The sequence below is a fragment of the Cytobacillus sp. QJM3NY_8 genome, assembly GCF_056173585.1.
Window position 1 is genome coordinate 1,883,864 of sequence record NZ_CM149681.1, and the last position, 115,343, is coordinate 1,999,206.

General features: G+C 41.7%; 109 protein-coding genes (1 of these 109 cut by a window edge). 108 read left to right on the plus strand and 1 reads right to left on the minus strand.

What is annotated here, in order from left to right; genetic code table 11:
* Positions 1-136 precede the first annotated feature (136 nt).
* From rnc to AC0VZ9_RS10315, 93 genes are all read left to right on the plus strand, one after another.
* Complete coding sequence (gene rnc, locus AC0VZ9_RS09855) at positions 137-877, plus strand: ribonuclease III (protein WP_475397306.1); 741 nt, start codon at positions 137-139, stop codon at positions 875-877.
* Between the two features lie 43 nt (positions 878-920).
* A complete protein-coding gene (gene smc, locus AC0VZ9_RS09860; RefSeq protein ID WP_475397307.1) occupies positions 921-4,487 on the plus strand; it encodes a chromosome segregation protein SMC in 3,567 nt (1,188 codons plus the stop codon).
* Positions 4,488-4,558: 71 nt separating this feature from the next.
* The gene (gene ftsY / locus AC0VZ9_RS09865; RefSeq protein WP_009330796.1) at positions 4,559-5,563 is read left to right on the plus strand and encodes a signal recognition particle-docking protein FtsY; all 1,005 of its coding nucleotides are present in this window, start codon (positions 4,559-4,561) and stop codon (positions 5,561-5,563) included.
* Between the two features lie 293 nt (positions 5,564-5,856).
* Positions 5,857-8,232 carry a hypothetical protein gene (locus tag AC0VZ9_RS09870; protein ID WP_475397308.1) on the plus strand — a complete coding sequence of 792 codons (2,376 nt, stop codon included), beginning with the start codon at positions 5,857-5,859 and terminating at the stop codon, positions 8,230-8,232.
* Positions 8,229-9,164, plus strand: a complete 936-nt coding sequence (locus AC0VZ9_RS09875; protein ID WP_009330794.1) for an ABC transporter ATP-binding protein — start codon at positions 8,229-8,231, stop codon at positions 9,162-9,164. The genes AC0VZ9_RS09870 and AC0VZ9_RS09875 overlap by 4 nt, the downstream gene beginning before the upstream one ends.
* Positions 9,161-10,009: an ABC transporter permease gene (locus AC0VZ9_RS09880; RefSeq protein WP_009330793.1), complete on the plus strand. Its 849-nt coding sequence runs from the start codon at positions 9,161-9,163 to the stop codon at positions 10,007-10,009. The genes AC0VZ9_RS09875 and AC0VZ9_RS09880 overlap by 4 nt, the downstream gene beginning before the upstream one ends.
* A 32-nt stretch (positions 10,010-10,041) precedes the next feature.
* On the plus strand, positions 10,042-11,652 hold the full coding sequence (locus AC0VZ9_RS09885; protein ID WP_475397309.1) for a zinc ribbon domain-containing protein: 1,611 nt from the start codon (positions 10,042-10,044) through the stop codon (positions 11,650-11,652).
* Between the two features lie 5 nt (positions 11,653-11,657).
* A complete protein-coding gene (locus tag AC0VZ9_RS09890) occupies positions 11,658-12,662 on the plus strand; it encodes an AAA family ATPase (protein ID WP_071156622.1) in 1,005 nt (334 codons plus the stop codon).
* On the plus strand, positions 12,662-13,528 hold the full coding sequence (locus AC0VZ9_RS09895; RefSeq protein ID WP_251175167.1) for a DUF58 domain-containing protein: 867 nt from the start codon (positions 12,662-12,664) through the stop codon (positions 13,526-13,528). Before AC0VZ9_RS09890 ends, AC0VZ9_RS09895 begins: the two co-directional genes overlap by 1 nt.
* Before the next feature lie 7 nt (positions 13,529-13,535).
* Positions 13,536-15,308, plus strand: a complete 1,773-nt coding sequence (locus tag AC0VZ9_RS09900; RefSeq protein WP_217025445.1) for a vWA domain-containing protein — start codon at positions 13,536-13,538, stop codon at positions 15,306-15,308.
* Positions 15,292-18,072, plus strand: coding sequence for a VWA domain-containing protein (locus AC0VZ9_RS09905; RefSeq protein ID WP_251175169.1), 2,781 nt, complete (start codon positions 15,292-15,294; stop codon positions 18,070-18,072). Before AC0VZ9_RS09900 ends, AC0VZ9_RS09905 begins: the two co-directional genes overlap by 17 nt.
* Before the next feature lie 263 nt (positions 18,073-18,335).
* On the plus strand, positions 18,336-18,668 hold the full coding sequence (locus tag AC0VZ9_RS09910) for a putative DNA-binding protein (protein ID WP_009330786.1): 333 nt from the start codon (positions 18,336-18,338) through the stop codon (positions 18,666-18,668).
* Between the two features lie 12 nt (positions 18,669-18,680).
* Positions 18,681-20,033, plus strand: coding sequence for a signal recognition particle protein (gene ffh, locus AC0VZ9_RS09915; protein ID WP_009330785.1), 1,353 nt, complete (start codon positions 18,681-18,683; stop codon positions 20,031-20,033).
* A gap of 110 nt (positions 20,034-20,143) precedes the next feature.
* The gene (rpsP, locus tag AC0VZ9_RS09920) at positions 20,144-20,416 is read left to right on the plus strand and encodes a 30S ribosomal protein S16 (RefSeq protein WP_009330784.1); all 273 of its coding nucleotides are present in this window, start codon (positions 20,144-20,146) and stop codon (positions 20,414-20,416) included.
* An 11-nt stretch (positions 20,417-20,427) separates the two neighbouring features.
* Positions 20,428-20,658, plus strand: coding sequence for a KH domain-containing protein (locus AC0VZ9_RS09925; protein ID WP_009330783.1), 231 nt, complete (start codon positions 20,428-20,430; stop codon positions 20,656-20,658).
* A gap of 442 nt (positions 20,659-21,100) precedes the next feature.
* Positions 21,101-21,487 carry a YlqD family protein gene (locus AC0VZ9_RS09930; protein WP_009330782.1) on the plus strand — a complete coding sequence of 129 codons (387 nt, stop codon included), beginning with the start codon at positions 21,101-21,103 and terminating at the stop codon, positions 21,485-21,487.
* 12 nt (positions 21,488-21,499) lie between these two features.
* Complete coding sequence (rimM, locus tag AC0VZ9_RS09935) at positions 21,500-22,021, plus strand: ribosome maturation factor RimM (RefSeq protein WP_009330781.1); 522 nt, start codon at positions 21,500-21,502, stop codon at positions 22,019-22,021.
* Positions 22,021-22,758: a tRNA (guanosine(37)-N1)-methyltransferase TrmD gene (trmD, locus tag AC0VZ9_RS09940; RefSeq protein WP_282140492.1), complete on the plus strand. Its 738-nt coding sequence runs from the start codon at positions 22,021-22,023 to the stop codon at positions 22,756-22,758. The genes rimM and trmD overlap by 1 nt, the downstream gene beginning before the upstream one ends.
* A gap of 137 nt (positions 22,759-22,895) precedes the next feature.
* Positions 22,896-23,240 carry a 50S ribosomal protein L19 gene (rplS, locus tag AC0VZ9_RS09945; protein ID WP_009330779.1) on the plus strand — a complete coding sequence of 115 codons (345 nt, stop codon included), beginning with the start codon at positions 22,896-22,898 and terminating at the stop codon, positions 23,238-23,240.
* A 199-nt stretch (positions 23,241-23,439) separates the two neighbouring features.
* Positions 23,440-23,991, plus strand: coding sequence for a signal peptidase I (lepB, locus tag AC0VZ9_RS09950; protein ID WP_009330778.1), 552 nt, complete (start codon positions 23,440-23,442; stop codon positions 23,989-23,991).
* Between the two features lie 42 nt (positions 23,992-24,033).
* Positions 24,034-24,906 carry a ribosome biogenesis GTPase YlqF gene (gene ylqF / locus AC0VZ9_RS09955; RefSeq protein WP_009330777.1) on the plus strand — a complete coding sequence of 291 codons (873 nt, stop codon included), beginning with the start codon at positions 24,034-24,036 and terminating at the stop codon, positions 24,904-24,906.
* A gap of 86 nt (positions 24,907-24,992) precedes the next feature.
* The gene (locus tag AC0VZ9_RS09960) at positions 24,993-25,772 is read left to right on the plus strand and encodes a ribonuclease HII (protein WP_009330776.1); all 780 of its coding nucleotides are present in this window, start codon (positions 24,993-24,995) and stop codon (positions 25,770-25,772) included.
* An 11-nt stretch (positions 25,773-25,783) separates the two neighbouring features.
* On the plus strand, positions 25,784-27,643 hold the full coding sequence (locus tag AC0VZ9_RS09965) for a hypothetical protein (RefSeq protein ID WP_475397310.1): 1,860 nt from the start codon (positions 25,784-25,786) through the stop codon (positions 27,641-27,643).
* Entirely contained in the window at positions 27,640-27,936 is a 297-nt protein-coding gene (locus AC0VZ9_RS09970) for an EscU/YscU/HrcU family type III secretion system export apparatus switch protein (protein ID WP_009330774.1), read from the plus strand. The genes AC0VZ9_RS09965 and AC0VZ9_RS09970 overlap by 4 nt, the downstream gene beginning before the upstream one ends.
* Positions 27,937-28,240: 304 nt before the next feature.
* The gene (gene sucC / locus AC0VZ9_RS09975) at positions 28,241-29,401 is read left to right on the plus strand and encodes an ADP-forming succinate--CoA ligase subunit beta (RefSeq protein WP_009330773.1); all 1,161 of its coding nucleotides are present in this window, start codon (positions 28,241-28,243) and stop codon (positions 29,399-29,401) included.
* A gap of 132 nt (positions 29,402-29,533) precedes the next feature.
* Positions 29,534-30,436, plus strand: a complete 903-nt coding sequence (gene sucD, locus AC0VZ9_RS09980) for a succinate--CoA ligase subunit alpha (protein WP_009330772.1) — start codon at positions 29,534-29,536, stop codon at positions 30,434-30,436.
* A 114-nt stretch (positions 30,437-30,550) separates the two neighbouring features.
* Positions 30,551-31,426, plus strand: a complete 876-nt coding sequence (gene dprA / locus AC0VZ9_RS09985; protein ID WP_009330771.1) for a DNA-processing protein DprA — start codon at positions 30,551-30,553, stop codon at positions 31,424-31,426.
* A gap of 499 nt (positions 31,427-31,925) precedes the next feature.
* Positions 31,926-34,001 carry a type I DNA topoisomerase gene (gene topA / locus AC0VZ9_RS09990; protein WP_009330770.1) on the plus strand — a complete coding sequence of 692 codons (2,076 nt, stop codon included), beginning with the start codon at positions 31,926-31,928 and terminating at the stop codon, positions 33,999-34,001.
* Positions 34,002-34,248: 247 nt separating this feature from the next.
* The gene (trmFO, locus tag AC0VZ9_RS09995; protein WP_009330769.1) at positions 34,249-35,556 is read left to right on the plus strand and encodes an FADH(2)-oxidizing methylenetetrahydrofolate--tRNA-(uracil(54)-C(5))-methyltransferase TrmFO; all 1,308 of its coding nucleotides are present in this window, start codon (positions 34,249-34,251) and stop codon (positions 35,554-35,556) included.
* Positions 35,557-35,620: 64 nt separating this feature from the next.
* Positions 35,621-36,523 carry a tyrosine recombinase XerC gene (xerC, locus tag AC0VZ9_RS10000; RefSeq protein ID WP_019381760.1) on the plus strand — a complete coding sequence of 301 codons (903 nt, stop codon included), beginning with the start codon at positions 35,621-35,623 and terminating at the stop codon, positions 36,521-36,523.
* Positions 36,524-36,595: 72 nt separating this feature from the next.
* Positions 36,596-37,138 carry an ATP-dependent protease subunit HslV gene (hslV, locus tag AC0VZ9_RS10005; protein ID WP_009330767.1) on the plus strand — a complete coding sequence of 181 codons (543 nt, stop codon included), beginning with the start codon at positions 36,596-36,598 and terminating at the stop codon, positions 37,136-37,138.
* Between the two features lie 18 nt (positions 37,139-37,156).
* A complete protein-coding gene (gene hslU / locus AC0VZ9_RS10010) occupies positions 37,157-38,560 on the plus strand; it encodes an HslU--HslV peptidase ATPase subunit (protein WP_475397311.1) in 1,404 nt (467 codons plus the stop codon).
* Positions 38,561-38,696: 136 nt separating this feature from the next.
* A complete protein-coding gene (gene codY / locus AC0VZ9_RS10015; protein ID WP_009330765.1) occupies positions 38,697-39,476 on the plus strand; it encodes a GTP-sensing pleiotropic transcriptional regulator CodY in 780 nt (259 codons plus the stop codon).
* 430 nt (positions 39,477-39,906) lie between these two features.
* Positions 39,907-40,302 (plus strand): flagellar basal body rod protein FlgB, encoded by a 396-nt coding sequence (gene flgB / locus AC0VZ9_RS10020; protein ID WP_009330764.1) that lies wholly within the window; start codon positions 39,907-39,909, stop codon positions 40,300-40,302.
* A gap of 2 nt (positions 40,303-40,304) precedes the next feature.
* Positions 40,305-40,757 (plus strand): flagellar basal body rod protein FlgC, encoded by a 453-nt coding sequence (gene flgC / locus AC0VZ9_RS10025; RefSeq protein ID WP_009330763.1) that lies wholly within the window; start codon positions 40,305-40,307, stop codon positions 40,755-40,757.
* A gap of 12 nt (positions 40,758-40,769) precedes the next feature.
* Entirely contained in the window at positions 40,770-41,075 is a 306-nt protein-coding gene (gene fliE / locus AC0VZ9_RS10030) for a flagellar hook-basal body complex protein FliE (RefSeq protein ID WP_009330762.1), read from the plus strand.
* Positions 41,076-41,227: 152 nt separating this feature from the next.
* Positions 41,228-42,829 carry a flagellar basal-body MS-ring/collar protein FliF gene (fliF, locus tag AC0VZ9_RS10035; protein WP_475397312.1) on the plus strand — a complete coding sequence of 534 codons (1,602 nt, stop codon included), beginning with the start codon at positions 41,228-41,230 and terminating at the stop codon, positions 42,827-42,829.
* A gap of 12 nt (positions 42,830-42,841) precedes the next feature.
* Positions 42,842-43,858 (plus strand): flagellar motor switch protein FliG, encoded by a 1,017-nt coding sequence (gene fliG, locus AC0VZ9_RS10040; RefSeq protein WP_019381762.1) that lies wholly within the window; start codon positions 42,842-42,844, stop codon positions 43,856-43,858.
* Positions 43,842-44,627 carry a flagellar assembly protein FliH gene (fliH, locus tag AC0VZ9_RS10045; protein ID WP_009330759.1) on the plus strand — a complete coding sequence of 262 codons (786 nt, stop codon included), beginning with the start codon at positions 43,842-43,844 and terminating at the stop codon, positions 44,625-44,627. The genes fliG and fliH overlap by 17 nt, the downstream gene beginning before the upstream one ends.
* Positions 44,624-45,940 (plus strand): flagellar protein export ATPase FliI, encoded by a 1,317-nt coding sequence (fliI, locus tag AC0VZ9_RS10050; RefSeq protein ID WP_009330758.1) that lies wholly within the window; start codon positions 44,624-44,626, stop codon positions 45,938-45,940. Before fliH ends, fliI begins: the two co-directional genes overlap by 4 nt.
* 3 nt (positions 45,941-45,943) lie before the next feature.
* Complete coding sequence (gene fliJ, locus AC0VZ9_RS10055; protein ID WP_009330757.1) at positions 45,944-46,387, plus strand: flagellar export protein FliJ; 444 nt, start codon at positions 45,944-45,946, stop codon at positions 46,385-46,387.
* Positions 46,388-46,395: 8 nt separating this feature from the next.
* A complete protein-coding gene (locus AC0VZ9_RS10060) occupies positions 46,396-47,007 on the plus strand; it encodes a MotE family protein (RefSeq protein WP_009330756.1) in 612 nt (203 codons plus the stop codon).
* Positions 47,008-47,036: 29 nt separating this feature from the next.
* Complete coding sequence (locus tag AC0VZ9_RS10065) at positions 47,037-48,290, plus strand: flagellar hook-length control protein FliK (protein ID WP_475397313.1); 1,254 nt, start codon at positions 47,037-47,039, stop codon at positions 48,288-48,290.
* A gap of 12 nt (positions 48,291-48,302) precedes the next feature.
* Positions 48,303-48,755, plus strand: a complete 453-nt coding sequence (gene flgD, locus AC0VZ9_RS10070) for a flagellar hook assembly protein FlgD (protein ID WP_009330754.1) — start codon at positions 48,303-48,305, stop codon at positions 48,753-48,755.
* A gap of 14 nt (positions 48,756-48,769) precedes the next feature.
* Positions 48,770-49,159, plus strand: coding sequence for a TIGR02530 family flagellar biosynthesis protein (locus tag AC0VZ9_RS10075; RefSeq protein ID WP_019381765.1), 390 nt, complete (start codon positions 48,770-48,772; stop codon positions 49,157-49,159).
* 77 nt (positions 49,160-49,236) lie between these two features.
* Positions 49,237-50,043 carry a flagellar basal body rod protein FlgG gene (flgG, locus tag AC0VZ9_RS10080; RefSeq protein WP_009330752.1) on the plus strand — a complete coding sequence of 269 codons (807 nt, stop codon included), beginning with the start codon at positions 49,237-49,239 and terminating at the stop codon, positions 50,041-50,043.
* Positions 50,044-50,097: 54 nt separating this feature from the next.
* Positions 50,098-50,322, plus strand: coding sequence for a flagellar FlbD family protein (locus tag AC0VZ9_RS10085; protein ID WP_009330751.1), 225 nt, complete (start codon positions 50,098-50,100; stop codon positions 50,320-50,322).
* On the plus strand, positions 50,309-50,737 hold the full coding sequence (fliL, locus tag AC0VZ9_RS10090; RefSeq protein WP_019381766.1) for a flagellar basal body-associated protein FliL: 429 nt from the start codon (positions 50,309-50,311) through the stop codon (positions 50,735-50,737). Before AC0VZ9_RS10085 ends, fliL begins: the two co-directional genes overlap by 14 nt.
* Positions 50,738-50,777: 40 nt before the next feature.
* Complete coding sequence (gene fliM, locus AC0VZ9_RS10095) at positions 50,778-51,776, plus strand: flagellar motor switch protein FliM (RefSeq protein ID WP_009330749.1); 999 nt, start codon at positions 50,778-50,780, stop codon at positions 51,774-51,776.
* Positions 51,766-53,064 carry a flagellar motor switch phosphatase FliY gene (gene fliY, locus AC0VZ9_RS10100; protein ID WP_475397314.1) on the plus strand — a complete coding sequence of 433 codons (1,299 nt, stop codon included), beginning with the start codon at positions 51,766-51,768 and terminating at the stop codon, positions 53,062-53,064. The genes fliM and fliY overlap by 11 nt, the downstream gene beginning before the upstream one ends.
* A gap of 18 nt (positions 53,065-53,082) precedes the next feature.
* Positions 53,083-53,445, plus strand: coding sequence for a response regulator (locus AC0VZ9_RS10105; protein ID WP_009330747.1), 363 nt, complete (start codon positions 53,083-53,085; stop codon positions 53,443-53,445).
* Between the two features lie 26 nt (positions 53,446-53,471).
* The gene (locus AC0VZ9_RS10110) at positions 53,472-54,158 is read left to right on the plus strand and encodes a flagellar biosynthetic protein FliO (RefSeq protein ID WP_071156612.1); all 687 of its coding nucleotides are present in this window, start codon (positions 53,472-53,474) and stop codon (positions 54,156-54,158) included.
* Positions 54,151-54,816 carry a flagellar type III secretion system pore protein FliP gene (gene fliP, locus AC0VZ9_RS10115; protein WP_427036571.1) on the plus strand — a complete coding sequence of 222 codons (666 nt, stop codon included), beginning with the start codon at positions 54,151-54,153 and terminating at the stop codon, positions 54,814-54,816. Before AC0VZ9_RS10110 ends, fliP begins: the two co-directional genes overlap by 8 nt.
* A gap of 17 nt (positions 54,817-54,833) precedes the next feature.
* A complete protein-coding gene (fliQ, locus tag AC0VZ9_RS10120) occupies positions 54,834-55,103 on the plus strand; it encodes a flagellar biosynthesis protein FliQ (protein WP_009330744.1) in 270 nt (89 codons plus the stop codon).
* A gap of 4 nt (positions 55,104-55,107) precedes the next feature.
* Positions 55,108-55,884 carry a flagellar biosynthetic protein FliR gene (fliR, locus tag AC0VZ9_RS10125; RefSeq protein WP_475397315.1) on the plus strand — a complete coding sequence of 259 codons (777 nt, stop codon included), beginning with the start codon at positions 55,108-55,110 and terminating at the stop codon, positions 55,882-55,884.
* A gap of 1 nt (position 55,885) precedes the next feature.
* Positions 55,886-56,971, plus strand: coding sequence for a flagellar biosynthesis protein FlhB (gene flhB, locus AC0VZ9_RS10130; RefSeq protein WP_009330742.1), 1,086 nt, complete (start codon positions 55,886-55,888; stop codon positions 56,969-56,971).
* 192 nt (positions 56,972-57,163) lie between these two features.
* Positions 57,164-59,200, plus strand: a complete 2,037-nt coding sequence (gene flhA / locus AC0VZ9_RS10135; protein WP_009330741.1) for a flagellar biosynthesis protein FlhA — start codon at positions 57,164-57,166, stop codon at positions 59,198-59,200.
* The gene (gene flhF, locus AC0VZ9_RS10140) at positions 59,197-60,345 is read left to right on the plus strand and encodes a flagellar biosynthesis protein FlhF (protein WP_475397316.1); all 1,149 of its coding nucleotides are present in this window, start codon (positions 59,197-59,199) and stop codon (positions 60,343-60,345) included. Before flhA ends, flhF begins: the two co-directional genes overlap by 4 nt.
* Positions 60,342-61,214, plus strand: coding sequence for a MinD/ParA family protein (locus tag AC0VZ9_RS10145; RefSeq protein ID WP_448896909.1), 873 nt, complete (start codon positions 60,342-60,344; stop codon positions 61,212-61,214). The genes flhF and AC0VZ9_RS10145 overlap by 4 nt, the downstream gene beginning before the upstream one ends.
* A gap of 6 nt (positions 61,215-61,220) precedes the next feature.
* A complete protein-coding gene (locus tag AC0VZ9_RS10150) occupies positions 61,221-62,318 on the plus strand; it encodes a protein-glutamate methylesterase/protein-glutamine glutaminase (protein ID WP_475397317.1) in 1,098 nt (365 codons plus the stop codon).
* A 19-nt stretch (positions 62,319-62,337) separates the two neighbouring features.
* Entirely contained in the window at positions 62,338-64,374 is a 2,037-nt protein-coding gene (locus tag AC0VZ9_RS10155; protein WP_475397318.1) for a chemotaxis protein CheA, read from the plus strand.
* 32 nt (positions 64,375-64,406) lie between these two features.
* Entirely contained in the window at positions 64,407-64,883 is a 477-nt protein-coding gene (locus AC0VZ9_RS10160) for a chemotaxis protein CheW (RefSeq protein WP_475397319.1), read from the plus strand.
* Positions 64,880-65,521, plus strand: a complete 642-nt coding sequence (locus tag AC0VZ9_RS10165; protein WP_475397320.1) for a chemotaxis protein CheC — start codon at positions 64,880-64,882, stop codon at positions 65,519-65,521. Before AC0VZ9_RS10160 ends, AC0VZ9_RS10165 begins: the two co-directional genes overlap by 4 nt.
* On the plus strand, positions 65,514-66,011 hold the full coding sequence (locus AC0VZ9_RS10170; protein WP_009330734.1) for a chemotaxis protein CheD: 498 nt from the start codon (positions 65,514-65,516) through the stop codon (positions 66,009-66,011). Before AC0VZ9_RS10165 ends, AC0VZ9_RS10170 begins: the two co-directional genes overlap by 8 nt.
* Positions 66,012-66,221: 210 nt before the next feature.
* Positions 66,222-66,977, plus strand: a complete 756-nt coding sequence (locus tag AC0VZ9_RS10175; RefSeq protein WP_009330732.1) for a FliA/WhiG family RNA polymerase sigma factor — start codon at positions 66,222-66,224, stop codon at positions 66,975-66,977.
* A 4-nt stretch (positions 66,978-66,981) separates the two neighbouring features.
* A complete protein-coding gene (locus AC0VZ9_RS10180) occupies positions 66,982-67,167 on the plus strand; it encodes a hypothetical protein (protein WP_475397321.1) in 186 nt (61 codons plus the stop codon).
* Positions 67,168-67,306: 139 nt separating this feature from the next.
* Positions 67,307-67,585, plus strand: coding sequence for a hypothetical protein (locus tag AC0VZ9_RS10185; RefSeq protein ID WP_475397322.1), 279 nt, complete (start codon positions 67,307-67,309; stop codon positions 67,583-67,585).
* Between the two features lie 158 nt (positions 67,586-67,743).
* On the plus strand, positions 67,744-68,055 hold the full coding sequence (locus AC0VZ9_RS10190) for a hypothetical protein (RefSeq protein ID WP_019381776.1): 312 nt from the start codon (positions 67,744-67,746) through the stop codon (positions 68,053-68,055).
* A gap of 9 nt (positions 68,056-68,064) precedes the next feature.
* Positions 68,065-68,664: a DUF6115 domain-containing protein gene (locus AC0VZ9_RS10195; RefSeq protein ID WP_475397323.1), complete on the plus strand. Its 600-nt coding sequence runs from the start codon at positions 68,065-68,067 to the stop codon at positions 68,662-68,664.
* A gap of 147 nt (positions 68,665-68,811) precedes the next feature.
* Positions 68,812-69,513 (plus strand): 30S ribosomal protein S2, encoded by a 702-nt coding sequence (gene rpsB, locus AC0VZ9_RS10200; protein ID WP_009330721.1) that lies wholly within the window; start codon positions 68,812-68,814, stop codon positions 69,511-69,513.
* A gap of 190 nt (positions 69,514-69,703) precedes the next feature.
* A complete protein-coding gene (gene tsf, locus AC0VZ9_RS10205) occupies positions 69,704-70,585 on the plus strand; it encodes a translation elongation factor Ts (protein WP_009330719.1) in 882 nt (293 codons plus the stop codon).
* A 119-nt stretch (positions 70,586-70,704) separates the two neighbouring features.
* Positions 70,705-71,430 carry a UMP kinase gene (gene pyrH / locus AC0VZ9_RS10210; protein ID WP_009330717.1) on the plus strand — a complete coding sequence of 242 codons (726 nt, stop codon included), beginning with the start codon at positions 70,705-70,707 and terminating at the stop codon, positions 71,428-71,430.
* Positions 71,430-71,987 (plus strand): ribosome recycling factor, encoded by a 558-nt coding sequence (gene frr / locus AC0VZ9_RS10215; RefSeq protein ID WP_009330715.1) that lies wholly within the window; start codon positions 71,430-71,432, stop codon positions 71,985-71,987. Before pyrH ends, frr begins: the two co-directional genes overlap by 1 nt.
* 350 nt (positions 71,988-72,337) lie before the next feature.
* Positions 72,338-73,117 (plus strand): isoprenyl transferase, encoded by a 780-nt coding sequence (locus AC0VZ9_RS10220; protein WP_009330713.1) that lies wholly within the window; start codon positions 72,338-72,340, stop codon positions 73,115-73,117.
* Between the two features lie 17 nt (positions 73,118-73,134).
* Complete coding sequence (locus AC0VZ9_RS10225; protein ID WP_009330712.1) at positions 73,135-73,929, plus strand: phosphatidate cytidylyltransferase; 795 nt, start codon at positions 73,135-73,137, stop codon at positions 73,927-73,929.
* Between the two features lie 292 nt (positions 73,930-74,221).
* A complete protein-coding gene (locus AC0VZ9_RS10230; protein WP_009330711.1) occupies positions 74,222-75,364 on the plus strand; it encodes a 1-deoxy-D-xylulose-5-phosphate reductoisomerase in 1,143 nt (380 codons plus the stop codon).
* 81 nt (positions 75,365-75,445) lie between these two features.
* Positions 75,446-76,708 (plus strand): RIP metalloprotease RseP, encoded by a 1,263-nt coding sequence (gene rseP / locus AC0VZ9_RS10235; RefSeq protein ID WP_475397324.1) that lies wholly within the window; start codon positions 75,446-75,448, stop codon positions 76,706-76,708.
* A gap of 139 nt (positions 76,709-76,847) precedes the next feature.
* The gene (locus tag AC0VZ9_RS10240) at positions 76,848-78,551 is read left to right on the plus strand and encodes a proline--tRNA ligase (RefSeq protein ID WP_475397325.1); all 1,704 of its coding nucleotides are present in this window, start codon (positions 76,848-76,850) and stop codon (positions 78,549-78,551) included.
* A gap of 440 nt (positions 78,552-78,991) precedes the next feature.
* On the plus strand, positions 78,992-83,302 hold the full coding sequence (locus AC0VZ9_RS10245) for a PolC-type DNA polymerase III (protein WP_475397326.1): 4,311 nt from the start codon (positions 78,992-78,994) through the stop codon (positions 83,300-83,302).
* A gap of 412 nt (positions 83,303-83,714) precedes the next feature.
* Positions 83,715-84,182, plus strand: a complete 468-nt coding sequence (gene rimP / locus AC0VZ9_RS10250; RefSeq protein WP_009330707.1) for a ribosome maturation factor RimP — start codon at positions 83,715-83,717, stop codon at positions 84,180-84,182.
* A 259-nt stretch (positions 84,183-84,441) separates the two neighbouring features.
* Positions 84,442-85,599 carry a transcription termination factor NusA gene (nusA, locus tag AC0VZ9_RS10255; protein ID WP_019381780.1) on the plus strand — a complete coding sequence of 386 codons (1,158 nt, stop codon included), beginning with the start codon at positions 84,442-84,444 and terminating at the stop codon, positions 85,597-85,599.
* A gap of 17 nt (positions 85,600-85,616) precedes the next feature.
* Complete coding sequence (rnpM, locus tag AC0VZ9_RS10260) at positions 85,617-85,901, plus strand: RNase P modulator RnpM (protein WP_009330705.1); 285 nt, start codon at positions 85,617-85,619, stop codon at positions 85,899-85,901.
* Positions 85,898-86,200, plus strand: coding sequence for a YlxQ family RNA-binding protein (locus AC0VZ9_RS10265; protein ID WP_009330704.1), 303 nt, complete (start codon positions 85,898-85,900; stop codon positions 86,198-86,200). Before rnpM ends, AC0VZ9_RS10265 begins: the two co-directional genes overlap by 4 nt.
* A 19-nt stretch (positions 86,201-86,219) precedes the next feature.
* Entirely contained in the window at positions 86,220-88,457 is a 2,238-nt protein-coding gene (infB, locus tag AC0VZ9_RS10270; protein WP_009330703.1) for a translation initiation factor IF-2, read from the plus strand.
* Positions 88,457-88,738 (plus strand): DUF503 domain-containing protein, encoded by a 282-nt coding sequence (locus tag AC0VZ9_RS10275; protein ID WP_009330702.1) that lies wholly within the window; start codon positions 88,457-88,459, stop codon positions 88,736-88,738. The genes infB and AC0VZ9_RS10275 overlap by 1 nt, the downstream gene beginning before the upstream one ends.
* 16 nt (positions 88,739-88,754) lie before the next feature.
* The gene (gene rbfA, locus AC0VZ9_RS10280) at positions 88,755-89,135 is read left to right on the plus strand and encodes a 30S ribosome-binding factor RbfA (RefSeq protein ID WP_009330701.1); all 381 of its coding nucleotides are present in this window, start codon (positions 88,755-88,757) and stop codon (positions 89,133-89,135) included.
* Between the two features lie 63 nt (positions 89,136-89,198).
* A complete protein-coding gene (truB, locus tag AC0VZ9_RS10285) occupies positions 89,199-90,116 on the plus strand; it encodes a tRNA pseudouridine(55) synthase TruB (protein ID WP_009330700.1) in 918 nt (305 codons plus the stop codon).
* Positions 90,117-90,181: 65 nt separating this feature from the next.
* Positions 90,182-91,132 carry a bifunctional riboflavin kinase/FAD synthetase gene (ribF, locus tag AC0VZ9_RS10290; RefSeq protein WP_009330699.1) on the plus strand — a complete coding sequence of 317 codons (951 nt, stop codon included), beginning with the start codon at positions 90,182-90,184 and terminating at the stop codon, positions 91,130-91,132.
* A gap of 122 nt (positions 91,133-91,254) precedes the next feature.
* Positions 91,255-91,524 (plus strand): 30S ribosomal protein S15, encoded by a 270-nt coding sequence (rpsO, locus tag AC0VZ9_RS10295; protein ID WP_009330698.1) that lies wholly within the window; start codon positions 91,255-91,257, stop codon positions 91,522-91,524.
* A 317-nt stretch (positions 91,525-91,841) separates the two neighbouring features.
* Positions 91,842-93,962, plus strand: a complete 2,121-nt coding sequence (pnp, locus tag AC0VZ9_RS10300; RefSeq protein WP_009330697.1) for a polyribonucleotide nucleotidyltransferase — start codon at positions 91,842-91,844, stop codon at positions 93,960-93,962.
* A 180-nt stretch (positions 93,963-94,142) separates the two neighbouring features.
* Complete coding sequence (locus tag AC0VZ9_RS10305; RefSeq protein WP_475397327.1) at positions 94,143-95,159, plus strand: polysaccharide deacetylase family protein; 1,017 nt, start codon at positions 94,143-94,145, stop codon at positions 95,157-95,159.
* 40 nt (positions 95,160-95,199) lie between these two features.
* On the plus strand, positions 95,200-96,435 hold the full coding sequence (locus AC0VZ9_RS10310; RefSeq protein WP_009330695.1) for a M16 family metallopeptidase: 1,236 nt from the start codon (positions 95,200-95,202) through the stop codon (positions 96,433-96,435).
* A gap of 148 nt (positions 96,436-96,583) precedes the next feature.
* Entirely contained in the window at positions 96,584-96,838 is a 255-nt protein-coding gene (locus AC0VZ9_RS10315) for a YlmC/YmxH family sporulation protein (RefSeq protein WP_009330694.1), read from the plus strand.
* A gap of 93 nt (positions 96,839-96,931) precedes the next feature.
* Here the strand turns inward: AC0VZ9_RS10315 and AC0VZ9_RS10320 are convergent, their stop codons facing one another.
* Positions 96,932-97,234 carry a hypothetical protein gene (locus AC0VZ9_RS10320; protein ID WP_157380159.1) on the minus strand — a complete coding sequence of 101 codons (303 nt, stop codon included), beginning with the start codon at positions 97,232-97,234 and terminating at the stop codon, positions 96,932-96,934.
* On the opposite strand from AC0VZ9_RS10320, the gene dpaA reads away from it, so the two are divergent.
* The 15 genes from dpaA to yfmF all read left to right on the plus strand — a co-directional run.
* Positions 97,206-98,108 (plus strand): dipicolinic acid synthetase subunit A, encoded by a 903-nt coding sequence (gene dpaA / locus AC0VZ9_RS10325; protein ID WP_475397328.1) that lies wholly within the window; start codon positions 97,206-97,208, stop codon positions 98,106-98,108. The genes AC0VZ9_RS10320 and dpaA overlap by 29 nt on opposite strands.
* A complete protein-coding gene (gene dpaB / locus AC0VZ9_RS10330) occupies positions 98,105-98,704 on the plus strand; it encodes a dipicolinate synthase subunit B (protein ID WP_019381787.1) in 600 nt (199 codons plus the stop codon). The genes dpaA and dpaB overlap by 4 nt, the downstream gene beginning before the upstream one ends.
* A 291-nt stretch (positions 98,705-98,995) precedes the next feature.
* Positions 98,996-100,045 carry an aspartate-semialdehyde dehydrogenase gene (gene asd / locus AC0VZ9_RS10335; RefSeq protein WP_217025413.1) on the plus strand — a complete coding sequence of 350 codons (1,050 nt, stop codon included), beginning with the start codon at positions 98,996-98,998 and terminating at the stop codon, positions 100,043-100,045.
* A 41-nt stretch (positions 100,046-100,086) separates the two neighbouring features.
* A complete protein-coding gene (gene dapG / locus AC0VZ9_RS10340) occupies positions 100,087-101,331 on the plus strand; it encodes an aspartate kinase (RefSeq protein WP_009330689.1) in 1,245 nt (414 codons plus the stop codon).
* 126 nt (positions 101,332-101,457) lie between these two features.
* Positions 101,458-102,324, plus strand: coding sequence for a 4-hydroxy-tetrahydrodipicolinate synthase (gene dapA / locus AC0VZ9_RS10345; protein WP_009330688.1), 867 nt, complete (start codon positions 101,458-101,460; stop codon positions 102,322-102,324).
* A 356-nt stretch (positions 102,325-102,680) separates the two neighbouring features.
* Positions 102,681-104,348, plus strand: coding sequence for a ribonuclease J (locus AC0VZ9_RS10350; protein ID WP_019381790.1), 1,668 nt, complete (start codon positions 102,681-102,683; stop codon positions 104,346-104,348).
* Between the two features lie 127 nt (positions 104,349-104,475).
* Positions 104,476-105,228 (plus strand): ClpP family protease, encoded by a 753-nt coding sequence (locus AC0VZ9_RS10355; RefSeq protein WP_019381791.1) that lies wholly within the window; start codon positions 104,476-104,478, stop codon positions 105,226-105,228.
* Positions 105,225-105,446, plus strand: a complete 222-nt coding sequence (locus tag AC0VZ9_RS10360) for a YlzJ-like family protein (RefSeq protein WP_009330685.1) — start codon at positions 105,225-105,227, stop codon at positions 105,444-105,446. Before AC0VZ9_RS10355 ends, AC0VZ9_RS10360 begins: the two co-directional genes overlap by 4 nt.
* 164 nt (positions 105,447-105,610) lie before the next feature.
* Positions 105,611-107,938 carry a DNA translocase FtsK gene (locus tag AC0VZ9_RS10365; RefSeq protein ID WP_475397329.1) on the plus strand — a complete coding sequence of 776 codons (2,328 nt, stop codon included), beginning with the start codon at positions 105,611-105,613 and terminating at the stop codon, positions 107,936-107,938.
* Positions 107,939-108,365: 427 nt separating this feature from the next.
* Positions 108,366-109,091 carry a GntR family transcriptional regulator gene (locus tag AC0VZ9_RS10370; RefSeq protein ID WP_009330683.1) on the plus strand — a complete coding sequence of 242 codons (726 nt, stop codon included), beginning with the start codon at positions 108,366-108,368 and terminating at the stop codon, positions 109,089-109,091.
* A gap of 69 nt (positions 109,092-109,160) precedes the next feature.
* Entirely contained in the window at positions 109,161-110,267 is a 1,107-nt protein-coding gene (locus AC0VZ9_RS10375) for a BMP family lipoprotein (protein ID WP_256814681.1), read from the plus strand.
* Between the two features lie 238 nt (positions 110,268-110,505).
* Entirely contained in the window at positions 110,506-112,041 is a 1,536-nt protein-coding gene (locus AC0VZ9_RS10380; protein ID WP_258743653.1) for an ABC transporter ATP-binding protein, read from the plus strand.
* A complete protein-coding gene (locus tag AC0VZ9_RS10385) occupies positions 112,034-113,080 on the plus strand; it encodes an ABC transporter permease (RefSeq protein WP_009330680.1) in 1,047 nt (348 codons plus the stop codon). The genes AC0VZ9_RS10380 and AC0VZ9_RS10385 overlap by 8 nt, the downstream gene beginning before the upstream one ends.
* On the plus strand, positions 113,081-114,040 hold the full coding sequence (locus AC0VZ9_RS10390) for an ABC transporter permease (protein WP_009330679.1): 960 nt from the start codon (positions 113,081-113,083) through the stop codon (positions 114,038-114,040).
* 585 nt (positions 114,041-114,625) lie between these two features.
* A protein-coding gene (gene yfmF / locus AC0VZ9_RS10395; protein ID WP_071156598.1) for an EF-P 5-aminopentanol modification-associated protein YfmF crosses the window boundary here: on the plus strand, positions 114,626-115,343 show its 5' portion. It continues 563 nt past the right edge of the window; 718 of the gene's 1,281 nt are visible here — the first part of the coding sequence; its start codon is at positions 114,626-114,628; its stop codon lies beyond the right edge, outside the window.

Below are 115,343 nucleotides of genomic sequence, written 5' to 3' on the forward strand. Positions count from 1 at the left end.
TCGAGGAGTCCAGGCAGCCCACACGGAAGCTTGAGTACATGCAGCGGCAATCAACAGGCTTAGTTAAAACTAGAACATCATTTTGAGATGTCCCTAATAATAAAAAGAATATTAATATTAGCAAGGTGGATGCATTATGCGCAGCAATAAGGATAAGGAAAGAAAATCATTTCGCGCAATCGAAAAACAATTTAAAGAATTCCAGACGGAAATCGGAATCCAATTTGAAAATGAAAAATTATTAAAGCAAGCTTTTACCCATTCATCTTATGTGAATGAGCATCGGAGAAAGCCCTATGAAGACAATGAAAGACTGGAATTTTTGGGTGACGCTGTACTTGAACTGACTGTTTCGAAGTTCCTTTACCTAAAATATCCCATGATGAGCGAGGGGGAATTAACTAAGCTGAGGGCAGCGGTTGTTTGCGAACCATCCCTGGTCTCATTTGCCCATGCATTGTCCTTCGGCAGCCTGGTAATGCTTGGAAAAGGGGAGGAAATGACAGGAGGAAGAACCCGTCCGGCCCTGCTTGCAGACGTATTTGAAGCCTTTATAGGTGCACTATACCTGGATAAAGGATTAGATACGGTTGTCGGTTTTTTGGAGAAAGTTGTTTTTCCGAAGATTGATTCAGGTGCTTTTTCGCATGTGATGGATTTCAAGAGCCAGCTGCAGGAACTTGTGCAGCGGGATGGTGCAGGTACAATTGAATATAAAATCCTTCAGGAAAAAGGGCCTGCCCACAATCGAGAATTTGTTTCCACTGTTTCCCTAAATGGCAGGGAGCTTGGGACAGGCACCGGCCGATCAAAGAAAGAAGCGGAACAGCATGCAGCCCAAATGGCCCTTGAAGTATTGAAGAATCATATCAAGTGACATCGAAGAATAGAAACTTGGAGGAGACAGAGGGGGAGCAAGGTTGTTTTTAAAAAGGCTTGATGTTATTGGTTTTAAGTCATTTGCTGAGCGGATCACGGTTGATTTTGTTCCAGGCGTTACGGCAGTTGTAGGTCCAAATGGAAGCGGAAAAAGCAATATAACAGATGCCATACGCTGGGTATTGGGGGAACAATCAGCTAAGTCCCTTCGCGGCGCGAAAATGGAGGATGTCATTTTTGCTGGCAGTGATTCCCGGAGAGCGCAGAATTTTGCTGAGGTTACACTGACCCTTGATAACGGCGATCAGGGTCTGCCGATTGAATACAGTGAAGTCAGTGTTACAAGAAGGGTTTACCGATCTGGAGACAGTGAATACCTAATCAATAAGCAAACATGCAGATTAAAAGATATCGTAGATTTATTTATGGATTCAGGCCTTGGCAGGGAAGCTTTTTCAATAATAAGCCAGGGCAGGGTAGAGGAAATTCTAAACAGCAAAGCTGAAGAACGCCGGACGATATTCGAAGAAGCGGCTGGTGTGCTTAAATATAAGACAAGAAAGAAAAAAGCGGAAGGCAAACTTTCTGAAACCCAGGATAATTTAAACAGGGTGAATGATATTCTTCATGAACTTGAAAGCCAGGTAGAGCCTTTGAAAATTCAGGCTTCGATTGCAAAAGATTATCTGCAGCAGAAGGAAGAGCTTGAGAAAATTGAAGTTGCCCTTACAGTCTATGAGATAGAAGACCTGCATTCAAAATGGGAGCAGCTTTCACGTCAGCTTGAACGGCATACAGAAGATGAAATGAAGCTATCGGCAGTTATTCAGAACAAAGAAGCCAAAATGGAAGAGTTAAAGGATCATATTGCTGCAATCGATGAATCAGTAAATGATTTACAGGACGTACTCCTTCATGCCAGTGAAGAGCTTGAAAAACTGGAAGGCAGAAAAGAAGTCCTAAAAGAGCGAAAGAAAAATGCCAGCCAGAATAAAGACCAGCTTCATCGAAACATGGAGGAACTTTCTTCGAAGATAACTGAATTAAAAGAGCAAGAAGAAAAGCAGTCGGCTCTCAAAGGAAAAATAAAGGAAGAAGCAGTTAAACTTCAGAAAGCATTAAAGGAAAAGCAGGAACAGCTCAAACTCTTCAGTGAAAATACGGAAGAGAAAATTGAATCGCTGAAAAGTGATTATATTGAAGTGCTGAATAGCCAGGCGGCTTCAAGAAACGAACTGCAGAATATTGATCAGCAGCTCAGCCAGCAGGGTCAGCGCAGTTCTAAGCTTGAGATGGATAACGAAAAGTATATTGCCGACCGCAAGAAAAATGAAGAGAAAAAGCAAAAGATACAATCAGAACTTGAAAGCCTGCAAAAAGAAATAGAGAGTCAGGTACATGTTTTTCGAACGGAAGACCGCAAGCTTGAATCATTAAAGAATAATTATCAAAAGCAGGAAAAAACATTGTATCAGGCTTATCAGTATTTGCAGCAGGCAAAATCCAGGCAGGAAATGCTTGAAGAAATGGAAGAAGACTTTTCGGGCTTTTTCCAAGGTGTAAAGGAAATATTGAAAGCAAGGGGCAGCAAGCTGCAGGGAATTGAAGGAGCCGTAGCGGAATTAATTCAGGTGCCAAAAGAGTACGAAACGGCGATTGAAACTGCTCTTGGCGGTGCCATGCAGCATATCATCGTACAAAATGAGCAGGATGGGAGAAGTGCCATCCAATTCCTGAAAAAGAATTCATACGGAAGAGCAACTTTCCTGCCGTTAAGCGTAGTGAAGGGGAAAAGGCTTAATGCCGGGCAACTGCAATCGGTTCAAGGCCATCCCGCCTTTATTGGTGAAGCTGCTACGCTGATCCGGTTTGAAGGAAGGCATCAGTCTGCTATTGAAAACCTGCTTGGCAATGTTGTTATTGCACGTGACCTTAAAGGAGCCAATGAACTGGCGAAGCTTCTTCAATACCGTGTGAGACTCGTTACTATTGATGGAGATGTGGTTAATCCCGGCGGGTCCATGACGGGAGGAGCCCTGAAACAGAAAAGCACTTCCATTCTTTCACGCAAAGGTGAACTTGAAGAGCTGAAATCACGAATTTTGGACATGGAATCCAAAACAGCTAACCTCGAAAAACAAGTGAAACTGCAAAAAGGCGAAATTCAAAAACAGGAAACACGCATTGAACAGCTTAGAAAAACAGGTGAAGAGCTTCGTTTGATGGAACAGAGGGTAAAAGGAGAGCTTCTAGAAGTAGAGTTTGAGGAGAAAAGCATTAATGAGCGCTTATCTCTTTATGATATGGACAAAGCACAGTTTTCGGAAGATAGAGAAAGACTGCTGACCAGAAAGAGTGAGCTTGCAGATCTATTGGAGCAGCAGCAAAAACAAATAGCTGATCTTGATAATGTGATTAAAGCATTAACAGAAAGAAAAAACACCCAGCAGACTTCAAAGGAAACTCTTGTATCTGAAATAAATGAGCTGAAAATCAGCTTCGCTTCCAAAAGTGAACAGCTGAATCATGCTGAGGACAAACTAGCCGCACTAATTTCTGAGCTTGCTGCTAACAGGGATAAGCTGAAAACAGTAAAAGAGGATTTAGAACTGCTATCATCTGAAATGACGAATAGCTCTTCAGGTGAGCAGCATCTGGAAGAGGCAGCACAGCAAAAATTAAAGGAAAAGAATGAAACGCTTGAGTTGATTGCTTCAAGAAGGGATGAGCGCTTAAAGCTCCAAACATCTTTAGAGGACTTGGAACTTGAGGCAAAAGAATTAAAACGCCAGCATAAAGGGCTGGTAGAAGTTTTGAAAGATGAGGAAGTTAAGCAGAACCGGCTTGATGTTGAGCTGGAAAATAAGCTGAATCATTTAAGGGAAGAATATCTGCTTTCTTTTGAAGGAGCTAAAGAGGAATATCCGCTGGAGATTGAGATTGATGAAGCACGAAAAAAAGTAAAACTCATAAAGCTGGCAATCGAAGAGCTTGGGGCTGTGAACCTCGGGGCAATCGAAGAATATGACAGAGTATCTGAACGATATGAATTCCTGCTTGAACAAAAAACAGACCTTCAGGAAGCAAAAGATACGTTATTCCAGGTTATCGATGAAATGGATGTTGAAATGAAAAGGCGATTTGAAGAAACCTTCGAAGGGATCCGTTTCCATTTTGAGTCGGTTTTCCAATCTTTATTCGGCGGCGGCAGAGCCGATTTACGCTTGACCCAGCCTGATGATTTATTGAATACAGGTGTGGAAATTGTCGCACAGCCTCCAGGCAAGAAACTGCAGAACCTCGGATTATTATCTGGAGGAGAAAGGGCACTTACAGCAATTGCATTGCTGTTTTCCATTTTGAAAGTACGTCCTGTTCCATTCTGTATCCTTGATGAAGTAGAGGCAGCCTTGGATGAAGCAAACGTGCAAAGGTTCAGCCAATACTTAAAGAGATACAGCGACGTCACCCAGTTCATCGTTATTACCCACAGAAAAGGAACAATGGAAGAAGCGGATGTCCTTTACGGTGTAACCATGCAGGAATCCGGTGTTTCCAAACTGGTATCTGTACGTCTGGAAGAAACCAGGGAACTAATTACTCAATAGCAGCTTTAATGCGGGACAGTTTACAACCTGTTCCGCACTAATACATATTGCTTTTATAAGGAAGTGAAAACATGAGTTTCTTTAAAAAACTAAAAGAAAAAATTACTAAGCAGACAGATAGTGTTACTGAAAAGTTTAAAGACGGATTAACCAAAACGCGCGATAATTTTTCAAATAAGGTAAATGACCTTGTATCCAGGTACCGTAAAGTGGATGAGGAATTTTTTGAGGAACTGGAAGAAATCTTAATTGGGGCGGATGTTGGATTCGATACTGTCATGGAATTGGTCGAAGAGCTGAGAAGGGAAGTAAAACGCAAGAATATTCAGGATCCTCGCGATGTGCAGGCTGTCATCTCAGAAAAGCTTGTAGAAATTTATGACAGTGCAGGCGAAACCTCCACAGAATTAAATATTCAATCTGAGGGACTAACTGTTATCCTATTTGTTGGTGTTAACGGAGTCGGTAAAACGACCACGATCGGAAAACTTGCCCATAAGTTCAAAAATGAAGGAAAAAATGTCCTGCTTGCAGCAGGAGATACCTTCCGTGCAGGAGCGATTGAACAGCTTGAGGTGTGGGGAGAACGTGTCGGCGTTGATGTCATTAAGCAGGGAGCTGGCTCTGACCCTGCAGCTGTCATGTATGATGCCGTTCAATCTGCCAAGTCCCGCAAAGCTGATATTTTAATCTGTGACACTGCGGGACGCCTGCAGAATAAAGTCAATCTGATGAAAGAATTAGAGAAAGTAAAGCGTGTAATAGAAAGGGAAGTACCGGGGGCCCCGCATGAAGTATTGCTAGTACTTGATGCTACAACTGGACAAAATGCCATGATTCAGGCTAAGACCTTCAAGGAAGCTACTGATGTTTCTGGTATTGTTCTTACAAAACTGGATGGAACTGCAAAGGGCGGCATCGTTCTTGCAATCAGAAATGAACTTGAAATCCCGGTGAAATTTGTAGGTTTAGGTGAAAAAATGGATGACCTGCAGGAATTCAATGCAGAACAGTATGTCTATGGACTCTTTGCCGACATAGTCGAAAGAGAAGCAGAAGAAGAAGAGGAAGAATAAAATTGTTACACAGCCGGAGAGCGAGTTCTCCGGCTGTTTTTTTTACGAAATTTACAATATAAAAAATAGTTTGAAATTTATATTTTTTAGTGTAAAATTACACTGTGTTAATAAATGTCTTTCAAGTTTGGTCTGACAAACAAATTAAATAAATATCCGCAGGAACTTTTTGTCAGCCGGCAGCGTCTATACTAAGGAAGAAGTCATCAGGCTGGCAATAATTTATATTTTTAAAGACTGCCTAAAAAAAAACATAAGGCAGATACTTAAGATTTTTAATGGGGGAGATTGGGTTGCACGGAAAATTAAAAGTGTTCATCATGGCTTTATTCTGTTTTGTATTAATGTTTCATCCATTCCAAACAGCAGAAGCTGCCAGCACAGACATCAAAGTTTCTATAGATGAGGGCTTTGGCGGAAAAGTGAAAAGAGGAGAGGGGTTTCCTCTGCGGATTAAGATGGAAAATACAGGAGTGGCTTTTAGCGGGGATTTGCTGATAAGTTACCATCCATCCTACAATACGAGCGGTGCGGTTACTGTAAAAGTAGAGCTTCCTGCCGGAACAGCTAAGGAATACCTGGTTTCCATCCCTGGCATGACAGAGGACCACCCTTCCATGTATCAGAACATTCCTTTACTGACTCTTTATGAAGGTGATTGGAAAGACGGAAAAAAGGTTAGTTTTAAAGGCGAAAATACATTAAAGCCGAAATTTATAGATACGGCAACTGAAGTAATTGGTGTTCTCAGTGAAAACTATGACCGTGTAAAAGAATTGAGGACGCTTCCTTCAAAATCGATGATTGAACTTAATAAGGAAGATTTGCCGGATGAAGCGACAGGATTGGAAACACTCGATTATTTGCTGATTGATGAATTCAAGATATCCCAGCTTAGTGACAAACAGCAACAAGCTATAAGGAACTGGGTGTACAACGGTGGAGCATTGATTGCCGGAGGAGGACCTGATGCAAGCGGTGCCTATGGAGAACTATATTCTTTGCTGCCAATGAAATCTGAAAACGAGGCCGCCGGTACAGTAAAATTCCTGCAGTCAGCAAAGAGCGAGGAGCCGGATTTTAAAGAACTCAACTTCTTTACTGGTCCCATTGAAGCGGGTGCAGAAGTTATCGCTGAAAGCGGGGATCTTCCAGCAGCAGTGAAAAAGGAGTATGGAAGCGGGACGATTCTGCAGACAGCTTTTTCACTGGGAGATGAGCCTTTATCTTCATGGCAGGGATACGACACATGGTTTGCAGACTTTATTAATCAGGCAACAGGTGCCGGCATTGGATCCAGCCCATATTCTCAGGATTACCTGGACCAGCTGTATTGGGAATTTGCAGAAGTGAATGAATTCTTTCCTGCATCCAATTTTTCAATCGGGCAGCTTATTGGCCTTTTTGCCGGTTATATTATTCTGATAGTGCCTGTTCTTTATTTTGTATTAAGAAAGCTTGATAAACGGGAGCATTCCTGGTGGATCATTCCTTCCATCGCCATATTAATGGGGACAGCTGTCTTTGGAATGGGAGCAAAAGATAGAATTTCTCAGCCGCAGCTGAACCAGATGGGGATCTATAAAGTGAATAACAATCTGCTTACCGGATATCAGGCATCAACCCTGCTTTCAAATAAAAGCGGTGAATATACCCTCTCAATGCCCAAAGGTGAATTTAATGCAGTGGTTTATTCAAACAATTCCAATACATCAGATCCCCTTAGAGGCGGAATCATGGCTGAAAAGGTAAAAAACAATGAGATTATTTTCCCTGAGGTAGAATATTGGTCATCCAAAACAATTTACGGAAAGGCCCAGACCGATATCAATGGGAAGTTTAAAGCGGACCTCACCCTTAAGGAAAAGAGATTAACTGGAACAATCAAAAACGAAAGTGAGTATGATTTTGAAGAATTATATATTTGGTCAGGCAATGAAGCAATCAAATTAGGGCCAATCAAGAAAGATGAGGCAATTAAAGTGGATAAAACCATAAAGCAGTCCCTGCTGAGCAGACCATATGGAGGAACTTTTAATGGGGCATATCCTGCCAATGGCCAAAATGATATAAATAGGTTAAGAAGAGAAAAGCTTGAATATGCCTCCACTACATTTCTGCTTGGGGATGTTGCTCAGCCAGTCCTTGCGGGGATTACAAAAGAATCAATTATTGATGTAGCCATGAGAGGGAAGAAGGAAAAACAGAATAACACAAATCTGATCCTTCAGCCATTTGAGGCCATAAATGAGTTCTCCGGATCCTTTACATTGAAGGATGGAATGATGGCAGCTGATTGGAATGTGATCCAGGGTCAGATTTATGAAAAAGGCATGGGCAGCACGAATGCAGAAATGATGCTTGAAGACGGAGAATATGAATATATTCTCAGCCTCCCGAAGCAGCTAAAAGAGAAAACATATAGATTAGAAGAAATTTCGGTAAGGATCAATAGCCAAAACGTACAGTATTCGATAAAAAACCATAAAACGGGTGAGTGGCTGCCGATTGAACCAGATCAAAGGAGCATAAAGCTGACAAGTAAAGATGACTTAACCCAGTACGTTTCGAAAGAAGGCCGTTTTATTATGAAGCTGAATAAATCAGCTCAGGGTGATCCTTTCGTTCAATTGCCGGCTGTTACGATCAAAGGGGAGGTGGCAAAATGATCGAAATTATGGATTTATCGAAAAGATACGGAAAATTTACAGCACTTGATTCTTTAAATTTAAATATAGAAAAAGGCAGTGTATTTGGTTTTGTCGGACAGAATGGTGCAGGAAAATCCACAACCTTCTCCATTTTGGCAACCTTACTTGCCCCCACTTCGGGCTCTGCGTACGTAAACGGGTATGATGTTCAAAAGGATTCAAAACTCGTGAGGAAGCAGATAGGCTATATGCCGGATTTCTTCGGGGTTTATGACCAGCTTAAGGCTGATGAATATCTGCACTTCTACGGTGCGAGTTACGGCATACCATTCGCAGAACGCGAGAAGCTGATACCGCAGCTTCTCGACCTAGTCAACTTGTCAAATAAAAGAGAGTCATATGTAGACCTATTATCAAGAGGCATGAAGCAGCGTCTCTGCCTGGCCAGGTGTCTTATCCATGATCCTGAAGTGCTGATTCTGGATGAACCTGCATCAGGACTTGACCCAAGAGCAAGGGTTGAAATGAGGGAAATATTAAAAGAATTGAAAAGCATGGGCAAAACAATTTTAATATCTTCACATATACTGCCTGAACTTGCAGAAATGTGCGATACCATCGGCATTATTGACCAGGGAAAACTGGTGGCTCAGGGGTCTGTTGCTGATATTCAGTCACAGCTGAGGGGAGAAAGGCTGATCATTGTAAAAGTTCATGGAAGTTCAGAAAAGGCCGTTTCTTTCTTTGAGGATGATCCTAATATATTTAAATTGGCTTTACTGGAAGACGGAGCATCTTTTCAGTTTATTTATAAAGGGACAGCTGAAGAACAAACAGAACTGCTGAAAAGAGCCATTTTAAATAATTTAGCGATCACCAGCTTTGCAGAAGCAGAAACGGATCTGGAAGATGTCTTTATGGAAATTACAAAGGGAGTTGAGCTGACATGAAGAATTTAGTCGTAAATCCTGTTCTGAATAAAGAGTTTAAGCTCCGCTTCCGCAGCTTTAAAAGCTACCTGGGGGTACTCTTTTACCTCTTGGCATTAGGGCTGATCATTGTTGGTTTTATCTTTATAGAATCATTGTCAAATAATATGCAGGGCTTTTTTAAACCTGATCAGAGCCGGACAATGTTTATGGTCCTATCTATATTGCAGCTTGGCTTAATTCTGTTTATTACTCCCGGTTTAACAGCTGGGGTTATCAGCAGTGAAAGAGAGAGGCAGACCTTAAATATCATGCTCACGACGACCCAAAGCTCTTCTAGCATTATTTTGAGCAAGCTGATTTCTTCCATTTCATATTTGATTTTGCTTATTGCGGCAAGTTTGCCTCTCTATAGCTTTGTGTTTTTATTTGGAGGTATTTCCCCAGGTCAGCTGCTTACGACAATGGGATTTTATTTATTTACCATCCTGGTTTATGGAAGTCTCGGGGTCTTATTTTCAACGCTCATTAGAAAAACAATTGTCTCGATGGTTACCACCTATGGGGTTACTTTATTTCTAGCTGGAGGAACCGCATTCCTGACTTTGATTTTTATGCAATTAACCAATGCATATGGCTATACAGGGACTCAGCCAACAAATCCTCTTGCATACTTCCCGGCTATGCTTAACCCGGTCATTATTCTAATGAGCACCTTTGAGCCGGAAATGACCAATGAAATTACTAGATCAACAGGCATTGAATTTCCTTTATGGATTTCATACTTAATTTCGTACACATTGATTTTCATTGGAGCTATTCTGCTGAGCATAAAAAAACTCCGTCCCAATATGAAAAAGGGCTAGTATTTATTCGGGCAAATCCCTGGGAGACGGGATTGCCCGTAAATTTTAATAAGGGAATGATATCGGTGGAAAACCGCAATCAATATCTTAGACTTTTAAAACCGGTAAAAAGACAGCTCCTATTTCAGCTGATCGTTAAGGAATTCCAGGTGTTCCTTTTATCGGCTGCTGTCTTGGCCTTTTTTCTTATGATGGCTGCAAGATTTTTTGTTATCCCATTTCTCCAAAACTATCTCCTGCTGATTTTATTTCTGTCTGCTATTTATGCAGCTTTTCGAATTTGGAAGAAGCGTCCTGACATGATCCAGACTGCATCATTGTATAACACGTTTGTAGCTGAAGACAGGGTCATTACAGCCCATTCTTTCCTTCACGATGATGGCATTCTTGCAAGATTGCAGCTGGCAGATGCAGTAAAGCATATGAAAAAGGTGCATCATCAGGTTTTAGGCAGGAAGAAAACTTTCATTCTTCCTAAACCTTTTCTAATGTTTTTGTCTTTCCTAGGTCTGGCAGTGCTTTTGTACATGATTCCCGGCGAGAAAATGGAATTGGCGCTAAAACAGGAAAAAGAAATCAAGATAATTGAAGAAGCTAAAGAGAAACTTGAGAAAAAAGCTGAGAAAGAAAAGAATCCTGAAGTGAAAAAAGCATTAGAAGAAGCAAAAGACAAGATTGCAGAAAAAAAGTCAGCTGAGGAAGCTTTGAAGGAATTAGAGAAACAAACAAAAAGCTTTGAGTTGAAAGCAATTAAAGAAAAAGAAAAATCAATAGCCCTGGATAATATTAAAAATAATCTTGATAAGAGCGGGTTAGAACAATTAAGCCGAATGCTGAAAGAAAAAGATCTGGCTTCCTTTAGGGAAGAGTTTTCAAAGCTTGATAAGCAGAGAAAGGAACTTAATGAATATCAAAGAAATGCCTTGAAAGAGCTTACTGGAAGTGATGCACAGTTGTCTGAAGAAGAGCTGACAAGTCTCCTGGATCAGCTCGAAAAGGCATTGCAATCAGAAGAGCTTTTAAAACAGCTGGCTGCAGCACAGGAAGCTCTGCAGAGTTCAGGGGTTTCTTTACAGCAGCAGATGGCTGCGAATGGAATGCCCTCGGGACAGCTAGCGTTTTCGCCGCCTGGCCAGCCTGGCAGTTCAGGAAACGCCTCCAATACGCCTCAGCAGGGGCAGCAGAATAATTCAAATCAGCAAAATAATCAAAATCAAGCTGGCAATAGCTCAAACAGCAGCAATGGCAGCGGAGCGGGTTCAGACAGCGGCTCAGGAAATGGAACCGGCTCAGGAAATGGTTCGGGATCTGGTACCGGGGCTGGCTCAGGGAATGGTTCAGGCAGCGGTCTTGGAGGAGGTGCCGGGCTCGGACAGGGGTCTAGGGAGCTGCTCACCATCCCATCTGGCATGGAAGGGAAGACGAATATTGAAAATGACAACGGCAGCCTTGGACAGGGGAATCCAGGACAACAGTTTGAAGGGGAAGGCCCTGTCTTAAAAGGGAATATCAGACCATACAGTGAAGTTTTTGGGAATTATGAAAAGGCATACAGGCAAAGTACGGACCGGTACAAGCTTCCGGCTGATTTAGAGGAAATCGTTAAAAGTTATTTTACTAGTATAGATCCTGACAAGGAGTGACTGCAATGTCGGTAACACAGGAAAAAGAACAGCAATTCGCACAAGCGGCAGATATCATTGCAAGAGTAAAAGATGAAATTCAATCATTTATAGTCGGCCAGGAAGAAGTGGTCGAACATGTACTATGGAGCATATTCTCAGGAGGGCATGTTTTGCTTGAAGGTTTGCCAGGGCTGGGTAAAACTATGCTCATTAAAACCATTGCTGAAGTACTTGATCTTAAATTTTCACGCATTCAATTCACCCCTGATATTATGCCTTCAGATATAACTGGAACCATGCTGCTTCAGCCTGATGAAGCTGGCAGGCAAACATTCAGTTTTCATAAAGGGCCCATTTTCGCCAACATCATTCTGGCAGATGAAATTAACAGGGCAACACCAAAAACACAAAGTGCCCTGCTCGAGGCAATGGGAGAAAAAACGGTCACGATTATGGGCGAAACCAAAAAGATGGAAAAGCCATTTTTTGTACTCGCAACTCAAAACCCGATTGATATGGAAGGGACTTATCCCTTGCCGGAAGCACAAACGGACCGGTTTTTATGCAAGGTGAATGTTGTGTATCCGACTAAAGAAGAATTAAAAGAAATTGCCAGGAGGACAACGGGGTCGCAAAAAATCCATTTAAATAAAGCTGCGGGATTGAAGGATGTCATTGCTCTTCAGGAGCTTTCGAGAGAAATTCTCCTATCAGATGAAATCCTGGATTATGCCGTTTGGATGGTCACTGCAACGCACCCGGATTCAGAGGGGGCACCAGAAACAGTGAAAAAGCACGTCCAATATGGGAGCGGTCCACGCGGCCTTCAGAGTCTGATAAGTATGGCAAAAGCAAGAGCCATGTGCTCCGGACGATTCCATGTATCAATAGGGGACATTAAAAACGTTGCCTATCCGGTTTTGCGGCATCGTCTTATTTTGAACTTTGAGGGAGAAGCAGCGGGTATTTCAGCGGATTCAATTATTGAAGTTTTGTTAAAAGAAACTTCCTGGGGAGCTAAGAGCTGATGAACAGCCATCAAGCTATTCTTGGAAAGCTTCAAAAACGAAAGATTGCTGCAAAGACAAGGAAAAGAGGATATCATTCAGGGTCCAGGAAATCCCATAAATTCGGATCTTCCATGGAATTCTCTGATTTCAGGGCCTATCAGCCTGGTGACGATATTCGGCAAATAGATTGGAATGTCTATGGCAGAACACAAAAACATTATATTAAACGCTTCCTGGATGAGCAGGAGCTTTCTATTGCAGTTTACCTGGATGCAACGTCTTCAATGACAAAAATCCAGCAGAAATGGGAATATGCCAAAGCGCTGGCATCAGCTTTAAGCTTTATGGTGCTTTCAAGTGAAGACCGGCTTTTCTTTTCACCAGTTTCTTCTGCAGGCGTACAGCCTATCAAAAGGAAAGGCTCTGTTTACAGCAGGCGAACGTTCATGGAAATCCAAAAAATTGAACCTGCAGCTCAGTCCACAAACTTTCTGGGCTGTCTGAAAGAAACTCTTTCTAAACATCAGCAACTTGCTGTAATAATAGCGGATGGCTTTGAGCCCCTTCAGGATTGGGAAAGCCTTTTTAGGAAGCTCAGGGGGTTAAAACAGGAGTTCTGGCTATTTCAGGTGCAGGCAGATGAAGAGCTTACTCCTGCATATTCTGGAGATATAAAGTTGATTGATAGTGAAATTGGGACTGCTGTAAATGTCAGCATGAGCCCTTCCATATTAGCTGAATATGAAAAGCGCCTAAAAGAACATAATGAACAGCTTGAGATTTTATGCAAACGGTATGGCGGCCAGTATATCTTTGCTCCGGAAACAAGAGATCTTCAGTCCGTTCTTTTCAGGGATCTGTATGCGAAGGGGCTGGTCAGGTGAGGACACAATGCAATTCTTAAATCCTATCTATTTTGTATTAGCCATTTTCATAGGGGCTGTTATCTTATTTTATTTCTTTCGGAAGCAGTACACTGAAAAGACCGTTTCATCCAATCTGCTCTGGGAGCAGGTGCTGAACGAATGGCAGGCTTCCCCTTGGCTGAAAAATCTTCAGCAGAATCTATTATTTTGGCTGCAATTATTGGCTCTGATCTTATTGATGCTGGCCCTTGTGCGCCCATTTTGGCTTGAAGATTCTTTAAAAGGAGAACATTTAATCATCATTATAGACCCATCCGCCTCTATGTCGGCTGAACACGGAGGAAAGAGCCGTTTTGAGATGGCAAAAGAGGAAATGCTTGACCTTGCCGGCAAACTTAATGGCCATCAGGTAACCCTAATTAAAGCAGGAGAGAAAAATGAGATCCTATTAAGCCGTGAAGATGATCCAAATGCCATTCGCAGAACCATTGATGGGCTGAAACTTACTTATGAACATGAAAATATGGATAAAGCCATTCTTTTGGCAGGTTCCTTATCTTCTGGAAAAGACACAGCTCTTCATATTTTTTCAGATTCGGCTGTAAAGAATGATTTAATGGAGGAACTGGCTGGCCTATACACTGTTGCACATAATATCGGAGAGGATGCAAGGAACGTCTCGCTGCAATCGTTTGGGACAGCTGCAGCTGGTGATGGTATCTCAGCCATTGCCGTGATAGAAAACCAGTCTTCCGAAAATATAGAAACAGGTTTTACCGTCCAATTTGAGGATGAAGTCTTGTTTGAACAAAATTTATCATTGAAAGCAAATGAACAAACAACCGTCCAAATTAAAAACCTGCCTGAAAAACCTTATTATGAGGCATCCGTTTCCATTAATGACGGCTACAGAGCAGATAATTTCGCAGCCTCTATTTACACAGACCCAAAACCAAAGGTATACACAATGGGGGATGTAAATCCGTTTGCGGTGAAGGGCTTTCAAACCATAGGAGCCGAATTGCTGCAGACTGATCCAGCTGCTCTCAAAGGTTTTGAAATGAAGGGTGTGGTTGTAGCAGAAGGAAGCACATTATCGGAACTTCCAGAGCTGCCAATGATCTTTTTTAACACAGGCAAGGAAAAAACAAAACTAAAAGAGGCAATTTCGGGGGATGAGGATCCTTTATTTGAATATGCAGACTTTGGGCGTGTGTATATCAGTTCCGCTTCCGCTGCATTGAAAGGAGAATGGGAGACTGTTTTGAAAAGTGGAGACATTCCTTTAATACAGAGGGGAATGCAGAATGGACAGCCAATTATTATTGTCAATTTCGATCTATCCGACACAGATTGGCCGCTCCTGCCAGGTTTTCCGATCTTTTTGTATAACTCTTACCAGTGGTTATCCCAGCAATCAGATTTCCTTGGATATTTCAGCGCCGGAGAAGAGAGATGGATAAATATTGGCAAAGGAAATGGAAGATGGGAGATTTTCAATAATAAAGACGAAAATCTCTACTCCCTTGATCTAAACAAAGAAAACTTTAAAGCTCCTGTGATTCCCGGAACTTACCAGGCGGTATCAGGAAATCAAATTTATTATTTTTCTGTCCTTCTGGATGAAAGGGAGAAAAATGCAGAAATAGCAGAATCTTTTACAGTGAATGACAAATCATCTGAAAAAAACAGCATGATCCAAAGGCCCAACGAAAGCCTCTGGTTCTGGCTGGCTTTAATTGCTTTTATACTGATTGCTATCGAATGGGAGGTATATCGCCGTGGGCATCGAGGTTAAATATCCCTTCCTGTTTCTGTTCCTGATTCCTGCTGTCATTATGGTTTTTTTGTTTATTCGAAATCACAGAGGAAAAGGCAACGAAAAATTTTGGATTGCCAGTCTAAGACTGGTCATTTTCTCATTGTTAATTTTTGCACTAACCGTCCCGCAGGTCCTCCTTCCGGTTAAGGGGCAGACCGTCGTATATCTTGCAGACCGCTCTGCAAGCATCGGTTCAAATGATGAAGCACTTGCCTGGATAGAAAACAGTGCCAGCAAAAGGAAAAGTGAGGATCAATTTGCGGTGGCGGCTTTTGGCAAAAATGTGGTGCTTGAACAGAATTTGGGCAGGAACCGTGAAGCTATTACCGAATTTAACGGGAAAGCAGATGATTCTCAATCGAATCTGGAAGCAGGCCTGCAATTTGCCGCTTCACTCATTCCGAGGGATTCTTCTGGCAGAATTGTCTTGATGACGGACGGAAATGAAACGGCAGGCAAAAGCCTGGAGGCTGCCTCAGTTTTAAAGAATCGAAATATCGAGATTGACCATGTGCCATTAAGAACAGCAGCAGGTGACGATGTATCAATTTCAGAATTAAAGATGCCTCCATCACTTTATTTAGGAGAAGAGGCTCCGATTACAATAGAAGTTACCAGCAATATTGCCAAAGAAGCTGATATCAGATTATCTGTAAATCATAAAGAGGTTTTAAAGGAAAGCGTTCAAGTGAATGAAGGGAAAAATGTATATACCTTTACTCACAAGGCAGATACTGCAGGGTTAACGGTATATAAGGCAGAGATAGCTGCTGACCAGGACACCTTCTCTGAAAACAATACACTGCACTCGGTTGTTAATGTTAAGGGAACTCCTAAGGTCCTGATCGTACAAGGGAAGGACGCGGGTGATATTGCGAATCTGTTAAAAGGTTCAGGCCTCGAGACAGACACGGTTCTCCCAGAGAAGCTTCCAACCGTTCTCTCAGGGTATTTGCAATATCAGTCGATTATTTTTAATAATGTTCCTGCAACAGTTATCTCAGAGCATCAAATGACGCTGATGGAGAAGGCAGTTAAGGAATTCGGCACTGGTTTTATTATGTTCGGCGGTGAAGAAAGCTTCGGGCTGGGGGGCTATTTTAAAACTCCGATTGAGAAATTGCTGCCGGTGGATATGGATATCAAGGGCAAGAAAGAAATGCCTTCCTTAGGCCTGGTATTAGTTATGGACCGCTCTGGAAGCATGGCCGGGAATAAAATTGAATTGGCAAAAGAAGCGGCTGTCCGATCAGTGGAACTGCTGCGTGAAGAAGATACACTCGGATTCATTGCATTTGATGACCGGCCATGGGAAATCCTTGAAACCGAGCCTCTCAAAGATAAAAAGAAGGCAATTGAAAAAATCAGATCTATAACTCCAGGCGGGGGGACAGAAATCTTTACTTCTCTGGAACAAGCCTACAGTGAGCTTGAAGAATTGCAGCTTCAGAGAAAGCATATTATTTTGCTGACAGATGGCCAATCTGCCACAAATGGAGACTATGAGCTTTTAATCGAAGACGGGAAAGAGAAAAATATCACTCTATCAACTGTTGCACTTGGTCAGGATGCTGATAGAGGGCTTCTTGAAGATCTTGCGGGAATGGGATCAGGGCGTTTTTATGATGTTACAGACTCTTCCGTCATTCCGAGCATTTTATCACGTGAAACCGTAATGGCTACGAGAACCTATATCGAAGACAATCCATTCTTTCCAAGTGTTCAGCCCTACCCGGACTGGTCCTCACTCTTTGAAAAAGGTGTTCCGGAAATGAATGCCTATATAGCTGCTACGGCCAAGCCGCGAGCACAGGTGCCGCTGTTAAGCGAAATAGAGGATCCTGTACTTGCTGAATGGCAATACGGAATGGGGCGGGCAGCTGCCTTTACATCCGACTCCTCGGGCAAATGGTCAGGAGATTGGGCCAGATGGGAAAAGTGGCCATCATTTATTAATCAGCTTGTCACCAAAACCCTGCCGCAATATGAAAGTGAACCATACAGGGTTGCTGTTGAGAATAAGGATGGCAATACAGTGCTCAGCCTGGAGTCTGCGGCAAGCAGATCTTTGCCAATTGAGGCATCCATCGTATCGGAAACGGGCGATCAGATAGAAGCCAATATTAGGCTTACTGCTCCAGGTAAATATGAGGCGGCAATGCCTGAAAGTGCAGGAATGTATTTTTTAAATATTAAACAGACAGATCAAAATGGGAATATACAGGTTCATCAGACTGGTTTTACTATTCCCTATTCAGAAGAGTATTTGCAAAAGGGTACAAATAAAGAGCATTTGGAGACACTCTCAAAAATGACTGGCGGCAAGGAGCTGGAAAGCGGAGAAGAAGCTTTCCGACCGCTCAAAAAACCAGCCAGCACCAAACAGCCAATCAGCGAATGGCTGCTTCTCGCTGCATTCCTGATCTTTTTTTCAGAAATCGCTTTAAGGCGCTTTGGCTTAACTGCTATCGCTGCGGGAATTTTGAAGAAAAACAGAAATAAAAAGGAAAAGCCAGAGGCTCCTATTAAAATTCAAAACCTTAAAGCTTCCAGGGAAAAAAAATCTCCTTCCGTGCAGATGCCTGATAAACTTCAAGGGGGAACTACTGTAAAAGAAACACCGGAAAAAACAAAAGAAAAGAAAAAAACAAACCGGCCAAAACCTCCAGCAGAATCCTCGCCGAAAGAAAGAGAAGAACGCATGAAAAGGCTGCTGGATGCAAAAAACAGGAAAAAGTAAGTGGGGATTTTTCAATAACGTATGCTGGATTTAGAAAAGTATTATAGATCGCTGAGCTGATTGCAGCGCACTTGACTCCTGCTCAGAGGCTCCCGTTCCTCCCCGCGGAAAGCCAAGTGCCCCGTGCTGAAATCAACGGGCTAAATTATAAAGTGAAAATAAAATGAATAATTAACCCTGTAAAGATATTTTCTTGACATGCTATGAACTTCTATGTAAACTTACTTTGTAAAGGCTTTTCACTTAACAAGGGGGAATAGGGAATGCTCGAAAAAACAACGAGGATGAACTACCTATATGATTTCTATCAATCGTTGTTAACTCCTAAGCAGAGAAGCTATATGTCCCTGTACTACCTGGATGATTTTTCGCTTGGAGAGATTGCCGAGGAATATGATGTTAGCCGGCAAGCGGTATATGACAACATTAAAAGAACAGAAGCAATGCTTGAAGAGTATGAAGAAAAGCTATTATTATTTCATAAATTTCAAGAGCGCAGCAAGCTGATTGCAGAAATAAAAGTGATGCTTCAGGAAGGCTCCCCTTCCCGAGAAGCATTGGAAGAAGCAGTGGCAGAGCTTGAGAAATTAGATTAGGAGGCGGCATATATGGCATTTGAAGGATTGGCCGACCGACTGCAAAATACAATTCAGAAGATCCGCGGAAAAGGCAAAATCAATGAAGCGGATGTAAAAGAAATGATGCGTGAAGTCCGTCTCGCCCTTTTGGAAGCGGACGTAAACTTCAAAGTCGTCAAAGAGTTTGTCAAAAAAGTCAGCGAACGTGCTGTCGGACAGGAAGTATTAAAGAGCCTGACGCCAGGACAGCAAGTCATTAAGGTTGTTAAAGAAGAATTAACGGAACTGATGGGCGGAGAGCAAAGCAAAATTGCTGTCTCCAATCGTCCCCCGACAGTCATTATGATGGTCGGTCTTCAGGGTGCCGGTAAAACGACTACAACCGGAAAGCTTGCAAACCTGCTCCGCAAAAAGTATAACCGCAATCCTATGCTGGTTGCTGCAGATATTTACCGCCCTGCGGCGATTAAACAGCTCGAAACACTTGGCAAACAGCTTAATATGCCGGTCTTCTCCCTTGGTGATCAAGTCAGTCCTGTTGAAATTGCAAAACAGGCAATCGCAAAGGCAAAAGAGGATCATCATGATTATGTTCTGATCGATACAGCAGGAAGGCTGCATGTGGATGAAGCCTTAATGGATGAGCTAAAGCAAATCAAAGAGCTTTCCAATCCAGATGAAATCTTCCTTGTTGTAGACGCCATGACTGGTCAAGATGCGGTTAATGTAGCGCAAAGCTTCAATGATCTGCTGGGTCTTACTGGGGTTGTCCTGACGAAGCTGGATGGCGATACTCGAGGCGGTGCCGCTCTATCCATTAGATCCGTAACAAACACGCCGATTAAATTCGTCGGTCTTGGGGAAAAACTGGATGCGCTTGAAGCGTTCCATCCAGAACGGATGGCGTCCCGTATATTAGGTATGGGAGATGTCCTATCCCTAATTGAAAAAGCACAGGCCAATGTGGATGAAGAAAAGGCAAAAGAGCTTGAGCAGAAGATGCGCACGGCTTCTTTCACATTCGATGATTTTTTGGATCAGCTTGGTCAGGTCCGCAGCATGGGACCGCTCGATGAGCTGCTGAAAATGATGCCTGGTGCAAACAAAATCAAAGGCTTGAATAATATCCAAATCGACGAGAAGCAAATCACTCATGTTGAAGCGATTATTAAATCGATGACGAAGGAAGAGAAAACTCACCCTGAAATCATCAATGCAAGCCGCCGCAAACGGATTGCCAAGGGAAGCGGAAGAACCGTGCCTGAAGTTAACCGTCTGCTGAAGCAATTTGAAGACATGAAAAAGATGATGAAGCAAATGGCTGGCATGCAGCAAAAAGGCAAGAAAAAAGGCGGATTTAAGCTTCCTTTTAACCCTTTTTAAGCTGTCAGCAAAGCTTTTCATAAGATGTAAAGAAAAAAACCTTTACAAACTAATTAACAATCTGATATTATACTATCTTGTGTGAAACTATTCGGAGGTGCTTATTTAAAATGGCAGTAAAAATTCGTTTAAAGCGTATGGGTGCTCACAAAAACCCTTTCTATCGTATTGTTGTAGCTGATTCTCGTTCTCCTCGTGACGGACGTTTCATTGAAACAGTAGGAACTTACAACCCGGTTGCTCAACCAGCGATCGTTGAAATCAATGAAGAGTTGGCTCTTAAATGGCTTCAGACAGGTGCTAAGCCATCTGATACAGTACGCAACCTTTTCTCTAAGCAAGGCATTATGGAGAAATTCCATAACGCTAAAAACGGTAAGTAATTCATTATAAGATGAAAGAGCTTATCGAAACGATTGTTAAGCCCCTAGTTGATTTTCCGGAAGATGTTCAAGTGAATGTCCAAGAAGAGGATCAGCGCGTAACCTATCAGCTTTCCGTCAACAAGAATGACATGGGGAAAGTAATTGGGAAGCAAGGGCGCGTTGCGAAAGCAATACGGACCGTTGTCTATGCAGCAGGTTCATCAGAACAAAAGAAGATCTTTTTAGAGATCATAGAATAATTATCCTGCATTGAGCAGGGTATTACCAAAAAAAGGAGGGGCTTCCCCTCCTTTTTTTACAATCTAAAAAATCCTGCTGTTTGAACTTTATTGTCCTCTGATTTAAAATATTATTCAATCTGCTGAGTTGATTGGAGTGGAGGGGCATTTGATCCTCGAAAATGCTGACGCATTTCCTTTGTGCGGTGTAATTTCGTGGAAGCTTATCAAATTTCCTGCGGGAAGTAAGGAAAGTGAAAGACCTCACAGGCAGGCGAAGCCGAGGAGGCTCTCATCTCTCCCAGCGGAAAGCAAGTGACCCGTTCTGAAATCAGCGGGCAGAATATATAAAGTAACACAGCATTACACCAGAAAAGTTAAAATATAAACATCGCCAACTAAGAATTTGACAGCAGTCAGTAAAGCCGTTTTTTTAATCGGATCAATTTGGGAGGCGCTGTACGTGAACATCATTCAATCGGTTACAGTTAAGCAGGTGCTGACAGAGAACAGCAAGAAAGAACTGCTGGAAGGCTATATGGCCAAAAAAAAGCAGCTGCAGAAAGAAAGTGATCAGCTGAGGTTTGAACTGAAAAAACAGGAAAAAACCAAAAAACTGCATCCGGCCAGTCTAAAAAAGCATTTTGAAAAGGAAATTCAAATGAGGCAGGAAAAAGTCCAGCTGCTCGATTTTCAAATAGAACAATTACATATGCTACCGTTAGGAAGCGAATTGAAAGAAAAAGAAGTCCAGGCGATTATTGAGGTTCAAAAGGGTACCCGCTGGGAAGACATAGAAAAAGGGAAAACCATCATCATAAGAGATGGAATTGTTGATGAAATACGCTAGAGGTGATAGTACATGCAGAAATGGTTCAACGTAGGAAAAATCGTGAACACCCATGGCATAAAAGGGGAAGCAAGGGTCATTTCCAAAACAGACTTTGCAGAGGAAAGGTATAAGCCGGGAAATAAACTTTATTTGTTCATGCCTGATACAAAAGGTGATCCAATTGAGCTGACAGTGAAAACTCACCGTACCCATAAAACATTCGATTTGCTTACCTTTGAAGGATACGAAAATATTAATGGGATTGAAAAAATGAAGGGCGGCATCCTGAAAATTTCGGAAGATCAGCTAGGCGATCTTGAAGAAGATGAGTTTTACTACCATGAAATCATAGGGTGTACTGTTGAAACGCTTGATGGAGCGGAAGTAGGTAAAATCAAGGAAATTCTTTCTCCTGGAGCAAATGATGTATGGGTAATCAAAGCAAAAGGCGGGAAGGAAATACTGATCCCGTATATTGAAGATGTTGTTAAGGAAGTTAATGTGAAAGACAAACTTGTGAAAATTAATGCGATAGAAGGATTGCTTTCATGATGAATATTGATGTGCTCACTCTGTTTCCTGAAATGTTTGAAGGCGTTTTTGGACATTCCATCCTAAAAAAAGCGGCTGAAAATGAAGCAGTGAATTACAACGTGGTCAACTTTAGGGAATATGCCGACAATAAGCACAAAACCGTAGATGATTATCCATATGGCGGAGGGGCGGGAATGGTTTTAAAACCCCAGCCCATATTTGATGCTGTAGATGATCTTCGCAGTAAAAGCGGGGCGTCCCCGAGGGTTATTCTCCTGTGTCCTCAAGGAGAACGCTTTACACAGAAGAAAGCTGAAGAGCTTGCTGAAATGGATCACCTGATTTTTGTTTGCGGACATTACGAGGGGTATGATGAAAGAATACGTGAACATGTGGTAACCGATGAAATTTCGATTGGTGATTTTGTGCTGACTGGAGGAGAGCTTGGAGCCATGGTCGTAATCGATAGTGTTGTCCGTTTGCTGCCAGGTGTATTGGGCAACGAAGAATCACACATAAAGGACTCTTTCAGCACAGGTTTTCTTGAACACCCTCATTACACCCGTCCAGCGGAATTCAGGGGCATTAAAGTGCCGGATGTCCTCATGTCAGGGAATCACCGCCTTGTCGACGAGTGGCGAGCCAAAGAATCCTTAAGAAGGACATATTTAAGGCGTCCTGATCTTCTTGAGGATGCAGAATTAACAAAAGAACAGCAAAAGTGGCTGGATGAAATTAAAAAAGAAGATAAATAACATTGAAGTTGCCGTCCAAGTATGGTATGATACTTTTTGTGACTTAGGCTGAACTTGTTCAGTTTTCGTCTGATAAAGATGTTCCGCTGCAAACATATAGGTTGTGCAAGAGCGTCTGCTGAGAGGAGTTGAAAACGATGCAAAAACTAATTGAAGAAATCACAAAAGAACAGCTTCGTACTGACCTTCCGTCTTTCCGTCCTGGTGATACTGTACGTGTACACGTAAGTATTGTTGAGGGAACTCGTGAGCGTGTTCAGGTATATGAAGGTGTTGTGATTAAGCGTCGTGGTGGTGGAATCAGCGAAACTTTCACAGTTCGTAAGATTTCTTACGGTGTAGGCGTTGAGCGTACATTCCCTGTACACACACCTAAGATTGCGAAGCTTGAAGTTATCCGCCGCGGTAAAGTCCGCCGTGCGAAACTTTACTACCTGCGTAACCTTCGCGGTAAAAAAGCTCGTATCAAAGAAATTCGATAATAAAGAAAAGAAGGAGCTTGTTAAATCAAGCTCCTTTTTCTTTCATGAAACAGCAGAATATAAATAATATTACATAAATGTTAAATAATATATAAATAAGGTTCCCATCGTGTTTATTAAGAAGAATTTTTGTAAAATAAAAAAGACAACACTTTCCATGCAGATTAATTAATGGCTTAGAAGAATGGTGGGGGATTTAATGGCGAAAAAGAAAAATGAATTGTGGGAATGGACAAAAGCACTTGTAATCGCAGTCCTGTTAGCAGCAGTCATCAGATATTTTTTATTTGCTCCGATTGTGGTTGACGGCTTGTCCATGATGCCAACATTGCATGATCAGGATCGAATGATTGTTAATAAGTTCAGTTATAAGATTGGCGAGCCCGAGCGTTTCGACATCATTGTTTTCCATGCACCTGAAAACAAAGATTACATCAAAAGGGTAATAGGCCTTCCTGGAGATAAGATTGAATACAAAGATGATACTCTTTATGTAAATGGGAAAGCTTATGAAGAGCCTTACCTGGAGGAATATAAAAAGCAGGTAATCGATGGGCCGCTGACAGAGCCGTTTACTTTAAAAGAAAAGATAGGACAGGAAACAGTGCCTGAAGGCCACTTATTTGTAATGGGTGACAACCGCCGCTTCAGCAAGGACAGCCGTCACATTGGCCCTGTTCCGATGGAAGAAGTACTGGGTGATGCCGGAGTAATATACTGGCCTATAGAGGACATTCGAATCGTTGATTGATTCTTTCTTTAATAAATACATATTGGATGGAGGTGACCAGCTGTGACGATCCAGTGGTTTCCCGGCCATATGGCGAAAGCCCGCAGGCAGGTTACAGAAAAATTAAAACTGGTCGATATCATCTTTGAGCTCGTTGATGCAAGGATCCCTTATTCATCACGAAATCCGATGATCGATGAAATTATTCAGCACAAACCGCGGCTTGTTTTATTGAATAAAGCTGACATGGCTGATAAAGAAGCGACAAAAAAGTGGATCAAACATTTTGAAGATAAGGGTATAAGAGCTCTTGCGATAAACTCGCAGGCGGGACAAGGCATGAAGGAAATCGTCTCCGCATCTCAGAGTATTCTTCAGGAAAAGTTCGATCGAATGAAGGCGAAGGGTGTTAAGCCTAGAGCAATCCGGGCAATGATAGTAGGTATTCCAAACGCTGGAAAGTCCACCCTTATCAATCGCCTGGCCAAAAAGAATATAGCCAGGACAGGAAATACCCCCGGCGTTACGAAAGCCCAGCAATGGATAAAGGTAGGGAAAGAGCTGGAGCTTCTCGATACCCCTGGAATCCTATGGCCAAAATTTGAAGATCAGGAAGTAGGTCTTAAGCTTGCTCTGACTGGAGCAATAAAAGATACTATATTAAATCTTCAGGATGTTGCAGTATATGCTCTGCGCTTTCTCGGCCTCAGGTATCCAGATCGCCTGCATGAGAGATATCAGCTTGATGAAATTCCGGAGGATATTGTGGAAGTATTTGATAAAATCGGCAGGCTGCGCGGCTGCCTGATGGGCGGCGGCGAAATTGATTATGATAAGGTAACAGAGCTGGTAATCAGAGAATTCCGTTCTGAAAAATTGGGGCCAATCACTTTGGAATTGCCCGAAGAGATGGGAGTTCGGAGTGAAGCTGAATAATTTAGATGAAGACCTTCTGTTCACAGGAGGCCTTTATTTTTTTGCGGAAATGCCGATACATACATTAGATTGAAATGGAGAAGTTTATGGAAAAATTAACTATTCGTCAAATAGAAGAAAAAATCAAAACAATTAAGTCAGAGGATGACCCTTTCCTTTATTCCATAAAACATGATGAAAGAAAAGGAGTACAGCAGCTATTAGAAAGATGGCATTCCCGAAATCTGCAGCAAAAAAAGATATATGAAAAGCATAAAGAAATGAGTCAGTATGAAGTTCGTTACAGGAGCCAGGGTTTTCAGTTTATTGCCGGAATTGATGAAGTAGGCAGGGGCCCGCTTGCAGGACCAGTGGTAGCTGCAGCAGTTATTTTGCCAGAAGACTTCTTCCTCCCGGGTTTAGATGATTCAAAAAAGGTGCCGGAGAGCAAAAGAGAAGAATTTTCTGAGATAATTAAGGCTAAGGCTGCAGCGTTCAGCGTTGGAATCATTGATCCGGAAGAAATCGACCGCATCAATATATTTGAAGCGACAAAAAAAGCAATGCTTTCAGCAATTGAAGGGCTGAGCCCAAAACCGGACTTCCTGCTTGCAGATGCCGTAAAACTATTAACTCCTTACCCAATGGAAGCTATCATTAAGGGAGATGGCAAAAGCATCTCGATTGCTGCAGCCTCTATCATAGCTAAAGTCACGAGAGACAGAATGATGGCTGAAATAGGTAAAGAGTTTCCTCAATATGGATTCGAGAAAAATATGGGCTATGGGACGAAGGAGCATCTTGAAGCCATCACACTGCATGGAATATCTCCTTATCATCGGAAAAGCTTTGCACCAATAAAAAATCTTATTAGTGAAATAGAATAGAAGGTGAAGGCATGAAGCCGTCTGATATTATCCAAAGAATAATAAGGCATGACCAGAACAATGCAGTAAAAACTGCTGCATTTATACCTGGCCAAATTGTCAGCGGAAAGATAGTAAAGCTATTTCCAAACCAGACGGCAGAGGTGCAAATTGGGTCACATAAAGCGATAGCGCAGCTGGAAATCCCTTTATCAGCCAACATCAGATATTGGTTTAAAGTTGAGCCAGGTGAGGGAATGCTGCGCTTAAAGGTAATGGAATCAGCAGACAGACCAGGTGCGGAAGCCCCGGCTGAAAGCCTTCTAAGACAGCTGGGAATGCAGTTATCCAGAGAAAATAAGATGCTTATTCAATTTTTTCTTAGAGAACAGCTTCCGATTACAGGTGAAACTCTGAAGATGGCATCTGAATGGATCAAGGAAAGCCGATCAGCTGAAGATGGACTGCGGACAGTAAAAGAGCTGTTTATAAGGCAGCTTCCCTTTTCAAAGGATGTTTTTTCAGCGATATCCTCAGTCTTGCATGGGGACTCTCTTTCATCCCTTATGGGGGAATTGCTGGATGAATTAAAGGGTGGTGGTTTATCAACTAAAGGGCAGCAAATATATTCGCTGCTTTTTGATCTGACAAAGACTTCAAGAGAAAAATTGGGTCAGCAGGCGATATACAGATTGTTTTCTGAATGGCTGAATACAAAAAACCAGGCAAGTTCACACACTGCTTTCCAGCTCCTGAAAGTATTGGGGCTGATGCCGGGTGAAACGGCCGAGGATGCGGCTTTAAAGGAGCTTATGGAGGTAAGCATCCCAAATAAACCGATTAGTCATGTCCTGACGGAAATTATGAAAGCAAACGATTCCGGGAACAGGCAGGAATTTATATTGAACTTGGCAAAGCTAAATGGATTTATTGCACAAAGATCGGAAAGCAGTGGACTATCTCAAACTCTGGAAATCTTATTCAATGATATTCGAAATGGAAAGAATTCTTTTCCAGCAGAAAAGAATTTGCTTAACACCCTTTTCAAATCAGCTCTTTCCCACACATTAAATGATGATTTGGACCAATTATTGTCAGATGCTTATGGGATAAAGCAGGCTGCTGTTCAGGCGGGGAGATTACTGGCAGGTGAGAAACCTTTGGCAGCTGCGGCTCTCAATCTGCGGGAAAAGACAATGATGGAAGAACTGAAAAATAGCCTGCAAACAGAGGTTAACCTTACATATGACCAGCGGAATATTCATAGTGAATTGAAGAGAATAATCAGAACATTGGGGCTTTCTTATGAACATGACTTCATAAATTTATTAAAACATTCCGATGAAGGAGCTTCCGAAAAGCTGGATACCCTTAAACCGCTCCTGATGGGCTTTATAAATGAAGAAACTTCGCACATAGCTAAAGATGCAGCTGAACGGCTTCTGCATAAATTAACCGGCTTTCAGGCTCTCTCGCAGGAATCCGGCCCATTGCAGCACTATATTTTTCAGCTTCCTGTTTCTTTATGGGGGAAAATCTCCGATTTGACAATGCAATGGAGCGGCCGCAAAACGGAAGAGGGGAAAATTGATCCCAGCCATTGCCGGGTTATATTTTATTTGAATTTAGAGCATCTGAATGAAACTATTGTCGATCTTCAAGTTCAAAACAGAATTATTAAAATTTCAGTTATTAATGAGCACAAAGAAATAAAGGATTTAACAGCTCCATTTGCCGCTGAACTAAAAGAAAATCTATTAAAATTAAATTATAAGCTGTCCTCTGTTTCAGTCCAAAAGCCGGAGTCTGCAGGGGAGTCACCTATTGGAAAAGATACAATGACATCCATTGTGCAATCAATTCAATTCAGCGGAGTAGATATAAGGATATGAAAAAAGTTCATGATCAAAAAAGGAAAGAAGCGGTAGCATTAACCTATGATCCTGTGAATCAGGGAGCACCAAGGATATCCGCAAAGGGGAAGGGACTGGTTGCTGAAAATATCCTTGTGAAGGCTAAGGAACATGATATTCCGGTTCAGGAAGATCCTGCTCTTGTAGAGCTTCTTGGCAAGCTTAACATCAATGAGGGTATACCGGAAGAACTATATCAGGCTGTTGCTGAGGTGTTTGTTTTTATCTACAGGGCTGATCAGGAAGCCGGGAAGAGGGAAAATGAAGAATAATCTATTCTGGTAAACCAATATGGTTTATTCTCAGTAATTCAATTCGAAGGGATGACACCGGGATTTTACTTGAGTCTAATAAAAAAGAAAACTGTCGAAAAGGCAGTTTTTCTTTATTTTAAAAAAATAATTTTAAAATAAAATAAGTGTAAAACATCTATTATGACAGGGTTTCTGCACTTTTTAATATTTTTAATTTTTAAAGAAATATAATATTTTAGAGTAAATGGTAGACAAGGGTTGTGTCATTTTATAAAATGAAAGCGCAGTTATTTTTTTGAAGAGTTAGATAGGAGGATGGGAAATGAATATACATGAGTATCAAGGTAAAGAAGTCCTCAGACAATACGGGGTCGCAGTTCCGAACGGAAAAGTGGCATTTACAGTAGAAGAAGCTGTTGAAGCTGCTAAAGAACTTGGCACTGAGGTATGTGTGGTAAAAGCACAAATCCACGCCGGAGGACGCGGTAAAGCTGGCGGTGTAAAAGTTGCCAAAAATCTTGACGAAGTTCGTACATATGCAAGTGAAATCCTGGGGAAAACACTTGTTACACATCAAACAGGCCCGGAAGGCAAGGAAGTAAAGCGTTTACTGATTGAAGAGGGCTGTGACATTAAGAAGGAATATTATGTTGGTCTAGTATTGGACCGCGCAACGTCACGCGTAGTTTTAATGGCTTCTGAAGAGGGCGGCACAGAAATCGAAGAAGTAGCTGAACAGACGCCTGAAAAAATCTTCAAGGAAGAAATTGATCCTGTGCTTGGTTTAACAGCATTCCAGGCGCGCAGAATCGCTTTTAATATCAATATCCCATCAAAGCTTGTCGGACAAGCTGTTAAATTCATGATGGGCTTATACAGAGCTTACATTGAAAAAGATTGCTCTATCGCTGAAATCAATCCATTAGTAGTAACTGGAGACGGCAAGGTAATGGCTCTGGATGCAAAGCTGAACTTTGATGGAAATGCTCTTTACCGTCAAAAGGACATCATGGCTCTTCGTGACCTTGAAGAAGAGGATGCAAAGGAAATCGAAGCATCCAAATATGACCTGAGCTATATTTCCCTTGATGGAAATATCGGCTGCATGGTTAACGGTGCAGGATTGGCGATGGCTACTATGGATATCGTCAAACACTATGGCGGAGACCCGGCCAATTTCCTTGATGTTGGGGGCGGTGCAACTGCTGAAAAGGTTACTGAAGCTTTCAAAATCATCCTTTCTGATAAAAACGTAAAAGGTATTTTTGTTAATATCTTTGGCGGAATCATGAAGTGCGACGTCATCGCCACTGGCGTAGTGGAAGCAGCGAAGCAAGTAGGCTTGACTGTGCCTTTAGTTGTACGTCTGGAAGGTACAAATGTTGAATTGGGCAAGAAGATCCTTGCTGAATCCGATATCGATATCATTGCGGCTGAATCAATGGCTGACGGCGCACAAAAAATCGTTTCTTTAGTAGGCTAGGAATCAAAAATGAGCGGCCGTTCAGTGTCTAAGGCATTTGGGGGGATCCGAAAGGCGTGTTTGCCTGAAGAGCTTTTGCTTATGACCTTTGAGTACAGAATGGCACTCTTTAGACCAGAAAGGAGAATTAACGTGAGCGTATTTATTAATAAAGATACTAAAGTTATAGTTCAAGGGATTACTGGTTCAACAGCCCTTTTCCATACTAAGCAAATGCTTGAATACGGAACGCAAATTGTCGGCGGTGTAACTCCTGGTAAAGGCGGTACTGAAGTAGAAGGTGTTCCTGTCTTCAATACTGTGGAGGAAGCAGTTAAGGCTACAGGTGCCAATGCCTCCGTTATCTATGTTCCAGCTCCATTTGCTGCAGATGCAATTCTTGAGGCGGTAGATGCAGAATTGGATCTTGCCATTTGTATCACCGAGCATATTCCTGTATTGGATATGGTTAAAGTTAAGCGTTATATGGAAGGCAAGAAGACTCGCCTTGTAGGTCCTAACTGCCCTGGTGTTATTACTCCTGATGAGTGTAAGATCGGCATTATGCCTGGATATATCCATACTAAAGGTCATGTTGGGGTTGTTTCCCGTTCTGGAACATTGACATATGAAGCGGTACACCAGCTGTCACAGGCTGGAATCGGCCAGTCCACTGCTGTTGGTATCGGCGGAGACCCGGTTAACGGAACAAACTTCATTGATGTATTAAAAGCATTTAATGAAGATCCAGAAACTTATGCTGTAATCATGATTGGTGAAATCGGCGGAACAGCTGAAGAAGAAGCTGCAGAGTGGGTTAAAGCAAACATGACTAAGCCTGTTGTAGGCTTCATCGGCGGTCGCACTGCACCTCCAGGTAAGCGTATGGGCCATGCCGGCGCAATTATTTCAGGAGGCAAAGGAACAGCTGATGAAAAAATCCGTGTTATGAATGAATGCGGTATTCAAGTAGCAGATACTCCATCCGTAATGGGTGAAACCCTGATAAAGGTTTTAAAAGAAAAAGGCCTTTATGATCAGTGTAAAACTCATTAATCTTATTTAAATAACTTAAGAGTAGTCCCTCTGTTTGAGGGACTATTTCTGCATTGCCAAATCGGTTTATCCCCGCACATACCCCGCTTTATAAAAAAATTCAGGAGGCTCCCCATGAATGAATTTAATATGAGGCTCACCCATCTCCATCATTGCAGAGGAATGAGCTGGAAGATGATTTATAACATTCTTAAGAAAGATCCCCAATTAAATTGTATGTATAATCATACCCTTTTTCGAATAATACCCCAGTTATTCACCACCAAAGATTCTCTTTCAAATGTACTCCAAGATCTTCATTCAGATCAAATCCAGGAACAAATTCGCCAATATTCACCAAATGGCATTAAAACCATTACAATTTTTGATAAGGAATATCCGATTCTATTAAAAGAAACGTATCAGCCACCATGGGTTATTTATGCAAGAGGTGATATCAGTCTTCTGAATAGCGGAACCCACCTGGCCGTTGTCGGTTCCAGACAGGCAACAGAGTATGGAGAAAAAGCCATTCAATACATGTTTCCAAAGCTTATCGAAAAAGGGGTTATTATTGTAAGCGGGCTGGCAGCTGGTATTGATGCCATTGCGCATAAGGAAGCAATCAAAAATAAAGGGAAAACAATTGGTGTCATAGCTGGCGGACTGTTCCATATTTATCCTCAGGCTAATCAAAGGCTAGCATATGAAATGATGAAAAATCAGCTGGTTATTTCTGAATACCCGCCAGCCACAAGACCCTCAAGATGGCAGTTTCCAATGAGAAACCGAATCATCAGCGGCATTAGCAGAGGCACATTGATAATCCAGGCTAAAAGCAAAAGCGGCTCCCTTATTACAGCAAACTATGCGGTTCATGAAGGAAGAGAAGTCTTTGCAGTCCCTGGAAATATCTTTAGCCCATTCTCTGGGGGAACTAATGAATTAATTCAGCAAGGCGCTAAATTGGTAAAATCAGCTGAGGAGATCTTAGAAGAATTCCTTTACTAATCAGGAAAATGAAATAGGAGCCTTGCTATAGATTAAGTGCTCCTTTTTCTTACTTCAGCTCATTTTAAATGTGTTAATTTAAAGGATTTTTTACAAAAAGGTTGAAATTCTATTAAAACTGTTATACATTTTGCAACAGGTATTATGGAAAGAAAAAGTCTGCTTCTTTATTCGCTTTAGAATATTTTCTTGGAAACGGTTGCGGAAATAATCCGCTTAAGTTTGACAAACTTGAATAGAATGTAGAATAATAATGAATATTTCAATACTCAAGCAGTAAAGCTGATGATATCAGCAAGCTGGCGAAGAATAAGCAATATTACTTCAATTATGCTATAAGACACTTAAGCCGCTCCTCAGGATGTAAATATCCAACCCAGAGGCTGTTTAATATAGGTTAGTGATAAATGAAAGCAGGCAAGTTTAGCATGTAAAAAATGCAGCATTCAAAGATGATTTTGCCTGAATGTTTAAAAATCCCTCTCAAGGAGGACTACTGATGTCAGAGTTTCTTGTAATCGTTGAGTCACCTGCAAAGGCAAAAACGATTGAGCGTTATTTAGGAAAAAAATATAAAGTTAAAGCTTCCATGGGACATGTCAGGGATCTTCCTAAAAGCCAAATGGGCATAGATGTGGAAAATAATTTTGAACCAAAATACATAACCATTCGTGGAAAGGGCCCAGTTTTAAAGGAACTTAAGTCAGCGGCCAAAAAGGCCAAGAAAATTTATCTCGCGGCTGACCCCGACAGAGAAGGGGAAGCAATTGCATGGCATCTGGCACATAGCCTGGACATGGACGTTACTTCGGACTGCCGTGTTGTTTTTAATGAAATTACGAAAGATGCCATTAAAGAATCCTTTAAGCATCCAAGGCCAATCAACATGGATCTTGTTGATGCCCAGCAGGCAAGACGGATGCTTGATCGGTTAGTCGGTTATAATATCAGCCCATTATTATGGAAGAAAGTGAAAAAAGGATTAAGTGCGGGCAGAGTACAGTCTGTTGCAGTCCGTTTGATTATCGACCGCGAAAAGGAAATTAAGGACTTTATACCAGAAGAGTACTGGTCCATTGACGGAGAGTTCCTAAAAGGAAAAACAGCCTTTGATGCAGCTTTTTACGGGCTGGAGAATGAAAAAGTGGAATTGAAGTCTGAAAGCGATGTTCAAAATATATTAAGTAAAATGAAGGGCAATAAATTTAAGGTGGCATCGGTTACCAAGAAGGAAAGAAAGCGGAATCCTGCCGCCCCTTTTACTACGTCCTCACTTCAGCAGGAAGCTGCAAGGAAATTAAATTTCCGTGCCAAGAAAACCATGATGCTTGCACAGCAGCTTTATGAGGGAATTGACCTCGGCAAAGAAGGAACTGTTGGTTTAATTACTTATATGAGAACTGATTCAACACGCATATCTGAAATTGCGCAAAATGAAGCAGCAGATTATATTCAAAATTCTTACGGAAAAGAATTCCTGCAGGGTGAAAAGAAAAAAGAAAAGAAAAACAGCAACGCCCAGGATGCCCATGAGGCCATCCGCCCGACAAGCACACTAAGGTCGCCTGCAAGTTTAAAAGAATACTTGTCGCGTGATCAGCTTCGATTATACAGGCTCATTTGGGAACGCTTTGTTGCAAGCCAAATGGCACCAGCTGTTATGGACACAATGAGTGTAGATTTAAAGAATGGAGAAGTGATCTTCAGGGCAACAGGCTCAAAAGTGAAGTTCCCTGGATTTATGAAAGTCTATGTTGAAGGTACAGATGATCAGTCAGAGGAAAAAGATAATATGCTCCCAGACCTAAGAGAAGGGGATGAAGTCCTTAAAAAAGACATCGAACCCAAACAGCACTTCACTCAGCCTCCTCCAAGGTATACTGAGGCGAGGCTGGTAAAAACACTTGAAGAACAGGGAATTGGGCGGCCATCCACTTTTGCTCCGACTCTTGACACAATTCAAAAACGGGGTTATGTTGCTCTGGACAACAAACGTTTTATTCCGACTGAACTGGGGGAAATTGTTCTTGAGTTGATCATGGAATTCTTCCCTGAAATCCTTGATATCGAGTTTACAGCAAAGATGGAAAAGGACCTGGACTATGTTGAAGAAGGCAAGGTCAATTGGGTACAGATCATTGATGAATTCTATAAAGATTTTGAAAAGAATCTTGAGATAGCGGAAAAAGAAATGCAGGAAGTAGAAATTAAGGATGAACCTGCAGGTGAAGATTGTGAGCAATGCGGAAATCCAATGGTGTTCAAGATGGGGCGCTATGGAAAATTCATGGCATGCAGCAATTTCCCTGACTGCCGCAATACCAAACCAATTGTAAAGGATATTGGTGTGAAGTGTCCGAAGTGCAAAGAAGGAAATATTATAGAAAGAAAAAGCAAAAAACGCAGGATCTTCTACGGCTGTGACAGATTCCCTGAATGTGACTTTATTTCATGGGATAAGCCGCTGCCAAGAAGCTGTCCTAAATGCGATAACCTTCTAGTTGAGAAAAAACTCAAAAAAGGTGTCCAGGTTCAGTGTGTTGAATGCGACTATAAGGAAGAAAAGCAAAGTTAAGGGTGGGCTTAAATGCTCACTCTTTTCTATTGCGGGATGTGTATCCAGAATACTTCCAGCCGGTGTATTCCTTTTGGTTTGTTTCAAAGTATATTAGCTTCAAATCGTTCACGAAACTTTTTTATTTTTAAATCGTATTGTAAAATGGCAAAATGAATAAGAACAGGGTAAAGTAAGAGAGACTGTTTTTAAAAAATATAAATTAATCATGACATCGTCATCATAAGTATATATGGAGGTTCATTTTATGAAAGATACAGCAGTAAATGTAATAGGAGCGGGATTAGCAGGCAGTGAGGCCGCGTGGCAGCTGGCCAGCAGGGGAATAAAAGTAAAGCTCTATGAAATGAGGCCAGTAAGGCAGACTCCTGCCCACCACACAGATAAATTTGCAGAACTTGTCTGCAGCAACTCTCTGCGTGCAAATACTTTAACAAATGCAGTTGGTGTATTAAAAGAAGAAATGCGGAAGCTGAATTCTGTTATCATTCATTCAGCTGACAGCAGTGCCGTTCCTGCTGGGGGCGCATTGGCAGTTGACCGGCATGATTTTGCCGCTCGTGTTACAGAGCAAGTCAAAAATCATCCGAATGTAACGGTAATCAACGAAGAAGTGACAGATATTCCGGAAGGGCCAACTGTAATTGCTACTGGACCGCTGACAAGTGAAGCCCTATCCGGAAAATTAAAAGAGCTGTCCGGAGAAGATTATTTATATTTTTATGATGCGGCTGCTCCAATATTAGAAAAAGACTCAATCGATATGAATAAAGTTTATTTGAAATCACGGTATGATAAGGGAGAAGCGGCATATTTGAATTGCCCTATGACAGAAGAAGAATTCGACCGTTTTTATGAGGCTCTTACCACGGCCGAAACAGTTCCATTAAAGGAATTTGAAAAGGAAATCTTTTTCGAGGGCTGTATGCCAATAGAGGTCATGGCAAACAGGGGAAAGAAAACAATGCTCTTTGGCCCGATGAAGCCGGTAGGTTTAGAAGATCCGAAAACAGGAAAAAGGCCATATGCAGTTGTTCAGCTTCGACAGGATGATGCTGCCGGAACTCTTTATAATATTGTAGGTTTCCAGACACATTTGAAATGGGGGCCGCAAAAAGAAGTAATACGCTTGATTCCTGGTCTCGAAAATGCTGAAATAGTAAGGTATGGCGTTATGCACCGGAATACATTTATCAACTCTCCAAAAGTTCTGCGCGCAACATATCAATTCAAGAACCGGGATGATTTGTTCTTTGCAGGGCAAATGACAGGGGTTGAAGGGTATGTTGAATCTGCTGCCAGCGGACTTGTGGCAGGCATCAATGCTGCAAGGCTTGTTAAAGGAGAAGATCCTATAGAGTTTCCTCATGAGACAGCGATTGGAAGCATGGCGCGTTATATTACCACTGCTAACCCGAAAAGTTTCCAGCCAATGAACGCTAATTTTGGTTTGTTTCCTGAACTTCCTGAAAAAATCAGAGGAAAAAAAGAAAGAAATGAGAAGCATGCGGAGAGAGCATTAGGAACAATTCAGAACTTTGTGAAAAATTTGTAAATTATGTTGCGTTGGGCTGCTGAGTTGTGATACTATTTAGTAGCCCTTGCGAGGTGAACATTTAATGTCTGAAAATGTGAACGTTTCTTTAAAGTTGTTTATTGAATATTTACAAATTGAGAAAAATTATTCACAATATACTATTGAGCATTACCAGCATGATATTAGTGAATTTTTTATGTTCATGGCTGAACAAGCCATTGCTGATTTAACCAAAGTCGCATATCAGGATGTCAGGATATATCTTACTGAACTTTACGATAAAAAAATGTCCCGTAAGTCAGTTGCCAGGAAAATATCAAGCTTAAGGAGCTTTTTTAAATTTTTGCTCAGAGAAGAAAAAGTCGCTGAAAATCCTTTTGCACTTGTTTCGATTCCGAAAGCGCAGAAAAAGCTGCCGGAATTTTTCTATGAGGCGGAAATGATGCAGCTTTTCAATGCTTGTGAAGCCAGCACTCCTCTAGGGCAAAGAAATAAGGCACTTCTTGAACTATTGTATGCAACCGGCATCCGCGTCAGCGAGTGCAGCCAAATCCGCTTAAAAGACCTGGATATGTATCTATCAACGGTTCTAGTCCGCGGCAAGGGCAGTAAAGAGCGGTATGTCCCTTTCGGAAGCTTTGCCCAGGATGCACTTGACACATACATAAACCATGGACGTAAAAAATTGCTTGCCAATGGGAACGTGCAGGAAAATTTGTTTCTGAATGCCCGGGGTGGTCCGCTTACAGCAAGGGGAATCAGGACTATACTGGATAGAATAATCGAGAAATCCTCCTTAACAGGCAAAATTCATCCCCATATGCTTCGCCACACATTTGCGACGCATTTAATGGCAAATGGGGCTGATATGAGAACAGTTCAGGAATTACTTGGACACGCATTTCTATCATCAACCCAGGTATATACACATGTTACGAATGAATACTTGAAAAAAACTTATATGGCCCATCATCCGCGGGCTTAGCAAAAGAAAGTCAATACCAACTAGTCTGCAGAAAAAAATCAAAGGCAATATGCTCCAAAGGAGGAGTCTTTCATGTCCGAATTTCATGCTACAACAATATTTGCTGTGCATCATAATGGAGAATGTGCAATGTCCGGCGACGGCCAGGTTACCTTTGGAAATGCAGTTGTGATGAAACACACTGCAAGAAAAGTCAGAAAGCTATTTAATGGTAAGGTGCTGGCTGGATTTGCAGGCTCAGTAGCCGATGCATTTACATTATTCGAAATGTTTGAAGGAAAACTTGAAGAGTATAATGGAAACCTTGAGAGAGCAGCTGTTGAGCTTGCAAAAGAGTGGAGAAGCGATAAGGTTTTGCGCAAGCTCGAAGCAATGCTTATTGTTATGAATACGGATAGTCTGCTGCTTATCTCCGGTACAGGTGAAGTGATTGAGCCGGATGATGGAATTCTGGCTATTGGATCAGGAGGCAACTATGCCCTCGCAGCTGGAAGATCTTTAAAGAGATTTGCAGGCGAACACCTGTCAGCAAGAGAAATTGCGAAGGCCTCGCTTGAAATGGCTGCGGAAATATGTGTATATACAAACCACAACATCATTGTGGAAGAACTCTAATAAAAGGAGTGCTGTTGCATGGGTAAAGGAACAAATTTAACTCCCCGCCAAATTGTTGAGCGTTTGGATCAATTTATCATCGGTCAAAAAGATGCAAAAAAAGCAGTCGCTGTTGCACTTAGAAATCGCTATCGCCGCAGCTTGCTTGAAGAAGAATTACGGGATGAAGTAAATCCTAAAAATATACTGATGATTGGCCCGACTGGTGTAGGAAAGACTGAAATTGCGCGCAGAATGGCTAAATTGGTCGGTGCACCATTTGTTAAAGTGGAGGCAACCAAATTCACCGAGGTCGGATATGTGGGCAGGGATGTTGAATCCATGGTCAGGGACCTTGTAGAAACATCCGTCCGTTTGGTTAAAGAAGAGAAGATGGCCAGTGTAAAGGAAAGAGCAGAAGAAAGTGCCAACCGCCGCATACTTGAACTGCTTGTACCGGGTGCCAAAAAGGCAGCTAACTATAAAAATCCTCTCGAAATGCTATTTGGCGGAGGTAATGATCAGCAGCAGGATACGTATCAGACAGAAGATTTAAACCTCCAGGAAAAACGCAAGATTGTAAAAGAGAAGCTTGCTCTTGGCGAATTGGAAAATGAAGTTATTACCGTTGAAGTAGAGGAGCAGCAGCCTTCCATGTTTGATATGCTGCAGGGCTCTGGTATGGAGCAAATGGGCATGAATATGCAGGATGCTCTCAGCAGCCTTATGCCGAAAAAAAGGAAGAAAAGGAAACTGACTGTACGGGAAGCAAGAAAGATCTTAACAAATGAAGAAGCCCAAAAGCTGATTGATATGGACGAAGTCGGCCAGGAGGCTGTATTCCGCGCTGAACAGTCAGGAATTATTTTCATTGATGAAATCGATAAAATAGCTAGCAAAAACAGCGGAGGTTCTTCAGCTGATGTTTCAAGGGAAGGGGTTCAAAGAGACATTTTGCCGGTGGTAGAAGGTTCAACAGTAGTAACCAAATACGGTTCTGTAAAGACAGACCATGTATTGTTTATTGCTGCCGGGGCATTCCATATGGCTAAGCCTTCCGACCTGATTCCTGAATTACAGGGACGTTTTCCGATCCGTGTGGAGCTCACGAAACTAACCGTTGAAGATTTCTACAAAATACTCGTTGAGCCCGATAATGCATTAATAAAACAATATGAAGCATTATTGGTAACTGAAGGTATACAAATTGAATTTTCTGACGATGCTATTCGTAGGATTGCTCAATTTGCTTTCGAAGTTAACCAAAATACAGATAATATTGGTGCTAGGCGTCTTCATACGATCATGGAAAAACTGCTTGAGGATCTATCATTTGAAGCACCGGATATCACAATGGAAAAAATCACAATTACCCCTCAGTATGTTGAGGAGAAACTGGGAGCCATTTCCCGCAATAAGGATTTAAGCCAGTTTATTCTATGACCCATTGTTTAAAGAACCATGTCATAGGGTACACGAGGAATGAATCTTAAATTTTTTACGAATCTTCAAGAAGTAATAAGTTATTTAATCTTAACAAAATATATGTTTATGGTTGTAGCAAATAGGAGGAAATACAATGGATTTATTAACAAAAACAAGAAAAATTAATGCAATGCTCCAAAGAGCGGCCGGAAAACCGGTTAACTTCAAAGAAATGTCAGAAACACTAAGTGATGTAATCGAAGCAAATATCTTCGTAGTGAGCCGAAGAGGCAAACTGCTTGGATTTGCTGTAAACCAGCAAATTGAAAATGAGCGTATGAAGCAAATGCTTGCAGATCGTCAATTCCCTGAAGAATATACTAAAAATTTATTTAACATCCAGGAAACTTCATCAAATCTGGGTGTAGAAAGCGAATATACTGCATTCCCGGTTGAAAACAAGGATCTTTTCGCAAGCGGTTTGACTACTATTGTTCCAATCATCGGCGGCGGTGAGCGTCTGGGTACATTAATTCTTGCCAGATTACAGGAACAGTTCCATGATGATGATTTAATTCTTGCTGAATATGGTGCTACTGTAGTTGGTATGGAAATCCTTCGTGAAAAAGCTGAAGAAATTGAAGAAGAAGCACGCAGCAAGGCTGTTGTACAAATGGCAATCAGTTCACTTTCATACAGTGAGCTGGAAGCGATCGAGCATATCTTTGAAGAGCTTAATGGCAACGAAGGGCTTCTTGTAGCATCAAAAATTGCTGATCGTGTAGGCATTACGCGTTCAGTAATCGTAAATGCTCTAAGAAAACTGGAAAGTGCAGGGGTTATTGAATCCCGCTCTTTAGGTATGAAAGGTACTTATATCAAAGTTCTAAACGATAAGTTTCTGGTTGAATTAGAAAAACTTAAATCTAACTAATATAGTCCTCTAAAACCCGTCCTTAAATGACGGGTTTTTTTATTACAAATAGATTACATAAGCTGTTGGTAAATTTATGCATTTTTATCATTTTTTATAAGGATTTTAGACTTATTTTACATTATAAGCATTTGCCATGTTTATAATAGATAGTTCAAAAGAACCACGAAGAGGATGTAGGTAAATTTCAGTTGGGAGAAAGAATCATGTGCCATTGGTAATTAATAGAAATAAATCAATATAACTTTCAGCATATTTAAAGGATTTGCGGAAAATAGGACAAAAGAATCATTAAAATTAACCTTATGTTCATAGACATATTATTTCATATTCATTACAATAATGTTTATGATGACATAATTTGTCCATTATCACCAAATTTCTACAATAATTACCATGATAAAAATTGTTTTTATATGAGGTGTTATGATTGAAACTGTTTTCAGGCACTATATCAACTTTAGAAAAAGCATTGGATTACTCTTCGCTGAAGCAAAAGGTAATATCTCAAAATATTGCAAATGCAGACACTCCAAACTATAAAGCAAAAGATGCAAGCTTTAAAGAGGCTTTTCAGAGCGCTCTAGAAGGATCAATGGAAGCAAACAAAAGTGACATCAGGCATTACGATTTTAAGAATGGATTATCCTCAGCGCAAGGTGTAATTACAAAACGCAATGCTTCTTACAATCATAATGGCAATAGTGTAGATGTAGATAAGGAAATGGCGGAATTAGCTACAAATCAGATTTACTATAATGCAGTGATTGAACGGGTTAGCGGCAAGTTTTCTAGTCTGCAGAATGTATTGCGGGGAGGAAAATAGTAATGTCTATGTTTCATAGTATGAATAACACAGCATCGGCACTTACTGCCCAAAGGCTCCGCATGGATGTAATTTCTTCTAATATGGCCAATGCGGACTCTACCAGAAGTGTGAATGGAGATGGACCCTACAGAAGGAAATCAGTAGTATTGGAACCGAAAGAAGGACAATTTTCATCTTTTTTAAATATGGCAATGAGCCGAAGAGGCGAAAGCTCTGCAGGAAACGGTGTAAAGGTATCAAGAATTGTAGAAGATCGGGAGACGCCAACTAAAATGGTTTATGATCCCACCCATGCCGATGCTAATGAGGATGGATATGTTGAAATGCCAAATGTGGACCCTTTAAGAGAAATGACGGATCTAATTAGTGCGACAAGATCTTATGAAGCCAATGTAACTGTTTTTAATGCCTCTAAAGGCATGATGATGAAAGCCTTGGAAATCGGCAAATAAGGAGAACGTTAAATGAATAATGTAACTTTTATGCCAGTGAATGCTTTAAAGCCTGCTGAAAATCAAAAGACTCATACATATACAGCATTCGATGCTCAGCAAAGTTTTTCGTCCGTTTTAAAGCAATCAATTGAAAAAATTAATAATGCACAGATTCAGTCAGATGTTATGACTGAAAAGCTAGCAAAGGGAGAAAATGTCGATCTTCACCAGGTGATGATTACATCACAGAAAGCGAGCATTACAATGCAGGCTGCACTGGAAATCAGAAATAAAGTAATTGAAGCTTATCAGGAAGCGATGAGAATGCAAGTTTAATTTTACAGCTGTTCCCTTGGAATAAAAATTAAAAAAATTGAAAGGATCCACTTATGGTGAGATTTTTTCAATTTTTTCATGAATGAAAATGATTAAAGCTAAAAACTAGTTATGGCGGTTATTAGCTTAGACAGAATAACCGGAGGATTGTAATGAATGAGACACTACAGAGATATATAGGTAAAGTGAAAGAATACTGGAGCAGCAGGACAAAAAAACAAAAGACGGTTATGATTGGTGCCGCTGCGATATGTATATTGCTGATTGCGGCTGCCGCATTCCTAAGTACTAGGACTACTCTAGTTCCTCTTTATAGCAATTTAACTCCCTCGGAGACTGGGACGATCAAAGAAAGTCTCGATACCAGGGGCGTTGTATCTGAAATTGCAGATGGGGGAACAACGATCAAAGTACCTGAAGAGGTAGTGGATACTCTGAAGGTAGAACTGGCAGCTGAAGGAATTCCGAAATCCGGAAGCATTGATTACTCATTTTTCAGCCAGAATGCCGGCATCGGTATGACTGAAAACGAATTTAATGTTCTAAAGCTTGAAGCAATGCAGACTGAGCTTGCGAATTTGATGAAAGGGATCGATGGAGTAAACGATGCCAAGGTAATGATTAACCTTCCGGAGAAAGGCATCTTTGTAAATGATTCTTCGGAGGAAGCATCTGCCTCTATTGTTCTTAACACCAAGCCAGGCTATCAATTTGAAGAATCGCAAATCCAGGCGCTTTATCACCTGGCTGCGAAAAGTATACCAAATCTTCCCACTGATAATATCGTCATTACCAATCAGTTTTTTGAGTATTTTGACTTAAAAAATAAACAAAATTCTTCATCAGAAAGCACTTTTGCAGCACAGCACGAAATTAAAAAAGAAATAGAACGCGATGTACAGCGCCAGGTGCAAAATATGCTGGGCACTTTAATGGGGCAGGATAAGGTTGTTGTATCTGTAACCGCTGATATTGACTTCACACAGGAAAACAGGGAAGAAAACCTGGTTACGCCTGTTGATGAAGAAAATATGGAAGGTATAGCTATCAGTGCTCAAAAGATTACGGAGACTTTTACCGGCAATGGCGAAGGGGCAGGAGGAACTCCGGCGCTGGGAGGAAGCGATGAACCAGCTGGGACAGATTCATATGTAGCGACCGGGGATTCAAGCGGTGATTATGAACGGATAGAAGAGACTATTAATAATGAAGTAAATAAAATCCGCAGGGAAATTGTCGAAAGCCCGTATAAAGTCAGAGACCTAGGCATTCAGGTAATGGTGGAGCCGCCGACGGCAGATGATCCTGCATCACTTCCGCAGGAAAGAATTAATGATATTACCCAGATACTTGGGACTGTTGTTCGTACAACCATTAATAAGGATGCTGCAGCTGATGCAGAATTAACAGATGAGGCAATTCAGGATAAGATTGTCGTCTCAGTACAGCCTTTCAATGGTAAAGTTGAGTTCACAAATGAGACAAGCACCAGCATTCCTTGGTGGATTTATGCAATCGGAGGAGTACTGCTTTTAATCATTGTTCTATTAATCTTCCTTTTTGTTAAAGCGAGAAAGAGGCAGAAGCAAGAAGAAGAGATGGAAGTACAAACTGCAGAGACATTCAATCTTCCGGATGTAAATGAAGAGCATGAAACAGAAAGTACAGTGAGACGCAAGCAGCTGGAAAAAATGGCGAAGGAAAAGCCTGAAGACTTTGCAAAACTGCTTCGCACTTGGATCGCAGAAGACTAAGGAGGATGAAAAATGCCAAAAAAAGAGCAAAGAGAACTAACAGGTAAACAAAAAGCGGCAATTCTTCTTATTTCACTTGGTCCTGATGTTGCATCCTCTGTTTATAAACATTTAAGCGAGGATGAAATTGAGAAGCTTACACTGGAAATCTCCGGGGTCAGAAAAGTTGATTCGTTTGCTAAAGAAGAAATACTTGAAGAATTCCATCAAATTGCACTGGCACAGGACTATATCTCTCAGGGCGGTATTGGTTATGCGAAAACAGTTCTCGAGAAAGCACTTGGCACCGAGCAGGCTTCAGCCATTATTAACAGATTGACGTCTTCCCTTCAGGTAAGGCCATTCGATTTTGCCAGAAAGGCAGATCCGGCACAAATTTTGAATTTCATACAAAATGAACATCCGCAAACAATCTCATTGATCTTGTCCTATCTGGATCCAGCGCAGGCCGGGCAAATCCTGTCAGAGCTGCCGCAGGAAATGCAGGCGGATATTGCAAGAAGGATTGCCGTTATGGATAGTACATCTCCGGAAATTATCAATGAAGTTGAACAGATTCTCGAGAGAAAGCTGTCTTCTACTGTAACACAGGATTATACTCAGACTGGCGGAATTGAATCAGTTGTCGATGTTCTTAATGGGGTTGACCGGGCGACAGAAAGGACTATTCTGGATGCACTGGAGATTCAGGATCCAGAGCTTGCTGAGGAAATTAAGAAGAGAATGTTTGTATTTGAGGACATCGTAACGCTTGATAGCCGCGCCATCCAGCGTGTTATCCGCGACTGTGAAAGTGAGGACCTCATGCTTTCATTGAAGGTGTCCAGTGATGAAGTTAAGGAAATCGTCTTTAAAAATATGTCATCCAGAATGGTTGAAACCTTTAAGGACGAGATGGAATATATGGGTCCTGTAAGATTAAGAGATGTTGAGGAAGCTCAATCAAGAATAGTCGGCATTATCCGAAGACTAGAAGAATCAGGAGAGATCATCGTCGCTCGCGGCGGAGGGGATGATATTATTGTCTAGGCTTATTAAATCATATTCTTCCGCAGTGCCGAAAGAAGAAAAGAAAGTCATTTCTATTAGACTTCTGCAAAGCAATTCAAATCAAATTGCTGATGCAATGGAGCAAAACGCGGTTAGAACTGACGAAGAACTTCAGGCCATGCTGAAAAGTGCCCGTGAGGAAGCTGAAAGGATTGTGAATACTGCGAGAGTAGATTCAGAAAATATGACACGGCAAATTGAGGAGCAGCTAGGAGCGCTAGAAAAGGAAAAACAAAAGGTTCTTGAGGAAGCCCGCTCTGAGGGATTTGCTGCTGGAGCTGATGAAGGCAGACAAAGCGGTCTCCGGGAATACAGCGAACTGATTCATATGGCAAGAGAAGTTGTAAACTCAGCCAAACATGATTATCAGCAGCATATCGAATCATCAGAACAGACCATTCTAAATTTGGGGTTAAAGGTTGCAGAAAGAATTCTTGGAGAAGTTCTTGAACAAAATAGTGACAAATTCCTTTCCATTGTAAAAAGAGCAATAAAGGAAGCGAGAGAATACACTGAGATTCAGCTCCATGTACACCCTATGCATTATGATATGATTCTATCCCATAAGGACGAACTAACCAGGGTATTTCCAAAAGAGACAGATTTATATATATATCCAAATGAGGAACTAAGCAACACAAGCTGCATTATTGAATCAGCAAATGGACGAATTGAGGCCAGTGTTGACAGCCAGTTAGAAGAAATAAAAAGAAAACTCTTTGAGATGCTGGAGAGTGAACTCAATTGAAACTTGAACAGCTGATCCACGAGGTGGATAAAATTGATAGCTTTAAGCGTTTTGGCAGAGTAAAAAGAGTAGTCGGTTTGATGATTGAGTCTCAAGGTCCGGAAAGTTCAATAGGGGATGTATGCATTATTCATATTGGCAAAGGACGGACAAGAAGGATCCAGGCTGAAGTAGTCGGTTTCAAGAATGAGAATGTGATTCTTATGCCTTATACAGACGTACAGGATATTTCACCAGGCTCTCTTGTCGAGACAACCTCGAGACCTCTTGAGGTGAAAATTGGTCCTGCTCTTATAGGAAAGGCAATAGACTCACTGGGACAGCCTCTTGATGGGGGAAATTTGCCAAAGGGTTTAACGCCAGTACTAACCGAACAAACGCCTCCTAATCCTTTGAAAAGACCGCCAATCTCTGAACCTATTGAAGTAGGAGTAAGGATGATCGATAGCATGCTGACAGTTGGAAACGGGCAGCGGGTCGGGATATTTGCCGGAAGCGGTGTCGGAAAAAGTACACTTCTTGGAATGATAGCCCGCAATACTAATGCAGATTTAAATGTGATAGCACTTATTGGTGAGAGGGGCAGAGAGGTTAGGGAGTTTATTGAGAGGGATCTCGGCCCGGAAGGATTAAAAAGGTCCATCGTGGTGGCAGCTACGTCAGACCAGCCGGCACTCATGAGAATTAAAGGTGCATACACTGCCACAGCAATTGCTGAGTATTTCAGGGACAAAGGCTTAAATGTCATGTTAATGATGGATTCAGTAACCAGGGTGGCTATGGCGCAGCGTGAAGTCGGCCTCGCAGTCGGTGAACCGCCAACAACAAAAGGATATACACCTTCGGTTTTCGCTGTTCTTCCTAAGCTGCTTGAAAGAACAGGAACAAATGAATATGGCTCTATAACTGCATTTTATACCGTATTGGTCGACGGTGACGACATGAATGAACCAATCGCTGATACAGTCAGGGGAATCCTGGATGGACACTTTGTTCTGGATCGGGCGTTAGCGAACAAAGGGCAATATCCGGCTATTAATGTCCTGAAAAGTGTAAGCCGGGTTATGAACCATATTGCAGATGCCTCCCATATTAAATCAGCAGAAAAAGTAAGGGAACTGCTTAGCACATATATAAATGCAGAGGATTTGATTAATATTGGAGCCTACAAGCGCGGATCATCGATGGAAATAGACGAAGCCATTCGATTATATCCTTCGATTATCTCTTTCTTGAAACAAGAAACGAATGAAAAAATTTCTATCTTGGAAAGCATTGGCCAATTAAAAGGATTAGCTGGAAAAGGGGAATAAAAATTGCAGTATCAATTTAAGTTCAATAAAATCTTGAAGATAAAAGAAAGAGAAAAAGATCAGGCGTTTGATGTATACAATCAGGCTGTCAAACGATTTGAAGAAACTGCCAGGAAACTGTACGATCTTCTGAAAAAGAAAGAGGATCTGGAGGAATATCAGCAATCAAGACTGGCTGAAGGTCTTCCGGTTCAGGAAATCAGGCATCACCAGCATTTTGTGAGCAGCCTTGAAAAAACCATTGACCATTATCAAAAAATGGTCGCCAATGCGCGAACCCAAATGAATTTCCAGCAGGAAAAACTAATGGAAAAGAATATTGAAGTAAAGAAATATGAAAAAATGCAGGAAAAAGATTTAACTGGCTTTTTGGAAAGCATGAAACAAGCAGAAGGAAGGCAAATGGATGATATCTCGATTCAGCTGTATATGAATCGAGGAAATTAGGTGGTTAAATGGAAAGAATGCCAGAAGAACAAGAGACACCCAAAACAAGCAGGTTTCAATGGTTTATATTCGTTTTCTTGATTCCGATCCTTTTCGGAATAACTGTAGCCCTGCTGGTTTTTACATTATCAGGAAACAATATTTTTGAAACAGCCAGAGAATATAGCCAAAAGGTGCCATTTTTAGCTTCCGTTTTTGATGACAAGAAATCCCATTCACAGGAAGTGATGGAGGAGGAGCTCATCGGACTGCAGGCAGAAGTTAAGGATCGAGAAGCAAGGATATCTCAACTGGAAAGCCAGCTTGACAGCAAAGACCTGGAATTAGAAAGAGCAGGGCTCGAAAAGCAGAGGCTGGAAGAAGAAATCAACGAGCTTACGGCAATAAAGGAAGAAAACAAGCGAGCATTTAAAGATATCGTAAAGACCTATGAAAATATTTCCGCTAAAAAAGCAGCACCCATTTTAACAGAGATGAAGGATGAAGAAGCTGTAAAAATATTATCAAATGTTAATTCTGACACGCTGGCTGCCATTATGGAGAAGATGAACCCGGAGGATGCAGCACGGTATACAGCACTCCTGACCGCTGCCAAAGAAAAAAGCGGTTCGAATAATTAACAAAAAGTCTTGAGAGGAGGTGAATTTAAGTGCAAATCGGAGGATTAGGATTTATTCAGGCACAATATTCATCGGAAGATAAAAGATCTCTTCAAGATATGAGCAGCACTGGTTTTGGGAGTCTTTTCTTTTCTTTAACCGGAACTGCCAAACCGCAAGCAGAAAGCTTACCTGCAGCAGCTGATGAGGAGAAGATCGAACAGTTAAAAGAATTAATGGAGTTTCTTAAAGTGAGTGAGATCACCGAATTAGAAAACGGAAGTGGGCTTTTGGAGAAGATTTCCCTGCAAACAGAATCTGACATTATAGTGGTCATTTCAGAGCAGCTAAATCTTTCACAGGAAGAATTGGTGCAGATGCTGGAGGGTTTTATGGACCAGGTTCTGCCGGGTGTAAAGCTTGAAGATGTATATTCTGTAGAAGATTTAGATGGTGTCAGCAAAATCCAATTATTAATTTCAGCAATCTCAAATTTTGATCAGAAAGAAGGCATGATCCTGCAGGGAAAAGATTTTAGCGGAGCATTAAAAGCTTTGAAATTGTTTGACATTCTGTCTGCAAAGAAGGATTTTTTCAGCAGCAAAATCAATCTGAAGGAATTTCTAAATCATGTCCAAGTAAAAATTGATGGGTTAATAAACAGTACTTCTGTTGATAAAGGCAGTATGATACAAAAGGTTTTTACCCCGCTTGCAAACGCATTAAACACTGCAAAACAACAAAATAGCTCTGCTAATGAAAATTTGGGTAAGGGAGCCTATAAAATCATTAACAGACCGGAAACTGCTTTGCAGGGATTCGTTCAGGTCCAATCATTTTCAAAACCGGAACAGATGGCTCTGCTGAATCCGCAGGGAAGGACAGTAAGTCCAGATCAGCTTATGCAGCAATTTGAAAACATATTATCCAAGAGCAGCTTTCTCAAAACGGGAGGAACACAAAAGTTATTTATCAAGCTGAATCCTGAACATCTTGGAGCGCTGCGCATAGAGCTTATTCAAAAGGACTCTGCAATGATTGCCAGGATACTTGCATCAACTGGCTCCGCCAAAGAAATTCTTGATTCACATATTAATGGTCTAAAGCAGGCCTTCAGTTCACAAAACATTCAGATTGAGAGAATTGAAATCTCTCAGCAAATGACGCAGCAGGATCGCTCCTTTAACAGGGACCCCCAGCAGCAGGAACAGAGGCAGCAGCAGAACAAGGATGAGAATGATCTGCAGCCTGAGAGCGAATTTAACAGCTCTTTTGAAGAAGCACTTCTTAATACAGAAGCATAGGAGTGATAGTAATTGGCAAACACAATAGATTCTTCCCTAATGCTATCAAACTACCAAAGCCAAACCCGAAAAACGGGCTCAGATATATTAGGCAAAGATGATTTTCTAAAAATTCTAATGACACAGCTGCAAAACCAGGATCCAATGAACCCTATGCAGGACAAGGACTTTATTGCACAGATGGCAACCTTTTCATCATTGGAGCAGATGACTAATATGAATAAGACGATGGAGAAGTTAGTGGCTTTTCAGGAACAGAACCAGCTAATGACTTACAATAACTTTTTAGGCAAAAATGTCACCTGGCATAAATTGACTGAATCAAGTGAACCAAACGAGGAGCCAATTATTGAAGAGGGAACTGGAAGAGTAGTTTCTATCCAGTATAAGAATAATACAGCAGTATTTATTTTGGATGATGGAACAAAGCTTGAACCTGCAAATATTTCTCAACTAAATGAATAAAAGGAAGTGAGTGGGTGGATAAACTTATTTTTCGTCCGATCCACACCCAGCCGGTAATAACACCAAAGGGGAATGCTGTTCAAACTTCTAAGCAATCACATAATAAATTCTCTGACCACCTCCAAACAGCCTTGCAGACTGAGGGCGATTTAATTGTCAGCAAACATGCAAAGCAGAGACTTGAACAGAGAGGTATACATATAAGTGCAGAGCGGTGGAAGCAAATTGAAGAAAAGGTAAAGGAAGCCAAGGCAATGGGTGTTAAAGAATCCTTGGTATTGCTCGATAACGCAGCACTTGTAGTCAGTGCTAAGAATAATAAAGTAATCACTGCGATGGATCGTAAGGAAACTCGAACACAAATATTCACTAATATTGACGGAACCATAATTCTGGATCAATAAAAATAAGGGCTGGACCTTTTAAGGAAGCCTATGCTGCCGACTGACAGAAGCAGCATTAAAGAGAGGAGCAAAAATTAATGCTACGTTCAATGTATTCAGGTATAAGCGGGATGAAAAACTTTCAGACGAAGCTGGATGTTATTGGGAATAATATTGCGAATGTTAATACATTTGGATATAAAAAAGGTCGCGTGAATTTTAAAGATATGGTGAGTCAGACTATTTCAGGTGCAACAGGAAGCGGAGAAAATTCGGGCGGTATCAATCCTAAGCAGGTAGGTCTTGGTTCGCAATTATCATCTATAGATACAATTGATACACAGGGGAGCCTGCAAACCACTGGCCGTGTATTGGATATAGGGATTCAAGGTGATGGCTACTTGATGGTTCAGCGAGGGAATAACACCTATTATACCCGCGCTGGAAATTTGTATCTTGATGATGATGCAAACCTTGTTACGGCATCAGGAGATAAAATAAAAGGAGCTGATGGGGCAGCTATCCAATTAAATGGAGGGGATGCTACCGTAATTAAAAGCTTAAGTATATCGAATGACGGAACTATAAACTTCTTAATAGATGGTAACGATACATTGCAGGCTGCCGGACCAATTGGAATAGCACGCTTTAATAATAATGGCGGTCTTGAAAAAATTGGAGACAATCTATATAAGGACACTGTAAACTCAGGTGATGCAGTCCCATTAACCCCAGGAGAAGACGGTGCAGGAATACTCGTTTCCGGAACCCTGGAAATGTCCAACGTAGACCTTTCAGAAGAATTCACTGAAATGATTACAGCTCAGCGCGGGTTCCAGGCAAATACTCGCATTATTACAACATCAGATGAAATTCTGCAGGAGCTTGTTAATTTAAAACGATAATCTAAAGGAGGGTCAGGGCTGAAGGCAAAGAATCTTTAGCCCTGAGAATAAACATTGATTAAAGTATCTCGTCTGAACGGCAAAACTTTTATATTAAATGCTTTGTACATAGAAACAGTGGAATCTTTTCCAGATACGACGATAACGCTCACAAATGGAAAGAAGTATGTTGTAAAGGAATCTGAAGATCAAGTCATGCAATCGATACTAGGATTCTATCAATCTGTTAATCTTCTGGGGCAGCAGCTGGCGGAGGGAAATGAAAATGAAGAACAATAAGCTGTTAATGATAATGTTGATGATGCTTGTAGCGATCACACTTGTAGGAGCTATTGCTCTGGTGATTGTGATGAAATTTTCGGGTGAGGATGAAACAAAAGAGCCGACCATTGATGATGTACTGGAAGCCTCTGTTGATATCCCGCAAATTACAGCCAATTTAGCGAGTGATGATTATATAAGGATTTCCTTTAAAATCCAGACTGAAAACAAAAAAGCTAAAGAGGAATTGCAGAAAAGAGATTTTCAGGTGAAAAACCTCATCATTCAGGAATTGTCTGAAATGAAAGCAGAGGATATACAGGGGAAAGAAGGCCAAATCAAGCTGCAGGAAGATTTGAAAACCAAAATTAACGGTTTAATGCAAGAAGGAAAGATCGTTCAGGTGTACATTACTGAATCTCTCCTCCAGTGATAACCAAATAACTAACTGCAATAGATGGAGGTGAGGATTCATGTCAGGTGAGGTTTTATCGCAAAGCGAGATTGATGCACTGCTTTCCGCTCTCTCTACAGGAGAAATGGATGCAGATGAGCTGAAAAAAGAACAAACAGAGAAAAAAGTAAAAGTTTATGATTTTAAGAGAGCATTAAGATTCTCTAAAGATCAGATTCGCAGCTTAACAAGAATACATGAGAATTTTGCCAGGCTCTTAACCACCTTTTTTTCTGCCCAGCTGAGGACCTATGTGCAGATATCGGTTGCTTCTGCGGATCAGATACCATATGAGGAATTTATCCGGTCCATCCCGAAAATGACAATACTTAATGTAATTGAAGTGCCGCCTCTGGATGGAAGAATTCTTATGGAAGTGAATCCAAATGTCGCCTATGCCATGATGGACAGACTGATGGGCGGCAGGGGGACAAGCATAAATAAGGTTGACAATTTAACAGAAATTGAAACAAAAATCATGTCTGCTACATTTGAAAGGGCATTTGAAAACCTAAGGGAAGCCTGGAGCACAATCGCGGATATTGATCCGCTTTTGGCTGATTTTGAGGTGAATCCGCAATTTCTGCAAATGGTCTCTCCAAATGAAACAGTCGTCGTTATTTCATTAAACACGACTATCGGGGAAACAAGCGGCATGATTAATATATGTATACCTCACGTCGTTCTCGAGCCCATTATTCCAAAGCTGTCTGTACATTATTGGATGCAGACGGACAAAAAGGAAAGGGAGCCGGAGGTCATTGCCCGGCTAGAACGAAATATTCATAAGGCGGAAGTTCCAGTCATATGTGAACTCGGCAGTTCTGACATAGCCATTCAGGATTTCTTATCTCTTGATATTGGTGATGTCATTGAGTTAAATCAGGGAATTGACCAGGCGCTCATAATAAAAGTCGGTAATATTCCTAAATTCATCGGACAGCCTGGGAAAATGAATAAAAAAATGGCCGTGCAAATTTTAGACACTGTGAAAGGGGGAGATGAGGATGATGAGTGATGATATGCTTTCGCAAGATGAAATTGATGCTCTATTAAGGGGAGCAGCTGACGACAGCGATGAAACAGAAAGTTATAATGAGGCATTTTTTCAAACCGAAGATTATCTGTCCCATATGGAGCAGGATGCGTTAGGGGAAATCGGCAATATCTCATTTGGGAGCTCTGCAACAGCATTGTCTACATTATTGAATCAGAAAGTTGATATCACAACTCCAGCTGTTTCAGTTGTTTTGCGTCAGAAATTAGCTGAGGAATTCCCGCATCCTTATGTAGCAATTCAAGTGAATTATACGGAAGGTTTCTTCGGAAGCAACCTGCTTGTAATTCAGCAATCGGATGCAGCCATCATTGCTGACTTGATGCTTGGGGGAGATGGAACCAACCCGGCTGAACTAATGGGTGAAATTCAGTTAAGCGCGGTTCAGGAGGCAATGAACCAGATGATGGGTTCTGCAGCAACTTCGATGTCAACCATCTTTGGAAAAAAGGTTGATATTTCACCGCCGGCAATTGATATACTTGATTTGCCGCAGGGAGAAGGGGCTGATCGGGTTCCTGCTGATGACATGCTTATAAGGATTTCATTCCGACTAAAAATAGGAAGTCTGATCGACTCGAATATTATGCAGCTGCTTCCTCTGGAATTTGGCAAAAGCCTAGTAAATGAATTATTGAATCCGGGTCAGGATCTTCCGGCAGATAGCGCTGTTTCAGGAGAGAATCAAGCAGCGCAAGGACAGCCCGATTATCAGGAAAGCCAGCTTCCGTTTGAAAAGAAACCTGAAGTACAAACAGGCGGATTAGACAAGTCTTACACTCAAACAGGTTTTTCCGGAGAGCAGCCGGCATATTCACAGCCGGTTATGAATCAGGCATCAAGCCCTCAAAACTATATACCGGCTCAAAACCAGGCTCAGCAATCCGGTCCACAGCATTTCGGAGGCTCTTATGCAAATGGAGTACAGCCGAATGTGCAGCCGGCAGCCTTTTCGAGCTTTGAACCATACCACATGCAGGATCATGAAACAAAGAATTTAGATATGCTTTTGGATATACCGCTTCAGGTAACGGTCGAACTTGGAAGGACCAAACGTTCCGTTAAGGAAATTCTTGAACTGTCTTCAGGATCGATTATTGAACTGGATAAACTGGCAGGTGAACCTGTTGACATTCTGGTGAATAATCGATTAATCGCCCAGGGTGAAGTGGTTGTCATTGATGAAAACTTTGGTGTGAGGGTTACAGATATTATCAGCCAGAGCGACCGAATAAAAAAACTAAGATGATAAGCGGGGGTTATTAAAATGGCACATAAAATTTTAATAGTTGATGATGCAGCTTTTATGCGAATGATGATAAAAGATATTTTATCCAAGAATGGCTATGAGATAGTGGGTGAAGCTGCTGACGGTGCACAAGCAGTTGAAAAATATAAGGAAACTCAGCCTGATCTTGTCACAATGGATATTACCATGCCGGAAATGGATGGAATTACAGCTCTAAAAGAAATCAAAAAATTAAACCCGAGTGCAAAAGTCATTATGTGTTCTGCTATGGGCCAGCAGGCAATGGTCATAGATGCCATTCAGGCTGGCGCCAAGGATTTTATCGTAAAACCTTTCCAGGCTGATAGAGTGCTTGAGGCAATCGGCAAAACTTTGGGCTAGTGATTATTCTTTTTAGAGGGTGCAAAATGGTGTTGAATGTAAAGAAAGTGATTTCTTTACTGCTGTTGTTTTCAATTGTTCTGCTGGGCGTGCAGCCGCTGGCCCAGGCAGAGCAATTGAATAATAGTGTTAAAGAATGTATGGAAAATCCTAAGGAATGCGAGAAGCAGGAAACTAAGGAATCAAAAGATTCAAAGATAGACGAAGGGCAGACTCAGCAGGATAAAAGCGGCAAAATTGGTCTTACTTTTTGGGACTTTATAAAGATGATTTTAGCAACAGGCTTTACTATCGGACTTTTGTACGCTCTTCTAAAGTTCATTAACAAAAAAAGTAAGGTATATAACAGGTCGCAGTTAGTTGAAAACCTCGGGGGTACAGCTTTGGGTGCTAACAGATCAGTTCAGCTGATAAAAGTGGGGAATCGCATTTTTGTAGTAGGGGTAGGAGAAAATATTCAGCTGTTAAAAGAAATAGACGATTCGGAAGAATACAGTCAAATCATCAAAGAGCATAATGACAAACTGGAACAGCTTATCCGTCCAAGCGATATTGTGACAAAGGTGATGAAAAGAACACAGCAAACAGAAGGAAGCAAGCAAAGCAGCCCAAACTTCAGCTCGCTGCTCGGGATGCAGCTGGACGATATCAAAAAGGGCAGAAAGAAACTGTTTGATGAGTTAGAAAGAAAGGGCCAGAAGAAAGATGAATGAATTCATGGAGTTTTTTAATAGCAGTTCTCCTGAAAATGTATCTACATCTGTGAAGCTTTTTTTATTGCTGACGGTACTTTCTCTCGCGCCCAGTATTCTAATTTTAATGACGTGCTTCACAAGGATTATCATCGTTCTTTCCTTTGTCAGAACGGCGCTGGCTACTCAGCAAATGCCGCCGAATCAAGTTTTAATCGGCTTGTCCTTGTTCCTGACATTTTTTATAATGGCACCGACGATGCAAGAAGTGAACGAACAGGCTTTAACACCTTTATTTAATGAAGAAATTAATCTGGAAGAAGCTTATGAAAAAGCTTCAATCCCTTTTAAAGAGTTTATGAGTGCCCACACAAGACAGAAAGATTTGGCTTTATTTCTTCATTATTCCGGAGCGGAAGCGCCATCTTCCATTGAAGATATTCCGCTTACAAGTCTTGTTCCGGCATTTGCCATAAGTGAGATCAAAACAGCTTTCCAAATTGGCTTTATGATTTTTATTCCATTTCTCGTTATCGACATGGTTGTAGCCAGTGTATTAATGTCCATGGGGATGATGATGCTTCCTCCGGTTATGATTTCTTTGCCGTTTAAAATATTATTATTTGTACTTGTAGACGGCTGGTATTTAGTAGTTAAATCCCTTTTACAAAGCTTTTAAGCAGGTGAATATTCAGAATGACTCCAGAAACAGTTATATCCATTGCAGAAAGAGGGATTATCACCGTACTTATGATTTGCGGTCCCTTGCTAATTCTGGCTCTAGTAGTAGGCTTGGTTGTCAGTATCTTTCAGGCAACAACACAAATTCAGGAACAAACTCTGGCATTTATTCCTAAGATTGTAGCGGTCCTTGTAGGTGTTGTTTTCTTTGGGCCATGGATGCTTAGTCATATGCTCTCTTATGCAAATGAAATATTTTCTAATTTGACCAGGTTTGTTGGCTGATGACATGTTAGATTTTCTGCCTTCTTTTCCTGCCTTTTTACTTATTTTTGTAAGGGTGACATCTTTCTTTTTAATGATGCCCCTTTTTTCATACAGATCCATCCCGGCCGCACATAAAATTGGCCTTGGCTTCTTTCTGGCATGGATAATGTTCCTGGGAATGGATGTGCCAATGCTAGAAATTGACGGCACATATTTTCTTTTAATAATTAAAGAAGCATTAGTAGGGCTGATGGTCGGATTTATAGCGTATTTGATTCTTTCTGCGATTCAAATTGCGGGGGGATTCATTGATTTCCAGATGGGTTTTGCCATTGCAAATGTGATTGATCCTCAAACAGGCGCACAAAGTCCATTAATGGGACAGTATTTGTATACGATAGCGCTCTTTTTTCTATTAACTGTCAATGGGCATCATTTAATGCTTGATGGAGTGTTCTACAGCTACGATTTTATTCCTCTGGATCAGGCATGGATTTCTTTTGGAGATGAGGATATGGCTGAATATGTCATAAAAGCCCTGAATACAATGTTCGTTATTGCCTTTCAGATGTCCATTCCTGTTGTCGGCAGTCTATTTCTTGTAGATGTCGCATTAGGGATTGTTGCCAGGACAGTTCCGCAGCTAAATGTCTTTGTCGTCGGCCTTCCTTTGAAAATTGGCGTTAGTTTTATTGTTCTAATCATTGTTATGAGCGTATTAATATATGCTGTTTCCCTTGCGTTTGAAACGATGCTGCAGACAATGAGAGGGCTCATGGAACTTATGGGGGGGTCATAGAATGAAGTTATTGCTCTCTTTAGATCTTCAGCTTTTTTCCGGAGAAAAAACAGAAAAAGCCACACCGAAAAAGAGGCAGGATTCCAGAAAAAAAGGACAAGTAGCAAAAAGCCAGGATGTTAATACAGCCATCGTCCTTCTTGCAGTGTTTCTGTTTCTGCTGTTTGCGGGATCGTATTTGAAGAATATCATCTTATATATTTTTACGCACTCATTTAATGATTATATGTTGATGCCGCTGACAGAGGCGAATATACAGGTAATCTTTCTCGATGTCTTAAAAGAATTGGTTCTTTTTTTAGGTCCAATTATGCTGGTTGCTATGCTGGCGGGGATTACTGCAAACTTTATGCAGGTGGGCACTCTTTTTTCAACAGAAGCTATACAGCCTAAATTGGAGAAAATGGATCCAATAAAAGGATTCAAGCGGATTTTTTCCATGAGAGCGATTGTGGAGCTGTTGAAGTCGATGCTCAAAATTGCTTTCGTAGGTGTCGCTGCGTTTGCTGTTTTATGGTTAAGGATAGATGAAATATTAATTCTTTCTCAAAAATCGGTTGGAACAGCGATGGCCACACTTGCCAGCCTGACCGTTCAAATGGGTTTAATTGCTTCAGCGGCACTCCTGTTTTTATCCGTCCTGGATTATCTATATCAAAAATATGATTTTGAAAAGAACATCCGAATGTCAAAACAGGATATTAAAGATGAGTACAAAAATATTGAAGGGGATCCATTAATAAAATCCAAGATTAAGCAGAGGCAGAGGGAAATGGCGATGAGAAGGATGATGCAGGAAGTTCCTAAAGCGGATGTGGTCATCACCAATCCAACTCATTTCGCGATAGCTCTGAGCTATGATGAAACCAAGAGTGATGCCCCCATCGTAGTGGCAAAAGGTGTTGACTTTGTTGCCCAAAAGATTAAATTAATCGCAAAGGAACATGATGTGATTGCTGTTGAAAACAGGCCGCTTGCAAGGGCTCTATACAGCCAGGCGGAAATAGGCCAGGCCATCCCTGAAGAATTTTTTAAAGCTGTTGCAGAGATTTTAGCTTATGTGTACAGAACCAAAAACAAAATTTAACCAGATAAATATTTATTAGAAATAGCTGGTCTTAGGAAGCTGTTGAATGGCTGCCAAGGCGTTTCCGCTTTTTGTAAAATTAGAAAGTATTGATCTTTGAACTGCGATAACTGTCTAGCTCCAGCGCCTAGCCCCTCGAGGTGTCGGAGGTGAGCAAGGCGCTTGCGCTTTTCTTGTAAGGAGAGAGTTTCGATGCAAGTAAGAGACTTATCAGTATTGATGAGTGTAATTTTAATAGTAGCCATGCTTATTATACCTTTTCCGCCATGGCTTTTAAGTGTACTGATCATCATTAATATTGCGCTTGCACTTATGGTTTTGCTGACAGCCATGAATATGAAGGAAGCGCTCGAATTTTCCATTTTTCCTTCGTTAATATTGTTAATGACATTATTCAGGCTGGGGTTAAATGTTTCTACGACCAGATCCATTCTATCAGAAGGGGAAGCCGGTAAAGTTGTTGAAACTTTTGGCTCTTTCGTAACCGGAGGAAACGTCATTGTTGGTCTTGTAGTTTTCTTAATACTCATCATTATCCAGTTTATCGTTATTACGAAGGGATCTGAGAGGGTCTCCGAAGTAGCTGCGCGTTTTACACTTGATGCGATGCCGGGTAAACAAATGAGTATCGATGCAGACTTGAATGCAGGTATGATCTCAGAGCATGAAGCCCGGGAACGCCGCGAAAAAATCAGCCGTGAATCTGATTTTTACGGTTCAATGGATGGTGCGAGCAAATTTGTTAAAGGTGACGCCATTGCTGGGATCATCATAACTCTAATAAACCTTCTGTTTGGAGTGGTCATCGGGATGATGCAGCTTGGGCTTCCGTTTGGGGAGGCAGCCATGAAATATTCGACGCTTACGGTTGGTGACGGAATTGTCAGCCAAATCCCGGCACTGTTAATTTCCACTGCAACAGGTATTGTGGTTACAAGGGCAGCATCTGATGGAAATATTGGTAAAGATATTACTTCCCAGCTGTTTGCTTATCCGAAAATGTTATATGTTACTGGCGGAACTATTATTCTTTTAGGTTTACTGACACCAATAGGGCTAGTGCTAACTTTGCCGATTGGCGGCTTAATGATTTTCGGAGGTTACACGATTGCAAAGACTCCCCAGCCTGATAAGGAACAATTGCTGGAGATGGAAGAAGAAATTGAAACCGATGAAATGAAAAGTCCTGAGAGTGTGGTTAATCTTTTAAATGTAGATCCAATTGAATTCGAGTTTGGCTATGGGCTGATTCCTCTTGCCGATACGAATCAGGGCGGTGACCTTCTGGACAGGATTGTTATGATCAGGAGACAGCTGGCGATCGAATTGGGACTTGTCATACCTGTGGTAAGGATACGTGACAATATTCAGCTGCAGCCGAATGAATATAGGCTGAAGATAAAAGGAAATGAAATGGCACGCGGCGAGCTTCTGCTCGATCATTATTTAGCCATGAGTCCTGGTATTGAAGATGATAGCATAGAAGGTATTGATACGATTGAGCCATCATTTGGTCTGCCTGCAAAATGGATAACAGAAGAAATGAAAGAGCAGGCAGAAATATTTGGCTATACAGTCGTTGACCCTCCATCTGTTGTTTCTACTCATATTACAGAAGTAATAAAAAGCAATGCCCATGAGCTATTAGGCCGCCAGGAAACAAAACAGCTGATTGACCATGTCAAGGAAAGCTATCCAATCCTTGTTGAAGAGGTGACCCCAAACCCATTGTCAGTGGGGGAAGTTCAAAAGGTGCTTGCGAAATTATTAAGGGAAAACGTTTCAATCCGGAATTTGCCGGTTATTTTTGAAACACTTGCTGATTTCGCAAAATCTACAAGTGATACAGACCTGCTTACCGAGTATGCTCGTCAGGCTTTGGCCAGACAAATTACTAACCAGTTTTCACAGCAGGGTGACTCCATAAAAGTCGTAACCCTATCAGGGAAAGTCGAGAAATTGGTTGCAGAAGGTGTTCAGCAGACAGAGCATGGCAATTATTTATCCATGGACCCAACAGTATCGCAGAATATCCTGGAATCCATTGCTTCGCAGGTGGAACAGCTTTCACTGATGGAGCAGACGCCAATTGTCCTTTGTTCTCCAGCAGTCAGAATGTACGTCAGGCAATTAACAGAAAGGTATTTTCCGCAAATACCAATTCTTTCCTATAACGAACTGGAAGCAAATGCGGAAGTTCAGAGTGTCGGGGTGGTGAATATTGATTGAAGGTAAAAAAGTTTATGGCAGCATCGATGCCTGATGCGATGAAACAAATCCGGACGGAGCTAGGCAATGATGCTGTAATTCTAAATTCAAGAGTAGTATATACCGGCGGAGTTCTGGGCTTTTTTAAAAAAAGGAATATTGAAGTAATGGCCGCGCTGGATGCAAATCAGGAATCAGAACAAAAGCCTTCGGTAAAGCCGGCAGCTGTCCCAGCTCATTCAGACGATTACAAGGGGAATGCAGAAGATGCTCAATTTTCCAGCTTGAAAACTTCAGATGAGCTGATTAGGGAGATAAGCAGCCTGAAACAGATGATGTCCTCTTTGGCCAGTTCAAACCAGGCAATTCCTGTTCATCCCGAAGCGATAAGAAAAGCCCAGTTCATTCTTGATGAACAGGAAATTGATAAGTCCGTTCAGGATCATGTTCTTCAAGCATTGCTGGAAAAATGGTACCTGCGCGGTGCGAATGCTAAGGATTCTGAAATAGAGGCCTGGCTGCACGAAGAACTTATAAAGCAAATAGAGGATATTCCATTCGAAGGGATTTCTTTCAGCAAAAAATATATCAATGTAGCAGGCCCAACAGGAGTTGGAAAAACCACTACATTGGCGAAAATGGCAGCAGAGTGTGTTATTAAACATAGAAAAAAGGCTGCATTTATCACAGCCGACACTTACAGGATAGCAGCGATCGATCAATTAAAAACCTATGCAAGTATCCTGAACATGCCTTTGGAAGTTTGCTATACAATAGAAGATTTCAGACAGGCTGCCGATAAACTGAAAGAATTTGACGTGGTTTTAATTGATACAGCAGGGCGGAATTTCAGAAACAAACAGTATGTAGAAGATTTAAAGAATGTCATTGATTTTGAAAATGAAATGGAAACCTTTTTAGTGCTTTCACTAACCTCGAAACAAAAGGATATGGAAGAGATCTATAATCAATTTTCAATTATAGACATTGATAAGCTTATCTTTACAAAGGCAGATGAAACGTCAACTTATGGTTCCATGTACAACATAATTCATAAATATAAAAAAGGTGCCGCGTATATTACAAATGGACAGGATGTTCCTGATGATATTCTGATGGCAGGGCCAGAGGCTATTGTAAAACAACTAATGGGGAATAAGAAATGAACGATCAGGCAGAAAGGCTAAGAACCAGGCTGAAAGAAGAAGACAGCCGAAATAATCAAGTTAAAACAATAGCAGTTGTAAGCGGAAAAGGGGGAGTAGGCAAATCCAATTTCTCATTAAATTTTTCCATTTCCCTATGCAGAACTGGCCACAGGGTATTGTTATTCGATTTGGATATTGGTATGGGGAATCTTGAAATTCTAATGGGAAGGTCGGCTAAATATTCGATTGCTGACTTTTTAGAAAAGAATATCCCATTGAAAAATATTATTTCTGAGGGTCCTTTTGGACTTGACTATATTGGCGGAGGGACTGGCCTTTCGCATTTTGTGAAACTGGATGCTGGGCAAATTTCAAGATTCACAGACGAACTTGCTGATCTCATCCAAAACTATGATTATATCATCTTTGATATGGGTGCAGGCATTACAGAGGAATCGGCTAAGTTCATACTCTCGGTTCAGGAAATTGCAGTTATTACGACACCTGAACCAACGTCTATCACTGATGCATACTCTGTAATGAAACATATACATCTTTTGGATGGGACAATCCCATTTCATTTAGTCATTAATCGATCTGAAGGAGAGAGAGAAGGGAAGGAAACGTATAAGAGGATTTCAGCTGTCTTATCAAGATTTTTAGGGAGAAAGGCTGACCTCTTAGGAATCATTCCGGATGATCGCAGCGTACAGCAGGCTGTTATACGGCAAATCCCTTTCATTTTGCATCAAGGGAATTCAGCTGCTTCAAAAGCAATTCGGAATATGACTGAGAAAGTTGGCGGCAGGCCTATCGGACATACTGGTGAACACCATTCTGTCCAATTTATATCAAAACTGAAAGAATTTCTTTTTAATAGGGGGTGAACCAGCATGAAGACAGTCAAAGTGCTTGTAGTAGATGATTCAGCCTTTATGAGAAAACTGATTGGGGATTTCCTTTCTGAAGATGACAGAATTCAAGTTGTCGGGACAGCCAGAAATGGGGAAGAGGGACTAAGGAAGATAAAAGAATTAAATCCTGATGCAGTAACCATGGATGTTGAAATGCCGGTTCTAAATGGCCTGGAAGCTCTAAAAATTATTATGAAGACCATGCCGGTCCCTGTAGTGATGCTTTCAAGCACCACGAAGGAAGGTGCTGAAAACACCTTCACAGCTATGGAATATGGTGCAGTAGATTTTATTGCCAAGCCATCAGGTCCCATTTCACTGGACCTGCATAAAATAAAAACTGAATTAACAGAAAAAATAGTGCAGGCGAGCAATGCAAATATGAAAGGGCTGGTTAAATTTCCGGCTAAAGGAAAAAAAACTGCTGTATTACAGCAAAAATTTAGTAAAATAGAACCATGTCAATTTATGCAGATCGGCCGTTCTTCTTCCGTATCGAGTTCAAATCTCAGAAAGTTAATTTGCATAGGTACTTCCACAGGCGGACCGCGGGCTCTTCAAAAAGTGCTGTGTGACCTCCCTGGAAATCTGAATGCGCCGGTACTCATTGTTCAGCATATGCCTGCCGGATTTACGAAATCGCTGGCCAGCAGACTTAATGGTTTATCAGATTTATCGGTAAAGGAAGCCGAGGATGGTGATATTCTTCAGAACGGCACGGCATATATAGCTCCAGGAGGCTTTCATCTGACAGCTGCAAGATTAGGCAAGGATCTTGTTGTCCATCTGGATGATTCACCGCCAAGGAACGGACACAGGCCTTCAGTTGATGTGATGTTTGAGTCCTTAGGTGAAATCAAAGGGATTCAAAAAATTGCTGTCATCATGACAGGAATGGGTGCAGATGGAAAAAATGGCCTGATGGAAATGAAGAAAAACGGTGAAGTAAAGGCTATTGCTGAATCAAAAGAAACATCGATAGTATTTGGAATGCCAAGAGCAGTGATTGAATCCGGTCTGGCAGATGATGTGCAGAATATTGAACATATAGCAGAATCCATATTGAAATTTGTTTAAAGCCGAGGGGTGCAGGCACATGGAGATGAATCAATATTTAGAGGTATTTATTGAAGAAAGCAAGGAGCATTTGCAGGCGTGCAATGAGCAGCTTCTGGAATTAGAGAAAAATCCTGAGGATATCAAAATAGTTAATGAGATCTTCAGATCAGCGCATACGCTAAAAGGCATGTCAGCCACTATGGGGTATGAAGATCTCGCAAATCTAACCCATCAAATGGAAAATGTCCTTGATGCAATCAGAAATCAGAAAATAAAAGTGAATGCTGAAATTCTGGATGTCGTTTTTCTGGCTGTTGATGATCTTGAAGCAATGGTCCAGTCAATTGCAGAAGGCGGTGACGGCAAAAGGGATGTTTCCGAAGCTGTAGAAAAATTAATACTGATCGAAAAAGGGGAAAGTCCGGTGCAGTCTGCAGCAAGAGCCGAAACGGCAGCAGCAATTGCAGAACCGCAAGGAATGATCAAGAGTACATATGATGATTTTGAATGGACAGTTATTCAGCAATCCAAGGAGCAGGGCTTTGAATCCTATGAAATATCAATAGCATTGCGGGCAGATTGTCTGCTGAAAGCCGCCAGAGTATTTATGGTTTTTGAAGTACTTGAGAAGAGCGGGGAAGTGATCAAAGCCACACCTTCAGTTGAGCAGCTTGAAGAAGAGCAATTTGATCAGGAATTTTCTGTAACAATTGTTACCAAAGAAACGCCTGAAGATATCCGTCAAAAACTTTTGAAGGTATCGGAAGTGGAAAGAATTGAAGTGCTGCCGTTATCTATGGAGAACTACAGCACTCAGGAAGCTTTGAAAGAGGCAGAAGCTGCACCGCCTGCCGCGGAAGTGGCCGCAGAGGCTGCTTCAGATATGCCAAAAGAGGACAAAAAAGCCCCAACAGTAAAGCAGGTTAGCAATAAAACGATTAGGGTAAATATCGAGAGATTGGATATCCTTATGAATTTGTTTGAAGAATTGGTGATTGACAGGGGACGGCTTGAACAAATATCCAAGGAATTAAACAATCAGGAACTGCATGAAACGGTTGAGCATATGTCAAGGATCTCAGGAGACCTTCAGAATATTATTCTGAATATGCGCATGGTCCCAATAGAAACGGTATTTAATCGTTTCCCAAGAATGGTCAGACAATTGGCAAGAGATTTAAATAAAAAGATCAATCTCGAAATAGTCGGGGCAGAAACCGAACTAGACCGGACTGTTATTGATGAAATTGGCGATCCGCTTGTTCATTTAATTCGAAATGCACTGGACCATGGGGTTGAAACGCCGGAAGTCCGCAAAGAAAACGGAAAGAGTGAAGAAGGAAATGTCGTATTAAAGGCATATCACAGCGGCAATCATGTGTTCATTGAAATAGAGGACGATGGTGCAGGTATAAACAAAGATAAGGTTATAAAGAAAGCACTGAAAAACGGCATCATTACAGAGCAAACAGCTTCTGCTCTAACGGACAAACAGGCTTATGAACTGATTTTTGCTTCTGGCTTCTCGACTGCGGATAAAATCTCAGATGTTTCCGGACGGGGTGTGGGGCTTGATGTTGTAAAGAATACAATCGAGTCATTGGGAGGATCAGTTTCAATTGATTCAAAAGTGGGGCAGGGTTCCATTTTCTCCATACAGCTGCCATTAACTTTATCCATTATTTCAGTCATGCTCGTTGAGATTGAGAAGGAAAAATATGCAATCCCTCTATCGTCTATTATTGAAACAGCTATTATCAGAAAAGAAGACATCTTAAGTGCGCATAATCAAAAGGTGATTGATTTCAGAGGAAAAGTGGTTCCGCTCCTATCTTTGAAGGAAATCTTTGAAGTGCCATCTGAGAATCATGAAGAAGAATTCATTTCCGTTGTCATCGTCAGAAAAGGGGAAAAGATGGCAGGGCTTGTTGTAGATTCCTTTATTGGACAGCAGGAAGTGGTTTTAAAATCCCTTGGAAACTACTTAACCAGCGTATTTGCCATTTCCGGTGCAACCATTTTAGGTGATGGACAGGTCGCCCTGATAGTGGACTGCAATGCATTGATTAAATAATTAAGATTGACGTTTATAAAGGAGTGAACAGGATGAGTGAAACGGCAGCCGTAGATTTAAAATTGATTGTATTCCAGCTGAAAGAGAAAGAGTATGCAATTCCGGTGAATCAGGTGCGTTCAATTGAAAAGGTTGAGCATATAACCCGGGTTCCACGAACAGCAGGCTTTGTAAAAGGAGTAATCAATTTACGGGGGGTTGTAACGCCGATTATTAGTCTCAGAAGCAGATTTAATCTGGAAGAGGCTGAATATAATGAGCATTCACGAGTAATTATCGCGGTATTGGATGATATGGAAGTTGGCCTGATTGTAGATTCTGCAAATGATGTCATTGATGTGGACCTTGAATCTATTGAACCCCCGCCGGAGGTAATCGGTACTGAAGAGGCCGATTTTATCAAAGGTGTAACGAAAATCGATAAGCGATTATTTATTCTGATAGATTTGGAAAGAGTCCTGAATCCTGAAGAGTTGACAGCCCATGATGGACAAGGGATAGCGGGATGAGTTTTCTAGACAAGAATATCAGCAGCTTGAAATTGGATATTCTTAAAGAAATCGGGAATATTGGAGCTGGGCATGCGGCGACTGCATTATCAACGCTTCTCAATAAAAAAATTGATATGTCTGTGCCGGATGTGAAAATTGTTTCTTTTGATGAAATGATCGATATGGCTGGAGGGGCAGACAATGTAGTGGCCGGGGTGTTTCTGAGGATAGACGGAGACGCCCCAGGCAGCATGTTTTTTGTACTGCCTCTTGAACAGGCTGAAATCTTCATTCGGGAACTGCCTGGAAACATACCTTTCTGTGCAGATGAATTGCCATATGATGAGCTTGCCCTATCGGCACTGCAGGAGCTTGGAAACATTCTCTCAGGCTCTTATTTATCTTCTTTATCGGATTTTACCAAACTATCACTTTTCCCCTCTGTGCCAATGCTGAGCATTGATATGGTGGGAGCAATAATTGGCACGGGGCTGCTGGAAATTTCACAGGTGAGCGATTACGCGATCGTAATTGATACAGCTTTAAATGAAGGATTTCAAAATACGGATGCTGTAAATGGCCACTTTTTTTTGCTTCCCGATCCTGAATCATTTCAAATCATTTTTAAGGCCTTGGGAGTCCCGGATCATGAATAATCTTCTTGAAGTTGTAAAAGTAGGCATCGCAGATATGAATATTGTTAAAACCCCCAGCTTAATCAGGACCTCAGGACTTGGTTCCTGTGTAGGTGTGGTTCTTTATGACCTTAGCGCAGAAATTGCCGGACTTGCACATATTATGCTGCCTGACTCCTCTCTTGCCAAAGGTGCAAGCTTTAATTCAGCTAAATATGCTGATACTGCAATCAGGGACTTAGTGAGCCTTCTGGCGAAAGGCGGGGCAAGGCCTTCAGGATTAAAAGCGAAGATTGCCGGTGGAGCTCAAATGTTTAAGTACTCCTCCGGAAGTGATTTAATGAGGATTGGTCCCAGGAACGTAGAGGCAGTAAAACAGGAACTTTCATTCTTGAAAATTGCCATTTTAGGTGAAGATGTTGGGGGCCACAGCGGCAGAACAATCGAATTCAACCCTCAATCAGGCGAATTGATGATTCGGACTGTAAACAAAGGCCAAATGATTATTTAAGTTCCTGTTTTTAATTATGTGCAGTTTTTAGAGAATCAGCTTTTTTTTTCCGGCTTTTTTATAAATCTCTCCAATAACCTCTCCGAAGAACACGTCCCCTCTTTATGGGTTAAAAGCGAGCGGTGAAGGCTGAAGTTAATATTTTTATAGGAAACATTTTGATATACTAACAATAGTTAATAGAAATGGAAACGTTTGAGGAGGATGGCCATGACAGACCTGATAACCGAAGAAAGCACATACTGGGCTAAATGGGTCGACTCTCGTGATGCTCAAGCGGGGAATTTTCTTGTGAAAAAATATTTGCCTCTTGTAAGCTATCATGTACAGCGGATATCCGCTACCCTGCCGAAGAATGTTTCAAGAGATGATATTCGTAGCTTGGGGCTAATGGGGTTATATGACGCTCTGGAAAAATTTGATCCTGCAAGAGATTTGAAATTTGATACATATGCTTCTTTTCGCATTCGCGGTGCAATTCTGGATGGATTAAGGAAGGAAGATTGGCTTCCGCGAAGTACGAGGGATAAAGCGAAAAAAATAGATGCTGCCATTGAGAAGCTGGAGCAGCGGCTGATGCGCAATGCAACTGTGCATGAAATTGCTGAAGAAGCAGAGATGCAGGAAGATGAAGTGTATTCTGTTATGAATGAACATTTTTACGCAAACATCCTTTCAATTGATGAACAGCCCGATGCTGACGAAAAGGATGGCAGTTACTCCATTAAGGATGAAAAAGCAATTATTCCAGAAGAAAAGGTATTAAAGAATGAACTTTTGGAAGAAATGGCTGAAAAAATCTTACAATTAAATGAAAAAGAGCAGATGGTGCTAAGTTTATTTTATAAAGAGGAATTAACATTGACAGAAATTGGCGAAGTGATGGGCCTATCTACCTCCCGTATATCTCAAATTCATTCAAAGTCAATTTTTAAGCTGAGGCAGCTGCTGGAAAAAGCAATATAATCTAATGTCTGCAAAGGAAGGAATCAGCATGGAAAACCAATTTCAAATTTTAGTTGATGCTCAACGTTTAGCTGCATTGATTCAGCCGTCAGATATTAAGCTTGATAGAGCCGTCCACCCTGAAGATTTGTACAAACTGCTTGCTGACGAAAAAGTCACATTTAGTATGAGCGAAGAAGTAATCCAGTGAATCTGCAGAAATCCTTTCTCAGTGGAATATCCCATTCTATTATCAAAAGGAATTCTTGCAGAAAACGGCAGTGATGCATATCTGTTAAAATTAAAAGTTGGGCAATCACTTATTTACTAAAACGGAGCTTTTTACAGGGATGGACACCGATTTGGATAAGGCTGATAAAGCTCTCCTGAACGAATCAGCCAAACTGCAGGAAGCAATCAAAAAGCTGGATAATATTGATGGAAGACTGACAGAAATAGCAAGGCTTACAGGAAAGCTGTCGGAAGAACATAGAATCATTATTCTCAAACAAAGGGCCACAAAAGCTCATTTGCAGGTTAAGCAGGTTAAATTGACCAAAATAAAAGAAGAGCTACCGAACTGGAAAAAGATAAAGATGAAAAATGAAAGCTTCGATTGTTATTTATAGGAAGGTATTTCCAAACACTTCTATGCATTTTGGAAAATATTCAAAAGTGATTCGCCAGACAGTTCAAATCTTCAAAGTTCCATTTTTCAAAGGGAGAAATAAGAAGTAATCCTTTAGAAACAGGGAGAAACGATCCTTTATTAAGGAAGTGATCCGGGATGAGTTTAAAATCAATAGAAATGCAGATAGCACTGCCGAGAACGTTTGACGCAGGTAAAATCCAGGAACAGCTTCAGCAGAGGGGACAGACAATAAGCGGGTTTGCTGCCGAGAGTATACGGGAAAATGCTGAGAAGCAGCGGAAGACCGTGATCAAACATGAGCAAAAACAAAATGTCAATCTTGGCAATGATGACAGCGAAAGCCAAAATGATGCCGGGGGACATGAACGGAAAGATAATCAGAAAAAAGACAGCAATGACATACAGAACCATCCATACAAAGGGAAGGTTATTGACTACAGCGGATAGAGGGATATCATGACAGCTTTTCTATTAGCTATTAGCCTGCTGCTGAATATTGTAGCGTTATTAGCCATTATTTTGCTGTTTCTGCGTCAGAACAAATTAATGGAAACAGAGAAAAAACAGGAAAAAATGCTTGTTGAAATGGAAGAAGTCATATCTTCTTACCTAATTCAAATGAAGGAAGAAAACGATGACTTTATTAACAAATTTTCGCAGATAAATGCTAAAAACCAATCATTTGTAAAAGAAAAAAGCATCAGGGTAAATCCGGAAAGAAAAAGTGATGAAAATATAGCTAAAGCTGCTGAGAAATCATTGCGATTAGCCAGAGCATCCGTATATAAGGCATCTAAAGCCTACAAAAAGAACTTGAGGGCTGCGGAGGAAGAATCGAATGAATCAGAAGGTTTAGCATCTTTAAAGGTACCTGAATCTGTAATGCAGTCAGATAACAGTCAGCGGGTTAAAGAAGAGATTCCTTCATCAATGGAAGATCAAGTGTTTATGATGAAAAAACAGGGATTGAATGTGGAAGATATTGCAAAAAAATTAGGAAAAGGGAAGACAGAAATCGAGTTAATGCTTAAATTTCGTCAAAATCAGCAAGAATAGCTTGATTGTGAAAAACACTTATGCTATATTAACAAATGGTGTTAATACACACGCTTATGGATTTAGCCGGATGGTGCTGTTCAAATGCAGTTGCCGGCTGAAAATGATATGGGCGGAGGAACTAAAAACCATTAGGAGGAAACACAAATGTCAGTAATTTCAATGAAGCAATTGCTTGAAGCTGGTGTACACTTCGGACACCAGACGCGCCGCTGGAACCCTAAGATGAAGAAATATATCTTCACTGAGCGTAACGGCATCTACATCATCGACCTTCAAAAGACTGTTAAGAAGGTAGAAGAAGCTTATAACTTCGTTAAGGAGCTTGCTGGTAACGGCGGCACAATCCTTTTCGTAGGAACTAAGAAACAAGCTCAAGATTCTGTTAAAGAAGAAGCAATCCGTTCTGGTATGTTCTATGTGAACCAGCGCTGGTTGGGCGGAACTTTAACAAACTTTGAAACAATCCAAAAGCGTATTGCGCGTTTAAAGGATATCGAAAGAATGTCTGAAGACGGAACTTTCGAAGTTCTTCCTAAAAAAGAAGTTGTTCAATTGAAGAAAGAGCAAGAGCGCTTAGAGAAGTTCTTAGGCGGAATCAAAGATATGAAGAGCCTTCCAGATGCTCTATTCATCATTGACCCACGCAAAGAGCGCATCGCTGTTGCAGAAGCACATAAATTAAACATCCCTATCGTTGGTATCGTTGACACTAACTGTGATCCGGATGAAATTGATGTTGTCATTCCTGCAAACGATGATGCTATCCGCGCTGTTAAATTGTTAACAGGCAAAATGGCAGATGCTATCCTTGAAGCTAAACAAGGTGAAGAAGTTACAACTGCTTAATAGAAAAGCGGAGGCGCCTTGGAGCGCTGGAGCTGTACTGCTCTAAGGTGCTTTTTTCTTGATTTAAAAGAAGGTGATAAGAGGGAGCACCCTTTATCACCTTTTTTTAAAGAAAAGGCAAAGTTTAGTTTTCCATACAGCTATAAATGGTAAAGATATTATTACATAACTCATTAAGGAGGATCTCATAATGGCAATTACTGCTCAAATGGTTAAAGAACTTCGTGAAAAAACAGGCGCAGGCATGATGGACTGCAAAAAAGCACTTCAGGAAACTGAAGGTGATATGGAAAAAGCAATCGACTTCCTTCGTGAAAAAGGAATCGCTAAAGCTGCTAAGAAAGGTGACCGTATTGCTGCAGAAGGTCTTACTTCTGTTAAAGTAGACGGAAACGAAGCTGTTATCCTTGAAGTAAACTCTGAAACAGATTTCGTTGCCAAAAACGAAGGGTTCCAAACTCTTGTTAAAGAAATCGCAGAGCATTTGCTTTCTGTAAAGCCTGCTTCTGTTGAAGAAGCAGCTGGCCAGACAATGGCTAACGGTGCAACATTAGAATCTCACATCAACAGTGCGATTGCTAAAATCGGAGAAAAGCTTTCTCTTCGCCGCTTCGAAATCAAAACAAAAACTGACAGCGATGCTTTCGGTGCGTACCTTCACATGGGCGGACGCATTGGTGTGCTAACAGTTCTTGAAGGAACAACTGACGAGGATGCAGCGAAAGATGTTGCAATGCATATTGCTGCCCTAAACCCAAAATATGTATCTCGTGATGAAGTATCACAGGACGAAGTAGAGCGCGAGCGTCAAGTATTGACTCAGCAAGCTCTTAACGAAGGCAAGCCTGAGAACATCGTTGCTAAGATGGTAGAAGGACGCCTTGGCAAATATTTCGAAGATGTTTGCGTAAATGACCAGGCTTTTGTTAAAAACCCTGATCAAAAAGTAGGGAAATTCGTTGAATCTAAAGGCGGAAAAATCCGTGAGTTCGTTCGCTACGAAGTTGGAGAAGGTATTGAAAAGCGTGAAGACAACTTCGCTGAAGAAGTAATGAACCAAGTTAAGAAGTAATTTTTTAATATTAATTAATTCAGCTATGATTCAGGGAACACTTTGTGTTCCCTGTTTTTCAAGAATGAGATAAAATTAAAAAGCAATGGTGAGTTTTTATACTACATATGGAGGTTCTTATGAGCAGCCCTAAATACAAACGCGTGGTCTTGAAATTAAGTGGAGAAGCTTTAGCAGGGGAGCAAGGATTTGGAATTAATCCTTCAGTGATTAAATCAATTGCTGCACAGGTTAAGGATCTGGCTGCATTAGGTGTTGAGGTTGCCGTTGTTGTCGGCGGAGGAAACATCTGGCGCGGAAAGATTGGAGAAGAAATGGGTATGGACAGGGCAAATGCCGACTATATGGGAATGCTTGCTACTGTCATGAACTCATTGGCGCTGCAGGATAGCCTCGAGAATCTCGGAGTGGAGACGAGAGTTCAAACCTCAATCGAGATGAGGCAGGTCGCTGAGCCGTACATCCGCAGAAGAGCCATCCGCCATCTTGAGAAAAAGCGGGTTGTGATCTTTGCTGCAGGAACCGGAAATCCTTACTTCTCTACTGATACAACAGCAGCATTGCGAGCTGCAGAAATTGAAGCAGAAGTAATTCTAATGGCGAAAAACAATGTGGATGGCGTCTATTCAGCTGACCCTCGCATTGATAAAAATGCTAAAAAATATGATGAGCTTTCCTATCTTGATGTTTTGAAAGAAGGATTGGCTGTTATGGATTCTACAGCTTCATCTTTATGCATGGATAACAACATTCCATTAATTGTGTTCTCAATTATGGAAAAAGGCAATATTAACCGCGCCGTAATGGGTGAAACAATCGGAACAATCGTTAGGGGGAAAAAATAATGCCAAAACAAGTTATTGCAGATGCAAAAGAAAGAATGACTAAAGCAATTTCAGCTTATACAAGGGAGCTTGCGAGCATCCGAGCAGGTAAAGCAAATGCTTCATTGCTTGATCGCATTACTGTTGATTACTATGGTGCACCGACTCCTGTAAATCAGCTAGCCGGGGTATCTGCTCCAGAAGCGCGCCTTTTAGTCATTACTCCTTATGACAAATCCATTCTTGGAGAAATTGAAAAAGCCATCCTTAAATCTGATATCGGCTTAAATCCGTCTAATGACGGCAGTGTTATCAGACTGGCTATTCCTCAGCTTACTGAGGAACGCCGCAAAGACCTCGTGAAGGTTGTCAAAAAAGAATCGGAAGACGCAAAAGTTGCTATCCGCAATGTTCGCCGCGATGCCAATGATGACCTTAAAAAGCTTGAAAAAAATGGAGATATCACAGAAGATGATCTTCGCGGTTTTTCTGATGACATTCAAAAACTTACTGATGATCACATCAGTAAGATTGACGAATTAACAAAAGAAAAAGAAAAAGAAATTCTTGCAGTCTAATGACTCTATACTGAGAACCCTCTATCAATAGGGGGTTCTTTTACTCTTTGGGAGCTACATAATCAGTTTGTGTATTTGCATGCTGACTTCGCTGGAATATGTATAGAAGCCAGTATTCCTATCCTGAATTTAGTTTCTGGTAACATACTCTTTTATAGAGATATATTTTTTTATTTTTGGTATGATATTATCATGCGGAAAGAGGCAATATCATAATTTACCATTAGAATAATCTCTAAAAGATACTATGAATGAATATCAGCTATCAATCATCCGGGATCAAGCCCCTGCTGATTGAAGTTTCACTTATCTTTTATCGGAGGATTAACCTATTTTAAAGGAGCAGACTTATGTTTGATAAAATGAAGTTATGGAAGTCCCAAAACAGTTCTTCCGATCTCCGAGAGAGAGTTGAAAAAATAAAAGAATTGCAAATCCCTGAGCATGTTGCCATCATTATGGATGGAAATGGAAGATGGGCGAAGAAAAGAGCTCTTCCAAGAGTTGCCGGCCATCATGAGGGAATGAAAGTTGTCCGAAAAATTACCAGATTTGCAAGCGATATTGGAGTAAAGACCTTAACTCTATATGCATTCTCTACTGAAAATTGGAAAAGGCCTAAAATGGAAGTGGACTTTCTTATGAAACTGCCTGAGGAATTTCTGGGAACTTTCCTGCCAGAGCTGGTAGAAGAGAATGTGCAAGTAAGAATGATTGGTTATTTTGACCACCTGCCTGCCCATACCCGAAATGCAGTTTCCAAAGCGATGGAAGAGACAAAAAATAACACAGGCCTAGTGTTGAACTTTGCACTTAATTATGGAAGCAGAGCCGAAATACTCGAAGCCGTCAAGCATGTCTTAAATGATTGCAAAAGTGGTATAATGGATGAAAATGAATTGAATGAAGAAAAATTCTCATCCTACCTCATGACGGGCGGACTGCAGGATCCTGATCTGCTGATTCGTACAAGCGGTGAAATCAGATTAAGCAATTTTATGCTTTGGCAGCTTGCGTATACAGAATTCTGGTTTACAGATGTATTGTGGCCGGATTTCAATGAAGAGCAAATGCTCGAAGCAATCGAAGTATTCCAAAGCCGCCAAAGGCGTTTTGGGGGAGTACAATAAAGGTGTTGAAAAATTGAATGAAGCAGCGTATTATCACAGCAATTATATTCGGTGCAGTCCTCCTGCCAGTCATTATCTTTGGAGGCATGCCAATAATCATCCTGGCATACTTGCTGGCATCCATTGCACTATATGAACTATTGAAAATGAGAAATTTAAGTTTATTCTCGATTCCAGGCATTATTTCTTTACTATTATTGTGGGTTTTCCTATTGCCTAAAGAATTTCAGTCAATCCTGGATGATTTGAATTATACAAAAATTGAGGTAGCTCTTTTTGGGGTGCTTCTTTTCCTAACGTATACTGTTGCAACAAAAAATAAATTTACTTTTGATGATGTGGCTTTTTCGATTATGTCTACTTTATATGTTGGCATTGGGTTTTTCTATTTTATTGAGACCCGCTTCGCAGATCAGGGTTTGACATATCTCTTTTTTGCATTATTTCTTATTTGGGCAACAGATTCAGGTGCCTACTTTATAGGAAAAGCAATGGGAAAGAAGAAGCTTTGGCCTGAAATCAGCCCGAATAAGACTGTGGAAGGGTCACTTGGTGGTGTGGTCTGTGCTCTTGCCGTTGCGGTATTATTTATTATCTTCACAGATATTGATGAGTCCATGCTGGGATTATTAGTGATTACAGCAATCTTGTCAGTGTTCGGGCAAATAGGGGATTTAGTGGAATCAGCATTAAAGCGTCATTATAATGTAAAAGACTCAGGAAATATTCTGCCTGGCCATGGCGGAATTCTGGACCGCTTTGACAGCTTATTATTCGTCCTGCCATTGCTGCACTTTTTTCACTTGCTCTAAAGCTGGTGGCCAGGGAGCAGTCCGCATTTGATTAATAGATAACTGTCTAGCTCCAGCGCCTGCCCCCTAATGGTGTCAAACCAATATTCGGAGGTGGGCAAGGCGCTTCCGCTTTTCTTTTAGATCAGAATTTATAGATCCTGAAGTTAAATAACTGTCTAGCTCCAGCGCCTACCCCCTCTAGGTCATAAGCCGATCCTCCCAGAAAGGCATAGAACGCCTTTCAGGAAGGCTCGTCTTATGCTTGTCGGGGGTGGGCAAGGCGCTTCCGCTTTTCTTTTAGGAGGAGACTATGAAACATATCAGTTTAATGGGTGCAACAGGGTCGATTGGGACACAGACCCTTGATATCATTAAGGAACACCCAGAAGAATTTAAGCTAGCAGCCATGTCTGCAGGCAGAAATATAGACCTTGCCCGGAAAATTATCTCTGACTTTCAGCCGGAACTTGTCTCACTATCAGAAAAAAGTTCTGCAGATATTCTTAAAGCTGAGTTTCCCGGCATAACATTTACATATGGACATGAAGGTTTGATAGAAGTAGCTGTTTATCCAAAATCTGAAATACTGGTTAATGCAGTTTTAGGCAGCGTAGGACTTGATTCCACATTGCAGGCGATTGAGGAAAAAAAGACAATCGCCATCGCAAATAAGGAAACCCTTGTGACTGCCGGCCATCTGGTCATGGAAGCAGCAAAGCGAAACGGTGTTATGCTTCTTCCTGTAGACAGTGAACATTCAGCTATTTTTCAATCCCTGCAGGGGGAAAAAGAGAAAAATATTGAAAGGCTCATTTTGACAGCTTCTGGAGGAAGCTTCAGAGACCGCTCACGCAAGGAATTAGAAAATGTGACAGTTGAAGAGGCACTTAATCATCCGAATTGGTCAATGGGAGCAAAAATCACCATCGATTCTGCTACCATGATGAATAAGGGACTTGAAGTAATTGAAGCACATTGGCTTTTCTCCATGGATTACAGTAAAATTGACGTCCTTCTTCATAAAGAAAGTATTATCCATTCCATGGTTGAATTTCATGACAGCAGTGTAATCGCACAGCTTGGCACTCCGGATATGAGAGTACCGATTCAGTATGCTTTAACTTATCCTGACAGGCTCCCGCTCCGAACAGCAAACCGGCTGAATCTAGCTGAAATTGGCAAGCTCCATTTTGCAGAAATGGACTTTGAGCGCTTTCGCTGCCTGAAGTTTGCCTATGAAGCCGGAAAAGCTGGCGGATCAATGCCAGCTGTATTAAATGCTGCAAATGAAGCTGCTGTTGCTGCATTCTTAGATGGAAAGATTACCTTCCTGCAAATAGAAGATTTCATCGAAAGAGCACTGGCCAGCCATAATATTATCTCAAATCCAAGTCTTGATGAGATCCAGGCAACAGATTTGGAAACGAGGAAATATGTTAACTCGCTTCTATAAGCTTGCGTTCAAATGGCTGCAATAAATTTATTAACACTCACCAGCACATTTGAACAACCTCTAAAAAAAGGTGGTTAAAACTTGAGTACAGTAATAGCCTTTATTGTTATTTTCGGGGCACTGGTATTTTTCCATGAACTGGGACATTTAATTTTTGCAAAAAGAGCAGGAATTCTCTGCCGCGAATTCGCTATTGGATTCGGCCCTAAAGTGTTTTCCTTTAAAAAAGATGAAACAGTTTATACGATTCGTCTATTGCCAATAGGCGGGTTTGTGCGCATGGCCGGTGAAGATCCCGAGATGGTGGAAATTAAACCTGGCTACCGCATCGGCCTGATCCTTGATGATAACGAGGAAGTAAGCAAAATTATTTTAAACAATAAGGATAAATATTCAGATGCAAGAATAGTTGAAGTTGAAGATGCTGACATTGAGCATGCCCTTGAAATAAAAGGGTATGTTGAGGGTGAAGAGGAAGAGTCAATCCAAGTTTTTAAAATCAGCCGTTCAGCTGTGCTGGTTGAGGATGGAACAGAGACGCTCATTGCCCCGTATGACCGTCAATTTGCATCAAAGACATTGGGCCAGAGAACAATGGCGATTTTCGCAGGCCCGATGATGAATTTTGTTCTGGCTTTTATTGTTTTTGTACTAATAGCCTTATTGCAGGGTATTCCGACTAATGAACCTGCACTAGGCAAGCTGACCCCTGATGGTGCAGCTTATGAAGCTGGGCTTAAGGAAGGCGATTTGGTTCAAAGTGTCGATGGAGCAGAAATTTCAAGCTGGTCAGATGTAGTAGAAATCATTAGACAAAACCCAAGTGAAGAATTGGAGTTTTTGGTGGAAAGAAACGGCCAGGAACATACAATACCGGTTACTCCGAAGGTTCAGGATGTTGAAGGCGAAAAGATTGGAATCATTGGAGTATATAGTCCAATGGAGAAATCACCTTTAAAGGCCATTACCTATGGAGCTAAGGAAACCTATTTCTGGACTAAAGAGATTTTTGTCATGCTAGGCAAGCTTGTCACTGGACAGTTCTCAATTGATGCATTATCAGGCCCGGTAGGTATCTATGTTTCAACAGATACAGTAGCCAAATCAGGCATCTATTACTTAATGAAATGGGCAGGTATCCTAAGCATAAATCTGGGAATTATGAACCTGCTTCCAATTCCGGCTCTCGATGGCGGAAGATTAATGTTCTTTGCTGTTGAAGCTGTAAGAGGGAAGCCAATTGACCGCCATAAAGAGGGAATGGTCCACTTTATTGGGTTTGCCCTTTTAATGCTATTAATGCTCGTGGTCACTTGGAATGATATTCAGAGATTTTTCCTGTAAAAACTTAGCAGAGCTGCATGCAGAAGAAGGATGAGGGCTCTGGTCTTTAGGAAGCTATTAGCTTTTTCTGAAGACCGGGAGACCCTTCTTTTGTTGAGGAAGCAGATTCATTACATATTTTTAATTGAGGTGCAAATAAATGAAACAGAGCATGACGCTTATTCCTACATTAAAAGAAGTGCCTGCAGATGCGGAAACCAGAAGCCACCAATTATTGCTGAGGGCTGGTTTTATCCGCCAGAACGCAAGCGGAATTTATAGCTATATGCCTTTAGCGAAAAAAGTTCTGCAAAAGGTTGAAGCTATTATCAGAGAAGAAATGGATAATGCAGGGGCTGTCGAGCTTCTGATGCCAGCCCTTCAGCAGGCTGAACTATGGCAGGAATCCGGGCGCTGGTATACATACGGACCTGAACTGATGAGAATGAAGGATCGCCATGAGCGAGAGTTCGCTTTGGGTGCCACTCATGAAGAAGTGATTACCAGCCTGGTTCGTGATGCAGTAAAATCATATAAGAAATTACCATTGGCTCTTTATCAGATTCAGACAAAGTTCCGTGATGAGAAGCGTCCTCGCTTTGGGCTTCTTCGCGGGCGTGAGTTTATCATGAAGGATGCCTATTCCTTTCACTCAAATCAAGAAAGCCTTGATGAAATGTATGATAAGCTTTTTACAGCTTATTCTAATGTGTTCAGACGCTGCGGCCTGAATTTCAGAGCTGTCATTGCTGACTCGGGTGCAATGGGCGGTAAAGACACACATGAGTTTATGGTTCTTTCAGAAGTTGGAGAAGATACTATCGCATACTCAGATACTTCCGAATACGCTGCCAATATTGAAATGGCTCCGGTTCTTGCACAATACTCAAAGAGCAATGAGGAGCCTCAGGAACTGGAAAAGGCAGCAACAGAAAACAAAAAAACAATTGAAGAAGTTTCAACTTTCCTAAACGTGGCTAAAGAGCAGTGCATAAAGACGCTTCTTTTTAAAGCTGATGAAAAATATGTTCTTGTTCTTGTCCGCGGTGACCATGAAGTAAATGACATCAAGCTTAAAAATCTGCTTGAAGCCGCTGCCGTTGAGCTAGCTGATGCCGAAGAGACTAAGCAAATTCTTGGCTGTGCTGTTGGTTCTTTGGGACCTATTGGAGTGAAGGATATTGAGATCATTGCAGATCATGCAGTGGAAGCCATTGTGAATGGTGTATGTGGCGCAAATGAAGAAGGAATTCATTATGTCAATGCTAATCCAGATCGTGATTTCTATGTAACCCGATATGCAGATCTCCGTTTCATTCAAGAGGGCGACCCTTCACCAGATGGACAAGGAACGATTCAATTTGCCAAAGGAATTGAAGTTGGACATATCTTTAAGCTGGGCACCCGCTATAGTGAGGCAATGGAAGCGACTTTTTTAGATGAAAATGGGAGAACACAGCCAATGATTATGGGCTGCTATGGCATCGGAGTTTCCCGTACTATGGCTGCAGTTGCCGAACAGTTCAGCGATGAGAACGGCTTAATCTGGCCGCGCTCCCTGGCTCCATTCGACTTGCATCTCATCCCTATTAACATGAAGGACGAAGCTCAGTCTGCAGTTGCTGAGGAATTATATACAATGCTAAAGCGTGATCGCTATGAAGTATTAATGGATGACCGCCAGGAACGTCCCGGTGTCAAATTTGCAGATTCCGACCTTATCGGTTTGCCAATCCGCATAACTGTGGGCAAAAAAGCTTCTGAAGGCATCGTCGAAGTGAAAGTTAGAAAAACAGGTGAAATGCAGGAAATTCACAAAGATCAGCTTGCAGATAAAATCGCTGAAATGATGTCTGCAATATAAAAATATGGGCAGTGTTCATTTTGATTTAGACGAAAAAACGGGTTCCAAAATGGAATCCGTTTTTTCATTCACTATCTGATTCGATATGTTATAATTAAGTCCGTCTGTCCATTTCTAAATATGGCGGTGCTTATTTATTTTCAGTTTTCTAACATTATAACAATATTTCTAATGCTGAGTTGATTGGAGTGGAGGGTACTTGATCCTCGAAAATGCTTTCGCATTTTCTTCGTGCGGTGCTAAGTCAGGATGATTATTCAAAGTCCTGCGGCAGGAGAGGGAGTGGGAGACCCCACAGGCGGAGCCGAGGAGCCCTGTTCCTCCCCGCGGGAAACAAGTGCCACGTGATGAAATCAACGGGCAGAATATTGAATTAAAACAAGGATTATAACAAAAGTGTAAAACATAGAAACCAAGTTTATTAGATGGGAGAGAGAAAGATGAGCGAACCTTCTAGATTTCAGCTCTTGCTCCAGCAGATGCAGCTAACTGAAGATGCCTTTGTGCAGCACTTTCATGATGCCCAGATCGAAAGGGTCATAGTCGAAAGACAGTCACGGAAATGGCATTTTTATTTTGCTTTTCCAAAGATTGTGCCTTGCAGTGTATATAGCCGCTTCACAGATCAGCTGGAAAAGACATTTTCCCATATTGCAGAAATTTCCTACAGCATATCTGTGAAAAATCAGGATTTTACTGAACAGCTTGTTCTTGAATACTGGCACAACTGCATCAAAGAAATGGATGGCATGGCGCCCCCGCTCATAAAGCTTCTGAATGAACAGGTTCCTTCTGTTCAGGGCAACAAACTTATCATTAAGGTCCGAAATGAATTGGAAGGATTGTCTATCAAGAAAAAGTATGCCGGCACTATTTCAGATGTTTTTCAAGTTTTTGGCTTTCCGGCCTTAACAGTTGATACAGAAGTATCTTCTGAAGGATCCAATGAAGAATATGAAAAATTCATGGAGGCCAAACGCAAAGAAGATCAGGAGCGCGGTCTCCAGGCAGCAATCGAGATGCAGAAGAAAGAAGCAGAAGCTGAATCAGCAGATCCTTCAGCACCTCAGGGGCCGCTTACAATCGGTCTTACCATTAAGGATGATGCAGATTACCGCAAATTGATTGATATAGTTGATGAAGAGCGCAGAGTAGCCGTTGAAGGCTATGTGTTTGCTGCTGAAACGAGAGAACTCCGCAGCGGCCGGACACTCTTAACTTTCAAAATTACTGATTATACCAGCTCCATTCTTGTAAAAATGTTCTCGCGGGACAAAGAGGATGCTGCTTTATTTCAGCATGTTCAAAAAGGTATGTGGCTAAAGGTCCGAGGCAGCATACAAAACGATACATTTGTACGTGACCTGGTAATGATCGGGAACGATATCAATGAAATTAAACCTATTCAAAGACAGGATACATCACCTGCTGAAGAAAAAAGGGTTGAACTTCATCTTCATACACCGATGAGCCAAATGGATGCAGTTTCATCTGTCAGTGCACTTGTTTCACAGGCGAAAAAGTGGGGACACAAAGCTATTGCCATTACTGATCATGCTGTTGCTCAATCATTCCCTGAAGCCTATGGTGCCGGGAAAAAGAATGATATAAAGATCTTATACGGAATTGAAGCGAATCTTGTGGATGATGGTGTGCCGATTGCCTATAATGATGCGCATCGCAAGCTTACTGAAGATACGTATGTTGTATTTGACGTTGAGACAACAGGCTTATCAGCTGTATATGATACGATCATTGAGCTTGCCGCGGTTAAGATTCATGATGGTGAAATCATTGATCGGTTTGAATCCTTTGCAAACCCTCATCACCCTTTGTCGGCAACAACGATCAATCTGACTGGAATCACCGATGATCTGGTGGAGAATGCACCGGAAGTGGAAGAGGTACTGAAGAAGTTCCATGAATGGGCAGGAGATGCTGTTTTAGTAGCTCATAATGCATCCTTCGACATGGGCTTCCTAAATGTAGGCTATAAAAAAATGGGCATAGGCAAAGCGTCTAATCCTGTAATAGATACTCTTGAACTTGCACGCTTTCTATATCCGGACATGAAAAATCATCGTCTGAACACGCTTGCCAAAAAGTTCGACGTTGAACTCACCCAGCATCACCGTGCCATATATGACGCGGAAGCCACAGGTTATCTGCTTCTTAAGATGCTTAAGCATGCAGATGAAAGAGGGATCGAATATCATGATCAATTCAATGATAATATGGGTCAGGGAAATGCCTATCAGCGTGCAAGACCAGCGCACTGCACCCTGCTTGCTCAGACAGAAGAAGGCTTGAAAAATATCTTTAAACTCGTATCCATCTCGCATCTTGAATATTTTTACAGAGTGCCCCGCATTCCGAGGTCAGTCCTGCAAAAACATCGTGCAGGAATTCTGGTTGGATCGGGATGTGACAAAGGCGAAGTTTTTGAAGGCATGATGCAGAAATCTCCAGATGAAGTGGAAGATACAGCGCAATTCTACGATTATCTTGAAGTGCACCCGAAAGCTGTCTATGCACACCTTTTGGAGCTTGAACTTGTAAGAGATGAAAAAGCGCTGGAAGAGATTATCGGCAATATTGTAAAGCTGGGAGAAAAGCTTGATCTGCCGGTTGTCGCGACAGGCAATGTACACTACTTGAATCCAAATGATAAAATCTATCGGAAAATCCTTGTTAATTCACAGGGAGGAGCAAATCCTTTGAATCGCCATCAGCTCCCGGATGTTCACTTCAGGACTACTAATGAAATGCTTGATGCTTTTTCATTCCTTGGCAAAGACAAAGCGAAGGAAATTGTGGTAGAGAATACGAACAGAATAGCGGATATGATTGAAGAAATTAAGCCGATTAAAGATGATTTGTATACACCAAAAATTGAAGGCGCAGATGAAGAAATGCGCAGCATGAGTTACGGAATGGCTAGGAAAATCTATGGTGATCCGCTACCTGAGATCGTTGAAGCCCGCCTTGAAAAAGAACTTAAGAGTATTATCGGGCATGGGTTCGCGGTTATCTATCTGATCTCACATAAGCTTGTAAAAAGATCACTGGATGATGGCTATCTTGTTGGTTCCCGTGGATCAGTCGGCTCCTCTTTTGTTGCGACGATGACCGAAATAACTGAAGTAAATCCGCTGCCTCCCCATTACGTTTGCCCGGAATGCAAGACATCCGAGTTTTTCAATGACGGGTCAGTTGGCTCCGGTTTTGACCTGCCTGATAAAGACTGCCCGAACTGTGGAGCAAAATATAAAAAAGATGGACATGATATCCCGTTCGAAACGTTCCTTGGTTTCAAGGGAGATAAGGTTCCCGATATTGACTTGAACTTTTCGGGGGAATACCAGCCGAGGGCACATAACTATACAAAGGTGCTATTCGGGGAGGAATATGTATACCGTGCAGGAACAATCGGTACTGTGGCAGACAAAACAGCTTATGGTTATGTCAAAGCATACCAGCAGGATAATAATCTTCAAATCAGGGGTGCCGAAATTGACAGGCTTGCTTCCGGCTGCACAGGAGTAAAGCGGACAACTGGACAGCACCCTGGCGGTATTATTGTTGTGCCAGATTACATGGATATTTATGATTTTTCGCCTATTCAGTTCCCTGCTGACGACCGGACATCTGAATGGAAAACGACTCATTTTGACTTCCATTCAATTCACGATAATCTATTAAAACTCGATATACTAGGGCACGACGACCCAACCGTCATAAGGATGCTTCAGGATCTTAGCGGTATTGATCCAAAAACGATTCCGACAGATGATCCTGAAGTAATGAAAATTTTTAGCGGGCCGGAATCACTTGGTGTGACAGAAGAGCAAATCATGTGTAAAACTGGAACACTAGGCATACCGGAATTTGGTACACGATTTGTCCGCCAGATGCTTGAAGATACAAAGCCGACCACTTTCTCAGAACTTGTCCAGATTTCGGGTCTTTCTCATGGTACAGATGTTTGGCTCGGGAATGCCCAGGAATTGATCCATAATAATATTTGTAACTTAAGTGAAGTAATCGGGTGCCGCGATGATATTATGGTTTATTTAATCTATCAGGGGCTTGAGCCTGCTTTTGCTTTTAAAATTATGGAATCGGTTCGTAAGGGTAAAGGCCTGAGCGATGAAATGGAAGCTGAAATGAGAAAGAATGAAGTGCCGGAATGGTATATTGATTCCTGTAAAAAGATTAAATACATGTTCCCTAAAGCCCATGCGGCAGCCTACGTATTAATGGCAGTCCGGATTGCATATTTTAAAGTGCACCATCCGCTTCTTTACTATGCAGCATACTTCACTGTTCGTGCAGAGGACTTTGACGTTGATGCCATGGTTAAAGGATCCCAGGCGATACGTTCCCGCATCGAAGAAATCAATGCAAAGGGACTTGATGCTTCTACGAAAGAAAAAAATCTATTAACTGTAATGGAGCTGGCTTTGGAAATGAACGAAAGGGGCTTTAACTTCCAAAAGGTGGACTTATACCGCTCTAGCGCAAATGAGTTTATCATTGATGGAAATTCTTTGATACCGCCGTTTAATTCCATTCCAGGATTGGGTACAAACGCAGCATTCAATATTGTTAAAGCAAGGGAAGAAGGAGAATTCCTATCCAAAGAAGATTTGCAGCAGCGCGGAAAAGTGTCCAAGACGATTATCGAGTATCTGGATAATCACGGCTGCCTTGAATCTCTTCCTGAACAAAATCAGCTTTCACTATTCTAAAAAAGAGGGCAGGCAAATGGTCCGCCCCCTTCTGCTGACAGCTATTCCATTTGCATAAAAAAATTGGTTATGGTATAGTTTTATTGGAAATACTAAGAATAACTCTCGCAAAAGGAAGAGTGGGGCAACCCACTCTTTCGTGTTGTGTACGGTTTTTTCCTGAAGATTGTTTTCGTAAGTTTTGTTGCTTTTTGTATATTATTTGCTGAGTTGATTGTAGCGGAAGGTGCGAAGACTTATGCGGGAGAGGCTCACCGCCCGCCACGCGGTTCGCTGAGCAGCCTGGAGCGAAAATCAAAGGACAATATAGATAGATGAAAAACAACAATATATCCGAAAAAGTCTTCCTGTATATCAAAATAAAACTTTTGTAAAACAAGAGCTAAGAATCCAGTAAAAAGGAGGGAAATGAATGAGCAAAGTGACTGAAACGGTGGAACAACTGGTCACCCCTATTGTGGATGAACTTAATTTAGAATTAGTCGACATTGAATATGTAAAAGAAGGGAAAGACTGGTTCCTTCGCGTATTTATTGATAAAGAAACTGGTGTTGATATCGAGGAATGCGGAACGGTCAGTGAAAGGCTTAGTGAAAAGCTTGATGCTGAAGATCCGATTCCTTACAACTATTTCTTGGAAGTTTCATCGCCGGGAGCTGAACGCCCTCTAAAGAAAGACAGTGATTTTGTTAAGGCAGTTGGCAAGAATGTTTTCATAAAAACATACGAGCCGATTGATGGAGAAAAGACGTTCGAAGGTGTATTAACCCAATTTGACGGGGAGACCGTTACGGTTGAAGTGACAATCAAAACAAGGAAGAAAAGGATCGAAATTCCTTATGAGAAGGTAGCGAATGCCCGTTTAGCCGTTGTTTTCTAATGACGGCTGATTGCGGGCTTGCTTATTAAGAAAAGCGGAAGCGTCTTGCCCACGAAGGAACGCAGACTAAGAGCGCCGTGTCCTGTGGCAACGTCTGCATGACCCTCATCCTGGGGCCTCACCTCGAGGGGGTAGGCAGCTTGCGCTAGACAGTTATTGACGTTCAAAAACCAATACTTACTTGTCTTATTAATTAAAGCAAATTGCTACTTTAGAGTTGATCATTTTTATAAGAGAAATAAAGGGGGATATAAATCTCATGAGCAGTGAACTTTTGGATGCTCTGACATTGCTTGAGAAAGAAAAAGGCATTTCTCGCGATGTGATTATCGAAGCAATTGAAGCTGCATTGGTGTCAGCCTACCGCAGAAACTTTAACCAGGCACAGAATGTGCGCATTGATTTAAACCTAGGAAACGGAACGATGAGAGTCTTTGCACGCAAAGAGGTAGTGGATGAAGTATTTGATCCGCGTCTTGAAATTTCAGTTGAAGATGCTCAAAAGATCAACCCGAACTACCAGGTGGAAGATGTCGTCGAAATGGAAGTAACTCCTAAGGACTTTGGGCGCATTGCTGCCCAAACGGCCAAACAGGTTGTTACACAGCGTGTCCGTGAAGCGGAGAGAGGCATCATTTATTCTGAATTTATCGACCGTGAAGAAGATATCATGACGGGAATTGTTCAGCGTACAGATCCTAAGTTCATCTATGTGAGCCTTGGAAAGATTGAAGCAATCCTTCCGGCGAACGAACAAATGCCAAATGAGCGTTATCAGCCCCATGACCGCATTAAAGTCTTTATTACAAAAGTAGAAAAGACAACAAAAGGACCACAAATCTTTGTTAGCAGAACGCATCCTGGTCTGCTGAAGAGATTATTTGAAATTGAAGTTCCAGAAATTTATGATGGAACTGTTGAAATCAAATCTGTTGCGCGTGAAGCAGGGGACCGTTCTAAGATCTCCGTACATTCAGACAATGAAGAAGTAGATCCGGTAGGTTCATGTGTAGGCCCTAAGGGAACACGTGTACAGGCGGTAGTAAATGAGCTTAAGGGCGAAAAAATTGATATTGTAAAGTGGTCTTCAGATCCGGTAGTTTTCGTTGCAAATGCACTTAGTCCTTCAAAGGTGCTTGACGTAATCGTAAATGAAGATGACAAAGCAACAACAGTTGTAGTCCCGGATTATCAGCTATCCCTGGCAATCGGAAAGCGCGGCCAGAATGCAAGACTTGCAGCCAAGCTTACAGGCTGGAAAATTGATATCAAATCAGAAACAGATGCCCGTGAAGCCGGAATTTATCCGCGGGATGAAACACTGTTGAACTTTGATAATGATGGTTACGAAAACGAAGACTACGAAAATGATGCAGACTTCGATTTTCAGGATAATCTTTTAGAGGGAAAAGAATAGGGAAGAGGTGAATGATCGTGAACAATCGTAAAAAAGTTCCTTTGCGAAAATGTGTCGCTACCGGTGAAATGAGGCCGAAAAAAGAACTCGTTCGCATCGTTCGCTCCAAAGAAGGGGAAGTATCTGTAGACCCGACCGGAAAAAAATCAGGGCGCGGGGCTTATCTTTCCAAAGAAAAGGAAGCAGTTTTATTAGCAAAGAAAAAGAATATCTTAGCCAATCATTTAGAAGTTTCCATAGATGATGCTATCTATGAAGAACTCTTGGAGTTAATAGAGAAGGAGAAACGGCAATCCAAATGAACTCAAATCAATGGATGTCATTGCTTGGCTTAGCCAATCGGGCACGGAAAATTACTTCGGGAGAAGAGCTTGCTGTTAAAGAGATCAGAAATGGCAAAGCAAAGCTTGTTTTGCTGTCTGCAGATGCATCCGCAAATACGGCAAAAAAAGTTACAGATAAATGTAAATCATTCGGGGTTCCTTATAAGCTGATTCAAAACCGGGAAATGCTTGGTAAGGCTATAGGGAAGGAAGCCCGCGTTGTTGTGGCAGTGTTAGATGCCGGATTTGCAAAAAAGCTGTTAACGTTGCTCGATTAATACTAGCGGGGGTGAAAGTATGAGTAAAATGCGCGTATATGAATATGCGAAAAAACATAACATTTCAAGCAAGGATGTTATTACAAAATTAAAAGACATGAATATTGAGGTTTCCAATCATATGACTACGATTGAGCCGGCTGCAGTCCAGAAACTTGACGGCATCTTTATCAAGAATGACAGCCAGTCTCAAAAACAGAGCAAACCTCAAAACCAGCAAAAACCGCAAGGGAATCAAAAACCAGCTTCAAATAATAGTGCTGCCAGTTCAACAGCTGTTAAAGGCAAGCCCCAGAATAAACCAGGTGAAAACAGAAACCAGGGGCAGGGCAGTCAGTCCAGCAATAACCGGGGCAATAACAACAACAATAGAAACAATAATAACAACAATAGAAGCAACAATAACAACAACCGAAACAATAACCGAAACAACAATAAGAATAAAAACAACAAAGGCAAACAGCAGCAGACTTTTGTGGCCCCAGCTCCTAAAAAAGTGAAGGAGCTTCCTTCAAAAATTACTTTCAGCGAATCACTGACTGTAGCGGAACTGGCAAAGAAGCTTCACCGCGAACCTTCTGAAATCATTAAAAAGTTATTCATGCTGGGTGTTATGGCAACCATTAACCAGGATCTTGACAAAGATGCCATTGAGCTGATTGCAGGTGAATATGGTGTAGAAGTAGAAGAAGAGGTGCTGGTTGATACAACCGATCTTGAAGTATACTTCACAGAAGATGAAAATGCCGAACTAGTGGAACGTCCATCTGTTGTAACCATCATGGGACACGTTGACCATGGTAAAACAACATTGCTAGACTCCATCCGCAACACGAAAGTAACAGCGGGAGAAGCTGGCGGGATCACACAGCATATCGGAGCTTATCAAGTTGAAGAGAACGGCAAAAAGATAACCTTCCTTGATACTCCTGGACACGCAGCGTTTACGACTATGCGTGCCCGCGGTGCGAAAATTACCGATATTACAATTCTCGTTGTTGCAGCAGATGATGGTGTTATGCCGCAAACGGTTGAAGCAATCAACCATGCAAAAGCAGCAGAAGTGCCAATCATTGTGGCTGTTAACAAAATGGATAAGGAAGCAGCAAATCCTGACCGTGTCATGCAGGAACTGACTGAACATAACCTAGTTCCTGAGGCATGGGGCGGAGACACAATTTTTGTTCCAATCTCTGCTATAAAAGGCGATGGAATTGATGAACTGCTTGAAATGATTCTTCTTGTAGGTGAAGTGGAAGAATACAAGGCTAATCCTGACCGCAATGCCGTTGGTACAGTTATCGAAGCACAGCTTGACAAAGGACGCGGTTCAGTTGCGACTCTGCTTGTGCAAAACGGTACATTGAAAGTAGGAGATCCAATCGTTGTCGGCAACACATTTGGACGTGTCCGTGCAATGGTTAATGATCTTGGCCGCCGGGTGAAAACTGCCGGACCTTCAACACCTGTTGAAATTACAGGTCTTAACGATGTTCCTCAAGCTGGTGACCGCTTTGCTGTACTTGATGATGAAAAGACAGCCCGCCAGATTGGTGAAGCTCGTGCCCAGCAGGCATTACAGGCCCAAAGAAACGAAAAAACACGCGTAAGTCTTGATAACTTGTTTGAACATATGAAACAAGGGGAAATGAAAGACTTAAACATCGTTGTTAAAGCGGATGTTCAAGGTTCAGCGGAAGCATTAACTGCTGCGCTTCATAAAATAGATGTAGAGGGTGTTAATGTTCGTATCCTTCATACAGGTGTCGGTGCCATTAATGAGTCTGACATCACTTTAGCTGCAGCTTTCAATGCTATTGTCATCGGATTTAATGTACGTCCTGACAATAATGCAAAACGTGCAGCAGAAGCTGAAGATGTGGATATCCGTCTGCACCGCATCATCTACAAAGTAATTGAGGAAATTGAACTGGCGATGCAGGGTATGCTTGACCCTGAGTTCGAAGAAAAAATCATCGGCCAGGCCGAAGTACGCCAGACATTCAAAGTTTCAAAAATCGGTACCATTGCAGGTTCGTATGTCACAGACGGAAAAATCACTCGTGACAGCGGTGTCCGCTTAATCCGCGATGGAGTTGTTATTTTTGAAGGGGAAGTTGATGCTCTTAAGCGATTCAAAGATGACGCTAAAGAAGTAGCTCAAGGCTATGAATGCGGTATTACCATCAAAAACTTCAATGACGTTAAAGAAGGCGACGTTATCGAAGCATATATTATGGAAGAAGTGGAACGTTAATGATAATTGGGCTTGCAGCCTGTGAATGTATCATTTATGACACACATTCTTTGAAAGAGAAACGGGCTGTTTTGCAGCGGATTCTCACCCGGCTGAAGCAAAGATACAATGTATCTGTATCTGAGGTGGACTATCAGGACCTATGGCAGCGGACAAAAATTGCCATTGTGGCCGTTTCGTCCACCCAGGTTTCAACGGAACACGAGCTGCAAAATGCGCTTAAGATGATTGATTCGTTCCCGGAAATAGAACGGACAATTACAGATTTAGAGTGGCTTTAAGAAGAGGTGATATAGAATGAGCCTTAGAGCAAATCGAGTTGGAGAACAAATGAAAAAAGAACTGGGCGAAATCATCGGCAGGAAAATAAAGGACCCGCGGGTTGGATTTGTAACAGTCACCGATGTTCAAGTTACTGGGGATCTCCAGCAGGCAACCGTATTTATCTCAGTTCTGGGTGATGAGGAACAAAGGGAAAATACGCTTCGGGGTCTGGCTAAAGCAAAAGGCTTTATCCGATCTGAAATTGGCCAGCGAATCCGGCTGAGAAAAACGCCGGAAATTCTTTTCGAATTTGATGAATCAATCGACTACGGAAACCGTATAGAATCATTGCTCCATCAAATTCAGGACGAAGGCCGTTCCAAAGATGAGGATCGCTCCAATGAAGAAGAATAATGGAATGGATAGACATTTTGTCTATCCATTTTTTTCTAATTACAAGACAAGGTGGTACATGATATGGAAGGAATTTTGCCGCTTTTTAAACCTAAAGGAATGACATCCCATGATTGTGTCTTTAAGCTTCGGAAGATTTTGCGGATGAAAAAAATCGGCCACACTGGCACACTCGATCCAGACGTAACTGGTGTACTCCCAATCTGCCTTGGGAGGGCAACAAAGGTGGCTGAATACATAACAGATGCTGGAAAGTCATATGAGGGAGAAGTCACAATAGGCTTTTCTACGACAACAGAAGATGCATCAGGAGAAGTCGTGGAGAGAAAAGATGTTACAGCACCTATTGCCAGAAATCAAATAATGGATGCACTTCAAAGTCTGACCGGGGAAATTACTCAGACACCTCCTATGTTTTCAGCAGTAAAAGTGAATGGGAAACGCCTCTATGAATATGCAAGACAGGGAATAGAAGTAGAACGACCGTCCAGGAAAGTTACTATTTACTCTATCGAACTGCTCGATGGCAGAAAAATGTTTGAGGGTGAGAATATTACCTTCCGTTTCCGTGTAGCCTGCAGCAAAGGAACATATATACGTACTCTTGCTGTCATGATTGGAAGTGAACTGGGATACCCTGCTCATATGTCTGAGCTGGTCAGAATCCAGTCTGCCTCATTGACACTTGATGATTGCCTGACTTTTGAAGAAATAGAAGAAAGAGTGGAGAAGGGGACAATGGACGAGGTTCTTCGTCCTATGGAAGCCGCGCTTTCTCATTTGCCGAAATTTCAAATAAGTGATAAAGTAGCAGAGAAAGTAAAAAATGGGGCTGTATTAACTATCCCTGATCATTTGCATAACACTAAAGGGCCAATTGCAGTGGAAACAGAGGCAGGCCTCGTGCTGGCTATCTATGAGCATCATCCGCGCAAACCTGGGATGATGAAGCCAGTAAAGGTGTTAAGAAATGATCAATAAGCACTCGTTAAAAAGCTGTGCATTTTTATAGGTCCAGGCTCTGTAGAAAAAGGTGAATCAATAATATGGAAGTTATTCATATAAATCATCCCCATCGAATGGATAGAACCGTATTGCCTGAAATGGCAATAGCACTTGGATATTTTGATGGTGTTCATCTGGGTCACCAGAAAGTCATCCGTGAAGCAAAATCAATAGCGGAACAAAAAGGATTAAAAAGTGCTGTTATGACATTTGACCCGCATCCATCGGTTGTCTTGGGGAAAAGCGTTCAGCATGTGGAGTATATTACGCCTCTTGAGGATAAAATTGCTATCATGGCTGATTTGGGCATAGATTATTTGTTTATCATCAATTTTACATGGGAGTTTGCAAATCTCCTGCCGCAGGAGTTTGTTGATCAATACCTGATTGGTCTTAATGCAAAGCATGTTGTAGCAGGCTTTGATTATTCCTATGGGAGAATGGGGCGCGGTACAATGGAAACACTATTGTTCCATTCAAGGGATCAATTTGATTATTCGGTCGTTGCAAAGCTTGCAAAAGAAGACGAAAAAATCAGCTCTACGCTTATAAGGAAATACATCCGGGAAGGGAAAACAGCTGAGCTTCCCGACCTTTTAGGAAGATATTATAAAACATCAGGTACCGTTATCCATGGCGATAAGAGGGGCCGTACAATCGGCTTTCCTACTGCGAACGTGGATGTTTCGGATGACTGTATCATCCCACCGCCAGGTGTATATGCTGTGAGATTCTTAGTAGATGGCAGCTGGTATGAAGGGGTATGCAATGTTGGCTACAAACCTACCTTTAATAAGGAAAAGGGGGACAGGCCATCGGTTGAAGTCCATATTTTTGATTTCTCTTCAGATATTTATGGCAGGAAAGTTACGGTTGAATGGCATAAACATCTTAGAAATGAAAGGAAATTTGCTGGCGTTCAGGAATTAATCGCCCAAATTGCGAAGGATAAACAGCAGACTGAGCAATATTTTGAGAAAAACAGGGTTTAGCCTTGCTTTTTGTCATAAAAAGTTGTATTCTAAGTAACGTACCAAATGAACCTTTGCTTGGCAAGTCGAGTCACCGACGCTTGCTCAGTAACAGGGGATTGAAAATTTAGGAGGTGAACCGGATGGCAATCACTAAAGAACGTAAAAATGAGCTAATCAATGAGTTCAAAACTCATGAAAGCGACACTGGATCTCCAGAAGTTCAAATCGCTGTCCTTACTGAAGAAATCAACAATTTGAACGACCATTTACGTACTCACAAGAAAGACCACCATTCACGTCGCGGTCTTTTGAAAATGGTTGGTAAGCGCCGTAACCTATTAACTTACCTTCGCAACAAAGACGTTGCTCGTTACCGTGAGTTAATTAATAAGCTTGGCTTACGTCGATAATCAACAGAAGCGGGATTTTTTCCCGCTTTTTTATTAGCTTTAAAAACTTGAATTTTGTTCCTAATCATGTACATACATAAGTTATTCTTATTTTAGCAAACGGAAAAATTGTGCATACTATAAGATGCCTAATTTTATTATGATTAAAGAGCATTTCATGCTTTTATATAAAACTGGACTGCTGGCAATGCAGAGGATATCAGTCTATGCTGATGTCATGGCAGGATTATCTGCAGCTAATGCAGGATAAATAACAATTGAACGGACCAGGCAGAATAGACGCCTGTCCTTAAGTGAAAGCAGAGAGGGGTACAAATATGGGACAAGATAAACATGTCTACAGCCTTGAGTGGGCTGGGCGCAAATTGACCGTTGAGATTGGCCAGCTTGCAAAACAGGCTAACGGTGCAGTTTTAGTGCGCTATGGCGATACTGTAGTATTAAGTACTGCTACAGCATCAAAAGAACCGAAAAATCTGGATTTCTTTCCGCTGACAGTTAACTATGAAGAACGTTTATATGCTGTTGGTAAGATTCCCGGCGGGTTTATTAAGAGAGAGGGACGTCCAAGTGAAAAAGCGATTTTGGCCAGCCGCTTGATTGACAGGCCAATCCGTCCATTATTCGCTGACGGTTTCAGAAATGATGTACAGGTTGTAAGCATGGTGATGAGTGTGGATCAAAACTGCTCATCTGAAATGGCTGCAATGTTTGGGTCATCATTAGCTCTTTCTGTGTCGGATATTCCATTCGGCGGACCGATTGCAGGGGTCAGCGTAGGGCGCATCGATGGAGAATTCATCATTAATCCATCTGTGGATCAGGCTGAAAAGAGCGATATCAGCCTGGTTGTAGCCGGTACAAAAGATGCAATTAACATGGTAGAAGCAGGTGCAGATGAAGTGCCTGAAGAAACAATGCTTGAGGCGATTATGTTTGGCCATGAGGAAATCAAACGCCTTATTGCTTTCCAGGAAGAAATTGCGTCTGAAATCGGCAAAGAGAAAATGGAAATTGTTCTATACCAGGTTGATCAGGACCTTGAGGCTGAAGTACGCGGCATCTGTGAGAAAGATATGATTCAAGCTATCCAGGTGCAGGAGAAGCATGCCCGAGAAGCTGCCATTAAAGCCGTTAAAGAACAAATTACAGCTAAATATGAAGGTGAAGAAGCAGACGATGACAAGCTGAAGCAAATCAGGCAGATTCTTGATAAAATTGTTAAAGCTGAAGTGAGGCGTCTAATAACAGAAGATAAAGTTCGCCCGGATGGACGCGGATTGGATGTTATCCGCCCGCTATCATCAGAGGTAGGCCTTCTGCCGCGCACACATGGTTCCGGTTTGTTTACACGCGGACAAACTCAGGCTCTGAGCATTTGTACATTAGGAGCTCTTGGAGATGTACAGATTCTTGATGGTCTGGGCATTGAAGAAGAAAAGAGATTCATGCACCACTACAATTTCCCTAACTTCAGTGTAGGTGAAACTGGGCCAATTAGAGGGCCAGGACGCCGCGAAATCGGACATGGAGCTCTTGGAGAACGCGCTCTTGAGCCGATCATTCCATCTGAAAAGGATTTCCCTTATACAATCCGTCTAGTATCAGAGGTATTAGAGTCCAATGGTTCAACATCACAGGCAAGTATTTGTGCAAGTACATTGGCAATGATGGATGCAGGTGTGCCTATTAAAGCGCCAGTTGCCGGTATAGCAATGGGTCTTATTAAATCAGGCGAGCATTATTCAATCCTGACAGACATTCAGGGTATGGAAGACCACCTGGGTGACATGGACTTCAAAGTGGCGGGTACATCCAAGGGTGTTACTGCCCTGCAAATGGATATTAAAATTGAAGGTTTGTCTCGTGAGATTCTTGAGGAAGCATTGCAGCAGGCGAAAAAAGGCCGCATGCAGATTCTTGATTCCATGCTGAGCACTATTGGGCAGCCAAGAAAAGAGCTGTCTGAATATGCTCCTAAGATTCTGATGATGTCAATTAACCCTGATAAAATCCGTGATGTCATTGGGCCAAGCGGGAAGCAGATCAATAAGATCATTGAAGAAACAGGCGTTAAGATTGATATCGAACAAGATGGCACAGTATTCATCTCATCTGTAGATGAAGAGATGAATCAAAAAGCGAAGAAGATTATTGAAGATATCGTACGTGAAGTGGAAGTTGGACAAATGTATCTTGGCAAGGTGAAACGAATTGAAAAATTCGGTGCATTTGTTGAAATCTTCTCCGGTAAAGATGGTTTGGTTCACATTTCTGAACTTGCTGAAGAGCGTGTAGGAAAAGTGGAAGATGTTGTATCCATCGGTGACGAACTTCTCGTAAAAGTTACTGAAATCGATAAGCAAGGCCGCGTAAACCTTTCCCGCAAAGCCGTATTGCGTGAACAGCGTGAGCAAAAGGAAAAAGCACAGCAATAATACTAACCTCTATTTAGAAGAGAAGCATTTTGCTGGGCTGAATTTCCTAGAAGCCAGGGGAAACCCTGGCTTTTTACATATACGAATATCCATGGGGGCGTTTGCCCTATACCTTTGTAATTTGCTTCCGTTCTACCTTGTCCCTTTGAATCATACTATGAATTGAAGGAGGCATGAAGAATGAGAAAGTTTATCCATATCGCCATCATGTTTGTTATGGCACTTGCTTTTATCAATAATCCTTTTACTGATCAGTATGTATCTGGCCTCAAACAGGAGACGGGAGCCGTACCTGTTTCCAAGTCTAAGGATTTACTTTATGAAGAGATTACAGCAAAAAAAGATGAATACAGCATTCCTGCACAGGATGCAAAAATAGACCGTGTATGGAAAGCCATTCCAGGGCTTAACGGAATTGAAGTAGATGTTGAGGCATCTTATAAAAAGATGAAATCAGAGAAGAGGTTCAATGAAGATAAGCTTGTATTTAAACAGATTGAACCGAAGGTGAAGCTAAAGGACCTCCCTCCGTCACCTGTATATAAAGGCCATCCCGATAAACCGATGGTCAGTTTCATTATCAATGTGGCATGGGGAAATGAATATTTGTCCGGTATGCTGGCAACTTTAAAGGAACATAATGTGTCAGCAAGTTTCTTTCTTGAAGGAAGATGGGTAAAGAATAATCCGGAACTTGCCAGAATGATTATGGATGCAGGACATGAAGTGGGCAACCACTCGTACACTCATCCGGATATGAAGGTGATCTCTTCTGCTAAAACAAGGGAAGAAATCCAAAAGACAAATGATGTGATTGAAGCCACGATGGATGAAAAACTGAGTAAGCCCATTACATGGTTTGCTCCTCCAAGTGGCAGCTATAGAGATGAAACAGTGAAGATTGCTGCTGAGAAGAACCTCGGCACTGTTATGTGGACTGTTGATACAGTGGATTGGAAAAAGCCATCCCCGGATGTGCTGATAAATAGGGTGTTATCAAAGGTTCATAATGGAGCACTGATTCTGATGCACCCTACTGACTCCACCGAAAAATCACTCGATAGACTTATTACGGGGCTTAAGCAAAAGAACCTTCAGATTGGAACTGTATCCGAATTGTTAAGCGAGAAGAGAATCCAGAATCGGGAAAATAATAATCAGGATTTTGGAAAAAATAACAATAATAATATAAACTAATGGACGTATGTCTTTGGGTTTCAGAACAGGAGGAATTTACTTGATCAAGAAATATACATGCCAAAACGGAGTAAGAGTCGTACTAGAAAACATTCCAACCGTCCGTTCTGTTGCGATCGGAGTATGGATCGGAACAGGTTCACGAAACGAGATTCCCGAAAATAATGGAATCTCTCATTTCCTCGAGCACATGTTTTTTAAGGGAACGAAAACAAGATCAGCCCGGGAAATTGCCGAGAGCTTTGATAGCATTGGCGGCCAGGTGAACGCATTCACCTCAAAAGAATATACATGTTATTACGCAAAAGTACTCGATACCCATTCTGACTTTGCTCTTGAAGTCCTTTCTGATATGTTTTTTAACTCCACGTTTGTGGATGAGGAACTGAACAAAGAAAAGAATGTTGTTTATGAAGAAATCAAAATGTATGAAGACACGCCTGATGATATTGTACATGATCTTTTGAGTAAGGCAATCTATGAGAACCACTCTCTTGGCTATCCGATCCTTGGCACTGAGGGAACGCTAGCCACGTTTAATGGTGAAACATTAAAGCAGTATATGCATGAAACCTATACACCTGAAAACGTTGTGATTTCCATTGCCGGAAATATCAATGAGTCTTTCATCAAAGAAGTAGAAAAATATTTTGGATCCTATGAAGGCGGAAATAGAGAACGCTCAGAGCAGAAGCCAGAATTCCATTCAAACCATCTTGCCCGTAAAAAGGATACCGAGCAGGCACATCTTTGCTTGGGGTTCGAGGGGCTGCAGGTAGGGCATGAGGATATATACAATCTGATTGTTTTAAATAATATTTTGGGCGGAAGCATGAGCAGCCGCTTATTCCAGGATGTCAGGGAACAAAAAGGATTGGCATATTCTGTTTTCTCTTATCATTCTGCCTTCCAGGATAGCGGTATAGTGACGCTATACGGCGGAACAGGCGCTAAACAGCTGGATGTACTGTTTGATACGATTCAGGAAACTCTTGCCACTCTTAAAAAAGAAGGCATCACAGATAAAGAGCTGAATAACAGTAAAGAACAGCTTAAAGGAAGCTTGATGCTTAGCCTTGAAAGTACAAACAGCAGAATGAGCCGGAATGGCAAAAACGAACTGCTGCTGGGCCGCCATCGTTCTATGGATGAAATTGTAGAAGAAATCGATGCAGTTTCCATGCAAGGCGTGAATGACATGGCGAAGTCCATTTTCACAGAGCATTACTCTGTGGCTTTAATCAGCCCGGAGGGAGAACTTCCGAAAAACCTTTAATAAGTTTGTTGTGTCCCGATTGCAAAACCGGAAATCAACATGAGAGAAACAGCCTGTATTCTGCAGGCTGTTTTCTTTTGTCTTGGACTTCTAAAACTTCTCCCAGAACGATAAAAATATAGAGAAAGAGAAAAGAGGAGGGCAGAGGATGAGATTAAGTGAGCTGAGCGGAAAGGAAATCGTGGATGTGAAGCGTGCGGAACGGCTTGGGGTGCTTGGGCAGACAGATCTTGAAATAAATGAAAAAAGTGGACAGATCCAGGCATTGCTCATTCCTTCATTAAAGTGGTTCGGCTTCAAGCGGCAAGGAGACGAAATTCGGGTATCATGGCAGCATATAAGAAAGATAGGCAATGACATGATCATTATTGATATTCCGGAAAATGATGGTCAGCAGGAATAATCTTGAAAGAAGGGCCGATTAGGTCCTTTTTGTTTTTTGGAATCTCATCTCCTTAATGTCTAAAAATTTCTTTCCACGCTGATCCATTTTCTTTTAAATGGAAAACTCACCTATTGCCCCCTTCATACATAAGATGTTGAAGTAGTTCAATACAACAATTCCCTTATGGTTATTAGATGAATTGCCGGCCAAAAAAACGCCACATTTCGTATAAGATAAATCTGCTTGTGCAATTGCTGTCTCGTGCCGCAGCTGTTGTATAGTGGCGATGCCGGTGCGAGGATATTTTTTACCAGGAGTCATGCGGTCATTGGCTTCAAAAATAAATGCTTTCTTAAAAAGAAAGAAAAAAGAAGGTGAGTGTTGCATGCTGACAGGAACCCAAATAGCAGTCATCGGCGGTGATGCAAGGCAGCTCGAAATCATCCGGAAACTGACTGAGCTTGATGCAAAGCTCTCATTAATCGGATTTGAGCAGCTGGATCATGCGTTCTCTGGTGCGGTAAAAGAAAAAATAGATGAAGTGGATTTTTCCCATATAGACGCGATTATTTTGCCTGTTCCCGGCACGGGCCTTGAGGGGCAGATTGAAACAATTTTTTCCAATGAAAAGGTGACTCTTGAAGAGGAAATTCTCTCGCAGACTCCAGCACACTGTACAGTTTATTCCGGCATAACCAACTCGTATTTAACAGGAGTTACCAAGTCGGCAGACCGCCGTCTTGTTCAATTATTTGAAAGAGATGATGTAGCCATTTACAATTCAATTCCAACAGTAGAAGGAACTATCATGATGGCGATCCAGCATACTGATTTCACCATTCATGGATCTAATATAGCCGTAATCGGCCTTGGCAGAGTTGGAATGAGTGTAGCAAGAACCTTTCGTGCACTGGGTGCAAAAGTAAAGGTAGGCGCGAGAAAAAGTGAACACATTGCCCGGATAACAGAAATGGGTCTTACCCCATTCAACCTGAAAGAGATTGAAGATGCTGTAAAAGATGTTGATATTTGCATAAATACTGCTCCTCATTTAGTTGTAACAGCGTCCGTCATTTCGAAAATGCCTACACATACGCTTATCATTGACCTGGCTTCAAAGCCCGGAGGAACCGATTTTCGCTATGCGGAAAAACGGGGAGTGAAAGCGCTGCTCGCACCAGGCCTGCCTGGAATCGTTGCTCCGAAAACAGCGGGGCAGATACTGGCGAATGTTCTTTCTCAATTGGTTATGGAAGATTTGCAAAAGAGAAAGGGGAATACAAAATGAGTTTGAAAGGAAAAAGAATCGGATTTGGTTTAACAGGATCACATTGCACATACGATGCAGTGTTTCCGGAAATAGAAAGGCTCGTTCTTGCAGGGGCTGAAGTGCTTCCGGTTGTAACCTTTACGGTAAAGAGCACTGAGACTAGATTCGGGAAAGGGGAAGACTGGGTTCAAAGAATTGAAGATCTGACTGGAAATAAAGTGATCGATTCAATTGTGAAAGCGGAACCGCTGGGACCTAAGATACCTCTGGATTGTATGGTGATTGCCCCGCTAACTGGAAATACCATGAGCAAATTTGCCAATGCCATGACCGATTCGCCCGTCCTGATGGCAGCAAAGGCAACATTAAGAAACGGCAAACCAGTTGTGCTCGGAATATCCACCAATGATGCATTGGGTTTAAACGGGGTAAACTTAATGAGACTAATGGCTACGAAAAATATTTATTTTATTCCATATGGCCAGGACGATCCTGTAAAGAAGCCAAATTCAATGGTGGCAAGAATGACAGCATTATCTGACACAGTGATTCATGCCATGGAAGGCAAGCAGCTGCAGCCTGTTTTAGTGGAAAGATATAAAGACGAAAGTTAGCCCCCTATTTTTTCTAGCAAAAATTTTTAGTCCTTTAGTGAACGAATATGTTAGAATAAAGGTTATTAAGATAACCAACCTCCAAGCTGTGTTTAATTTAATATTAACACCTTGGAGTAATGACAATATGCTGATAATATAAATGGAAGCCTGCCATCTTCAAAATCAGGCAGGAAAACGGCTGCCAATTGTATTTGGCTGCCGTTCTATTGAATTTTGGGCATATTGCTTTTTCACTAAAAAACTAATTTTGCTAGAAAAATATAATGGTACTGGAAGGGGAAAAGAAATTTGGAACAGAAAAAAGGATTTCATGTCGCGGTAGTTGGAGCAACTGGTGCAGTTGGTCAGCAAATGATTCAAACACTTGAAAATAGAGAATTTCCAATCTCTGAATTAACACTTTTATCATCAGCCCGTTCTGCAGGCTCGAAGGTAACATTCAATGGACAGGAGTATACGGTTCAGGAAGCAAAGCCAGAGAGCTTTAAAGGCGTGGACATCGCATTATTCAGTGCCGGCGGAAGCGTATCCAAGGAACTTGCTCCACATGCGGTTGAACATGGTGCCATTGTGGTAGACAACACAAGTGCATTCCGTATGGATCCAAATGTGCCTCTTGTCGTACCTGAAGTAAATGAAGACGACCTTCATACACATAATGGCATTATCGCCAATCCAAACTGTTCTACGATTCAAATGGTTGTAGCACTAAAGCCGGTTAAAGAAAAATACGGTTTGAAAAAAGTGATTGTTTCTACTTACCAGGCTGTTTCAGGTTCAGGAGCAGCTGCAGTTCAAGAGCTGAATGAGCAGACAAAAGCCATTATAAATAATGAAGAGTATGAGCCTGCAATTCTTCCTGTTAAGAGCGATAAAAAACACTATCAGATTGCTTTCAATGCGATTCCGCAAATTGATAAGTTTCAGGATAATGGCTACACTTTTGAAGAAATGAAAATGATCAATGAGACAAAGAAAATCATGCATATGCCAGAGCTGCAAGTGGCTGCTACATGTGTGCGTCTCCCGGTGGCAACCGGACACTCAGAGTCCCTTTATTTTGAAGTGGATACAGACGGCGTTGCTGCAAATGAAATAAAGAGCCTTCTTGAAAGTGCACCAGGTGTTGTCCTGCAGGATGATCCGGATAATCAGATTTACCCAATGCCTGCTGATTGTGTCGGTAAAAATGATGTGTTTGTCGGCCGTATCCGCAAAGATTTGGATGAGGATAAAGGCTTCCATATGTGGGTGGTTTCTGATAATCTTCTTAAAGGGGCTGCATGGAATTCCGTGCAGATCGCCGAAAGCTTAATTAAACTTGGAATAGTGAAATAGTTAACGTATTCTCTTCATGTTGAGAGGTTAGAGGTGTTTTAATGAATATCATCGTTCAAAAATATGGAGGCACATCAGTTCGCGATGAAAATAGCCGCGAACATGCGCTTAAGCATATAAAAAAAGCGCTGGCTGACGGATATAAGGTTGTTGTTGTTGTTTCAGCGATGGGCCGAAAAGGCGATCCTTATGCAACAGACACACTGCTTTCGCTTGTAGAAGGCAATAACAGCAAGATCAGCAAACGCGAAACGGATCTGCTTTTATCCTGCGGTGAAGTCATCTCAAGTGTCGTTTTTTCAAACATGCTGAATGAACATGGAATCACAGCAGCAGCTTTAACAGGGGCACAGGCAGGATTTAGAACAAATAATGATCATACAAATGCAAAAATTATCGATATGAAGTGCGACAGACTATTGAAAGAGCTTGAGAATCAAGATGTCATCGTCGTTGCAGGTTTTCAGGGTTCTTCTAAAACCGGTGATGTCACAACGATCGGAAGGGGCGGCAGTGATACCTCCGCAGCGGCTCTTGGCGCAGCCCTAAATGCCGAGTGGATTGATATCTTTACTGATGTGGAAGGCATCATGACTGCTGATCCGCGCATAGCCGAAAATGCACGCCCATTATCAGTTGTCACTTATACAGAAGTCTGCAATATGGCGTATCAGGGTGCTAAGGTTATTCACCCTCGTGCTGTCGAAATTGCCATGCAGGCCAAGATTCCGATCAGAATCCGCTCAACATACTCCGATAGTCTCGGAACACTTGTCACAACTTTGAATAAGAACAGGCGTGGGACAGATATTAAAGAGCGCTCCGTAACAGGAATTGCCCACGTATCCAATGTGACTCAAATAAAGGTTCTTGCGAAGAAAGATCAATATGATCTTCAGTCTGAGGTCTTTAAAGCGATGGCAAACCAGGGGATCAGCGTCGACTTTATCAATATATATCCAAATGGCGTCAACTACACGGTTACGGAAGAAATGACTGATAAAGCGATTAGTATTCTAAAGGGCCTGGGTCACGATCCACTGGTTGAAAGAGAGTGCGCAAAGGTTTCGGTTGTCGGTGCAGGAATGCAGGGTGTTCCTGGTGTGGCTTCACGAATCGTGACAGCATTGTCCGAGCAGGGAATTCGCATCTTGCAATCTGCAGACAGCCATACAACAATATGGGTTCTGGTGAAGCAGGCAGATTTGATAAAGTCTGTTAATGCATTGCACGATGCTTTTCGCCTGGAAGAAGATTTGGCAGAATATGAGAGAACAGACATTTAATCTTAGAAAAATATCATGTTTAAAAAGGGGAAGAAAGCCCTTCAGCGGTTAACGACGGATTTGCATCCTATTCGGCAGATCCGCCCGTTTCTTCCGGTCTTTTAAACATCTGCAAGGAGTGTAAACATGGTTCTATTTGGCCGAGTATCAACAGCAATGGTAACGCCATTCGATCATAAGGGACATATTGATTTCCCTAAAACAACACAGCTTATCAATCATCTTATTGAAAACGGTACAGATTCATTGGTTATTGCCGGAACTACCGGCGAGTCGCCAACATTGACCAAAGAGGAAAAGCTGGCATTATTCAAACACGCAGTGAAAGTGGCTGACAAACGTGTGCCTGTAATTGCAGGTACTGGGAGCAATAATACGTACGAATCCATTGAATTAACGAAAAAAGCAGAGCAAATTGGTGTAGATGCCATCATGATCGTTGCACCTTATTACAATAAGCCAAATCAGGAAGGGCTTTATCAGCATTTCAAGGCAATTGCAGAAAACACGAGCCTCCCAGTAATGGTTTACAATATTCCTGGACGCTCTTCGGTCAATATTCTGCCTGAAACGATCATCCGCCTTTCGGAAATTCCAAACATTGCGGCAGTTAAAGAAGCAAGCGGAGATCTGAATGCTATGGCAAAAATCATTGCCAATACGGATGAGGACTTTATGCTTTATAGCGGTGATGACGGGCTTACTCTTCCATGCATGGCAATTGGGGGAACTGGAATCGTGTCTGTGGCTTCCCATGTGATTGGCAATGAAATGCAGGAAATGATCACAGCTTACTTGAATGGTGAAAATGAAAAGGCTGCAAAAATCCATCAGAAAATTCTTCCGATCATGGAAGGCCTTTTTGCTGCCCCAAGCCCAGTGCCTGTAAAAACAGCGCTGCAGCTTAGAGGGCTGGATGTCGGATCCGTCCGTCTTCCTATGGTTCCGTTAACAGAACAGGAACGCAGCGCAGTTGCTGCCCTATTTAAATAATTCCGTGCTTGCCAACCAGTGTTTTGCTGGTTGGTTTTTATTTTTGTTAATAAGCCGTCTTTCGAGCTTCCATGAAACCAGAAATATAATGCCTTGAGATGAATGGCCATGGAGCCCGCATGAAGCCCAAAATCAAAAGCTGAAAGTGGAAATGGTCGTCATGGGTCTTCCAAGTACCCTAAACCAGAGCCAACATTTTTCTACAATGAAACTCTTTAAGTTTATGAGAAGGCAAAAGTATCTTGCCCGCCCTATTAAGCCCTATGTATAAATTTGGTTGTCATGGTTTTATGACTTCAAGTATAATATGGATAACTGATCTTGATCGGCTGAACATGCATGGGAGGATACGTACATTGAAAAAGAGACAGAATGAAAGCATCAAGCTAGCAGCACTCGGAGGAGTCGGAGAACTTGGGAAGAATATGTATTTGGCAGAGGTGGACGAGGACATATATGTAATCGATGCCGGATTAATGTTCCCTGAAAATGAAATGCTCGGAATTGACATCGTGATACCGGATATTACATATTTAGTTCAAAACAAGGAAAGAGTGAAAGGAATTTTTCTGACACATGGGCATGAGGATCATATTGGCGGCCTGTCTTATGTGCTGACAAAGGTCAATGTTCCTGTTTATGGGACAAAGCTGACTCTGGCGCTGGCCAAAGCCAAAATGAAGGAACAGGAATACAGAGGCAAAGCAAAGTTTATTGAAATAAATTCAGATACCAAGGTTGAATTTGATTCGGCAGATGTAACTTTTTTCAGGACTGGCCATAGCATACCGGATAGTGTCGGAGTGGCTATCCATACTTCCGAAGGTGCGATTGTATATACAGGAGACTTCAAATTTGATCAGGCAGCGACTGCCTTATACAAACCTGAAATCGGCAAAATGGCGCGCTTAGGGGAAGAGGGGGTTCTTTGCCTGCTATCTGACAGTACAGAAGCAGAAAAGCCGGGGTACACCAACTCAGAATCGAAAGTGGCCAGAGAGATGACAGCTGCATTCTATGCTGCTAAGGGGAGAGTCATTGCAGCTTCCTTTGCTTCTGACTTAATCCGCATACAGCATATTTTTGATGCGGCCATGGAAACGGGCAGAAAAGTGGCAGTGGTCGGGAGAAGTCTGCAAAAGATCTTTGATATTGCCATGCAGCTTGGATACTTGCAGGTCGGAGAAGATGTGATAATACCTGTCGCTGAAATCAGCAAATACAGTGATGACCAGATCGTTGTTCTTACCACAGGTAATCAGGGGGAGCCGATTGAAGCCCTTCAAAAAATGGCGAAGCAGTCTCATAGACAGGTGAATATCAAGAAGGATGATACCGTTTTACTGGCCGCATCTCCATTAAGGGGAACAGAGGTATTAATTTTTAAAACGATTGATATGCTGTTTAGAGCTGGTGCTGAAGTCATCCCTGGAAAGGGAACTTTTAATACCTCCAGCCATGGCAGCCAGGAAGAACTTAAATTTATGATTAATCTGATGAGTCCGAAATTCTTCATTCCAGTTCATGGGGAATACCGTATGCTGAAAGCGCATGCTAAAATTGCCAGGGACTGCGGAATATCAAGCGGACAAATTTTCATCCCTGATAAAGGCGATGTAGCAGAAATTAAAGATGGTGTAATCGTTCCCGGAGGAAAAATCCCTTCAGGAAATGTGCTGATTGATGGAATCGGTGTCGGCGACGTCGGAAATATCGTATTAAGGGATCGAAAGCTGCTTTCGCAGGATGGAATCTTATTAGTGGTGGTCACTCTTAATAAAAAGGAAAAGAAAATATCAGCTGGCCCTGAAATCATTACAAGAGGTTTTGTATATGTCAGGGAATCAGAAAAGCTTCTGGAGGAAGCTGTAAAAATAGTAAAGGAAGCGGTAGAGCAAAACCTTGCCAGAGAATCCTTTGACTGGTCCGGCATTAAGCAGGATATGCGTGACAGCCTGAATCAGTATCTGTATGAAAAAACAAAACGCAGACCAATGATCCTTCCAATTCTGATGGAGGGATAACAAATAAAACACAGCCTGGAATTCAATTCCAGACTGTGTTTTTTGCCTTCTGTCTTCAGCAATAAAACGCATGAAAAAGAATCCCGCGTTCATACTAACAATATATTGCTTGAAGGGAGAAATAAGGATGGAAAACGATATGAAAAATAACCGCAATGAGGGCGGGGAAGGGCAAGAACAGCCAAAAGAGGATAAACCATCTGCTCTTATGGAGAAGATTCAGCAGCTTGGACAAACGAATGTGCCTCAGCTGTCTCAGGATTCCAAAATTCATTGCCTGACCATTGTCGGACAAGTAGAAGGACATCTTCAGCTGCCGCCGCAAAATAAAACAACAAAATATGAACACTTAATTCCTCAAATTGTAGCGATTGAGCAAAACCCAAAGATAGAAGGTCTTTTGGTCATTTTGAATACAGTAGGCGGTGATGTGGAAGCCGGACTGGCAATATCAGAAATGCTGGCATCTTTATCAAAGCCAACCGTCTCCATTGTCCTTGGAGGAGGCCATTCCATTGGTGTGCCTATTGCTGTTTCATGCGATTATTCATTTATTGCAGAGACGGCTACGATGACCATCCACCCTATCAGACTGACAGGCCTGGTAATCGGTGTGCCGCAAACTTTTGAGTATATGGATAAAATGCAGGATCGGGTCATTAATTTTGTAACAAAGCATTCAAATATTTCCGAACAGAAATTTAAAGACCTGATGTTTGATAAAGGCAACCTAACCAGGGATATTGGGACAAACGTGGTCGGCAGGGATGCTGTTGAATATGGCCTGATTGATGAAGTTGGCGGGGTAGGGCCTGCGCTGGCAAAGCTGAATGAGCTGATAGATATGAATAAACCTAAAGAAGAAGTGATGGTTCAATGATCCTTTATACAATGATGCCCCAAGAGCTCATTTACCAAAATGAGCAGGATGATTTTGGCAAACAGAAAATTGTGTCTTATGAAGGAATCCCGCTCTTAGTTGAAATGAACGCAGGACAGGAATGCCGAATCTTAAGAATCATGAGCAGCGACCCCACCCATTATATGGATGAAAGATATACTCCCGGGTCCATGATCACCTTGACGCAGTTAAGCTGAGAAATACATTCAAAAAACAACTTAATTAAGAATTGATATGATATAATAAAAGTAACTTTAGAAGCAGCCAAAAAATGGCTGCTTCTTCTTTCATAGCAGACATGATGTATTACATAATGGATTTTTGATGATGCTGTTAATAAGAACAATGATAAGGTGATAAAATGGCCAAAAGAAAGAAAAGAAAATCTAAAAAGAGCGAAACACTGAAACGGACAATGAAATTTGAACTTATTGCGCTGATCATACTGGCACTTGCTGTAATATCAATTGCTAAACTGGGAGCGGCCGGCAAAGCAACCGTGCTTTTTTTCCGTTTCTTTATGGGAGAATGGTACATGCTCAGCCTGATAGGATTAGTCATATTTTCAGGTTACCTGATGTGGAAGAGATCTCTTCCCTATCTATTCCACACAAAATTAATTGGCATTTATCTCATTATCAGCTCCCTGCTGCTGTTAAGCCATGTCACATTATTTCAGCTTCTCTCAAATGGCGGGAAGTTTGATGATCCAAGTGTGATAGCCAATACATGGGAACTATTCCGGATGGAGGTCCGGGGAGAAACAAGCACAACCGATTTAGGCGGCGGAATGCTGGGGGCAATTTTTTTCGCACTGTTTTATTATCTTTTTGATGAAGCAGGTTCAAAGATTGTGGCCTTTTTATTAATTATTATCGGTTTCGTTCTCATTACAGGAAAAACGTTCGGAGATGCTGCCGGAAAAATGATGGCCGCAATGCTGAATTTCTGTAAAAAACAATGGGCTGCTTTTATAGATGATATGAAAGAATGGAAACAAAATAGCAGAGCAAGACGAGAAGAAAGACAGTCAAGAAGAGAAGAGGAACAGCAGGCTCTCCAGCACGAAGAAGAACCAGAGACTGTTATTACCATCAATAATACTGCTGAACCGGCGCCAGAACCGATTATTTCAAGCTTTGCCGAAAGAGCTTATCAGGAGGATCCTCAGGAAGCGGCTTCTAATCAGGTTCAGGAAGCAGCAGAGACTGAACCGGAGGATGAGAATGCGCCGCCAATTACGTTTACTGAAGTGGAAAACAAAGACTATGAGCTGCCGCCAATCAGACTATTGAAATTGCCAAGGCAGACGGATCAAAGTGGTGAGTATGAGCTTATCCATGCGAATGCTGCTAAGCTCGAAAGAACATTTCAGAGTTTTGGGGTAAAAGCGAGAGTGACACAGGTTCATTTAGGACCCGCTGTTACAAAATATGAGGTTCATCCCGATGTTGGGGTAAAGGTAAGCAAAATCGTTAGTCTGAATGATGATTTGGCACTGGCACTGGCAGCCAAGGATATCCGGATAGAAGCACCAATTCCCGGAAAATCCGCCATAGGAATAGAAGTTCCTAACTCTGAAGTAGCCATGGTTTCTCTTAGGGAAGTTATTGAATCCAAGCAAAATGACAAACCGGACTCGAAGCTATTAATCGGGCTTGGCCGTGATATTACCGGAGAGGCTGTCCTTGCAGAACTCAACAAAATGCCCCATCTTCTTGTTGCCGGTGCAACAGGAAGCGGGAAGAGTGTGTGCATTAACGGAATCATTACCAGCATTTTGATGAGGGCAAAACCGCATGAAGTAAAATTAATGATGATCGATCCAAAAATGGTGGAATTGAATGTATATAACGGGGTGCCGCATTTGCTGGCGCCGGTAGTGACAAATCCGAAAAAAGCAGCTCAGGCGCTGCAAAAAGTCGTCAATGAGATGGAAAGGCGCTATGAGCTTTTCTCCCATACTGGGACAAGAAATATCGAAGGCTACAATGAGTATGTAAAAAAGCATAATGCCGAAGAGGAAGCACAGCAGCCCCTTCTGCCGTACATTGTAGTTATAGTGGACGAGCTTGCAGATTTAATGATGGTAGCGTCTTCCGATGTCGAAGATGCCATCACGCGCCTTGCTCAAATGGCAAGGGCAGCGGGCATCCATTTAATCATCGCAACCCAGCGTCCGTCAGTAGATGTTATCACAGGTGTGATCAAAGCGAATATACCATCAAGGATTGCATTTGCCGTTTCATCCATGACGGATTCCAGAACCATTTTAGATATGGGCGGTGCTGAAAAACTTCTGGGAAGAGGAGATATGCTTTTCCTGCCTGTAGGTGCTTCCAAGCCAGTCCGTGTACAGGGTGCCTTCCTGTCTGATGAAGAAGTAGAAGAGATCGTGGATTTCGTCATCGGTCAGCAGAAGGCACAATATCAAGAAGAGATGATTCCAGAGGATATCCCTGAAGCGTCAGGAGAAGTGGATGATGATCTTTATGAAGAAGCTGTTGAATTGATTCTGGAAATGCAGACTGCTTCTGTTTCCATGCTTCAAAGGAGATTCAGGATCGGCTATACCAGAGCTGCAAGGCTGATTGATGAAATGGAAGCAAGGGGCATTGTCGGTCCATATGAAGGCAGCAAGCCAAGAGCTGTGCTGCAGGGCAAGCCTTCGGAAGAAGCAAGTTCCTAAATGTTATAAGAATGACACATTAAAAAATGGCCAGTCTTCGGACGGCCATTTTTTAATGTATTTGAAAGATATAGGGCAAAAAAATGACGTCAATAAAAAAAGGTATGGGAATATGCCATACTACTAAAAACGCTTACATAAAATGAAGAGGTATGGTACTTTCAACTCATCACAAAATAGGATTCATTGTCAGTTACTTTTTCAGCAGAAATCTTGAATGTAATCGTTTTCAAAGTAGTATTATACCAGAAAAAAGGAATTGGTACAGAGGGATTCACAAACATTTTGTTCTTTTCACCTTTTTTCGACAAATTGATAAATTTCTATTTCTTTATTGGGTAAAAAGTGTTATAGTATTTTCGATTAGTAGGAATGATTGAACATCAGAGGTCTGATGTCTTGAGAACTGAAGTTGGAGGAACCCTGCATGTCTATTAAGTCAGATAACCGGCATTTATATTTGCAAGTCATCGATCGATTAAAACAAGACATTGAAGATGGAGTTTATAAAGAAAAAGAAAAACTTCCGTCTGAATTTGATCTTGCCAAACAGCTTGGTGTTAGCAGAGCTACACTGAGGGAGGCATTGCGCATTCTTGAAGAAGAAAACGTAATTATCCGCCGTCATGGTGTAGGCACCTTTGTCAATGCAAAGCCGCTTTTCACATCAGGCATCGAACAGCTTAATAGTGTCACAAATATGATTTTGCAGGCAGGGATGAAGCCGGGAACCGTTTTCTTAAGTTCTGTAACTATGGGACCGACTGAAGATGATATCCGCAGATTCTCATGTTCGTTAGACCAGGAGATTGCCGTGATTGAGCGGGTGAGAACTGCAAATGGTGAACCGGTCGTTTATTGTGTGGATAAAGTTCCTGAGGATATTCTCCCGGACACATTTTCCCACGAACAAGAGTCGCTCCTCAACATGCTTGAAGAAGAGGCAAACCGGAAAATCACCTATGCTGTTGCCCAAATCGAGCCTATTGGCTATCACGAGAAAATTTCACCTATTCTGGAATGTGACCCTGAAACTGCATTGCTGGTATTAAAGCAGATGCATTTCGATGAAGCGGATACACCGATTCTCTATTCGGTCAATTATTTCAGAGCTGATAAGTTCAGTTTCCATGTCCTCAGAAAGAGAATCTAGCTTTTGGGGGATATACGAAAACACAATTATTCCGCTAATGCAAAAACAATTTCTTAGGGGGTACCAACCTTGAAAAAGCGTAAATTCGGATTGGCGCTATCTTTAGTTCTTGCTGCTGGAACGATTCTGGGTGCTTGCGGCAAAAGTGAAGAAAAAGGCGGAGAAACAGCTGGCGGAGACGAAAAAGAAAAAGCATTCTCTGTAGCGATGGTAACAGATGTCGGCGGTGTAGATGATAAATCATTTAACCAATCTGCCTGGGAAGGATTACAGGCATTTGGTGAAGAGAATGAACTTGAAAAAGGAAAAGGCGGATTTGACTATCTTCAATCACAGTCAGATGCTGACTATTCTACAAACCTTAATACATTAGCTCGTCAAGATTTTGATCTTGTTTTCGGTATCGGATTCTTAATGGAAGGTGCAATCAATGAGATTGCCCAGCAGCAAAAGGATGCGCATTTCGGAATCGTTGACGCGGTTGTTGATCAGCCAAACGTAGCAAGCATCATGTTCAAAGAGCAGGAAGCTGCATTCCTTGCAGGTGTTGCTGCAGCAAAAGCAACTAAAGAAAACAAAATTGGTTTCATCGGCGGAATGGAGATTCCGGTTATCGAGCGATTCGAATCTGGATTCCTTGCTGGTGTTCAAGCGGTAAACCCTGATATTAAAGTAGAAGTTCAATATGCTGGAGCATTTGATAAAGCTGAATTAGGTCAGACAATTGCTTCTAAAATGTACTCTTCTGGCGTAGACGTAATCTTCCACGCTGCTGGCGGAACAGGCAACGGTCTATTCAAGGAAGCTCGTGACCTTAAAAAGAAAGACCCGGCAAGAGAACTTTGGGCAATTGGTGTAGACTCAGACCAGACAGCAGAAGGTGTAGTTGAAATCGATGGCAAAGAGCACAATGTAATCCTTACATCTGCACTTAAGCGTGTAGACAATGCTGTTAAGGACCTTTCTACAAAGGCAAAAGACGGCAGCTTCCCTGGCGGAGAAACGACTACTTACGGATTGGCTGAAGACGGTGTAGGCCTTGCTACTATCAATCCGGAAGTATCTACTAAAGCAGAAATCGAAGGTGCAGTTAAAGAATGGCAGGAAAAGATCAAGAATGGTGACCTGACTGTTCCATCTACAAAAGATGAACTGGCTTCTTTTTCAGCTGAATAATTAACTTACAAGGAATAAGCAGGTTGCACTGCGGCCTCTTATTCCTTTTTTAAAAATTAAAAGTTTAATTGAAGGACAGAAAAAATTCTGTATTTCACTTAGATTTTTAATGCAATAATCATATTTTTCTATTCATTAAGATGAGCTTGGCATTTTGGCCAGGTTTTTCTAAGAATTGCCAAGGTCTGACCTCTTACTACTAATGATTTCCATATATTTTGAGCAAGGAGTGAAACAAATGGATTATGTAATTGAAATGCTCAACATCCGCAAGGAGTTTCCTGGAATCGTTGCAAATGATAATATCACACTTCAGCTGAAACCAGGTGAAATTCATGCGCTGCTTGGCGAAAACGGTGCGGGCAAATCAACATTAATGAACGTCCTTTTTGGCTTATATCAGCCTGAAAAGGGTGAAATAAAAGTTAAAGGAAAACCGGTGCGCATCACCGATCCAAATATAGCAAACGACTTGGGCATCGGGATGGTCCACCAGCATTTCATGCTAGTAGACCGTTTCACCGTCACTGAAAATATTATTCTAGGAAAAGAAACGACTAAAGGCGGAAAAATAGATATTAAAAAGGCTGAGAAGGAAGTCAGGGAAATTTCTGAGCGATATGGACTTGCTGTTGACCCGCAGGCGAAAATTTCAGATATTTCTGTAGGAATGCAGCAGAGGGTAGAGATTTTAAAGACCCTTTATCGGGGAGCAGAAATCCTTATTTTTGATGAGCCTACTGCAGTTCTTACTCCACAGGAAATTAAAGAGCTTATTCAGATCATGAAAACCTTAATCCAGGAAGGCAAATCTATTATTTTAATCACCCACAAGCTGAAGGAAATAATGGAAGTTTGTGATCGAGTAACGGTCATCCGCAAAGGGGTCGGCATCGGTACGGTTAATGTCAGCGAGACGAATCCTAATGAACTTGCCAGTTTAATGGTGGGAAGAGAAGTTACTTTTAAAACGGATAAAACAGAATCGAAGCCACAGGAGCAAGTGCTTGAAATTCAGGATTTAAATGTAAAAGATTCCCGGGGGCTTGGCGTGGTTAATAAGCTTAACCTTAATGTACGGGCCGGGGAAATTGTCGGTATTGCCGGTGTAGATGGAAATGGACAGTCTGAGTTAATAGAAGCTATTACAGGTTTGAGGAAGTCTGAAAGCGGTTCAATTAAATTGAATGGCAAAGAAATTATTAATATGTCTCCGCGAAAAGTAACGGAGACGGGCGTAGGGCATATCCCTCAGGACCGTCATAAGCATGGACTTGTACTTGATTTTCCAATTGGAGAGAATATGGTTCTGCAAACCTATTACAAAGCTCCATTCTCTAAAAAAGGTGTTCTGAACTTTAAAGAAATCTACAGCAAAGCAACAAAGCTGATTAAAGAATTCGACGTCAGAACCCCAAGTGAATATACACTTGCTAGGGCACTTTCCGGAGGTAACCAGCAGAAAGCCATAATCGGACGTGAAATTGACCGCAATCCAGATCTCCTGATCGCTGCTCAGCCGACACGCGGATTGGATGTCGGAGCAATTGAATACATTCACAAGCGTCTGATTGAACAGCGTGACCAGGGGAAAGCTGTGCTGCTTATTTCATTTGAATTGGATGAAATCATGAATGTCAGCGACCGTATTGCTGTTATTTATGAGGGTGAAATTGTAGCAGTAGTTGACCCGAAACAAACAACTGAACAAGAATTAGGTTTATTGATGGCCGGTTCTAAACGGAAGGAAGCGGGTGGCGAAAACCATGTCTAATCGCATGAAGAATATTGTCGTGCCTCTAGTTGCCGTTCTGCTCGGCGTATTAGTAGGTACAATCATAATGATAGCAACAGGGTATAATGCCGGATCTGCATTTAATGCCCTATGGAACGGTGCTTTTGGAGAAATCTACTACACTGGTGAAGTCGTCAGACAGGTCACACCTTATATTCTTGCCGGATTGGCAGTTGCATTTGCTTTCCGTACAGGCTTATTTAACATCGGTGTTGAAGGGCAGCTAATCGTCGGATGGCTTGCTGCTGTTTGGGTAGGGGTTGCATTTGAACTTCCAAAGTTCATCCATCTGCCGCTGGCTGTTCTTGCAGCTGCAGCAGCGGGTGCACTATGGGCATTTATTCCGGGATTGCTGAAAGCCAAGTTTAAAGTCCATGAAGTAATTGTCACGATCATGATGAACTATGTGGCATTGCATGTAACGAACTATATAATCCGTACGGTCCTTTCAGAAAAAAGTGACCGTACGGAGATGATTGCAGACTCTGCATCACTGCGTTCCCCATTTCTTGAGGGCTTAACTGACTATTCCCGTCTGCACTGGGGAATTTTAATTGCTTTAGCTTGTGTGTTTATAATGTGGTTCCTATTAGAAAAAACATCAAAGGGATACGAATTGCGCTCTGTAGGCTTTAACCAGCATGCATCTGAATATGCAGGCATGAGCGTCAGCAAAAACATTATTCTTTCAATGGTAATCTCAGGAGCATTTGCTGGTCTTGCAGGTGCGATGGAAGCTTTGGGTACATTCGGATACGCAGCCATCAAAGGCGGATTTACCGGAGTAGGGTTTGATGGTATTGCGGTTGCCCTTCTGGGCGGTAACGGTCCAATCGGAATTATTTTTGCAGCATTGCTATTCGGAAGCTTGAAGGTCGGCGCCTTAAACATGCCGCTTGAAGCTGGAGTTCCAAATGAACTGGTGGATATTATCATTGCTCTTATTGTGTTCTTTGTTGCAGCAAGCTATATGATTCGCATCTTTATTGACCGTATCAGCAAAAAGGGGGTGAAGTAAGTGGGCTTAATGGAGATCCTATTAATTATTATTCCATCAACATTGCTTTGGGCAGCCCCGCTTATTTTCACTGGTTTGGGCGGAAACTTTTCAGAAAGCTCCGGTGTTGTAAATATTGGTTTAGAAGGCTTGATGGTAATTGGAGCATTCACTGCCATAGTCTTTAACCTTACGTTCGTAGATGTATTTGGCAGCATGACCCCATGGGTAGCATTATTGGCAGCTATGGTTGTAGGAGCACTTTTATCCATCCTGCATGCTGTTGCTTCCATTACGTTTAGAGCAGACCAGGTAGTCTCAGGTGTTGCGATTAACCTTCTGGCAATTGGAGCTGCACTGTTCCTGGTTAAATTCATTTATGGAAAAGGCCAGACGGATATTATTCAAAAAGGGTTCAGCAAGGTGGATATACCATTTTTGAGCGATATACCCGTAATAGGAAAACTGTTTTTCTCAAACACATACTATACTTCATTTGCAGCGATTGCCGTGGCATTTCTTGCCTGGTTTGTGATGTTTAAAACTCCATTCGGGCTAAGGCTGAGAGCGGTTGGTGAACACCCAATGGCTGCAGATACAATGGGTATTAATGTTACCCGAATGAGATACATTGGGGTATTAATCTCCGGTGCCCTAGCAGGAATCGGCGGCGGTGTGTATGCACAATCCATTTCTTCAGATTTCGGCCATGCAACGATCAGCGGCCAGGGATTTATGGCATTGGCAGCATTGATCTTTGGTAAATGGCATCCGCTTGGTGTTATGGGGGCGGCTTTATTCTTTGGGTTTGCGCAAAGCTTGAGTATCATCGGCTCGAGCCTTCCATTCCTTGAGAATATTCCAAATGTATATCTTCTCATAGCACCATATGTTTTAACGATTCTGGCATTGACTGGTTTCATAGGACGCGCCGATGCTCCAAAAGCATCTGGTACTCCATATATAAAAGGAAAGCGCTAAACAGCAAAGCCTCATTTCATTTAGAAATGGGGCTTTTTTCAGCGCAAATCTTATCCTATTTTAATTTGTGATTCATTGAGGTAAATGTGTTAATATTTTGTTAATTAGATAAGAGATTAGAGGTTTGATTATGCGTTTTTCCTTATATATAGATGATTATGAAACAGAAAAGATTTTTTCCTATTTGCGCTGGCTTTTTTTGGCCGCTGCGGCTTTGTTGTTTTATTTGCCGGTACTTTCCGGCACTTTACGATGGAATAGTGAATCGTTTAGTATCTGTATCAGGCGAAGAATACCGGGAAAAACCAGGTGCATTTTGAATGCGGAAAAGTGATGAATAATCATGATACTAAACTTAAGTCAGTCTTTGTAAGCTAACCCCTAAAAGGGGTTTTTATTTTGTTCTATAACCTTCCAAGACAGCCAATAACTTGAAATAAAGAAATAGGGCAAGGTATAGTAAGAATATGATTTAATACAAAGGATATTATAGAAGATAGCAGCAAAGTGTTTACATATAGGTGTTGATCCCTATTCTTAATACTGACCGTACTTTGGACTCATCAACCGACAGGAGGAAAAGAAATGGCTGTAATCTCTGAATCCGTAAAAGCCATGAATGGCTTTAAGCTTCATGTAGTTAAAACAGAGAAATATAAAACCAATACACTGGTCTGGAAAATGAAAGCTCCGCTTGAAAAGGATACTGTTACATTAAGATCTTTATTGCCGCATGTCCTGCAAAGCAGCAGTTCGTCATACCCTGCAACCGGAAAGCTGCGCTCTTATCTAGATGAATTATATGGTGCAACTCTTTTTGTCGATTTGGCGAAAAAGGGTGAGTATCATGTCATTACCATTTCTGTTGAAATTGCAAATGAGAAGTTTCTTTCAGACCCAACGCCTCTATTGAAAAAAGCGTTCCAATTTTTATCGGAGATCCTGACTAAGCCAAATGTGCAAGGTGGAGCTTTTGACCAGGATACGGTTGAAAAAGAAAAAAGGACGCTGAAACAGCGGATTCAATCCGTTTATGATGATAAAATGCGCTATTCCAATTTTCGGCTGGTACAGGAAATGTGCAAGGATGAGCCTTATGCGCTCCATGTGCATGGCGAGAAAGAAGATGTGGATAAAATTACGCCTGAAAGTCTATATGAATATTATCAGCAGGCAATGGCGCAGGATGAACTTGATTTATATGTAATAGGTGATGTGGATGAGGCAGATGCCGAATCCTACGCAAGGGAGCTTTTATCTTTAGAGGAAAGAACCCCGCAGGCAGCGCCGGCATCTGGAGGAA

Bases quoted from the DNA above. Each gene is read 5' to 3' on its own strand.
- rnc (WP_475397306.1), top strand. From the start codon at position 137: ATGCGCAGCAATAAGGATAAGGAAAGAAAATCATTTCGCGCAATCGAA.
- ftsY (WP_009330796.1), top strand. From the start codon at position 4,559: ATGAGTTTCTTTAAAAAACTAAAAGAAAAAATTACTAAGCAGACAGAT.
- AC0VZ9_RS09875 (WP_009330794.1), top strand. From the start codon at position 8,229: ATGATCGAAATTATGGATTTATCGAAAAGATACGGAAAATTTACAGCA.
- AC0VZ9_RS09880 (WP_009330793.1), top strand. From the start codon at position 9,161: ATGAAGAATTTAGTCGTAAATCCTGTTCTGAATAAAGAGTTTAAGCTC.
- AC0VZ9_RS09890 (WP_071156622.1), top strand. From the start codon at position 11,658: ATGTCGGTAACACAGGAAAAAGAACAGCAATTCGCACAAGCGGCAGAT.
- AC0VZ9_RS09895 (WP_251175167.1), top strand. From the start codon at position 12,662: ATGAACAGCCATCAAGCTATTCTTGGAAAGCTTCAAAAACGAAAGATT.
- AC0VZ9_RS09900 (WP_217025445.1), top strand. From the start codon at position 13,536: ATGCAATTCTTAAATCCTATCTATTTTGTATTAGCCATTTTCATAGGG.
- AC0VZ9_RS09910 (WP_009330786.1), top strand. From the start codon at position 18,336: ATGCTCGAAAAAACAACGAGGATGAACTACCTATATGATTTCTATCAA.
- ffh (WP_009330785.1), top strand. From the start codon at position 18,681: ATGGCATTTGAAGGATTGGCCGACCGACTGCAAAATACAATTCAGAAG.
- rpsP (WP_009330784.1), top strand. From the start codon at position 20,144: ATGGCAGTAAAAATTCGTTTAAAGCGTATGGGTGCTCACAAAAACCCT.
- AC0VZ9_RS09925 (WP_009330783.1), top strand. From the start codon at position 20,428: ATGAAAGAGCTTATCGAAACGATTGTTAAGCCCCTAGTTGATTTTCCG.
- rimM (WP_009330781.1), top strand. From the start codon at position 21,500: ATGCAGAAATGGTTCAACGTAGGAAAAATCGTGAACACCCATGGCATA.
- trmD (WP_282140492.1), top strand. From the start codon at position 22,021: ATGAATATTGATGTGCTCACTCTGTTTCCTGAAATGTTTGAAGGCGTT.
- rplS (WP_009330779.1), top strand. From the start codon at position 22,896: ATGCAAAAACTAATTGAAGAAATCACAAAAGAACAGCTTCGTACTGAC.
- lepB (WP_009330778.1), top strand. From the start codon at position 23,440: ATGGCGAAAAAGAAAAATGAATTGTGGGAATGGACAAAAGCACTTGTA.
- AC0VZ9_RS09960 (WP_009330776.1), top strand. From the start codon at position 24,993: ATGGAAAAATTAACTATTCGTCAAATAGAAGAAAAAATCAAAACAATT.
- AC0VZ9_RS09965 (WP_475397310.1), top strand. From the start codon at position 25,784: ATGAAGCCGTCTGATATTATCCAAAGAATAATAAGGCATGACCAGAAC.
- AC0VZ9_RS09970 (WP_009330774.1), top strand. From the start codon at position 27,640: ATGAAAAAAGTTCATGATCAAAAAAGGAAAGAAGCGGTAGCATTAACC.
- sucC (WP_009330773.1), top strand. From the start codon at position 28,241: ATGAATATACATGAGTATCAAGGTAAAGAAGTCCTCAGACAATACGGG.
- dprA (WP_009330771.1), top strand. From the start codon at position 30,551: ATGAATGAATTTAATATGAGGCTCACCCATCTCCATCATTGCAGAGGA.
- topA (WP_009330770.1), top strand. From the start codon at position 31,926: ATGTCAGAGTTTCTTGTAATCGTTGAGTCACCTGCAAAGGCAAAAACG.
- trmFO (WP_009330769.1), top strand. From the start codon at position 34,249: ATGAAAGATACAGCAGTAAATGTAATAGGAGCGGGATTAGCAGGCAGT.
- xerC (WP_019381760.1), top strand. From the start codon at position 35,621: ATGTCTGAAAATGTGAACGTTTCTTTAAAGTTGTTTATTGAATATTTA.
- hslV (WP_009330767.1), top strand. From the start codon at position 36,596: ATGTCCGAATTTCATGCTACAACAATATTTGCTGTGCATCATAATGGA.
- hslU (WP_475397311.1), top strand. From the start codon at position 37,157: ATGGGTAAAGGAACAAATTTAACTCCCCGCCAAATTGTTGAGCGTTTG.
- codY (WP_009330765.1), top strand. From the start codon at position 38,697: ATGGATTTATTAACAAAAACAAGAAAAATTAATGCAATGCTCCAAAGA.
- flgC (WP_009330763.1), top strand. From the start codon at position 40,305: ATGTCTATGTTTCATAGTATGAATAACACAGCATCGGCACTTACTGCC.
- fliE (WP_009330762.1), top strand. From the start codon at position 40,770: ATGAATAATGTAACTTTTATGCCAGTGAATGCTTTAAAGCCTGCTGAA.
- fliF (WP_475397312.1), top strand. From the start codon at position 41,228: ATGAATGAGACACTACAGAGATATATAGGTAAAGTGAAAGAATACTGG.
- fliG (WP_019381762.1), top strand. From the start codon at position 42,842: ATGCCAAAAAAAGAGCAAAGAGAACTAACAGGTAAACAAAAAGCGGCA.
- fliH (WP_009330759.1), top strand. From the start codon at position 43,842: ATGATATTATTGTCTAGGCTTATTAAATCATATTCTTCCGCAGTGCCG.
- AC0VZ9_RS10060 (WP_009330756.1), top strand. From the start codon at position 46,396: ATGGAAAGAATGCCAGAAGAACAAGAGACACCCAAAACAAGCAGGTTT.
- flgG (WP_009330752.1), top strand. From the start codon at position 49,237: ATGCTACGTTCAATGTATTCAGGTATAAGCGGGATGAAAAACTTTCAG.
- fliL (WP_019381766.1), top strand. From the start codon at position 50,309: ATGAAGAACAATAAGCTGTTAATGATAATGTTGATGATGCTTGTAGCG.
- fliM (WP_009330749.1), top strand. From the start codon at position 50,778: ATGTCAGGTGAGGTTTTATCGCAAAGCGAGATTGATGCACTGCTTTCC.
- fliY (WP_475397314.1), top strand. From the start codon at position 51,766: ATGATGAGTGATGATATGCTTTCGCAAGATGAAATTGATGCTCTATTA.
- AC0VZ9_RS10105 (WP_009330747.1), top strand. From the start codon at position 53,083: ATGGCACATAAAATTTTAATAGTTGATGATGCAGCTTTTATGCGAATG.
- AC0VZ9_RS10110 (WP_071156612.1), top strand. From the start codon at position 53,472: ATGGTGTTGAATGTAAAGAAAGTGATTTCTTTACTGCTGTTGTTTTCA.
- fliP (WP_427036571.1), top strand. From the start codon at position 54,151: ATGAATGAATTCATGGAGTTTTTTAATAGCAGTTCTCCTGAAAATGTA.
- fliQ (WP_009330744.1), top strand. From the start codon at position 54,834: ATGACTCCAGAAACAGTTATATCCATTGCAGAAAGAGGGATTATCACC.
- fliR (WP_475397315.1), top strand. From the start codon at position 55,108: ATGTTAGATTTTCTGCCTTCTTTTCCTGCCTTTTTACTTATTTTTGTA.
- flhB (WP_009330742.1), top strand. From the start codon at position 55,886: ATGAAGTTATTGCTCTCTTTAGATCTTCAGCTTTTTTCCGGAGAAAAA.
- flhA (WP_009330741.1), top strand. From the start codon at position 57,164: ATGCAAGTAAGAGACTTATCAGTATTGATGAGTGTAATTTTAATAGTA.
- AC0VZ9_RS10145 (WP_448896909.1), top strand. From the start codon at position 60,342: ATGAACGATCAGGCAGAAAGGCTAAGAACCAGGCTGAAAGAAGAAGAC.
- AC0VZ9_RS10150 (WP_475397317.1), top strand. From the start codon at position 61,221: ATGAAGACAGTCAAAGTGCTTGTAGTAGATGATTCAGCCTTTATGAGA.
- AC0VZ9_RS10155 (WP_475397318.1), top strand. From the start codon at position 62,338: ATGGAGATGAATCAATATTTAGAGGTATTTATTGAAGAAAGCAAGGAG.
- AC0VZ9_RS10160 (WP_475397319.1), top strand. From the start codon at position 64,407: ATGAGTGAAACGGCAGCCGTAGATTTAAAATTGATTGTATTCCAGCTG.
- AC0VZ9_RS10165 (WP_475397320.1), top strand. From the start codon at position 64,880: ATGAGTTTTCTAGACAAGAATATCAGCAGCTTGAAATTGGATATTCTT.
- AC0VZ9_RS10170 (WP_009330734.1), top strand. From the start codon at position 65,514: ATGAATAATCTTCTTGAAGTTGTAAAAGTAGGCATCGCAGATATGAAT.
- AC0VZ9_RS10175 (WP_009330732.1), top strand. From the start codon at position 66,222: ATGACAGACCTGATAACCGAAGAAAGCACATACTGGGCTAAATGGGTC.
- AC0VZ9_RS10180 (WP_475397321.1), top strand. From the start codon at position 66,982: ATGTCTGCAAAGGAAGGAATCAGCATGGAAAACCAATTTCAAATTTTA.
- AC0VZ9_RS10185 (WP_475397322.1), top strand. From the start codon at position 67,307: ATGGACACCGATTTGGATAAGGCTGATAAAGCTCTCCTGAACGAATCA.
- AC0VZ9_RS10190 (WP_019381776.1), top strand. From the start codon at position 67,744: ATGAGTTTAAAATCAATAGAAATGCAGATAGCACTGCCGAGAACGTTT.
- AC0VZ9_RS10195 (WP_475397323.1), top strand. From the start codon at position 68,065: ATGACAGCTTTTCTATTAGCTATTAGCCTGCTGCTGAATATTGTAGCG.
- rpsB (WP_009330721.1), top strand. From the start codon at position 68,812: ATGTCAGTAATTTCAATGAAGCAATTGCTTGAAGCTGGTGTACACTTC.
- tsf (WP_009330719.1), top strand. From the start codon at position 69,704: ATGGCAATTACTGCTCAAATGGTTAAAGAACTTCGTGAAAAAACAGGC.
- pyrH (WP_009330717.1), top strand. From the start codon at position 70,705: ATGAGCAGCCCTAAATACAAACGCGTGGTCTTGAAATTAAGTGGAGAA.
- frr (WP_009330715.1), top strand. From the start codon at position 71,430: ATGCCAAAACAAGTTATTGCAGATGCAAAAGAAAGAATGACTAAAGCA.
- AC0VZ9_RS10220 (WP_009330713.1), top strand. From the start codon at position 72,338: ATGTTTGATAAAATGAAGTTATGGAAGTCCCAAAACAGTTCTTCCGAT.
- AC0VZ9_RS10225 (WP_009330712.1), top strand. From the start codon at position 73,135: ATGAAGCAGCGTATTATCACAGCAATTATATTCGGTGCAGTCCTCCTG.
- AC0VZ9_RS10230 (WP_009330711.1), top strand. From the start codon at position 74,222: ATGAAACATATCAGTTTAATGGGTGCAACAGGGTCGATTGGGACACAG.
- AC0VZ9_RS10240 (WP_475397325.1), top strand. From the start codon at position 76,848: ATGAAACAGAGCATGACGCTTATTCCTACATTAAAAGAAGTGCCTGCA.
- AC0VZ9_RS10245 (WP_475397326.1), top strand. From the start codon at position 78,992: ATGAGCGAACCTTCTAGATTTCAGCTCTTGCTCCAGCAGATGCAGCTA.
- rimP (WP_009330707.1), top strand. From the start codon at position 83,715: ATGAGCAAAGTGACTGAAACGGTGGAACAACTGGTCACCCCTATTGTG.
- nusA (WP_019381780.1), top strand. From the start codon at position 84,442: ATGAGCAGTGAACTTTTGGATGCTCTGACATTGCTTGAGAAAGAAAAA.
- AC0VZ9_RS10265 (WP_009330704.1), top strand. From the start codon at position 85,898: ATGAACTCAAATCAATGGATGTCATTGCTTGGCTTAGCCAATCGGGCA.
- infB (WP_009330703.1), top strand. From the start codon at position 86,220: ATGAGTAAAATGCGCGTATATGAATATGCGAAAAAACATAACATTTCA.
- AC0VZ9_RS10275 (WP_009330702.1), top strand. From the start codon at position 88,457: ATGATAATTGGGCTTGCAGCCTGTGAATGTATCATTTATGACACACAT.
- rbfA (WP_009330701.1), top strand. From the start codon at position 88,755: ATGAGCCTTAGAGCAAATCGAGTTGGAGAACAAATGAAAAAAGAACTG.
- truB (WP_009330700.1), top strand. From the start codon at position 89,199: ATGGAAGGAATTTTGCCGCTTTTTAAACCTAAAGGAATGACATCCCAT.
- ribF (WP_009330699.1), top strand. From the start codon at position 90,182: ATGGAAGTTATTCATATAAATCATCCCCATCGAATGGATAGAACCGTA.
- rpsO (WP_009330698.1), top strand. From the start codon at position 91,255: ATGGCAATCACTAAAGAACGTAAAAATGAGCTAATCAATGAGTTCAAA.
- pnp (WP_009330697.1), top strand. From the start codon at position 91,842: ATGGGACAAGATAAACATGTCTACAGCCTTGAGTGGGCTGGGCGCAAA.
- AC0VZ9_RS10305 (WP_475397327.1), top strand. From the start codon at position 94,143: ATGAGAAAGTTTATCCATATCGCCATCATGTTTGTTATGGCACTTGCT.
- AC0VZ9_RS10315 (WP_009330694.1), top strand. From the start codon at position 96,584: ATGAGATTAAGTGAGCTGAGCGGAAAGGAAATCGTGGATGTGAAGCGT.
- dpaA (WP_475397328.1), top strand. From the start codon at position 97,206: ATGCTGACAGGAACCCAAATAGCAGTCATCGGCGGTGATGCAAGGCAG.
- AC0VZ9_RS10320 (WP_157380159.1), bottom strand. From the start codon at position 97,234: ATGACTGCTATTTGGGTTCCTGTCAGCATGCAACACTCACCTTCTTTT.
- dpaB (WP_019381787.1), top strand. From the start codon at position 98,105: ATGAGTTTGAAAGGAAAAAGAATCGGATTTGGTTTAACAGGATCACAT.
- dapG (WP_009330689.1), top strand. From the start codon at position 100,087: ATGAATATCATCGTTCAAAAATATGGAGGCACATCAGTTCGCGATGAA.
- dapA (WP_009330688.1), top strand. From the start codon at position 101,458: ATGGTTCTATTTGGCCGAGTATCAACAGCAATGGTAACGCCATTCGAT.
- AC0VZ9_RS10355 (WP_019381791.1), top strand. From the start codon at position 104,476: ATGGAAAACGATATGAAAAATAACCGCAATGAGGGCGGGGAAGGGCAA.
- AC0VZ9_RS10360 (WP_009330685.1), top strand. From the start codon at position 105,225: ATGATCCTTTATACAATGATGCCCCAAGAGCTCATTTACCAAAATGAG.
- AC0VZ9_RS10365 (WP_475397329.1), top strand. From the start codon at position 105,611: ATGGCCAAAAGAAAGAAAAGAAAATCTAAAAAGAGCGAAACACTGAAA.
- AC0VZ9_RS10370 (WP_009330683.1), top strand. From the start codon at position 108,366: ATGTCTATTAAGTCAGATAACCGGCATTTATATTTGCAAGTCATCGAT.
- AC0VZ9_RS10380 (WP_258743653.1), top strand. From the start codon at position 110,506: ATGGATTATGTAATTGAAATGCTCAACATCCGCAAGGAGTTTCCTGGA.
- AC0VZ9_RS10385 (WP_009330680.1), top strand. From the start codon at position 112,034: ATGTCTAATCGCATGAAGAATATTGTCGTGCCTCTAGTTGCCGTTCTG.